Below are 115,343 nucleotides of genomic sequence, written 5' to 3' on the forward strand. Positions count from 1 at the left end.
ACGTTTTCGGGAAGTGCCTCAAATGTCTCAACGCTTGCACATGAGCTCGGACACGCGTTCCATCAGGAAGCGATGCTCAACGTCAGGCCGTTAAACCGTTCCTACGCTATGAACGTCGCGGAAACGGCCTCGACGTTTGCAGAAATGATTGTGGCGGACGCGACTGTCCAGCAGGCGCAGACGAAGGAGGAAAAGCTTGTCCTTCTTGAAGATAAAGTGCAAAGAAGCGTTGCGTTCTTCATGAATATCCATGCCAGATTCCTATTCGAAACGAGATTTTACGAAGAACGAAAGCGGGGAGCTGTCCCGGCCGACCGCTTGAATGAGCTGATGGAAGAGGCGCAAAAAGAGGCATATTGCGATGCGTTAGGAGAGTATCATCCGCTTTTTTGGGCGTCAAAGCTTCACTTTCATATCACGAGGGTGCCATTTTACAATTTCCCTTATACGTTCGGCTATCTGTTTTCTCTTGGTATTTATGCATTGGCGCTTGAAGAAAAAAATGCGTTCGAAGAGAAGTATATCGCGTTATTGCGCGATACGGCTTCTATGACCGTTGAAGATTTGGCGATGAAGCATTTGGGTGCTGACATCACGAAGCGCGATTTCTGGGAGAATGCCATTAAGCTGGCCGTGCGTGACGCGGAAGCCTTTTTGCAAATGACTGAATCTTAAAGAAAAGCCGTGGCGTAAGTTGCCTCGGCTTCTTTTTCAATTCTCCTCTGAATGAGGATTTCATTCTCTGGATATACCTAAAACAAATGGAATCCTACAGGGGGGAAACATATGCATTTGATCAGAGCAGCCGGGGCTGTTTGTCTCGCAGTGGTTCTGATTGCGGGCTGCCGTCTCAATGAAGATCAGCAGCAGGCAGAAGGAGAAAATACAGCCGTCACCCAGCAGAAGTCCGTTCCTTACAGCAATTTCTCGCTTCGTGTGAGCTATGGGGATGGTGAGCATAATCGTTATGAAAGCATATATACAAAGAACGGGACTCAGGAAACAGCGGAAATACAGGATAAGCTCTCCGGCGTCAAACAGGAGGGAGAAGAAGCATTAGATGAGATGAAAATAATCCTGAGCGAGCTTTCCGTGACAGACCAAATGGCAGAAACAGAAGTGATCCACAGTGTGCTGGCAGCATTTAATCTGGACAGCCATTATGATCATATCGACTTAAAACTGAAGCTGAAGGACGGCTCAGTCAGAGAAATTAAAAAATAATCTTGTGATAAAAAACCCATAAACGCCAATTATGTCCAAAAAACTAATTGAAAATGATTTTCAAAGTCATTGTTTTCTGCTACAATGAGGGATATATGACCATATCAAATGGCTGAATATCGAATCACTTGCATTGATGACAATTGACTTAAAACGCATGTATATAGAAAACGTGCAATACATAGTGCTGCTAAAAAGCCAGCAAAAAGGAGCGGTTATGGGTATGAGTGCAATTTCTACAGAAACGCTGAGCTTAGGATACGGGGATGCCGTTATTATCGATGAGTTGAATTTAACAATTCCAAAAGGTGAAATCACCGTATTTATTGGCAGCAATGGCTGCGGAAAATCGACACTTTTACGTTCATTAGCGCGTCTGATGAAGCCAAGAGGCGGTTCAGTGCTGCTGGAAGGAAGAGCGATTGCCAAGCTTCCGACGAAGGAAGTCGCAAAAGAGCTCGCCATCCTGCCGCAAGGTCCTTCGGCTCCAGAGGGGCTGACAGTGCATCAGCTGGTCAAGCAAGGGAGATATCCTTACCAAAACTGGCTGAAACAGTGGTCAAAAGAGGATGAGGCAGCAGTTGAGAGAGCGCTTAAAGCAACAAAGCTTGAGGACATGGCTGACCGCGCCGTCGATTCTTTGTCAGGAGGACAGCGCCAGCGGGCTTGGATCGCGATGACGCTTGCGCAGGAAACAGATATCATCCTTTTAGACGAGCCGACGACGTATTTAGACATGACGCACCAAATAGAAATTCTTGATTTGCTGTTTGAGCTGAATGAAAAGGAAGAGCGGACGATTGTTATGGTTCTCCATGACTTAAACTTGGCGTGCCGCTATGCGCATCATCTCGTGGCTATAAAAGATAAACGTATTTATGCTGAAGGCCGTCCTGAAGAGGTCATTACTTGTGATCTTGTGCAAAATGTGTTTTCTATGAATTGTCAGGTCACACAGGACCCGCTGTTCGGAACGCCTCTTTGTATCCCTCATGGCAAGGGCAGATGCATTGTCCAGGAAGCGGCTTTCACATCACATGGATAAATAACGCCAGCGGAAGGAGCTTTCACCCTGAGAAAGCTCCTTGCTGTTTTTTTCGAAAGGAAGATGGAAAATGGAACAAAAACTTCAGGAGCAGTTAGATGGATTGCTGGAGAAATATACTGAGCTTCTGCTTGGTGAATCAAACAATGAGCTAAAAGAAGAAGTGAAGCAATGGATTTTGTACACGCATATAGCCAAAAGCATGCCTCCGCTCGCTAAGCATTGGAATGCGACATATCCTGATGCAAAGCAGGGCATTAAAGATATCATTCAGCATATTAAGGAATTAAATGAAGCGCATCGAAACAAACAATAGCTAAAAAAGCAGTCTGCCAATCAGAGCAGACTGCTTTTTTGTGATGCTGCCGTTTTATCAGGCGCAAAGGAATCCATAAAGGTCCGCAACGCGCTGCTGATAAACGAATCTTTTCGAACAATAAATTCTGTTTTCATCTGCCTGAGGGCTTCAGGCAGCGGGTACAATCGAATCGACCCTTCAGCCTCGTGTTTCTGCACAACCGTTCTCGGCAGCAAAGAAATGCCAAGACCTGCTGTAACCCCGCCGATAATCGCTTCAAGCGTGCCAAATTCCATAATGACCGGCTGTGTGACGCCGACAGAGCGCAGCCATTTTTCAAGTGTCTCTCGATACGAACAGCCTGTGCTATAAACGAGAATCGGCTTTGTGATGGCTTCCTCTGCATTGGAAACAGAAGCAGCCGAAACAACCACTGGTTCTTCCTCAAATGCAGGATAGGATTTGAGCTCAGGATGATTGCATTCGCATCCGATAAACGCGCCATCCAATTCATAACGAAGAACTTTGTCAATGAGAAATTGTGTATGCCCTGTTGTTAAAGACAGCTGTACGTTTGGATGCTTTTCATAATAAGCAGCCAGAAGCTTCGGAAGCCTTACCGCGGCGGTTGTCTGAGTAGAGCCGATCATAAGCGGCCCGCTTGGTTCGACGGAGGATGAGAGCGCTTTAGACGCTTCATCCAGCAGGCCGATAATTTTATTTGCGTAGTCCAGCAGCAGTTTTCCGCTTGCAGAAAGTGTCATGCCGCGATTATGGCGCAAAAACAGAATGGTGCCAAGCTCAGCTTCCAATTGTTGAATTCTGGCTGTGACATTCGATTGCACATAGCCAAGCTGCAGGGCGGCTTTCGTAATTGTGCCTTCACGGGCTACCATTTGAAACACACGTAAATCTCCGCTTTCCATTTTGAATTCCTCCTTCATTTGCTATCAATCTGAGTGATAGCAAGTATCTTTAACGATCATTATACGTAACATCCAATCTGGATTACAATGGAAACAGCAAGATAATTTAATCAACAACAAGGAGTGGCGGCAATGAATGTAATCAACAAAATAGCTCTCGTAACAGGGGGCGGCACAGGAATCGGAAGAGCTGCCAGCATGGAATTGGCAAAACGCGGAGCGGTTGTTGCGGTGAATTATTCACGTTCGCAATCCGAAGCGGAGGAAACAGCGGAAATGATTAAAAAAGAAGGCGGGCAAGCCTTCGCCATCCAAGCGGATGTATCAAAAAACAGTGACGTGCTGGATATGGTTCAATCGATTGTGAAAACATACGGCACGATTGATGTTTTAGTCAACAACGCCAGCATTACGCGGCATATTCCAATGGATGATCTAGAAGCTGCGACAGAAGACATCTGGGATGAGCTGTATGCTGTCAATGTGAAAGGGATGTTTTTCTGCGCGCGGGCCGTTGTTCCATTCATGAAAAAAAGCAAGGCTGGAGCGATCGTAAATGTCGGCAGTATCGCAGGTTTAACCGGGGCGGGCTCATCTATGCCTTACGCAGTGTCAAAATCGGCGGTGCACGGTTTAACGAAATCATTGGCCCACGCCTTAGCGCCCGAAATCAGAGTGAGCGGTGTAGCACCGGGAGCTGTCGCAACGAGATGGTGGGCTGGCCGGGAAGAAAAAATGAAAAACATGATCGGCACTTTGCTGTTACAGCGTATTGCTGAACCGGAAGAGGTCGCCAAATTGATCTGTTCGCTTGTTGAACAGGAATCACTCACAGGCCAAATCATCACAATTGACAGCGGACAGACGCTGTAAAGAGAGGAGATGCGGGGATGCCATTTGTACAAATTCATTTGCGGGCGGGGAGAAGCGAAGCGTGGCTTAAAAAACTAAGCAGAACCATCCACCAATCGATGATCGAAGAAATCAATGTGCCGGAAGATGACTATTTTCAAGTCATCAGGCAATATGAAAAAAGCGAATTTTTTTATGATCCGTCTTATCTGCAGGTTGAGCGTACTGATGAACTGATATACATTCATTTTACGTTGAAACATTCAAGAACAACTGAACAGAAAAAAGCGCTTTACCGCTCAATCGCAAGTGGGATTCACTCCGAGCTTGGTGTAAGAAAAGAAGATGTGTTTATCATGCTGGCCGGAAACCAGGATGAGGATTGGTCTTTCGGAAACGGAAGGGCTCAGATGATACAATAAAAAAACCCCGCGGATTGGGTACCCGCGGGGTTTTCTATTAATGGGAAGGTGATTCAACGGCTTGTGCCGCTTTCTCCTTTACTTGTTCTCCCGTTTTCTTATTCGATAGCTTGATAGGTTTTAAGAACAAGGTAAATACGGCTCCGACTGCGATAAAGATCAGGCCTGTATAAAACACGCTGTGGAGCGAATCCATCAACGATGTTTTTAAAATCGGCATAATATGAGATGAGAAAGCCGCAGGGATTTGTTTGATTGCGTCCGGGCTGAACAGTGATTGCAGCAGCCCTTGCGGATTTGTATCAATCATACCCTTTAGCTGGGCGGCAAATGAGCTTGCCTGTGCCGGAAGTGAGTCTAAATATGGCACCAGTTTATCAGTTAATAAACTTCCGGATCTCGCATTCATAACGGCTCCCAGCATGGTAATACCGAATGTTCCGCCGATAGAACGGAAGAATTGGCTGGATGAGGTGACAACCCCAAGCTCTTCCTTCGAAAAGCTTTCCTGTAAAGCCAGTGTCAGAATCGGCATAACCAGACCCATTCCCAGACCAATAATCGCCATATACGATGTAGCGACAAGCTTGCTCGTATCAAGATCCAAAGTTGTTAACAGAAGGAATCCTCCGGCCATAACCAGCATGCCTGTAATGATTTGCGGTTTAATGCCGATTTTGTAAACAAGCTGGCCGCCGATAATACTTGTAATAATCATAGAGATCATCATCGGTGTCATAATCGTGCCTGATTCAGACGCGCTTACACCGACAATTCCCTGCATAAAGAAAGGAACAAACGTAATTGCACCAAACATTCCGATACTCATAAAAAAGCCGATCAGGTTTAAAAATGTAAACGTTCTGTTTTTAAATAGATACATTGGCAGGATTGGCTCTTTTGCTTTTGATTCTACGATAATAAAGCTGACAATGCCGATTAGCGCGAGTGCGAATAAACCAAGAATCTGCCATGAATCCCACGCGTAATCTTTCCCGCCAAAGCTTAGGGCGAGAAGAAGGCTGACAACTCCGACAATCATAGTGAAAATACCAGCGATGTCGAAGTTGATTGGACCAGTCTGCTGGCGGCCCTGCAATCCTCTCGCAATAAAAATAACCGCAATAATTCCGACTGGAAGGTTAATATAGAAAACCCATTTCCAGTTTAGCGAGTCTACAATCCAGCCACCGATTTGCGGCCCAATCACTGAAGCAAGCCCGTAAATTGCGCCAAAGACCCCTTGGAATTTAGCACGCTGTTTTCCTGTGAACAAGTCACCGATAACAATCATCGCCATCGGCATCATGATGCCTCCGCCGATTCCCTGCAGTCCACGGAAGATAATCAATTCTGTCATATTATTGGCCATTCCGCACAAAGCAGAAGCTGCCATAAAAATAATCAAACCTGATACATAGACAATGCGGCGTCCCAATAAATCGGCCAGTTTACCGGCAATTGGAACGATGGTTGTTGATGTTAACAAATATGCAGTTGTCAGCCAGGTCATCATGCTCAAACCGCCCAGATCACCGACAATTTTCGGCATGGCCGTTCCGACAATGGTACCGTCAAGAGCTGAAAAAAACATGGCAATAATTAAGCCTGTTATTAATAACGTCCGTTTTGATTGTTTGCCTTCATTACTCATTTCATCCGTTTCCTTCTTTCATATTTTGCATTTCATCCGTTTCCGCTGCAGCCTGTGCGAGCTTTTTTGTAATATGGGCCGCCTGAAGCATTTCCTCCTCTGTCAAGAAGGAAAGGTACCGTGCCATAATGGCCTTTCTGCCTGCCAAAACCTCCTCGAACTTTCTGTCTCCTTCATCAGTAAGACTGATATCTATCACTCGCCTGTCTTTTGTGTTGTGTGTTCTGGCGATGAGATTTTTTTGTTCAAGGCGATCTGCCATTAACGTCACCGCGCTTGGCTTGACCTCCATACGCTCGGCAATTTCAGAAATTTTGAGGCTGCCGTGTTTCTTTAAGCTGGCCAGCACAAACAGCTGCGCTGGGGTGACACCTTGTTTCTCCATGCTTTCCAGCATTTCAGGCTGTATCTTTTGAAAGAGCGCCTGAAGCGATAATTGAATATCGGACATTAACTGATCCGCACTCTTCATATTCATTTCCCCTCTGTTACATACACTGTATATATATTTTGATTACAAAATAGTTAATGCTTATTAAATATAAATAAGCGTAAATGAAAAGTCAATTGATTTTACACAAAAAAAGGATAGATGTCCGAAAGAACATCGTATCCCTTTTACTGATAGTGTTATTGCTGGTATGGAGACTGCTGCTGAATGGTCTGCTGGAACTTTTGATAGGACTGCTGCAGCTTCTGGGCATCCTCTGCTTCAACAGAATACCATCCATATTGGAACATGAGGTCATACAGTTTTCTTTGCGCTTTTTGTGACTCATCAAAAATGGATTGAATATCCTGATAAAGAGACTCGTGGCTGAATTCGTGCAAGGCTGTGCAATAAGCTGTTGTCATGTATTTTTCTGTTGTCAGCAGTTCGTTGACGAAATCTCTGTCATTCATCTCCGAAGTTGTCGGTACAGGTGTCTGCGGGTTGCTGATTTTCTGATTTTGCTGATTCATTCTGGCGCCTCCTTATTGGATGTAGCCGGACTGCTGCTGGCCTGGCTGCAGATGCTTTAATATTCTTTGATAGTGATCATGATGCATGTGTCCGACGCGGTCGAGTTCTTGTTTTAACGATTGATCCTGGCACTGCTGCGCCATGAAATGCGCTTTTTTCATCGCGAGCAAATTCCAGTTCAGCATGTCATTCAGATACAAATGATCCTTTGTCGAAATAACGGAAGGTGGCATTTGAGATTGCTGCTGATTGTCCATTGTGATCCTCCTTTGATTTCTGTTCATTTATAGTTTCCTTCAGTCTGGGAGTTATATACAGGTGTTTTGAAGATGACGGCAGGAGGGAATCGGGATGTTGAGACATATGTTTTTATTCTTATCAAAAAATAAAACACTTACCAAGTTCGCAAAAGCATACGGAACGCGGCTTGGAGCACGAAGGTTTGTCGCAGGGGATACAATTGAATCGGCGGTTCAGACCGTCAAAAGGCTAAACAGATCCGGATTGTGCGCAACAATCGATTATTTAGGCGAGTATGCAGCTTCGGAAAAAGAAGCGAATCAAGTCGCAGAGGAATGCAAAAAAGCTATTCAAGCCATTGCTGAACACCAATTGGACTCAGAACTTTCATTAAAGCTGACATCAATCGGGCTCGATCTTTCAGAAGAACTTGCCCTTTCTCATTTGCATGCTATTCTATCTGCTGCGAAGCAATATGGTATTGCTGTGACCATTGATATGGAAGACTATTCTCATTATGAACAGACACTTGCCATCTACAGGCAATGCAAACAGGAATTTGAGATGCTCGGCACGGTGATTCAGGCATATCTGTACCGGGCGGCAGAAGATATCAGACATATGCGCGATCTAAAGCCGATTCTCAGGCTCGTGAAAGGCGCTTATAAAGAATCTGCGGCTGTAGCGTTTCCTGACAAAAAAGGAACAGACCTTCATTTTCAAAGCTTAATAAAGCTGCAGCTGTTAAGTGGGAACTACACAGCTGTCGCCACACATGACGATGATATCATTACGTTTACGAAACAGCTCGTTGCTGAACATCATATCCCAGCGTCACAATTTGAGTTTCAAATGCTGTACGGCATCAGGCCGGAGCGGCAGAAGGAACTTGCCAAGGAAGGGTACAGAATGCGTGTGTATGTCCCATATGGAACGGACTGGTTCAGCTACTTTATGAGAAGAATTGCCGAACGGCCCGCCAATGCAGCGTTTGTGTTAAAAGGAATCTTGAAAAAGTGAAAGCAGCCGCGAGAAGCAGCTGCGTCATGATTGTTCCATGTTATGTTTTTTATACTGCTGATTTTGACTTGTCCGTTTTCCGCCGCCGTAATGCTGGGTCGGACCGGCGTCTCCTTTTACGCTAGCCGCGCTGACTGCCGCTGAAGACGGATTTTTTTTCTCTCGTACCATTCCCTTCACCTCCGGGCTTAAGTTGCCCGTCTTTTATACGCTTCATTCAAAAAATAACAAATTAGCTATTGAAGTCGAACCGGAAATCTTTTAAGATGAAAGAAGAAACGGGTTTCATTTTTTTTGGTCAAAAAATGAATGACTATTCATTCAATGTTCAAGGGGGATGTCTCATGCACAAACACATTCGGAAGGCAGCCGTTTTAGGATCGGGGGTAATGGGTTCCGGGATTGCAGCGCATTTGGCTAACATCGGAATTCCTGTCCTGCTGCTAGATATTGTGCCGAACGATTTGACAAAGGAAGAGGAAAAAAGGGGGCTGACGAAGGACAGTCCGGAGGTGCGCAGCAGGCTGAGCCGGCAGGCGGTGAAAAAACTGCTGAAACAAAAACCTGCTCCCCTTACATCAGCAAAAAATACCTCCTATATCACTCCAGGCAATCTGGAGGATGATGCAGCAAAGCTGAAAGAAGCAGATTGGATTATTGAGGTCGTTGTCGAAAACCTAGAGGTCAAAAAGCAAATTTTCGCTCTTGTGGATGAACATCGAAAGCCTGGAAGCATTGTTTCAAGCAACACATCCGGCATATCAGTGCAAGAAATGGCAGAAGGCAGATCGGATGATTTTAAAACCCATTTTCTCGGAACACACTTTTTTAATCCCGCCCGCTATTTAAAGCTGCTGGAGATCATTCCGATTAAGGAAACGGACCCTGATATTTTAAAGTTTATGGCATCCTTCGGTGAAAATGTCCTCGGTAAAGGCGTTGTTACAGCAAAGGACACACCGAACTTTATCGCAAACCGCATCGGAACGTACGGGCTTCTCGTTACAGTCCAAGAAATGCTGAAAGGCGGCTATCAGGTCGGGGAGGTTGATTCAATCACAGGCCCGCTGATCGGAAGACCGAAAAGCGCGACCTTCAGAACGCTTGATGTTGTCGGGCTCGATACATTCGCCCACGTCGCTCGAAATGTGTATGACAAAGCGGATGGTGACGAGAAAGAAGTGTTCCGCCTGCCAGGCTTCATGGACGATATGCTGCAGAAAGGGTGGATCGGAAGCAAGGCCGGCCAAGGCTTTTATAAAAAAGAAGGAAAAACGATTTATGAGCTTGATCCAGTGACGCTTACTTACGGCGAGCGGACAAAAATGAAAACAGCCTCACTTGAAGCAGCAAAACAGGTAAAAGGGACAAAAGCCAAAATGAAAGCGCTTATTTACTCGGATGACAGGGCAGGTAGGCTGCTGTGGAATATCACATCTCAAACCTTGCTTTACTCAGCCGAACTGCTTGGTGAGATTGCTGATGATATTCATGCGATTGACCAAGCCATGAAGTGGGGTTTTGGCTGGGAGCTGGGCCCATTTGAAATGTGGGATGCCATAGGCCTCAAGCGATCGGCGGAAAAGCTTGAGCAGCTTGGAGCAGATGTGCCTGGCTGGATCAAAGACATGCTGGACAAAGGAAATGAAACCTTCTACATCAAAGAGAACGGAACGGTATTTTATTATGACCGCGGCGAATACAGAGCCGTGAAAGAAAACAAGAAACGGATTCATTTACAAGCGCTCAAGGAAACAAACGGCGTGATTGCGAAAAACAGCGGAGCAAGCCTGATCGATCTTGGAGATGATGTGGCCCTTCTTGAATTTCATTCGAAAAGCAATGCGATCGGCCTTGATATCATACAAATGATCAACAAAGCGTTAGAGGAAACAGAGCGGAACTACAAAGGTCTTGTCATCGGGAATCAAGGAAAAAATTTCTGCGTCGGTGCGAATCTTGGCATGATCCTAATGGAAGTCCAAGATGACAACTATTTGGAAGTTGATTTCGTGATACGCCGTTTCCAGGAGACGATGATGAAGATCAAATACAGTGCGAAACCGGTTGTCGCCGCTCCATTTGGCATGACGCTCGGTGGAGGAACGGAAGTGTGCTTGCCGGCGGCGCGCATTCAAGCAGCAAGCGAAGCCTATATGGGACTTGTGGAATCCGGTGTCGGCCTCATCCCTGGCGGAGGAGGAAACAAAGAGCTGTACATCAACCATCTTCACCGCGGTCTTGATCCGATGAATGCGGCAATGAAAACATTTGAAACGATTGCGATGGCGAAAGTGTCCGCTTCCGCCCAAGAGGCTCGAGAGATGAACATCTTAAAAGAAACAGATCACATCAGTATAAATCAGGACCACCTGCTGTATGATGCAAAGCAGCTTGCCGCATCTTTATACGACACCGGCTGGCGGCCGCCAGTAAAGAAAAAGGTCAAAGTGGCGGGCGAAACCGGTTATGCGGCACTCTTGCTTGGCGCCGAGCAAATGAAACTGTCCGGCTATATATCTGAGCATGATTTCAAGATCGCGAAAAAACTCGCTTATGTCATTGCCGGCGGAAAAGTGTCGTTCGGTACTGAGGTTGATGAAGAGTATTTATTGGAGATCGAGAGAGAGGCGTTTTTGAGTTTGGCTGGAGAGGCGAAATCTCAAGCGAGAATGCAGCATATGCTTGTGAAAGGTAAACCTTTACGGAATTAGGAGGGAGCTTATGAAAGAGGCAGTCATTGTGTCAGGTGCAAGAACACCGGTTGGGAAAGCAAAAAAAGGATCGCTGGCCACCGTTCGCCCGGATGATTTGGGAGCGATTTGCGTAAAAGAAACACTGAAACGGGCAGGCGGCTACGAAGGCAATATTGACGACTTGATTATCGGCTGTGCGACACCTGAAGCAGAACAGGGGCTTAATATGGCGAGAAATATCGGCGCGCTCGCGGGCCTGCCGTACACGGTCCCGGCGATTACAGTCAATCGCTACTGCTCTTCAGGTCTTCAGTCCATCGCTTATGCGGCAGAAAAGATTATGCTCGGCGCCTACGATACAGCGATCGCGGGCGGAGCAGAATCCATGTCGCAGGTTCCGATGATGGGGCATGTGACCCGTCCGAACCTCGCATTGGCAGAAAAGGCGCCGGAATATTACATGAGCATGGGCCACACGGCCGAGCAGGTCGCGAAAAAATACGGCGTCTCCCGCGAGGATCAGGATGCGTTTGCTGTTCGCAGCCACCAGAACGCGGCCAAAGCCCTTGCAGAGGGAAAATTTAAAGACGAGATTGTACCCGTCGAAGTGACGGTGACAGAAATCGGAGACAACCATAAGCCGCAGGAAAAACAGTTTGTGTTTTCACAGGATGAAGGCGTTCGCCCGCAAACGACAGCCGACATCTTAGCGACATTGCGCCCGGCTTTTTCCGTTGACGGAACGGTTACTGCGGGCAACTCCTCGCAGACGAGTGACGGAGCGGCGGCTGTCATGCTGATGGACCGGGAAAAGGCTGATGCGCTGGGATTAGCCCCGCTTGTGAAATTCCGCTCCTTTGCCGTAGGCGGCGTACCGCCGGAAGTGATGGGCATCGGTCCGGTGGAAGCCATTCCGCGTGCCTTAAAACTTGCCGGGCTTCAACTGCAGGACATCGGCTTGTTTGAACTGAACGAAGCTTTTGCATCACAGGCCATTCAAGTCATCAGAGAGCTGGGAATTGATGAAGAAAAAGTGAATGTCAACGGGGGCGCAATCGCACTCGGACACCCGCTTGGCTGTACGGGCACAAAGCTTACACTCTCATTGATTCATGAAATGAAACGGAGAAACGAGCAATTTGGAGTCGTCACAATGTGTATCGGCGGCGGGATGGGAGCGGCCGGTGTATTTGAATTATGCTAAAGGGGGAAAAACAAATGGTAAAAAAAGCGGCTGAAGTACAAAAAGGCGGCGGTTTCTTAATCGAGGATGTCACATACGACCAAATGTATACACCGGAGGATTTCACTGACGAGCATAAAATGATTGCGAAAACAACAGAGGATTACATTGAGCAAGATGTTCTCCCTCATATAGATGATATCGAAAACCATCAGTTCGAGCATTCCGTCAGGCTGTTGAAGAAAGCGGGCGAACTGGGACTGCTTGGCGCTGATGTGCCGGAGGAATACGGAGGCCTCGGTCTTGATAAAATCAGCTCGGCACTCATCACTGAAAAATTTTCGCGTGCGGGAAGCTTTTCGCTTTCTTATGGGGCGCATGTCGGCATCGGTTCCTTGCCGATCGTCTTTTTCGGATCAGAAGAACAAAAGAAAAAATATTTGCCCGGGCTCGCTTCAGGCGAAAAGATCGCGGCTTATGCATTGACTGAGCCGGGATCTGGCTCTGATGCGCTTGGAGCAAAAACAACAGCCGTGCTGAATGAAGACGGAACCCATTACGTATTAACCGGGGAAAAACAGTGGATTACCAACTCTGCCTTTGCTGATGTATTTGTCGTTTACGCTAAGGTGGACGGCGAAAAGTTCTCGGCCTTTATTGTAGAAAAAGATTTCCCGGGAGTATCCACGGGTCCGGAAGAAAAGAAAATGGGGATCAAAGGATCATCGACAAGAACCCTCATTCTGGATCAAGCTGAAGTCCCAAAAGAAAACCTGCTTGGAGAAATCGGCAAAGGGCATATCATCGCCTTTAATATTTTAAATATCGGCCGCTACAAGCTGGCGGTTGGCACAATCGGCGCGTCTAAGCGGGTAATCGAGCTCTCTGCGGCATACGCAAATCAGCGCCGCCAATTTAAAACGCCGATTGCAGCCTTTTCGCTGACACAGGAAAAAATGGCGACAATGGCATCGAGGCTGTACGCGATGGAAAGCTCTGTGTACAGAACCGTCGGGCTGTTTGAAGACAATATGAGCCAGTTTACAGCCGAAGATCTCAAGGACGGACGGCAAATTGCCAAGTCAATTGCTGAATATGCCATCGAATGCTCTCTGAATAAGGTATTCGGCTCTGAAACGCTTGATTATATCGTTGATGAAGGTGTGCAGATTCATGGAGGCTACGGTTTTATGCAGGAGTACGAAGTAGAAAGAGCCTATAGGGATTCAAGGATCAATCGGATTTTTGAAGGCACAAACGAAATCAACCGGTTGATCGTGCCAAGCACCTTCCTGAAAAAAGCGCTCAAAGGCGAGCTCCCTCTATTTGAAAAAGCACAATCGCTGCAGGAAGAACTCATGATGCTTATGCCTGAGGAGCCTGGCAGCGGCGTTTTAGAGCAGGAGAAATATATCGTCAAGCAAGCCAAAAAAATCGCGCTATTCGCCGCCGGCCTTGCTGCGCAAAAATACGGAAAAGCCATCGATCGCGAACAAGAAATTCTCGTAAACGTCGCGGATATCGTCAGCAATGTGTACGCAATGGAATCAGCCGTGCTCAGAACGGAAAAGGCCATTGCCGCACAAGGTGCAGAAAAAGCAGCGCAAAAGGTGCTGTATACGGAAATTTTCGTTCAGGAAGCCTTTAACGAAATTGAAGCGCACGCGAAGGAGTCCCTCATCGCAATGGAAGAAGGAGATTCACTCCGCATGATGCTTTCCGCTCTGCGCAAGCTGACGCGCGTAACGCCTAAAAACGTCATTCAGAAAAAGCGCGAAGCGGCAGCGGGCATTTTTGAAGCTGAAAAATATATTGTCTGATTGCCCAAGAGCTCCGCATGTGCGGAGCTTTTTTTAAGAAGCACCGTTTTAGGTTTTTAAAACAAACTGTGTTAAAATAACCTCGATTATTTTATTGAGGGGGAAGAAGATGTCGTTAACTTTTTACTGGTACCCTAAATGCGGAACGTGCCGCAAAGCAAAGAAATGGCTTGAAGAGCATGGGAAAGAAATAAACGAAATACATATTGCAGAGCAGCCTCCAAGCAAAGAAGAACTAAAAGCGATTTATGAAAAAAGCGGGCTGGATCTCAAGAAATTTTTCAACACGAGCGGCATGAAATACCGCGAGCTGAATCTCAAGGAAAAGCTGTATCATATGTCGGAGGATGAACAGCTTGAACTGCTGGCTTCAGACGGAATGCTGATCAAACGCCCGCTTACAACAGACGGCGAAAAAGTGACAGTTGGTTTTAAAGAAGAGCAATTTGAAGAAAACTGGGCTTAATGTAAATTTTTTTCGAAAAGTGTGGTATCTTCTTATTGTAGTGCTGTAAAAAATGGAGGGATTCAATTGAGCATACCTAAAGATTTGCGTTACTCAGGAGAACACGAGTGGGTAAAAGTTGAAGGAGAAAAAGCCAGAATCGGGATTACGCATTTTGCCCAGTCCGAGCTAGGCGACATCGTGTTTGTCGAACTTCCTGAAGTTGGCGCTGAAATCAAAGCGGACGAGCCATTCGGCAGTGTTGAATCCGTTAAAACGGTATCTGAGCTTTATGCACCGATTAACGGAACTGTTGTAGAAGTAAACGAAGATCTTGATGACAGTCCGGAATTCGTTAACGAATCTCCGTACGAAAAAGCATGGATGATCGTCGTTGAGCCGTCTGACGCTTCTGAAATTGAAAAACTGATGACAGCAGAGCAATACGAAGAGATGACACAAGAAGACTAAAACAGGATAGCTGTAAAGGCAATTGGACACGCTAACGTTATGGGAGGTGTCCAATATGGCTTTCAGCAAACAAAAGCTCGATGTTACCAATGATGTGACAGGCCGCTTTCAAAATGGCCGGCTCTCGTTATATCATGATAATGAGATGATCGGCCAAATGACAAGCATGGATGAATATGAGCTAAAATCCGGTTATTCCTTTGAAAATGAGAAATTTTATAAGACAGCCGATGTGGTCTCGGGAAACGACGAAAAATATGTGGATTGTGACTACGAAAACGGCTGGTGTTAATGTGGCGGTGAATTTCACTGCCTTCTTTTACAATCTGAACGTTTCAAATTTGACGCGGCAGGTGAAGAAGATGAAGATGGAAGAGCTGGAAAAGGTTATGATTGTCGAAGGGAAATCAGATAAAGAGAAAATCGAAAGCGTCCTGAATGAACCAATGCGCATTATCTGCACAAACGGAACAATCAGCCAACTGAAGCTTGAGGAATTGGCTGACGAGCTTTACGATAAAGACGTCTACATATTAGTTGATGCTGATGAATCAGGCGAGAAATTGAGAAAACAGCTGAAAAGAGAATTTAACGAAGCCTGCCATTTGCATATCGACAGAGCCTATAAGGAAGTGGCGGCTGCGCCCAGACACCATGTCGCCGCTGTATTGCTGCGCGCGAATTTGAATGTCCATACTATTTTTCTTGAAAGAAAGTCCCGAGGTGTATAGCATGAAAGAACTCCAAGAACACGAGCTTGAGCACATTGCTGATGATGTGTATCTCCTATATTTATATACTCCGTTTTGCGGCACCTGCCAGCTTGCAAGCAAAATGCTGACAGTGGTGAAAGAAATGCTGCCCGATGTCGCCTTCTATAAAAACAATGTCAATTACTCTCCGACATTCGCAAAAGCGTATCAAATTGAAAGTGTCCCTTGTTTTCTGCTGTTTAAAGGCGGAAAAGTGGTCGAAAGGGGATATGCGTTTCATTCCGTTTCTTATTTATATGAGCTGATCAAACAAAAATCATCTTCCGCATCCCATTTATGACATATTTCTCAACACATTTCAATGAAATTGTCGTTCGTTTTATAAAGGGGTTCTTGCGCCAGAAAGAGAAATGTGTATGTATGACCAACAAATAGGAGGTTGTACATATGGAGAAAGCGGAAGTTTTAGAAGATGAGTATCAGCATCTGTTTTTAAAACCCCTTTTGAACGCTTCAACATTGCTCATTACCTTCCAAGGAGAAACAGAAGCCTTAACCGTCTCAATAAACGAACAGGGAGAAATGAAAAAAATTTCTCCGCCCCAAACGTCCAACCTGACCTTTTACGGAAACCAAGCAGAAATCATTCATTTATTGCACGGAGACATTTCCCTTCAGCACCTGATCCAGAGCGGAAGACTAAAAGTGAAGGGGTCATTCAGAGCCCTGTTAAAACTAGAAGCCATTCTCTGGCTGACAAATGGATTTTTTCAGAGGATTTTGAAAAATTAAAAAATAGGAAATTATTATAATAGTAAAAGTTGACATCATTTATTTTATTGACATTTAATCATTCGCCATGCTATTCTACATTAAGAATTTCCGGACGAAAAAGACTATATATTTCTCTTATCAAGAGAGGTGGAGGGAAGTGCCCTATGAAGCCCGGCAACCATCAACGCTGTTGAAATGGTGCCAATTCACACGAAGCGTTCAGCTTTGAAAGATGAGAGAAAGGCATTTTTATATAAGCCTTTCTGCTCAAGTGTGCAGAAAGGCTTTTCTTTTGCAGAAAAACCCGGAAGATTTCTTAGAATAGTGTTAAGGCAGGTGATTGCTTTGATCAATCTTCAAAATGTTTCAAAAGTTTATAAGTCGAAACATGGAGATGTCAATGCTGTCCAAAATGTCTCGCTTTCCATTAAAAAAGGTGAGATTTTTGGAATTATAGGATATAGCGGAGCTGGTAAAAGTTCCTTAATCCGTCTGCTGAACGGCCTTGAGAAACCAACCTCAGGAACCGTGGAAGTGGCGGGAACCAAGATTAATGAAGTAAACGGACGCGGTTTAAGAAAAGCACGCCATGAAATCAGTATGATTTTCCAGCATTTCAATTTGCTTTGGTCGCGGACCGTCAGAGATAATATCATGTTTCCTTTAGAAATTGCCGGGGTGAAAAAGAGCGAGCGGATCAAGCGCGCCAATGAACTGATTAAACTGGTAGGTTTAGAAGGAAAAGAAAAATCTTACCCGTCTCAGCTGAGCGGCGGGCAAAAGCAGCGTGTCGGGATCGCCAGAGCGCTTGCAAACAATCCGAAGGTACTCCTTTGTGATGAAGCGACATCAGCATTAGATCCGCAGACGACAGATTCAATTTTGGATTTGTTGTCCGATATTAATGAAAGACTCGGTTTGACGATTGTGCTGATCACACACGAAATGCATGTGATCCGCAAAATCTGCAACAGAGTCGCTGTCATGGAAAACGGAAAGGTTGTTGAAGAAGGCGAAGTTCTCGATGTCTTCAAAAATCCGAAGGAAGAAATGACAAAACGATTTGTTCAGCAGGTGACAGAACCGGAAGAAACGAAAGAAACGCTTCAGCACCTTCTTGATGAAACAGCATCAGGAAAAACGGTTCAGCTCACATTTGTCGGCGATTCAGCTGAACAGCCTCTGATTACAGAGATGATCAGAAACTTTAATATCAGTGTCAATATTCTGCAAGGGAAAATCTCGCAGACGAAGGATGGGGCGTACGGTTCACTTTTCATCCACATTGACGGAGACGAGGAAGAAGTACACAACGTGATCCGGTTTATTAATGACAAACAGGTGAAAGCAGAGGTGATCACGAATGTTTGAAAAATACTTCCCGAACGTTGATTTAACTGAATTGTGGAATGCGACATATGAAACACTTTATATGACGCTGATCTCTTTACTGTTTGCCTTTGTCATCGGGGTGATCCTCGGTTTGCTGCTCTTCCTGACAAGCAAAGGGAGCCTTTGGCAGAATAAAGCGGTCAACTCTGTAATTGCGGCCATTGTCAACATATTCAGATCGATTCCGTTCCTCATTTTAATTATTTTATTGCTAGGGTTTACGAAGTTTTTAGTCGGCACCATCTTAGGGCCAAATGCCGCATTGCCGGCCTTGGTTATCGGCTCTGCACCGTTTTACGCGCGTCTTGCTGAAATCGCGCTTCGCGAGGTGGATAAAGGTGTTATTGAAGCCGCTAAATCAATGGGCGCTAAAACGTCTACAATTATTTTCAAAGTGCTGCTTCCGGAGTCGATGCCGGCTCTGATTTCTGGTATTACGGTTACGGCCATCGCATTGATCGGCTCAACGGCAATTGCCGGTGCCATCGGTTCAGGAGGCCTTGGAAACCTTGCGTACGTAGAAGGCTATCAATCTAATAATACTGATGTTACCTTCGTTGCTACTGTGTTTATTTTAATCATCGTATTTATTATTCAAATCATCGGTGATGTCATAACAAATATTATAGACAAACGATAAGGGAGGATTTACATTGAAAAAGCTATTTTTGGGTGCATTATTGCTTGTATTTGCAGGAGTTATGGCTGCCTGCGGTTCGAATAACGGCGCTGAATCCGGCAAGAAAGAAATTGTCGTTGCGGCAACAAAAACACCGCATGCGGAAATTTTAAAAGAAGCTGAACCACTGCTGAAAGAAAAAGGCTACACGCTGAAAGTGAAAGTGCTTAGTGATTACAAGATGTACAACAAAGCTTTATCTGATAAAGAAGTGGATGCGAACTACTTCCAGCACATTCCTTACCTTGAGCAAGAAATGAAAGAAAACACAGATTACAAACTTGTGAATGCCGGAGCTGTTCACTTAGAGCCATTCGGTATTTACTCTAAAAAATACAAATCATTAAAAGACCTTCCAGACGGTGCGACAATTATCCTGACAAACAACGTTGCTGAACAAGGTCGTATGCTTGCAATGCTTGAAAACGCAGGATTAATCACACTTGATTCTAAAGTGGAAGCAGTTGACGCAACTTTGAAAGACATTAAGAAAAACCCGAAAAACCTTGAGTTCAAAAAAGTAGCGCCTGAATTAACGGCAAAAGCATATGATAACAAAGAAGGAGACGCGGTCTTCATCAATGTAAACTATGCGATCCAAAATAAATTAAATCCTAAAAAAGACGCGATTGAAGTAGAATCAACGAAAAACAACCCATACGCTAACATCGTCGCAGTAAGAAAAGGCGAAGAAGATTCTGCAAAAATCAAAGCGCTGATGGAAGTTCTTCACTCTAAAGAGATCAAAGACTTCATCGACAAAAAATACGACGGAGCTGTGCTTCCTGTATCTGAATAAGACTGCAACCCCGGATGAGAAATCCGGGGTTTTTTTCGGGTATTTTCCTAAAAGCTGTTCATAATAAAAAGGAATGTTAAACAGATGGAGGGATTTTCTTTGAATCAAGACAGAGGAAGCATGCAGGACGCGCTAAAACAGTATAAATTAGGTTTAGGCACATTTGAACAAAAGATGCCGCTGATGGGAAGAAAGTTTAACGAGTTTACTGAACAATGCTTTGCCGGCAATTCTCTGACTGAAAGAGAAAAACAGCTGATCGCCCTCGGAATCGCCATCAATGCCCAGGATGAATATTGCATGATCTATCACACAAAAGGCTGTCTTGATGAGGGAGCGACAGAAGAAAACATTCTCGAAGCCGTCAGTGTTGCAGCGGCATTTGGAGGCGGCGCGGCTCTAAGCCAAGGCGTGACAGTCGTCCAGCAGTGCATAGAGGAATTCGGAAACACCACGCATTAAGAGAAGGAATATTCCGAAAAACCATTCTCATTTGATCTAAAAGGATGCTTTCGTCTCATCTGCCGCTATTTCGAGCCATATCCTTTTTGCGGCATCCATCTCAGCGCTGATACAATTGAAGCAAATATATGAAGGGATTGATTCATTATTTGCAGCAGCCAGGACAGACTGGACCTCGATTATACGTCAGAAATGGAAAAAGCGATGCAGCTGTCTCACGGAATTGGATACGAGGAATACGGACGCCGGCTGGAAACAAGAATGAAAGTAGAGCGGCAGAGAGAGCTTGATTATGAAAAAAGCAAGCGAATTTCTGCGGGAGCTTATTGAGAAAATCAATCTTTAAAAAAGGGTGGGAATCCACTCTTTTTCTTTTTCAATCGCTTTAATAAAGTGCCGATCTTTGTTAAACTTGAGGAATGTGCAAGACACGATAAAAAGTTGTATTTACTTTTCATTTGTTATAAAATTAGAATGAGAATAAATTGAGAATAATGATTATATATTTTTGGAGGTATAGATATGGCTGCTTCAACATTAACGATCAAAGATCTTCACGTTGAAATCGAAGGGAAAGAGATCTTAAAGGGTGTAAACCTTGAAATAAAAGGCGGAGAGTTCCACGCAGTAATGGGACCGAACGGAACTGGTAAATCCACTCTGTCAGCTGCTATTATGGGGCATCCTAAATATGAAGTAACAAAAGGCAGCATCACGCTTGACGGCAAAGATGTACTGGAGATGGAAGTGGACGAGCGTGCGCAGGCAGGTTTATTCCTTGCGATGCAGTACCCAAGTGAAATCAGCGGTGTGACAAATGCCGACTTCCTTCGTTCAGCAATCAATGCGCGCAGAGAAGAAGGCGATGAAATTTCTCTTATGAAATTCATCCGCAAAATGGACGAAAACATGGAGTTCCTTGAAATGGACCCTGAAATGGCTCAGCGTTACCTTAACGAAGGCTTCTCAGGCGGGGAGAAAAAACGCAACGAAATCCTTCAATTAATGATGATTGAACCGAAAATCGCCATCCTTGATGAAATCGACTCAGGTCTTGATATTGATGCTCTGAAAGTTGTATCTAAAGGGATCAACAAAATGCGCAGCGAAAACTTCGGCTGCCTGATGATCACTCACTATCAGCGCCTGTTAAACTACATCACTCCGGATGTTGTTCACGTTATGATGCAAGGCCGCGTTGTAAAATCCGGCGGTGCAGAACTTGCACAGCGTCTTGAAGCAGAAGGTTATGACTGGATCAAACAAGAACTTGGCATTGAAGACGAAACTGTAGGCCAAGAAGCGTAAGCGTTAGGGGGATTAATATGACACTAGGTACAAAACTATCCGTAGATCAGGAGTATCTCAAAAGCTTTTCCGAAAAGCATCAAGAACCTGCCTGGCTGAAAAACTTGCGCTTACAGGCTCTTGAACAAGCTGAGGATCTGCCGATGCCGAAGCCTGACAAAACAAAAATCACAAACTGGAACTTCACGAACTTCGCGAAGCATACAGTTGATAACGAACCGCTTTCTTCATTAGAAGATTTGACTGATGAAGTAAAAGCGCTGATTGATGTTGAAAACGAAGATAAAACATTATACGTACAGCGTGACCAGACGCCGGCATACCTTTCTCTTTCACAAGAATTGAAAGACAAAGGCGTCATCTTCACTGATATTCTGACTGCCGCACGCGAGCACAGCGACTTGGTGGAGAAATACTTTATGAAGGACGGCGTGAAGGTTGACGAGCATAAATTAACTGCACTTCACGCAGCTCTTGTTAACGGAGGAGCATTCCTTTATGTTCCGAAAAATGTTCAAGTGGAGACGCCGGTTCAGGCTGTTTATGTCCACGAAAGCAACGATACAGCTCTATTCAACCACGTGCTGATTGTGGCTGAAGACCACAGCTCTGTAACATATGTTGAAAACTACATCAGCACTGTAAACCCTAAAGACGCTGTGTTCAATATTATCAGTGAGGTCATCACAGGTGATAATGCCAGCGTGACATACGGTGCGGTGGATACTCTGTCTAGCGGTGTGACAACATATGTTAACCGCCGAGGTGCTGCGCGCGGACGCGACAGCAAAATCGAGTGGGCTCTCGGCCTGATGAACGACGGCGACACGATTTCCGAAAACACAACAAACCTTTACGGTGACGGCACATACGGCGATACGAAAACGGTTGTTGTCGGAAGAGGAGAGCAAACAGAAAACTTTACAACACAAATCATTCATTTTGGTAAAGCTTCAGAAGGATATATCTTGAAGCACGGTGTGATGAAGGATTCCGCTTCTTCTATCTTTAACGGGATCGGCAAAATCGAACATGGCGCTTCTAAAGCGAATGCGGAGCAAGAATCACGTGTGCTGATGCTCAGCGAAAAAGCACGCGGAGACGCAAACCCTATTCTTTTAATTGACGAAGACGATGTAACTGCAGGGCATGCGGCATCTGTCGGCCGTGTGGACCCTATTCAGCTTTACTACCTGATGAGCCGCGGTATTGCGAAAGAAGAAGCAGAACGCTTAGTCATCTACGGATTCCTTGCACCGGTAGTAAATGAACTTCCGATTGAAGGCGTTAAGAAACAATTAGTTTCTGTTATCGAAAGGAAAGTGAAGTAATGAATATCACAGATATTCGTGAACAGTTCCCGATCCTTCATCAGCAAGTGAACGGACATGATCTCGTTTATCTCGACAGCGCGGCGACTTCCCAGAAGCCGCGTGCTGTCATTGAAACACTGGATAAGTATTATAACCAATACAATTCCAATGTTCACCGGGGCGTCCATACACTTGGAACCAGAGCGACAGACGGTTATGAAGGTGCGCGTGAAAAAGTCCGCAAGTTTATTAACGCGAAGTCAATGGCTGAGATTATTTTCACAAAAGGCACGACCACATCACTGAATATGGTGGCGTTAAGCTATGCGCGCGCCAACTTGAAACCGGGTGATGAAGTGGTCATCACCTATATGGAGCATCATGCGAATATCATTCCGTGGCAGCAGGCTGTAAAAGCGACTGGCGCCACATTAAAATATATTCCGCTGCAGGAAGACGGAACGATTTCTTTAGAAGACGTCAGAGAAACGGTCACAAGCAACACAAAAATTGTTGCAGTGTCTCATGTATCTAACGTCCTCGGCACGATCAACCCGATTAAAGAAATGGCGAAAATCGCTCATGACAATGGGGCTGTTATTGTGGTGGACGGTGCACAAAGCACGCCTCACATGAAAATTGACGTGCAGGATCTCGATTGCGACTTCTTTGCGCTTTCTTCCCATAAAATGTGCGGACCTACCGGTATTGGTGTGCTGTACGGAAAGAAAGCCCTGCTGGAAAACATGGAGCCTGCCGAATTCGGCGGTGAAATGATCGACTTTGTCGGGCTTTATGAATCAACTTGGAAAGAGCTTCCGTGGAAATTCGAAGCGGGTACGCCGATTATTGCAGGAGCAATCGGTCTCGGTGCCGCCATTGATTTTCTCGAAGAAATCGGTCTGGATGAGATTTCCCGCCACGAACACAAGCTTGCAGCTTATGCGCTTGAACGCTTCCGCCAGCTTGACGGCGTGACGGTTTACGGACCGGAAGAGCGTGCCGGGCTTGTTACATTTAACCTTGATGATGTTCATCCTCACGATGTGGCAACCGTGCTTGATGCGGAGGGAATCGCTGTCAGAGCCGGCCATCATTGCGCGCAGCCGCTGATGAAATGGCTGGATGTAACTGCTACTGCAAGAGCAAGCTTTTATCTGTATAATACAGAGGAAGAGATTGATAAGCTTGTGGAAGCTCTTCAAAAGACAAAGGAGTATTTTACAAATGTCTTTTAATGCAAATTTAGATACATTGTACAGACAGGTGATTATGGATCATTACAAAAACCCGCGCAACAAAGGGGTTTTGAATGACAGCATCGTCGTGGATATGAACAATCCGACATGCGGCGACCGAATCAGACTGACAATGAAGCTTGACGGAGACATCGTGGAAGATGCGAAATTTGAAGGGGAAGGCTGTTCCATTTCAATGGCATCCGCTTCGATGATGACTCAGGCGATTAAAGGGAAAGATATTGAAACAGCCCTTTCCATGTCTAAGATTTTCTCGGATATGATGCAAGGGAAAGAATATGATGATTCTATAGATCTCGGGGATATTGAAGCCCTTCAAGGCGTTTCAAAATTCCCGGCCCGTATCAAATGTGCAACCCTGTCATGGAAAGCACTTGAAAAAGGAGTCGCAAAAGAAGAAGGCGGCAATTAAAAGGATTGGAGTGAAAATGGATGGCTAAAAAAATGCCTGATATTGGTGAATACAAGTATGGTTTTCACGACAAGGACGTTTCCATTTTCCGTTCAGAGCGCGGATTGACAAAAGAAATCGTAGAAGAAATTTCTCGCATGAAAGAAGAGCCTCAATGGATGCTTGATTTCCGCTTGAAATCACTTGAGCATTTCTACAACATGCCGATGCCTCAATGGGGCGGAGATTTAAACTCACTGAACTTTGACGAAATTACGTACTACGTAAAACCGTCTGAGCGTTCAGAGCGTTCTTGGGATGAAGTTCCTGACGAAATTAAGCAAACATTCGACAAGCTCGGTATTCCAGAAGCTGAACAAAAATACCTTGCGGGTGTTTCTGCTCAGTACGAATCTGAGGTTGTATACCACAACATGAAAGAAGATCTTGAAGCGCAAGGCATCGTCTTTAAAGACACTGACAGCGCGCTGAAAGAAAATGAAGATATTTTCCGTGAGCACTGGGCAAAAGTGATCCCGCCGACTGATAACAAGTTTGCGGCGCTTAACTCAGCTGTTTGGTCCGGCGGATCTTTCATCTACGTTCCTAAAGGCGTGAAGGTTGAAACACCGCTTCAAGCTTACTTCCGTATCAACTCTGAAAACATGGGTCAGTTCGAGCGCACGCTGATCATCGTTGACGAAGAAGCAAGCGTTCATTATGTTGAAGGCTGTACTGCGCCTGTTTACACAACAAACTCACTTCACAGTGCGGTTGTTGAGATCATCGTGAAAAAAGGCGGCTACTGCCGTTATACAACGATCCAAAACTGGGCGAACAACGTTTACAACCTTGTAACGAAGCGTACGATCTGTGAAGAAAACGCAACAATGGAATGGATCGACGGCAACATCGGTTCTAAACTGACAATGAAATATCCGGCTTGTATCCTAAAAGGCGAAGGCGCGCGCGGTATGACGCTTTCTATCGCTCTTGCGGGTAAAGGCCAGCATCAGGATGCGGGTGCGAAAATGATTCACCTTGCACCAAACACATCATCCACAATCGTATCAAAGTCGATTTCAAAACAAGGCGGAAAAGTAACGTACCGCGGAATCGTCCACTTCGGACGCAAAGCCGAAGGCGCCCGTTCTAACATCGAGTGCGATACGCTCATTATGGATAACAAATCAACGTCAGACACAATTCCTTACAATGAAATCTTAAATGATAACATTTCATTGGAGCACGAAGCAAAAGTGTCTAAAGTATCTGAAGAGCAGCTCTTCTACTTGATGAGCCGCGGTATTTCCGAAGAAGAAGCAACTGAAATGATCGTAATGGGCTTCATTGAGCCATTCACAAAAGAGCTTCCAATGGAATACGCAGTTGAAATGAACCGTTTGATTAAGTTTGAAATGGAAGGTTCTATCGGTTAATGATGAAAACCCCTTTGTTTATCAAGGGTTTTAGAGATAGTTATCAATTTTAAAATGGCCGGCGTGCCGAATTTGATTGTAGAAGACGAACTTTTGAAGTTCGTCTTCTTTTATTTTTTTAGTGATATCAAAATAAGTATCCGCTGTTGTGTTGTTGTTTTTATGTCCTAGTCGATTAGATACATATTTCAGACTTGCGCCGGATTCAAGCAGAAGCACAGCATGCGTATGTCTAGAAACATGTGTACCTTTATATTCAACACCAGCTTTTTTACAGTAAACTTGGATTGTTTCACGAATAATAGAAGGTGTTAAATAATGTCCGTTATAATTTTGGAAGATAATGACATCTTCATTTTGTTTTAGACAATATCTTTTATTCGAATTATTCCCAGTCACCAGTATTTATCAATCCTTTATTTTTCTTTTTACCAAAGTCCTCCCAATACTTAAGTCTGGAAATTAGAAACTTCTTTCTTTCATCAGTTAGATCAGTATTTAAAATAGCTTCCTCTTTATTGTTAATTATATTTAGTTCCTCTGCAAATACAGGTCCTAGTCTAAAAGTTGGGGAAACATATTTTGCTGAATAATCACGATTTTTCACATGACAAGTAATTACATCCCTTCCTTTTATATTGGGAGTGAGACGATCATAAGTCATAAATATCTCATCGCTTTTATTTAATTGTGCTCTTTTTTGATTTAAGTGTGGCTTACCTTCAAATTCCTCTCTTAACCCATATATCAACACATAAAAAGGTTTAACGGATTTTCCCTCTATAATTTTCTTATCAATATCATAGTATTGAAAAAAAATAGATTGATGTATAGGATTTGAATACCATGTTTTCCAATCTTGTATTTGACTTTGAGCTTGAGTAAACTTAGCAGTTTGAGTACCATCTTGATTAAACCATTTTTTACTTGGAGCTTCGATTTCAATAAAAATTGGATAGATATTCAAACTATCAGAAGCAATCCATAAAAAATCAGGAACCTTTGTAATCAAACCCTGTAATACTGGTTGTGTGATTAAAACGTTGTTATACGGAGCGTGACCAGATTCTCCAAAAAAACCATAGGCTCCAGGTAGCATAGCAGGATTTTTTTCGAAAAAATCTTGAAAAACTTTTTCATTTTCACTTTGCTGTTGGAGTAGTATTCTATAGTCATCTAACACTTTCTTTTCATAATCTTCCCATTTGAGAGGTTCTGGTGAATCACTTACAAGATTATATGATTTTAAAAAAATACTCATTGTTCAAAACTCCAATCAATATTATTTTCGTTTAATCCACTAAAACAAGTTTAATCATATCTTTCTCTTTTTTGCACGTTTTTCTAATTCAGTAACAACAATAATTTAAATCAAGTTGCGATGCTTTTGCTCTATATTATCTTTCTGGAGTATTTTCAATTTATACTAAAGGGAGCATCCTGTAACAATTGAAAAAGTATATTCAATTATTTAAGTTTGTGGAATTATGCACTTAAGCTATTGGGTGCTTTAATTAAAGAAGAAATCTAAAGACCGCTGTAAAGTTGGTTTTTAAATTTATATACATCAAGAACGTTTGTTCTTATATAATGGTATCAAAGGAAATGATTCATTATAACAATACGTGACTGTGGAAAAATAAAATGGCAGTCGGCTTCTTTCGAACCACTAGCATTCGAAATGACCAGCGAAATGTTTAAGGATTAAGCTCGGACTGCTAAGCCAATATTAGACGAACATCAGACGGAAGAGTTTAACCTACGTATAGCTTACGCAACGGAATACAGCCAAGCCGTAAAGCTGACGATAGGGACGATGGATTTACTCATGAAATAACTGGGCATGTCCATTACGTCGATCCGATAACTTATGAGCTGCAGATTGAGGTAACGTCTGGAGAAAATGAAACAATGCGAATTAATATCAATAATAGACAGCAAATTTATATGAAGTGGCTTCATGGAACTCAAAGAACTCTTTTCACTTAGATATTCACGGTACTCTTTAAAAGTTTGTGTGGCCCCACTATTTATTTTTATTTGCTTTTGTTCAATTGCATAAATGTCTTCTAAATATCGGGTAATTGAAGATTGAACGTGATTTAAATATTCATCCATTGTTAAACTCATATATGAATAAGCCCCCTAAAATATTTGCCTTTTTTACTATATAATAATTTTTTATTTTAAAGAAAAAATTTATTCTTCCGTAAAATTTTTCTGCCTGTATCAAAGGATAGCATTTTTCAACCTTTTGTACTTCCTAATGTTCCTAGCTTAAAGACTAAGGAGTCTAAATTTCTTAAACTCCCATGAAAATAAAAACTGAAAAAAGGCATACAAAAAATATGACCAGGAAACCAGTTTTTTGGGGGTAATCCGGAAAATTTTTAAAAGCTTTCAAAGATTGTCCTAGAAATCTATTGTATAATAATGGTAAGTAAATCGAAGGGAGGAACCGGAATTGACTACAGATGGTGAAAAACAGGCAATAACAGAAGAAGTAGATCCCGCGGTAGTAAGATCACGGAAGAGGGAAGAAGGTAAAGAACGGTTGCTCAAAAACTTGTTATCCAACCGCTATGATACGATGTACACAAGAGTGGCTTCAGTTTTGAATAAACATAAAGAAGCGCGTAATAATGACCAGGAACTCCAGTTACGATATTGGGAAGCTTATGAAGGTTATCGTATGGGAAATCCTATCACTCCAGATGAATTGAAAAAATACACCCGTCTTACTTCACTTACACGCGCACGAGCCAAAATTCAAAATGAGTTTGGGTTATTTCGAGCGGAAGCAACCGTGGAGGGCTATCGTAAAGACTTGGCGGGAGAACATCGTCAGAGAGCAACTGCTGTTAAACCTCAAAGCAATCCATTGATATTTGTGTACGCGGACGAAAGTGGGAAAGCCGGCGGAGAGGCTTATTTAATCGTAGGCAGTGTTTGGTTTAATGATATGCAACGTCATGAAGAAGTACAGCATGATATGCGTGCATGGTTAGCAGAGTGCAGGGAGCGAGCACAACAAGAGCAGATTCGTTTTCCGGATGAGTTTCATTTCACAGAGATGAAGCGAAATCAACTTGAGTTATATAAACAATTTTTTGATAAAGTCATGCAATTTTCAGATATGGTTAGTTTTAAGGCAGTTGCAGTGAGAAAGAGTCAACTTCAATACAAAACGTTAGAACAATCCGTTTACTCCCTGTATTACCAGCTCGCTCATCTCGGGATTGAGCATGAAGTGCATAGTGGAAGGTTATCTCTCCCAAGAGGCATTTGCTATTATAAAGACGCAGACGACGGTTCTGACAAGCTTCACTTAGAGGAAACAAGACAATTATTGCGAGAACGATTTAAAAGCAATTACGAAGAGGAACTTCGCTTGGAAGCTCTTAATGGTATGCCATCTAAAACGTTTGTCGCAGTTCAAATTTCAGACCTGGTAACCGGCGCTGTTTCGAGAAAGCTAAACATGCCCGAAGGGAACAATCATAAAGACCAATTTGCAGAATACGTTTTAGAACGACTTAATGTGGATTATATACGGCACGAAGTCAGTGAAATTGACAATGGTCGAACCGCGGCCAATATAGAATTCAAGAAAGAACAAGATATGTTTTACGTCCATATATTTGAGTAGAGAGTGATAAACGATCAGACTTTTTATTCAAATTCAATCTATAACTTAAAGCAAAAGGGATAATATGAGCATTTTTAAGTTCTAACTAAATGGTACTTTGCAGAGAAAAGGCTAAGGAAAAGGTAGAACGTGGGGGATTTAATGAACGAATTATTTTAGAAAAGGTTATAGAAGATTGTATTGCAAATTTATTAGTAAAATGAAAAGAACCCACAGCGCAAACTGGGAGTTCTCAAGTTTTTAACCCTTCCCACAATGGTTTTTTACAGTTAATTTTTGTTCCGATTCCGTGCCGATTTTATGCCGAAATGCTTTTTTTTGCATTTTAAAAAAACGGTTAAACTTTTTTATAAAGCTATTTCTTTATAAATCATTTCAAGCTGTTTTACGCACAATTAATCAAGTGCAAATGGAAGGTTCTATCGGTTAATGATGAAAACCCCTTTGTTTATCAAGGGTTTTAGAGATAGTTATCAATTTTAAAATGGCCGGCGTGCCGAATTTGATTGTATAAGACGAACTTTTGAAGTTCGTCTTCTTTTATTTTTCAGATACATATCCACTGTTATTTTGATGGTTTTAATTCCTTATCGATTAGAATATTTCAGACCTGCGCCGGATAGGTTCAGTTCCTATATCACGCAACCATACAGTTGCTTATACTCAATATATGAATTGGAACAAAGACGCTATATTCAAAGCACTCGGCGATTCGACTCGGCGGCTTATATTAGACGAATTATCTGAACGCAACGAGCTGACGTTGTATGAACTTACGGTACGTCTCATTACGAAGCATAACCTTTCCATTACGCGACAGGCGATAGCTAAACATCTTTCTGTATTGGAAGATGCCGGGCTTGTAACATCAAAACGAAAGGGAAAATATCGAGTGCTTATATTCAACAAAGAACCGCTTAAAAATTTGCTGAAAGGATGGATAGAGTAATTTTATAAAACCAGTACTGAGTTTCTAACAAATGTTGGTTTGTTTTGCTTGAAGCCGGATTGTTTGCACAGTACCATGCACCATAAATATCAAAGGAGGCAACAACAATATGAAAATCATTGTGACTAGTATATTCGTGCAAGATCAAGACAAGGCACTGAAGTTCTATACAGAAAAACTGGGGTTTGTAAAAAAGGAGGATGTTCCCATGGGGAAATTCAGGTGGATAACGCTTGTTTCTCCAGATGATCAAGACGGAACCGAGCTTTTACTCGAACCGAATGAACATCCTGCCGCCAAGGAGTATCAAAAGAAGATATTCTCCGAAGGCTTCCCGGCCACAATGTTTGGCGTTGCAGATATTCAAAAAGAGTACAACCGATTAAAGGAAAAAGGCGTGACGTTTACGATGGAACCGACAAAAATGGGCGAAGTCACAATAGCTGTCTTCGACGATACATGCGGTAACCTTATTCAAATTGTACAGAAGTAACCGATTCAGTCGCGTCCTTTTTGTATGCAGAAGAAAAACCGCTGGCCGAGGGGCCGCGGTTTTTTACTCTTCTTCTATCTCTTGATTGTTGATTTGCTTTACAGATGTTTTGCTGTTATCCCTGTTCATCTCTTGTAATTGCGTATAGGCAGTGTCGAACTCTTCCTTTGTCATCTGCTTTGCGGCTAAAGCAGAGCATAATATAGCAAAGGCGATCGGCATTGTATCAATGTGAATGTCGATATAGACCTTTGAGTTGCCGCTGTTTTCGATCATAGATCCATTGTTAGGCATATCTTGAGTATGTCTGTTGATAGGAATGATATTCTCGTTCATTACTCTTCTCCGTCTTGAGACTGTGCCTGTGCCTGATCCTGATCTGTATTCACGTTGACTACGACTTTTGCATTGCCGCTGTTTTCAACTTTAGCAACTGATACATTGCGCTTTTGGTTTTCTTCATTTTCATGACGATTTTCGCTCATGGTATCATCCTTTCTCTATTGATAGTGACAGGATATTCGATAGGAGAGTGAAGAGATTGGACGAACTTCGCGGTTTTTCCACATTAGGGCAAAAGGTCGAAGGAAAGCACTCTATTTGGTAAAATGAATAGACATTATAATAGAAAAGGTGTTTGCATATGAAATCTTACATCATCGTCGGTGGCGGCATACTAGGTGCGTCGACGGCTTATCATCTCGCAAAATCAGGAGCTCGAGTTACTGTCATTGATCGGAACGAACCTGGACAAGCGACTGATGCGGCGGCGGGGATCGTCTGTCCTTGGCTCTCTCAGCGCCGCAATCAGGATTGGTATCAGCTTGCTAAGGGCGGGGCGCGATACTATGCGGATTTAATCAATCAGTTGGAAGAGGACGGAGAAACGGATACAGGATATAAACGTGTCGGTGCGATCAGCATTCATACTGATCTGTCAAAGCTCGATAAGATGGAGGAACGGGCGTATAAGAGACGGGAGGATGCGCCGGAGATCGGCGACATTACCCGCTTGTCTGCAAGTGAAACGAAAAAGCTGTTTCCGATTTTAGCTGATGGCTATGAATCGGTTCATATCAGCGGTGCCGCCCGAGTGAACGGAAGAGCGCTGTGCCGGTCGCTTTTAAGCGCTGCAGAGAAACGAGGCGCAAAGATCATCAAAGGAAATGCGTCCTTGCTTTTTGAAAACAGCACGGTTACCGGCGTGCAAACAGACACACAGCAGTTTGCGGCTGACGCGGTGATTGTGACGGCGGGGGCATGGGCCAATGAGGTCATGAAGCCTCTTGGCATTCATTTTCAAGTGTCCTTTCAGAAAGCGCAGATTATGCATTTTGAAATGACAGAAACGGATACAGGATCTTGGCCGGTTGTGATGCCGCCGAACGATCAGTACATTCTTTCGTTTGATAACGGCAGAATTGTAGCTGGCGCCACGCACGAAAACGATGCCGGACTTGATGATCTGCGTGTGACGGCCGGAGGCCAGCACGAAGTATTGAGCAAAGCGCTAGCAGCGGCTCCGGGACTTGCTGATGCCGCTGCCATTGAAACAAGAGTGGGATTCAGGCCGTTTACACCTGGGTTTCTCCCGGTTGTGGGCGCTGTACCGGACGTTCAAGGCCTTTTTGCCGCTAACGGTTTAGGCGCCTCGGGATTAACGATGGGGCCATTCTTGGGGTCAGAGCTCGCAAAGCTAGTTCTCGGAAAGCAGACAGAAATAGATCTTAGCCCTTATGATCCAGCGGGAGCGTTGCATAATAAGTAAAACCATAACAAACAAATATAATAAAGCTGTTCTGGCTTTTCTTTTCTGTCTGTGTTAGCATTTATCTTTAATGAAAAAGAGGACGTGAACTAATTTTGATAAAAATTGATATACCCGCACCGAATGTCACCATCACTGAACGACAGCAGTCAGCTAATGATAACGAGCCGAAAATAAAGGCGATTCACGGATTCATTGACTTTCACCAGATACCAAGGGATAAAGGCGGCATCTTCATGTTTTACAACATTCATGACGAGCTGCTGTTTGTCGGTAAAGCTAGAAAGTTAAGACAGAGAATTAAGAAGCATTTTGAAGACACTGTCTCACCGATCAAACATCACAGAGACGAAGTATATAAAATTGAAGTATGTGTAGTCGATGATCCAATGGAAAGAGACATTTACGAAACATATATCATCAATACACAGCACTCGAAGTACAATATAGACAAGGCATTTTTTAAATAAGACGTCAGTCTGCGGATTGAATAACGAAGCCAGAACTTATGTTAAGTTCTGGCTTTTGATTTGGGCACTTTCCGTATGTAGACCCTTTGTCTATCGTCTAAGTGGATTATTGAGAAATTTCAGAAAATAATATTGACAATCCTAGCTGTGGACTTTAATATAACAATATATAATGTTATATAACGTTATATAATAAAAATGAGGAGTGAAGGATTTGAGTCAAGCCACAGCAAAAGTAAATCGTGAGGTTCAAGCTTTCTTGCAGGATTTGAAAGGGAAAACCATTGACCATGTATTCTTTGTCGCATGCGGAGGCTCTTCGGCCATTATGTATCCGAGTAAGTATGTGTTTGACAGGGAGTCAAAATCAATGAACTCCGACCTTTACAGCTCTAACGAATTTATTCAGCGCAACCCTGTTCAGCTTGGTGAAAAGTCTCTTGTTATTTTGTGCTCGCATTCGGGAAATACCCCGGAAACAGTCAAAGCTGCTGCGTTTGCGAGGGGCAAAGGCGCACTTACGATTGCGATGACGTATAAACCGGAGTCTCCTTTAGCACAGGAAGCGCAATATGTTGCCCAGTACGATTGGGGTGATGAGGCGCTTGCAATGAATACGAACTATGGCGTTCTGTATCAAATCGTTTTTGGCACCCTGCAAGTATTAGAAAACAATACGAAATTTGAACAAGCAATTGAAGGTTTAGATCAATTGCAGGCTGTGTATGATGAAGCCCTTAAGCAGGAAGCTGACAATGCACAGCAATTTGCAAAAGCTCATGAAAAAGAAAGCATTATTTATACAATGGCAAGCGGTGCAAACTACGGTGTCGCTTACTCCTACAGCATCTGCATTCTCATGGAAATGCAATGGATTCATTCCCACGCCATTCATGCCGGAGAATATTTTCACGGACCGTTTGAGATTATTGATGAATCCGTGCCGTTTATCATCCTGCTTGGTTTAGATGAAACTAGACCTCTTGAAGAGCGGGCGCTTACCTTCTCGAAAAAGTATGGCAAAAAGCTCACTGTGCTTGATGCTGCATCTTACGATTTCACTGCGATTGACGATTCAGTTAAAGGCTACCTTGCTCCGCTCGTTCTCAACCGTGTGCTGAGAAGCTATGCGGACGAGCTGGCAGAGGCGAGAAATCATCCTTTATCTCATAGAAGATACATGTGGAAAGTTGAGTATTGATCTGAAAATGCGGAACCATTATGCATTAGACTATAATGTTATATAACATTATAGTCTAATGTCCAGAGGAGGCCAACCCTTTGAAGAAAATGTTGTTGTTCTTGATCATTGCAGCTGTCAGTATGCTCACCATCGCAGGCTGTTCGAGCCAAAGCAGTTCAGCGGACGGAAAGGTGACATTGAAATTTTTCCACAGATGGCCGAAGGAACCGGAAAAAAGTTATTTTGAAGAGGTTGTAAAAGAATTTGAAAAAGAGCATCCGGATATCGACATTCAAATTGAAGCCGTTTTGAATGACTCCTATAAAGACAAAATTAAGGTTATGCTGGGAACCACCAGCCCTCCTGACATTTACTTCTCTTGGAGTGACGAGTTTGCGTTTAAATTCATCAGAGGCAATAAGGCACTTGATCTCTCGTCCTACTACAAAAATGATACAGATTGGTCATCACAGATCGTTCAATCACAAATTACACCATTTACTTATGAAAGCAAGCAATATGGCGTGCCGTGGCAAATGGACGCTAAATCATTCTTCTATAATAAAGACATTTTTCAAAAGCTGAACCTTGATCCCCCGAAGACATGGGATGAATTAATCGATGTGTCAAAGAAGCTCAAAGAAAATGGCTACACACCGATCAGCTTCGGAACAAAGGCGACTTGGACAATCTCGCACTATATCGGCACGCTCAATCAGCGGATGGTCGATGAAAAAACACGACAAAAGGATTATAACGCCAAAACGGGTGAATTTACTGATGAAGGCTATGTGAAAGCACTTGAAAAGCTTCAGGAGCTGATGCCTTACTTCAATAAACATGTAAACTCCGTCGACCACGAGTATGTGAGACAGCAATTTAAGAGCGGAAAGTCGGCGATGATATATGCGGAAACAGCGGAAATCAAGCTGGTTGAACCGGTGAATCTGGGGATGTTCCCATTTCCTGAAATCAGCGGGCAAAAAGGTTCTTCAGAGGCATTAACGGGAGCGCCGGAAGGGTTCATGATCTCCTCAAAAACAAAACATCCGAAGGAAGCGATGGAATTTTTGCAGTTTCTGACGTCGAAAAAAATGGGTGAAAAGCTCGTCAAAGATGTCGGGAAATACAGTGCAGTGCAAGGAACGGCTACTGAAGAAAATTCTACAGCCATTCAGCGTGAAGCGGTTCAGCAAATTGTTGATGCCAAATCAATGGTTCCATGGTTTGATATGGATGTTGATGTTGAAATCGCAGACGCGTACCTAACGGGCGTCCAGCAAATGCTTGGCGGCGACATGACACCGGAACAGGTGATGAAAGCCGTTCAAAAAGCAGCGAAGCAAGTGAGGGCGTCAGCTGAATAAATCAAAGAAAAGGTGAGCTTTGCACCTTTTCTTTTTATAAAGGAGATGAGATATCCTTGGTCAATCAGAATAAAATAATCCCCTATTTGTTTTTGGTGCCCGCTCTCGTTTTTTTACTTTTCGTTTATATCCCGATTTTTGAGAATGTCTTCCTCAGCCTGTTTCAATGGAGCTCTTTTTCTCCGGAAAAAACGTTTATCGGCTTAAAAAACTATGTTGAATTATTTCATGATCCTGTCTTCTATCAGGCACTTACCAATAATGTGCTTTACGCAGTGATCTCTATTGTATGCCAGGTATTTGGCGGGTTGATTTTGGCGGCGGTGCTTGAGGATAAGCTGGTCAGAAAATGGTCGCCGTTTTTTCGCACCGTTTTCTTTTTACCGGTTGTCATCTCCATGACGGTAATCGCGCTTTTGTTTGATTTTATTTACAACCCTGAGACGGGGCTTTTGAATCAGCTGCTACAGGCAATCGGTCTTGATCAGCTGACGAGGGCTTGGCTCGGTGATGACAGCACGGCTATGCTATCTGTCATTTTTGTGTCTCAATGGCAATCTGTCGGTTATATTGCGATGCTGTACATTGTGTCAATTCAAAAAATACCGGATGAACTGTATGAAGCGGCCCGGCTTGACGGTGCGGGAAAAATTCAGCAGTTTTTTCATATTACCGTTCCCCAGACGAAAGAGATGTCTTTTGTTGCGGTGGTCATGACGCTGACCGGCGCCTTTACGGTATTTAATGAACCGTACATATTGACAGGCGGCGGGCCGGGAAACGCTTCAGAAGTCTTAAGCACGTTTTTATATAAAAGCGCCTTTACAAAGGATATGATGGGCTATGCGTCAGCGATTGCCACCGTTGTGTTAATCATTACGCTCGCATTGTCGCTCATGCAAATGAAGTTCTTTAAAACCGGAAAGGAGGACTAACAGATGCTGCCTCAGAAGAAGACAGATTCGTTCAGATTGGAGCCAGTGCCTGACCGGCACATTGAGATGAAAAGAAAACCGAGACGAAAATGGTACATCGGAGAAACGTCTGTGTGGGTTTTTCTGTTTCTTTATCTTATTGCGATCGCCTATCCGCTGTTATGGATGGTCATGAGCGCCTTTAAAAGCTCGGACGATATCTTTGAGCACAGCTGGTCGCTGCCGTCTTCGTGGCATCCGGAAAACTTTGTGTCCGCCTGGAATCAGGGGATTTCTTCTTATTTTATGAACAGCGTTATCGTCACGGCGCTGACGTGTGTGATCACTGTCTTTATCAGTGCATGGGCGGCGTACGGCCTTTCCCGGTTTGAGTTTAAGGGAAAAGGATTCTTTTTGGTGCTTTGTCTTGGCGGTTTGATGCTGACGCCGCAGGTCAGTCTTGTGCCGCTGTATTCTATTATTCAGTCGCTGGGCCTTTACAATACGTATTGGGCGTTAATCTTGCCGTATGCGGCTTACCGGATTCCATTCACCATCATTTTGATCCGCTCTTATTTTCTTTCTATTTCCAAAGAATTGGAGGAGGCGGCTTATTTAGATGGGTGTACGAGTTTCGGAGTATTTTTCAGAATTTTCTTACCAATGAGTGTGCCGATTTTGGTGACATCCGGCATTTTAACAGCTTACCATACGTGGAATGAGTTCATGTTTGCGATTATTTTCATAGATGATGAGAATTTGCGGACCATTCCAGCCGGGCTGATGCAGTTCAGAGACGCACTGCAGACAGATTGGGGCGTCCTGCTGGCGGGATTAACGATTTCAGCTGCGCCGATTATTATTCTATTTTTATTTATGCAGAAATATTTTGTCCGCGGGATTGCAAGCGGAAGTGTAAAAGGATAAGGGGGAAGCATAATGAAATTGATTGCGGTTGGAGATAACGTTGTTGATTACTATCAGGACCAAGAAACGTTCTACCCGGGAGGAAATGCCTTAAACGTCGCGGTGCTTGCCAAACGGCTCGGGCATGAGGCTTCCTATATCGGAATCGTCGGCAATGACGAAGCAGCGGCACATCTTTTGAACGTACTGAAATTGGAGAAGGTCAATGCGGATTATATCCGCCAGGCGCACGGAGAAAACGGGATGGCGATTGTCACCCTTGATGAGCAGGGGGACCGTATTTTTGTCAGATCAAATAAAGGCGGCATTCAGTCCCGTCTCCGTCTGGTGTTCCAGGAGAAAGATCTAGCCTTTATCAGCGGGCATGATCTGCTGCATACCAGTGTGTACAGCCGACTTGAGAACGATCTTTCGCAGCTGTGCGGACTGATCCCGGTTTCTTTTGATTTTTCAACCAATCGGGAGGATGATTATTTGAGGAAGGTCTGTCCTTATGTGACGTATGCGTTTTTTTCAGGAAGCGATTTGAGTGAGTCGGAGTGCGGTGAGCTTGCGAAAACAGCTCATGGGTATGGAGCCAAATTGGTTTGTCTGACCCGCGGGGAGCAAGGAGCAATCCTGTCTGCGGGAGGCCGAATCTATCATCAGCCGATTGTGGAAACTGATATAATAGATACACTTGGAGCCGGAGATTCATTTATAGCGGGCTTTTTGACAGCCTTTTGCGAGAAGCAGGACATAACGCGCGCTTTGCGCCAAGCGGCGGAAACGGCTGCGAAAACATGCGGCGTGTACGGAGCATTCGGCTACGGCCATCCTTTTCGTTTGGAGGACGGGGGAAGCAGTGAAAAAACGAGAATACTATAAGCAGTGTCTCGTTTTTTATGCCTGTTATGTGTAAGGGCTGTTGATCGTAAAAGTGACACGGTTTGTGTGCATCAAAAACAGTGAGCAGTAAATTGGCTGGTTGTTTGATGTAAAAGCCGTTTTATCAATTTCAAACAGTGCATCCCCGATATCGCAATCCAGGTATTTGCTTTCCTCCTGCTGGGCATATACAACATTTAATAGCTTCGTATTGTGGGTGGGAACAACTTGGTATTGCTGTTTCAAAATATCATGCATGGATACGCCGTCAGCAATAAAGGTATCAATGCCGGGAAACAAATCCAGCGGATAATGCGTCACTTCAAAGGAGAGCGGCTGATCATCGTTGTATAAAATCCGTTTTAATTCAACGACAGGGCTCTCGGGATGGATTTGAAGCTTTTCGGCGATGAGTTTTGACGCTGGAATGATGTCATGGGACAGCACCTGATGCTTCGGTTTTTTGCCGGTTGATTCCATAAATTCCGAGTAGCCGTTTACTGCGATCAGCTCTCGCTTTAATTTAGGGCTTTTAACGAACGTTCCCTTCCCCTGCTGCCTGATCAGATAGCCTTCTTCGACTAAATCAAGAATGGCTTTCCTGACAGTAATGCGGCTGACATTATACTTGCTGCAAAGCTCGTTTTCGGTAGGCAGCTTGGTGGTTGGGGAATACACGCCCTTTTTGATGTCATCAGTGATGATTTGTTTTAGCTGAATGTATAAAGGTGTAGAACTTCCGTTGTTTAACAAGGGGTAGCCTCCTTTTAACCTATTATTCATATTATAATGTATTATGACGTTATAATACAAATTTACATTTTTTATTTTAGAAATATAGCAAAAATAGGAATCGATTACTCTAAAAATAACAGAAAGACCAAGTTGTTTCCAGTGACGAAATAATGGATCAAAAGATAGGGGGACATTTCTGATGGCTTCATTAACATTTGAGCATGTCAAAAAATCATATCATTCACAATTAACGGTGAAGGACTTTGATTTAAATGTAAAGGATAAGGAGCTTTTGGTGCTGGTGGGGCCGTCAGGATGCGGAAAATCGACAACGCTGCGGATGGTGGCGGGACTGGAAAGCATCTCTGAAGGAAACCTTCTTATTGATGGGGAGCGGGTCAATGATCTTCCGCCGAAAGAACGTGATATTGCGATGGTATTCCAAAACTATGCGCTTTATCCGCATATGACGGTTTTTGATAATATGGCGTTCGGATTAAAGCTCAGAAAGATGTCGAAACAGGAAATTGCCGAGCGGGTTCATGCGGCAGCTAGAATTTTAGAGATTGAACATTTGCTGAAGAGAAAACCAAAAGCGCTCTCCGGCGGGCAGCGGCAAAGGGTGGCGCTTGGCAGATCGATTGTGAGGGAGCCGAAGGTCTTTTTAATGGACGAGCCGCTTTCCAATTTGGATGCGAAGCTGAGAGTGACGATGCGGACAGAAATCAGCAAGCTGCACCAGCGTTTGGAGGCAACCATCATTTATGTCACGCATGACCAGACCGAAGCGATGACAATGGGCGATCGGATTGTCGTGATGAATGAAGGGGAAATCCAGCAAGTGGCGAAACCTCATGACATTTATCATTACCCGGCGAATCTGTTTGTCGCAGGCTTCATCGGCTCCCCGGGAATGAACTTTCTGAAAGGCGTCATTGAAGAGCAGCATGGCGAGCTGTTTTTCACAAACCCTTCAATCCGGCTTCATATTCCTGAAGGAAAAGCGAAGAGCCTTAAGGAAAAAGGATACGCCCGAGAACAGATGATTGCCGGCGTCCGGCCGGAGCATATGACACAATTGATGGGAAATGATCAGCTGTTTGATTCAGTGTTTAAAGCGAGGGTGGAAGTGAATGAAAATCTGGGATCGGAGCTGATTGTGCATGTCACGGCTGGAGATGAGAGGCTCACGGTCCGCCTGGACGGAAACACGCGAATCGCCGCAGGCGATTCGATCCAGCTGTCAGTGAAAATGGATCACGTCGTCTTTTTCGATGCGGAGACGGAAGAGGCTGTGTATTAGGAAAGGTGCTCCTTAAAAGGAGCACCTTTTTCTTACGGCCAAATGTCGTCCGCCCATTCAGGGTGGTCGATAAATGGATTGCGGTTGTGCTGATATTTTTCATAAATGATTTCATTTCTTTTTCGCTCACGGTCATCAACTGGGTCTTGCCTATTCCATTCGAGCAGGGCAGATTGTTTTCCGTGGTAAGGGGCTGAGCCGTTGCCTGTTTTATCATTAAGCTCAAGATCAGGGTAGCCGTCATCACCTTCGTAACGGACAGCCATGTAAAACAGCATGCGGGCGACATCGCCCTTCACATCATCGCGGGGCTCCCATGAATCTCCGTCATAATAATTTCCGGGTGCTTTCGCATATTCAGTGCCGCCGTTGTCAAAATCCATATTTCCTCTGGCGCTGTTGACTTGAACATCAGCCGGGCGCAAATGGTGAATGTCGGTGCCAGGCCCCATGCTTGTACCAAAATCGCCATGGGATTTTGCCCAGACGTGCTCGCGGTTCCAATCGCCGACATTGCCGCCGTTCAGGTTTTTCGACCGCGATTCATTCGTATAGAGCAGGATGACGTTATTCGGGTTTGCCGGATCTTCATCGGTTTCTTTCAGCGCGTTCCATACTTCGCTGTAGGACAGCATCGTGTGTCCGCTGATGATGCGGTGCAGGGTGCTTTTTAGCGATTCTCCAGTTTTTCCTTCAGCCCCTTCATAATAGGTATCTGTGTCAGCGTAGGGTGCAGCGGGAGCGGTTAATGAGAGAAGGTCCCCGGTTCCTGAAGGGGAAGACGCCAATCGGTCGTTCAGGCTCAATGCGGTTTGCGCGCTTGCTGAAGCGGCGGGCGCAAACCATCCGGAAATCAGTAATACACAGACGAGCGGCAGAAACCTTGCTTTTTTTGTCATCACTTGCCCTCCTTTTATCAGATCATGTCTATTATCTAAAATTGAAATAAAGGATAGAAGTGTCATTTTGTATATTTTTCATTAAAATTGTAAATTAGTCCCTTTGGAGGAGGCGGATATCCACTGTTCCAATAACTTTAGGCCCCGTTTTTGCTCCGGCTTGTTGCATATTTCGGCGGAAGCGCGTCGCTGCTGTGAAGAAATGCCGGTATGCCGCTTTCGGCGAGTAAAAGAGACGCAGGAATGGTGGCGAGAAAAGAGCGCCTGCCCGTATACGGGCAGGCAAAATCGACGGCAGGTCCGCCGATGTGTGGCGGCAATTGAAGCACCGAGGAATACGCACGCCCGCATTGCTTCGGTGATGCCCAGCAATTCGTCCGGCGATTCTGTTTTGATCCGTTCGCGATCAGAAACGCTGCGATCTGCACATCGCTTGCCTCGCCAGAAAACATCGCTTCTCCCGCAAGTTTAGCTTGTTCCTATGAAAGGTGTTTTGACCCCTTTTTCTTTTGACTTTACATGAGAATAGCCCTGAGAGGTAGGGTGTTTTCTGGCCGCTTAATGCCGGATAGATACTGTGACTAAAAAATAAACGTTTTTTTGGTTAATCTGCCAATGAACTATCGTGTTCCTCCTTCTATAATGAAGTCACTATAACGGCCAGAGGGGGGAGTACATGGAAAAGCAGAAGCTTTCAGTAAAAAGCGGCATCGCAGATTATATCGAATGGCTCGCCCAATACGGCGCATCCGCTGACGACGGTGTGACGAGGCTTTTGTATACAAAAGAATGGATGGACGCGCAGCTTGCCGTAAAAACGGAAATGTCTTCATTCGGACTTGAAACAAGATTCGACGATGTCGGCAATGTGTTTGGAAGGCTTTCGGGCACCCAGTCTCCGGATGAAGTGATTGTAACCGGTTCACATATCGATACTGTCATCAGTGGAGGAAAGTATGACGGCGCCTATGGCGTCCTTGCGGCAATGCTCGCGCTAAAGAAGCTCAAAGAAATGTACGGAGCGCCGAAAAAAACACTCGAAGCGGTGTCCTTATGTGAGGAGGAGGGCAGCCGTTTTCCAATGACCTATTGGGGATCAGGGAATATGACGGGCGTTTTTTCATTACAGGATGGAGTAGAACCGAAAGACGAAACAGGCGTCTCTCTGCAATCAGCGATGTATGAGTGCGGTTTTGGCAAAGGTGTGTATCAGGCTCCGTACAGGACAGATATCAGCGCCTTTGTCGAGCTTCATATAGAACAGGGACAGACATTGGAAATGTCAGGTCGGGATCTTGGCATTGTGACAAGTATTGCGGGGCAGAGGCGATATCTCGTCACGCTGGAGGGGGAATGCAACCACGCGGGAACAACCTCCATGAAATGGCGCAAAGACCCGCTCGCAGCCAGCAGCCATATTATTCATGAACTGCTGCTGCGGTCGGAAGAGCAGCCGGGTGAGCTCCGTCTGACATGCGGAAAAATAACTGCAGAGCCCAATGTAGCCAATGTGATACCGGGACGCGTGCAGTTTTCAATTGATATTCGCCATCAGCATCAGCACGTGCTGGAGCAATTTCATGAAGACATGGCTGCTTTGATCAACGGCATTTGCCATCAAAAAGGGATTCGCGCTGTAATTGATGAATATATGCGGATAGAGCCTGTACCGATGGACGAAAGGCTGAAGGCTGCGGCTCTGGAAACAGCGGCAGAAAACGGCATCAGGTGTGAAGAAATGGTGAGCGGAGCAGGGCATGACGCGCAAATGATCGGAAGGCGCCATCCTGCTTGTATGCTGTTTGTGCCAAGCCGCGACGGCATCAGCCACTCACCGAAGGAATATACCTCAGCCAGACAGCTTGAGATCGGCGTCCGCGCATTGACTGATTTATTATACAAACTGGCTTACTGATAAAGGAGGAATGGCTGTGTCAGGCAGAAAAGAGTTATGTACACCGTTAAGAACGATTATGACACCGGGTCCTGTTGAGGTTGATCCGCGTGTATTAAGAGTGATGAGCACCCCGGTTGTCGGCCAATTTGATCCGGCGTTTACGGATATCATGAATGAAACGATGGAGATGCTTCGGGAGGTATTTCAAACGAAAAACCGCTGGGCATACCCGATTGATGGCACTTCACGGGCGGGTATCGAAGCGGTGCTGGCGAGTGTGATTGAGCCGGGAGATGATGTGCTCATTCCGATTTATGGGCGCTTCGGTTATTTGCTGACTGAAATTGCCGAGCGGTACGGGGCGAATGTTCATACGCTTGAGTGCGAGTGGGGAACGGTTTTTGACCCGGAAGACATCATACGGGAAATGAAAAAAGTGAAACCGAAAATCGTGGCGATGGTGCATGGGGAAACATCGACAGGTCGGATTCACCCCCTGAAAGCCATCGGCGAAGCCTGCCGCGCCCAGGAAGCATTGTTTATCGTCGATGCAGTCGCGACGATCGGCGGGTGTGAGGTAAAGGTGGATGAATGGAACATTGACGCGGCCATCGGCGGCACGCAAAAATGCTTGTCTGTTCCATCGGGAATGGCGCCGATTACATATAATGAGCGGGTGGCGGATGTAATTGCGGCCCGCAAAAAGGTGGAGCGCGGGATTGCGACACAAGCTGACAGGACAACGCTTTCAGGAAACCGGCCGATCACAAGCAATTATTTTGATTTGAGCCAGCTTGAGGATTATTGGAGCGAAAGACGGCTCAATCATCATACAGAAGCGACGACGATGCTGTACGCCTTGCGTGAGGGTGTCAGACTGGTGCTTGAAGAAGGACTTGAAGCCCGTTTTGAGCGCCATCGCTACCATGAGACCGCATTAGCAGCAGGGATTAAGGCGATGGGGCTGAAGCTGTTTGGAGATGACGGCTGCAAAATGCCTGTTGTCACCTGTGTAGAAATCCCTGATGGTATTGACGGCGAGTCTGTCCGCAACATGCTGCTGGTGCAATTCGGCATCGAAATCGCCAGTTCATTCGGCCCGCTGGCGGGGAAGATCTGGAGAATCGGCACGATGGGCTACAGCTGCAGAAAAGAAAACGTATTGTTCGTGCTTGCCGGTTTAGAGGCTGTGCTTCTCAGACATGGAGCAGGAATCGAAGCAGGAAAAGCGCTCCAGGCAGCGCTTGATGTGTATGAAAACGCCGGCCGCCAGGCTGCGGTATAAAGAAAAGCTTGCGGGAACTCCGCAAGCTTCAGCGTGTCGACAAACCCTCGCATTCGTTGTCAAGGCTGCGCTTCGGTGCTCACGAATTTCAACATTCGCTGTGCTCCGATGCTCGCCTTTTCTAGACTTCAAGGGTTTTCAATCACGCTGAAAAGATGACAAAATCCTAAAACTATAAACCGTTTTAGGATTTTGTCAACAATCTAAGCTTGCGGGAACTCCGCAAGCTTTTTTAGTTATACGATTTCGCTTTTTCTCCAATCTGTTTTTCTTCGTTTGACTCTTTTTACAAATCCTCTTTCTCTATGTTGCATTTTCTGACGAAGTATGAGTCATTTTTCCTTCCATCATCTATTCTTTATACAAGTTACCTATAAAACCACGCTGAACTAGTGGTTTCTTACAGCGATTTTTGAGAGGAGGATGCAGCATTGGGAAATTTGCACATGATATTAGATGCGCTCCTGAAAGATCAGGATGAGGCTGTGCTGGCGACAATTGTTCAAGTTGAGGGCTCCGCGTATCGAAAAGCAGGCGCCTCTATGCTCTTTAAGAAAAATGGCGAACGGGTCGGCTTGCTGAGCGGCGGATGTGTGGAAGAAGATTTATTCCAAAGAATTAGTGAGATGGCCGATCAGCTGACGTCAGCGCTGATTTCCTATGACATGCGGGCGGAGGACGATCTTTCCTGGGGCATGGGGGCCGGGTGCAACGGCATGATTCATATTCATGCGGAGCGAATCACTCAGGAAAGAAGACGGCACTATGAAATCGTGAGGGACTGCCTTCATTCAGGCAAAGCTGTAACAGCCGTTAAACAGATTAAATCCTCCCGTTATTTATTTCTGTCCGAGAAAGGGTGTTTTGGGAACTGGCCGGACGCGCCTCTGCAGGACATTCAACGTATCGCTTCTACGATTCATTTACCGCATTTTGATCCATCAACCAACATGTTTATTCAGCGAATTGAACCGAAGCCGCGTCTCATTCTGTTCGGAGCTGGACCGGATATTGTGCCGCTCGCCAATTTGGCGGCTGATACAGGGTTTTCTGTTATCGTGACAGATTGGCGTCCCGCTTATTGCACATCCTCCCTTTTTCCAAAAGCGGATCAGCTAATCACCGCTTTTCCGGAACAAATGCTCAGTGAATTTCAGTTTTTTCCGCAGGATGCAGCTGTTGTGGCAACCCATCATTTTCAGCATGATCAAGCGATCGTCGACTGCTTATTTTCTCAACATCTTCATTATATCGGATTGTTGGGTTCGGCAAACCGTACCAAACGGCTTCTGAACGGAAAACAGCCGCCGGCTCACTTTTACAGTCCGGTCGGGCTGAAAATCGGTGCGGAAGGCCCCGAGGAAATTGCCGTCAGCGTTGTCGCGGAAATCATTCAAATAAGAAAACGGCTAGCGGTTGTATGAGAAGCCCCTATATTATCGGAGTGTTTCTTGCTGCCGGCAAAAGCAAAAGAATGGGCCAAAACAAGCTGGCTTTGCCGCTAAAAGGAGAAACCATCGGATCGCTTTCTTTGAAAACAGCTCTTCTGTCCCGCCTAGATCATGTGCTGATCGTCGAGAGAACAGAACATGCTTCCCTTGAGTGGATGGGAGCGCCTTATCACGCTCCGCCTTTTCGAAAACGCTGGACCCTGCACGTTTGTCAAGACGCAGAAAAGGGTCAAGGACATTCAGTCAGCAGCGGGGTGAGAAAAGCAGAAAGCATGGGAGCTGAAGGCGTTGTCATTTTGTTAGCCGACCAGCCGCAGCTTTCCGTCAATCATCTCAATGCCCTTGTGGCAATCGCTCCTGAGTCATTTGCCGTGTCATCATTTTTAGGCGCGTTCACCCCGCCAATCTATTTCTCATCGGCTTGTTTTCCTTATGTAAAGGAGTTGAAGGGAGATGAGGGGGCTCGCAGGATCCTGAAAAGCGGACAGCTTGGAACAGGAGCGGTTTTGGAGGCGAAGGAAAGCGCGGAGTTGAAAGATATTGATACACCGGAGGAATACGACATGGTAAGGAGGGCGATGGTTTGAACGGCCAAGTGACAAAAGCAAGGATGAATATTCAATTATGGAGGCCGGCAGCGCTTGATGAGGCCTATTCGCTTTTGGAGCAGCATTCCCCGGATGTGTGTGCCGCATCGGGAAGCACACTGCTTCAGCTTCAGTGGGACAAAGGGATTCTTCCGAAACAGCATCTCATCAGTCTTGAAGGAATTGAAGAGATGAGAGGGATCAGCGCCAGTGACACCCACCTCTCGATCGGGGCACTCACAACGCTGAGTGAATGCAGAAAGAACCCTTTGATTAAGAGTGCGCTCGGTTGTTTCAGCGACGCTGCTTCCGCTGTCGCCGCACCCGGAATTCGTAGCCGGGCCACGATTGGCGGCAACATAGCGAGTAAAATCGGGGATTTGATTCCGCTCTTACTTGTGCTAGATGCTGAGCTTATCGTATATCAAAAGGAGCTGATCAGGATGCCGCTTGGCGATTGGCTCATAGATGAAGACTTTGAAACTGCCATCGTCACGCGTGTCAACATTCCGCATGCAAAGGGAGAGCGTGTGTTTTACCGCAAGCTTGGGAGGCGCCAGGCTTTTACAGGAGCTGTTGCTGTTGCAGCTGGACGTTTTTTAAAAGACGGCGGCATTCGCCTCGCCGCTGGCCATGCTGATATCACACCGGAAAGATTAGTGGAAAGCGAAGCGAAGTGGATGGTGTCAGGGTGGGATCCTCACGAGCTGTACGAAACGCTTATCAATGAGCTACCGTTTTCAGCAGATGCTTTTATGTCAGCGCCATACAGAAAAAAAGCCGTGGCCAACGTCATTATGGCAGAGCTGATGGCTGAGGGAGGAGAATAAATGATCGTCAACAAACCGTCAAGAGTGAGGCCGGATGGAAGAAGAAAGGTCACAGGGGAACTGAAATATATGACCGATCTCAGCTTTCCCGGAATGCTGTATGGCAAAGTGCTGAGAAGCGCTTATCCTCATGCGGAGATCGTGTCGATTTGCACCATGAAAGCGGAAGAAATGGAAGGTGTGCGGGCAGTCGTTACTCATAAAGACGTTCCCGGCTTAAACCGCTTTGGCATTGTCATCCCTGATCAGCCGGTTTTATGTGAGGACAGGGTGCGGTATGTCGGGGATGCGATCGCCGCAGTTGCTGCGGAAACGGAGGAAATCGCGGAAGCGGCGCTGGAGTTGATTCGCGTTGAATATAAAGAGCTGGAGGTCATTGATTCACCGGAAAAAGCGCTTCGGCCTGACGCGCATAGACAGCACGAGGACGGGAACATCCTTCACCGTGCGTTTTTTTCACACGGCGATGTGGAAGAAGGGTTTCGAGCATGTGACATAGTCCTCGAAGAAACCTACGTGCTGCCGCGTCAGATGCATACGTATATGGAAACAGAAGGAGGCGTAGCTGTTCCGGAAGACGATGGGGGCTTTACGATGTATGCAGGAACACAGCACGGCTATAAAGACCGTTTCCAGCTTTCCCGTATGTTTGACATTCCTGAAGAGAAGATCAGGGTTGTGTCGAGTCCGATGGGCGGCTCGTTCGGCGGAAAGGATGAGCTGAATATCCAGCCGTATGCTGCGCTTTTGGCCTTGAAAAGCGGACTTCCTGTCAAAATTCATCAGACCAGAAAGGAATCTGTACGCTCTGGCATTAAGCGCCACCCGATGAAGATTACGATCAAAACAGGTGCAGATCAGGCAGGGAAAATTTTGGCTCATGATGTGAAAATTGTGGCGGACACAGGCGCTTACGCTACGCTTGGACCGGCTGTTCTTGATTTTTCTGTCGAGCATGCTGCGGGTCCGTACCGTATTCCAAATATCCGGACGGAAGGGATCTCTGTGTTTACGAACAACGGGGTTGCGGGAGAATTCCGGGGCTTTGGCGGCAATCAAATCACATTTGCACTCGAAACCCATCTTGATCGTCTCAGTGATATGCTCGGCATCGATCCGTTGGAGCTGAGAAGAAAAAATATCAGAAAACCGTATGACTTGGGGCCGCTTGAGCATCGGATTGCACCGACTGACGGAGCGGCGCAGGTGTTGAATGCCATTTCTGAATCTCCCATTCTCACAAGAAAACGCCAGAACTCCGGGTATATACGGAGAGGCACGGGAGCGGCAATTACGATGCACGGCGGCGGGCTGGGTTATGGCCGAATGGATGCGGCAGGAGGCCGTTTGTCCCTTTCGAGTGATGGCAAAATCACAGCTTCGTTCGGATTTGAAGAATGCGGACAGGGGATTCTAGCGGCGATTGAACATATTGTCATGGATGAGCTGGGCTGTGCGGCAGAGGATATATCCATTGTCATTGGGGATACCGCAAAAGTGCCGAAGTCAGGCTCCTCCACAGCATCCCGCGGCACAAGCATGGTGTGGCACGCGATCCAGCGTTTGAAGAAGCCGTTTCTATCTCAACTAAAAAAACGGGCGGCAGAATGGAGCGGCTGTTCAGCGGAAAACCTTATTTTCGGTGCAGCGGGCTTGCGTGATCAAAACACAAAGGAACTCGTGGTGACGTATAGAGAGCTGGCTGAAAAAGGCCCTTTGGCAGAGGAAACAGCATTCGATTTTCCGACAACACCTGATCCTGTAGTCGGCGGCCATTTTCTCTACTCATTTGGAGCGGCTGCTGTTGAGGTGGAGGTTGATCTATTAACAGGCGATGTCAGAGTGATAGATTGTGAGCACGCCATTGCGGCAGGCCCGGTTGTCAGTCCGCAGGGCTATCGGGGGCAAATTGAAGGCGGCGCTGTCATGGCACTCGGCTATACGCTAATGGAGGAAGCTAAAATGACGGACGGCCGTTACGCGGCGGAAAATCTCGACCAGTATGTCATTCCCGGTGTGAAGGATGTTCCCGATATGAAGCTGACCGCGATAGAAGAGCTGTTGGAAGGGGATTTCTACGGCCCGCGAGGTGTTGGCGAAATCGGAACGATCGCCATCACCCCGGCGATTGTAAAGGCTGTACATGATGCGGTCGGCTGCTGGATAAATAAGCTGCCAATTTCAAGAGAAGAGCTTCTGACCGCGATAGACAGAAAGGGGCTGAAGCAATGGACGTAAAAGAAGCCGAGCCATTTCCTGTAAAAAAGGAAAAATTCCGAATGACTGTGAATGGGCAGGAGCGGGAGGTCTCAGCCGTTCCCACGGCACGTCTGATTGACCTGCTTAGAAAGGAATTTCAACTTACCGGGACAAAGGTGTCCTGCGGAATCGGCCGTTGCGGAGCATGTTCCATCTTAATTGACGGAAAGCTGGCCAATGCATGTATGACCATGGCTTATCAAGTGGACGGCCATTCCATTACAACCATCGAGGGAATTCAAAAAGAAGAACTGGATATCTGCCAAACTGCTTTCCTGGAAGAAGGCGGCTTTCAATGCGGCTACTGCACTCCAGGAATGATAATTGCGCTTAAAGCACTCTTTGAGGAAAAAACGCATCCGTCTGATGAAGACATAGAAGAAGGGCTGGCGGGGAATTTGTGCCGGTGTACCGGGTATGGAGGGATTATGCGGTCTGCATGCAGGATTAGAAAAGAGCTGAACGATGGAAAAAGGGAGTCCGGTTTTTAAAAGCGGGCTTATTAGTTTTCGAAATTGTAATATAATGAAAGAGCAGCCGGATGCGCCATCGCTGGTGCCCTTGCTGAAGCACTGTGGACGAGTAAACTATCATTAGTTAATTGCGTCAACCATTAATATGCCTTGGAGAAATGCATAAACGAGGTGTTAATTACTAAATGAATCGTATATTAGTTTCAATTGCTATAATTATATTCATAATTGAATATTTTATAGCTCCACTCACACATTTAGACACAGGAAAGTACGGTACGTTTATTGGTTTGATTTTATTAAGTATTGTGGTTCTAAGATTAGATGATGTGAAAAGGAAAAAAGGGCAGGGGTAAACCTGTTCTTTTTTTGTTTTTGAGTTAATAAAACCTAGAAGAGAATAAGAACTATTCGTATGTTGAAGACATTGCCTGTGAGACCGCAACTGCTTACGAAGCATCTTATGTTTATCATTTGTTTAGAATGTGGTTTGGGAACCAACTTAACAGAAAACCAAACACAATATACTTTTCATATTGCTTCAAATCGTCTTCAAAACCTTCTAAAGCGGAGGATCTTTTTTTATGTCTCAAAAACGATGTTTATATTTCCCTGATTCAGAAACTTTGTCAGCAAATCACATAGCAAAACGCCATAAAAATTCTTATGGCGTCTAGCCCGAACTGGGAGGTGCTTATAACATACTAAATTGGAACGCCTTCTGGATAGCCTCCAAAGAAAGATGCTCCAACAATGATTAATAGAATGAATAGCACCACGATCAAAGCGAAGGAGCTGCCATATCCATTTGAGTAACCCATATTGCCACCTCCTTTAATGAGGATAGTATAAGATATGGCAAAGGATAATTTTCGACATAGATTGAAGTCTAAATAAGAAAAAATGAATATTTTGTTTAAAGTCTTAATAGAAAATGCAAATCAAAAACTATTAAAACAAACTCAAATATGGGTGGTGACATGTAACAAGACCGGGAGATCCACGCAGAGACGAAGCCTTCAGTTTATGGGAAGAGAGCGGGAGGAACCGAGAAGTTAAAAGACATTTCCGAAGAATTAGGCGTAACAAGCAGCACTGTTCGCAAATGGAAAGCAAACAATAAATAGGAAGAAAACTTATTAATACAGGATTACACTGTGAAATAATCATGATCGATATCTTTAGTTTCCCTTTTGTGTCAAAAATATGAAATTATTACCTTGTGGAAGGGTTTGTCAATTAGGGCGAGTAACAAAGACTTTAATTTTAAGGAGGAGATTTAATATGAAAAAGTCGTTAGTATCAATGTGTTTTGTTTTGGTGTTAATCTTTACTGCTATGGGAAGTGCATCAGCCTATGAATTTAAAGGTATACTTCCTCTTAATGACAAAGTAAGTGGATCTTTTGCTGATGCCGCTGCTGCTAAAGAAGGAGATGAGTGGCAATTCCATCCGGGATCAGCTACAAAAGTAAAATTTTATTTGTCCAAAAGTAGTAACACAACCCCGTTAAAAGTTAGTATTTACAAAGAAGATATAAATACTGGAAAAGTAACTCTTGTGAATTCTTATGATTCCTCAGAATTATCGAAGCACACTATTGCAGTCAGTAAAAGCTATACTTATAGTATAAGGGTTGCTGGATATAGCACTGCAAAAACTGGTGGATCATACACATTGGAAAATTCCGTAATAGAATGAATAAAAGGGAGCATAGCTCCCTTTTATTCTAAGAATCCAAACGTATTTAGATTTTTGACAAATTCAAAGGGAAGAATGAGTGTATGACTTTTAAGAAGAAGGTATGTCTTATTCTGGGTTTGTCAGTCGTTTTAGTATGTGGTTTCGCATCCAGCTTAACAGAAAGTCAAACATATCGTATGATCCATATTGCTTCTGACCGTTTTCAAACATAAAAAAGGGGTTCCTGTATGAATTCTTAAAAAAGTGTGTCCCTAATTCTTGGGCTGTCATTGACTTTAGTATGTAGTTTCGGAACCAACTTAACAGAAAACCAAACTCAAAACGCATTTCATATTGCTTCAGATCGTCTTCAAACCTGAAGAACGATTACTCCTATAATCCCTCTATACGGAGGGTCTTTTTTTATGTCTTCAGCTCAACAGAAACGATTGAATCGAATACGATGTTTATATATCCCTGGTTCAAAAACTATGTCAAATATGATTAGTTAATCACGAGCATAACGCCATAAAAACTTCTTATGGCGTCAGCCGAACTAGGAGGTGCTACTACGGCGGAGGTTAGGCAAGAGTAAAAATTAATAACCACCAAAGAAAGAAGTACCAACAATGATTAACAAAATGAATAGCACCACGATCAAAGCGAAGGAGCTACCATAACCATTTGAATAACCCATATTGCCACCTCCTTTAGTGAGGATAGTATAGGATATGGCAAACGATAATTTTCGACATAGATTTAAGTCTAAATAAGAAAAAATGAATATTTTGTCTAAAGGCTAATAGAAATGCATAATTAAAAACTATTAAAAAACAAAATCAAGATAAATGGAACAGAATCTGAAAAGTAACGTTACTAACCCGTTGGTGCACCTAAAAAGGAATAAAACGCAAAAGGAAATAAGGGGAACAAAAGAGAGAAAGGATTCGTCGGGCAACCAAAACGCTAAATGGAAAATAGAGGCGGTGCAGCTCCAAAAGGAAATCAACAGTACGTACAGTTGATTACGAATCAATCTTATTTAATTTCATGGACGATATTTGGTCTTCGGAAGCGGCGGAAGCTGAAAGGCGGAGCGGAGTTTATCCCTGCTCTTTTGGTCATGTTCCATGAATAAGGTGTCTTGCTGCAGGATTTCGAGCCAGCGACTTTATTTCCTTCAATGTTATTACCCTAGGCTATCCCTGCCTCTACGAGTATGATTGGGAAGAAATTATGGGACGATACATGACACCTATAGGCGGAGGTTTCGGGAGAAAGTTTTTAAAAAAGTTATTTTCACACAATCGCAATAAATGGAATATAAAGTAAGCGAAAGGCGAATTCATTATAAGAAAGAGGTAATTTTTTATGTATCCAAATTATTATTACCCATATACGGGTGAAAGTCGTGCTTTTGAAGGTTTGGTCGGTACGTTTATATCGATTCCAGGTAATCTAACTTTGCCTAATGGTCAAGTGCTGGCTGCAGGCACAAGGGTGTTTATACACAGATCCAGTTTTACTCAAGCTGGCCAAGAACTTGTTACAATCGTCTTTCCTTTAGGAGTTGGCGGTAATTGTGTTGCTGGTTCCGCTCAAGTTTCGGCTTCTCAACTAGGAGCCGGCCCACAGGGAGGAGTTCAGTTTCTTAGATAAATCTATATATTAATAAAAAGTGTCATCTTTTAGGATGATGCTTTTTTGAAACTCGGAGATCATGTGAGATGAATATAAAAAGTTAACCCAGAAGTTTTTTAGGTTCCAACTTAACTCCTGAACATCATCTAAGCCCGCCTCACCGGCGGGCTTCCTCATTTTTCTTAACTCCCCCTATACACCTGATAACCAAACGGCGACAGCAAAAGCGGGATATGATAATCAGTATCTGGGTCTGCAAGCTGAAAACGGACGGTGACAATGGTTAAAAACGGCTGGCCGGCCGTACTCGCTTTTTTTCTCGCAAAATAGTCTCCTGCATGGAACTCCATCACATATTCCCCGGACACCAGCTCTTCACCAGCCAGCAGCGGAGCATCGACTCGGCCGTCATCGTTGGTGAATGCCTCTTTGACAAGGCTGCTGCTGCCTTCGCCCAGCCGCTTCAATTCAATTTTTACGTTCGCTGCGGGTTTGCCGCAGGTTAAATCCAAGATATGGGTTGTCAGCTTTCCCATTATGCCTTCAGGCTCCCTAAGGCTTCATCGGTTTTCCGTTTTTCTTTCTCGGCGTCCTCTCTTGTCACGGTAAAGCGCTGGAAACCAAATGGCGGGCGCGGTTCGGTGTAGACTTTACCTTTTGAGCCCGGGATCTCTTCGACGACCGTATCCCATGTGTGATTTTGAGATTGGAAGCTGACATCGGTGAGCTGCGGGAATCTCATTAATATTCTGCAGCCGATATGATAGATTAAGTTTTGGATTGAAGGGGTTTCGAGCTCGTGAAAAACGGTGCTCGCTAAGTCTCGGACTTGTTCAGCCGCAACATAGCGGGCGGGATCGGCAGCATATGCGTCATTTGTGTTTTCATAATGCCAGCTGATGTTTAAATGGACAAACAGCGGACGATTGCCGTCTTCCGGGAGTGTTGTATATTCGTCCCGGATAAAGCCGACGAAGGAGTTGCCGCTCACCTTGACGAGCTGAAGATCCATGATTTCGCTGTATTGCTCTGTAATCGTTATTGTATCCCCGGTTCGTTTCGCTTTCAGAACAGACCGAGCGCGTTCATTGCGCGATCTTCTGAAGACGACCTGACTTGTGCCGAGCTCTTGCTCTTCGTAAGCAGGCATCGCCTCAAATGGAATGTCTTCGCCGGTCAGAGTGATCGTGTCCATATGAGAATAGGTATCTAAAAATCGGTGAGCCACATAGTGTAAGAATCCCTCGGCTGTCGTCCCTTCATAGGAAGCGAGATGGCGCTGAATAAAGTTTTTCATTGAGTCTGTAGCTACGACGAGTGTATTATCTCCATCTGTAAATGATGGCAAGAAGGCATCTCCGCCAATTTCACATGTCACATCAACGCCGACAACGGTATTGGCTCTCCCGGTAAAAGATGACTCTGGGATTTGCTTCACTCTTGTGAGCGGCTTTAAAAACGTTCGGTATGCAAATACATTGCCTTTGCCGTAAGACATGGTTCTTTTCATCTGCGTCTCTCCTTTTTCAGTTATAATGTCCGCCAGCCGAAAGCGGGCGATTCGGTAAATTTCTTCAAGGGCCTGCTGGAACTCCGCTTCCCGTTCATTCTTCAGCCTTGCCAGCAGGGCTTGGTGAATGTCCTGTTTCGTCTTTCCCTTTACCGCTAAAATGAAAGGAAAGCCGAAGCGTTCATAATAGTGTTCATTCAGCTTGAGAAATTCTTCGTATTCCTGCTGTTCAAGCGTGCTGAGCCCCGCGTTTTGCTGCTCTCTTACCGAGGAAGCGCTCATTGTTTTCTTTGTTCCGAGACGAGGGTGCTTATTGATTAAATCAAGCTGTGTCTGGCGATCAGCGGCTTTTACAATGCCCGCCATTTTGTGGTGAAGGTCGGAAAGGGAAGAAAATGGCCGCAATGCCGCGGCTTTCTCCGCAATCCATGAAGAGTGTTCAAAAATAGATCCAAGCGTGTCTGTCAGTGTTTGTGTGTCCATTTGATTCAGGTCATCCATTGTGAACATTGGCATCTTCCTTTACGTTTTCATTTCAGCGCCATCCGGCTGTTTGGTTTGAAAAAAAGCGTGCAGTGCAATTGCCGTCAAACTGCCGATCACAATTCCGCTTCCTGCCAAGACTGAGGCGGCGCCCGGAAGAGACGAAAACAACGCGGGAACTGTTGTGGCGCCGAGCCCTAAGCTGACGGAAGAGGCAATGATCAGCAGATTGCCCTGCGAATCGAAGTCAACGCTGGAGAGCATTTTGATCCCGTAAGAAATGACCATGCCGAACATGACAATCATCGCGCCGCCGAGAACTGGGTTTGGAATCACTGTTGTCAATGCTGCGGCTTTCGGAACCAGTCCGATCGCCATCAGCATAATTCCTGTAATCGCGATGACGTTGACACTTTTCATTTTTGAAAGCTGAACGATACCGACATTTTGCGAGAAGGCGGTATAGGGAAACGCGTTAAATAAGCCGCCCAGCACAATCGCAAGGCCTTCCGCCCGGTAGCCCTTTTCCAGATCCCTCTCTGACAGCCTGCGGTTTGTGATATCAGCGAGCGCAAAGTAAACACCTGTCGATTCAACAAGGCTTACAATGGCAACGAGGAGCATCGTGACAACAGCCGGCAGCTCGAAGGTCGGCGGGCCGAAATAAAACAGAGACGGAACATGAAGCCAGGATGCCTCTATGACGTCAGAAAAATCGACTTTTCCCATGAAGAATGCGGCCGCCGTTCCGGCGACAAGGCCGAGCAAAATCGCAATGGAGCGGATAAAGCCTTTAAAGAAATAAAACATCAATAAGATAAAAGCTGTGACCCCAAACCCGAGGAGCACGTTGTCCAGTGTGCCGAAGTCTTTGCTTCCTTCACCTCCGGCCAGGTTATTCATTGCTGTTGGAATCAGGCTGATGCCGATGATCATGACGACTGAGCCGGTCACGACAGGCGGAAAAAAACGGACAAGCTTTCCGAAAAAGCCCGCAGCTAAGACGACAATCAGCCCTGCGGCGATAATGGCACCATATATCGCTGAGACACCATATGTGCTGCCAATGGAAATCATCGGGCCGACTGCGGTAAACGTACATCCGAGCACAACGGGGAGGCCGATGCCGAAGTACCGGTTTTTCCACAGCTGCAAAAGAGTCGCCGTCCCGCACATGAACAAATCGATCGCAATTAAATACGTCAGCTGCCCTGCATTCAGCCCGATCGCCGCTCCAACGATCAGCGGAACGAGAATCGCTCCCGCATACATGGCAAGCATATGCTGAAATCCGAGCATCATTAGCTGAAAGGAATTGTACTGTTCCTTCATGTCTTTTTACACCTCTTTTTCTAATGCAAGTGTATGGTCTAATACCGGAAGTTCTGGTTTCTGCGCTGTTGTTTCTTTTTTGCCGCGTAAGCTGAAAAATAGATTCAAAAAGATGGCGGTCAGGCTTCCGGTGATGGTGCCGTCACTGACCAGAATCCGGATTGGAGCGGGGAATTCAGCGAAAATCCCGGGCACCGTGCTGGCGCCGATGCCGAGTGCGATTGAGCATGCGATGGTCAGGAGGTGATATTGATTTGTGAGATCCGCTGTGCTGAGCATTTTGACGCCGGACGCTATCACCATGCCGAACATGACAACGGTCGCACCTCCAAGAACAGCTGCAGGAACAGCTGAAGCAAGGGCGGCAATCTTCGGAATCAGTCCGAGACAGACAAGGATACAGCCTGCGGTAACGACGACATTTCTCGTTTTCACTTTCGTCAGCTGCAATAAGCCGGCGTTTTGCGCAAAGGTGTTGTAGGGAAAGGCGTTGAAGAGCCCGCCGATGAGAATGGCGATTCCCTCCGCCCGATAGCCTTTGACAAGATCTTTTTCGGTTAAAGGTCTGCCGCATATCTTTCCGATCGCGTAGAAAACGCCGGTTGATTCTACAATAATGACGATTCCAACGATCAGCATCGTTAAGATCGGGCCGATTTCAAATGAAGGGGCTCCGAAGTAAAATGGCTTCGGAATTTGAAAGAACGGGGCTTCGGCGACAGCAGAAAAGCTGACTTTGCCCATGATGGCTGCTGCCGCTGTCCCGGCAGCGATTCCGATCAGAACGGACAGCGTTCGGGCAAACCCTTTGAGAAAGCGATTGAGGACTAGGATCAGCATAAGGACGCCGACAGAGAGAAGAAGGTTTTCGAGCGAACCGTATTCGGGATTGGCGCTGCCGCCAGCCATATTTTTCACACCTGTCGGAACAAGAGAAAGGCCGATCAAGGTTACAACGGTTCCTGTTACGACAGGAGGGAATAACACGGTCAGCTTGCCGAAAAAACGCGCAAACAAAAAGATAAACACACCAGCCGCGATGATTGAACCGTAAATCGCGTGAATGCCGTAATTCGCGCCAATTGCAATCATCGGGGTGACGGCTACAAATGAACTGCCAAGCATGACGGGAAGCCCGATGCCGATGTACGCTCCGCGCAAGGTTTGCAAAAGCGTCGCGACGCCGCACGTTAACAGGTCAATCGCCAATAGGTAAGACAGCTGTTCAGATGTTACATTCAGCGCCCTGCCGACAAGCAGGGGCACCAAAATCGCACCTGCATACATAGCCAGCACATGCTGAAGGCCAAGAGTAAACACCGCAAACGATCTTTGTTTCACTATAGCCCCTCCTTTTAAATGTGAACTTTAGTAACATGATAGCGTGCCGATTGTCGGGTGTCATTGGATACAGTAGCCGAAAAAGACAGGTGTTATTGCTGAAAGTGACGAAAAACGATTCGGTTTGTAAGAGAATGTGACAAACGTTAGCTGATCAGCCGCTGCATCCGTAAGGCAAGCCGTAAACGCATCGTCGTTTCAGGATCTTTTAAGCTTTTGCCCAGCAGCTCTTCGCATTTTTCAAGGCGGTAGATGACAGTATTGCGATGAACGTACAGACGCTTTGCCGTCTCGGAAATTTGGCAGTGTGTCTCTAAATAGACGGACAGTGTATGAAGGAGGCTTTGATCCTCCTGCTGTTTTTCAGCGAGGCTTTGAAGCGTGGAGTTGTAAAATTTCTTCAAATCCTCAACCGGGAGCAGGCGAAGAAGCTCAGGGACATCTTTGGCGTGATACACCTGAATAAACTCCGTGCTTCTTGACAAATGCCCCGATTGCAGAGCATCAGAAGCCTCTGTAAACGCGTCGGGAACATCAATGAGCTTTTGGCATATATTGCTGATCCCAAAGGACACGGTCCGTTTAAATTGGGCTCTCACCTGTGATTGGAACTGCTCTAAAAAGCTGATCACCGAGGCGTGCATTTCACTCCAGCTGTCTGTTGCTTCGATCAGAATAATGCCGACGTTTCCTTTAATAAAGAGGTGGGGCGGAAACGGGAAGGCTGATAATTCGCCTTCAAGAAATTCGAATACGCTGTCGGAGGCGAGCTGATTTTCTGTAAAGCTGATCGATTCGTCATTACGGTCAAGTTTTCCGGCAATGCACATGTATTTTTGATCCCAGCGCAGCTTGAATTCTTTCGCCCGGTTTTTAATTTCATCATCTGAAGAAAATGACCGCTCAATAAAATTGCTGAAAAACTCATTGCGCGCCCGCCGGCTGAATTGCTTCAGCGCATTTTCCTTCAGCAGTTCAAAGGAAATCACGTTGGCCGCTTGTTCAATCGTGAGAATCAACCCTTTGTCGCCGGCCTGCACCATGTCCGGTATCAGCAGGTAGCCGCAGTTTTTTTCGTGATTATAAATAGGAAGGACAGAATACGTTTTTTGATCCGAGATCGTAGAGAAACAAGTGAAAAACGGCCCGGATACGGTATTCAGGGTGCTTTTCAGCTTTTCGGTCTCAACTGAAATCTGATGGGACGCAGAGAGCATTTTGGCATGCTGGTCAAGAAGCAGCACGGGAAGCTGAAGGAGGTCTGACACCTTTTTGAGGAGAGATTGCAGCCCCTTGCCGCTCATAATGTGGTTTGTGAATTTTTTGTGCGCGTAAATGGCTTGCTGCAGCTCGTTAGAACGCATATCGAGAATGTGGCTGAGTGTTGCATTCACAATATCGCCGAGGCGGATGTGTTCCGGGAGCTCGATGATCGGAAACGCGTATGAATCAGCCAGTTCGATGATTTCTTTCGGGATATCCTCCAGATAACGCTTTGTTTTAATGCCGAGGCCCGCGCAGCCGCGTTTTGCCATTTGCCGAATCAGTTCAGATAACTGGTGGGGGGTATCCTTCAGGTGATACGCGGTAGTGACGAGCAATTCGTTCTTATGCAGAAAGTCTGCGATATCCGGAGCGTCCATCATATTGACATGCTGAACCTCTCTTTCTCCTCCTGCTTTTCCCGCGATTAAATTGGCGTTTTCATAAGCCGGTATTTTCATCACATCAAAAATATTCATAGAGCATTCTCCTTTTCTATAAAAAACATTGGTTAAGATGAATAATTTTCAATAGGAATTCTAGCGGTTTTGCTGATGTAATACGATCATAGTAGCAGTAAACTGTTGAAAATAGAACTGATTGTGTTACATAAACTGACATGAAAAATCGTTATCCTTACATGGAGGGATCAATATGGCTTACGATTTGTTGATAAAAGGTGCGAAGACAGTTACGCCAGATGGCATTAAAGAAGCTGATATTGCAGTTCAAAACGGTGTCATTGCCGAGATTGGTTCAGACATTGAAGCAAGCGGGGCAGCAATGATCCAGGCAGATGGAAAATACGTGTTTCCTGGTGCGATAGACTGCCATGTTCATTTCAATGAACCGGGCAGAGAGGATTGGGAGGGGATTGAAACAGGTTCGCAGATGATGGCAGCAGGCGGCTGCACCACCTATTTTGATATGCCGCTCAATTGCATTCCATCAACTGTGACGGCAGAACATCTTCTCGCAAAAGCTGAACTTGGCAGGCAAAAATCAGTCGTGGATTTTGCGCTATGGGGCGGCCTTGTGCCCGGCCATATCGAGGACATCCGCCCAATGGCTGAAGCGGGAGCGATCGGGTTTAAAGCGTTTTTATCAAAATCAGGCACAGACGAGTTCCGCTCTGTTGACGAAAGGACCTTGCTCAAAGGCATGACAGAAATCGCCGCTGCAGGAAAAATCCTCGCTCTTCACGCCGAGAGCGACGCAATCACAAGCTATTTGCAGATGGTCTTGGCCAATAAAGGAAAAGTGGATGCGGATGCGTACGCCGCCTCCCGCCCGGAGGAAGCCGAAGCTGAAGCGGTGTATCGCACGATTCAGTATGCGAAGGTGACAGGCTGTCCGGTCCATTTTGTCCATATCAGCACGGCAAAAGCGGTCCGGCTGATCAGAGAGGCGAAACAGGAAGGGCTTGATGTTTCGGTCGAAACATGCCCGCATTATGTCTTGTTCAGCCATGACGATTTACGAGAAAAGGGCTCTGTCGCAAAATGCGCGCCTCCGCTCCGGTCGCCTCGATCAAAGGAGGCGTTGATCGAGGAGCTCATTGCGGGGCACATTGACATGGTCTCCTCCGATCATTCCCCTTGCCGCCCGTCCTTGAAGCGGGAGGACAATCTGTTTTTATCATGGGGCGGAATCAGCGGCGGGCAGTTCACTTTATTAGGAATGCTGGAACTGGCGCTTGAGCATCAGATTCCGTTTGAAAACATCGCTGAATGGACAGCGGCGGCCCCTGCAAAACGATTCGGCCTTCAGCAAAAAGGACGGCTTGAAGCGGGGTGTGATGCCGATTTTGTGCTTGTCAGCATGGAGCCGTACACTGTCACAAAAGAATCGATGTTTGCAAAGCATAAGCAAAGCATTTACGAAGGGCATACATTTCCCTACCGCATTTCGGCCACTTACAGCAAAGGACTGTGCGTGTACAGTGATGGGGAAAAAGTCAGCGGAATTGACGGAACGTTGGTCGTTCCTTCGTAAACCCGGCGGTATTTACCGCCGGGTTTTTTTGATTTCCGCTGTTCTTGTTTTTAAAATTCAATCAACGTGGTATCTTTTTTAAAAGGGAGGCGGAGGCAATGGAACATGTCAAATACATACTGAAGCAATCATGGTCGCGCCATACGAGCTCTAAATGGACGGAAGAATGCCCGTCATGCGGCCAATGCGGTGTGACGGCATTGGTGATTCAGGGTTATTTCGGCGGCGCCATTTTTAAAACAAAAGTCGGTGAGAGCTGGCATTTTTATAACAGCATCAATGGCGTGATGTACGATTTTACGAGTGAACAGTTTCGGGCGCCTATTGAATATCAGCATATTCCTTCCTCAAGAGAAGAGGCGTTTTTAGATACGAATGAGGAACAATACCTGCATCTTCGTTCAGCATTTTCCCGCCATATGAACAGCATTTCCGAGGAAACCTGAAAACACGTGTGATAAACTGGGAGAGAGGTGAATGATTGTGATTTATATCGGACTGACGGGATGGGGGGATCACGACAGCATCTATCCGCCGAAAACGGCCAGCCAGAAAAAATTGCAGGCCTATTCCTCCCATTTTCCGACCGTTGAATTAGACGCGAGCTTTTACGCGATTCAGCCGGCGCGCAATAATGAAAAGTGGGTGAAGGAAACGCCGGAAACCTTCCAATTTATCGTGAAAGCGTATCAGGGCATGACGGGGCATCAGCGCGGCGAAATTCCCTTTGACTCAAAAGAGGAGATGTTTGAAGCGTTTAAGGTGTCTTTAACGCCATATTTACATAGCAATAAGCTTGCCATGGTGCTGTTTCAATTTCCGCCGTGGTTTGACTGCAAGAAGGAGAATGTCGCCTATTTGAGGTGGTGCAAGCATCAAATGGGAGATATCCCTTGTGCGCTTGAATTCAGAAACCGCTCCTGGTTCTCGCCGCCATTTTATGAGCAGACACTTTCATTTATGAAAGCGGAAGGCTGGATTCACAGTGTTTGTGATGAACCGCAAATCGGAGAAGGCAGCGTTCCGACTGTTTTGCGCGCCACCGATGAAAACAAAACGCTCGTCAGGTTTCACGGACGCAACAAGCAGGGCTGGATGAAGCCTGATGGCGGGAAAAACTGGCGGGAGGTCAGGTACTTATACCGCTACAACCAACAGGAGCTGGAGGATTGGAAAAAGCACCTGGATGAATTGCAGCAGCAATGTAAGGATGTTTTTGTCCTGTTCAATAACAATTCCGGCGGAGACGCCGCGGATAACGGCAAGCAAATGCTTGAACTGCTTGATATCGAGTACAGCGGACTTGCTCCGAGACAGCTCGATTTATTTTAGAAAAGAGGTTTTGATTGATGTCGTTTGTGATTTTGGCCGTACTGGGATTAATCGCAGGTACGGTAGGCAGTCTGATTGGGCTTGGCGGCGGAATTGTCATCGTGCCGTCTCTGATGTTTTTAAGCACAGTGACGCCGCTGTTTCAGGATGTGACGCCGCAGGTCGCGATTGGAACTTCGCTTTTGGTCATTATTTTTACGGGTCTTTCTTCAACTTTGGCTTATATTAAATATAAAACCGTTGATTATAAGAGCGGGCTCATTTTCTTTATTGGCTCAGGTCCCGGCAGCATTATCGGGGCTTACGTGTCAAAGCTGTTCAATTCAAACTCGTTTTCCGTATGGTTTGGCATTTTTATGATTCTTATTTCATTATCCTTAATGCTGAAAGCGAAAGCCCGGCCGATCAACAAAGCGCACAAAGGGATTATTCGGACATTTCAGGATGATGCCGGTGAGCCTTATACGTACTCATATCAGGCGCCTATCGGCATTGCCATTGCCTTTGTTGTCGGCTTTTTAGGCGGGCTTTTCGGAATAGGCGGCGGTTCGCTGATGGTTCCGGCGATGATGCTGTTATTCCTGTTCCCGCCAAAGGTTGCGGTGGCAACGTCCATGTTTATTATTTTCCTGTCCTCTATGACAGGATCTGTTTCACATGTTATTTCCGGGCATGTCAATTGGCTGTATGCCCTAGCGCTGGTGCCCGGCGCTTGGTTCGGCGGAAAGCTTGGCGCCGCCATCAACAGAAAAATGCAGACGAAAACGATCGTTATGATCATGCGGATCGTACTGATCTTGATCGGCTGCCAGCTCATTTATGAAGGCATTTTCAGCTGAACGATTAGGGAGAGATAATATGAAGGAGAAGCTCCGCTTATATCATACAAATGATTTGCACAGCCATTTTGAAAACTGGCCGAAAATTGTAGATTATATTGAGCAGAAAAGAAAAGAGCATCAGTCAGACAGCGAAGAGACGCTCGTTTTTGATATTGGCGATCATCTTGATCGTTTTCAATTCGTGACAGAGGCGACATTCGGAAAAGCGAATGTTGATCTTTTAAACCGTCTTCACATTGATGGAGCGGCGATCGGCAATAACGAAGGGATTACGCTTCCGCATGAAGAGCTCGCCGCACTATATGATCATGCTGAATTTCCCGTTATCGTCTCCAATCTGTATGACAAAACAGGAAACCGTCCGTCCTGGGCGGTTCCTTACCATATCAAATCATTGAAAAACGGTATGTCCATTGCTTTCTTAGGCGTAACTGTGCCTTATTATCCCGTTTATGACAAGCTGGGATGGACGGTAACCGATGCTCTTGAAAGCATAAAGGAAACCATTCAGGAAGTGAAAGGGCAGGCTGATATCATCGTTTTGCTGTCGCATTTAGGCATTCTTGATGATCAGGCAGTGGCTGAAGCGGTACCTGAGATTGATGTGATCCTCGAATCGCACACCCATCATTTGCTTGAAGATGGACAAGTAGTAAACGGTGTATTGCTTGCCAGCGCCGAGAAATACGGGCATTATGTCGGCTGTGTAGAAATCACAGTGGACAGTGTACAGCGAAGTATCATCAGCAAAACAGCGTCTGTGCAGAACATGGCGGAATGGCCAGGAGAATCCGCCGAAACTAAAGCGTTTCTTAATGAGAAAGAACGTGAAGCCAAGGAGCAACTGTCCGATGCCGTTGCGGAGCTTGCACAAGATGCTGAGGTGAAGTGGTTTGAAGAATCAGAGCTGCCTTTGCTTCTGGCGTACGCGTTAAAGGAATGGTGCGGGACGGACATCAGTATGGTGAATTCCGGTGTCATTCTCGGTCCGCTGAAAGCGGGTCCAGTGACGAAGCTGGATCTGCACCGCATCTGTCCTCACCCGATCAACCCGGTGGCTGTCCGCCTGACGGGAGAAGAACTCAAAGAGACCATTGTCCATGCCGCTTCAGAACAAATGGAGCAGCTCCGGATCAAAGGGCTCGGCTTTCGCGGAGAAGTGATGGGAAAAATGGTGTACGCTGGTGTTGATGTAGAAACGAAACGCTTGGATGACGGAATCACGCATGTCACACGGATCACGCTGAACGGGGAAGAGATTGAAAAACATAAACAATACTCCGTTGCGGTTCTCGACATGTTTACGCTCGGCAGGATGTTTCCGATCATCCGCGACGCCGCAGAAAAAGAATATTTTATGCCTGAATTTTTGCGGGATCTGCTCGCTTGGAAGCTCGCGCAATAAGGGAGTCAGCCCACAACAAGCTGTGCCCTTCATCATAAAGTGATGAATGAAGGGAGTGGTTGACGTGGTAAATCTGACACCAATCATGATAGAAGGACAGCCTTTTACAGCTGTGACAGTGAAGCTTCCAAAAACGAATTTTATGGCCGTCACCAATGATCACGGATACATTATGTGCGGCGCGCTTGATGTGGCGCTGCTGAATGAAAAATTAAAGGAGCGGGGCATTGTGGCTGGGCGTGCAGTTGGTGTACGAACAATTGACCAGCTGTTAGACGCACCTTTAGAATCCGTCACGTACGCCGCGGAAGATCTCGGCATCCATGCCGGCATGAGCGGCAGAGAAGCGCTTTTAAAAATGGTGAAATAAAAATTTGGCCCGGCTATTACTATGTCCCCTCTTACAAGCATACATTGTGATATGTAAGGGGGGATTTTCTTGCCAAGATATCGCGGCCCTTTTCGCAAGAGAGGACCTTTGCCTTTCCATTACGTGCTGCTCTTGTCAGTTGTCTTTTTTATTCTGTCAACAACAGTCAGCCTTTGGATGATCAATGGCTCGATTAAACCTGTTTTAATGAGCATCGGCGAGATGGAGACGAAGCGTGTGGCGACAGAGGTGATCCAGGATTCGATTGAGGATTATATGTCTGACAGTGAGAATATGAAAGATATGTTTCAAATGAATTCTGATGAAAACGGAAACTTAACGACAATCGATTTTAATACACAGGTTGTAAACAGTGTGAAAACAAAAGTGACAAAGCAGCTTCAGGCTCATCTGAAAGAGATGGAAACCCACACCGGACACAGCGGCGCCAGTGAAAATATTATGATCAACATTCCGCTGGGGCAGGTAACCGGCAACAGCCTCCTCGGAAACCTCGGCCCGAAAATCCCGGTCCGGTTCAATTTAATCGGTGACGCTTTTACAGATGTCAAAACCAAAATCAAGCCGTATGGCATAAATAATGCGCTTATTGATATCAGCATCTTTGTTGAAATTAAAGTGAAGGTCATTATTCCGTTCGCAAGCAAAACCGCTGTCGTCACAAATAATGTGCCTGTATCGATTAAAGCAGTGCAGGGCGAAGTGCCGCAGTTTTATAACGGAAGCGGCGCCTCGGGAGTCACGCCTTCTGTCCAGCTTCCAAGCAGCAAAGAAGAGGACAGTGCCGAATCGAAAAATGAAAAAAGCAGCAAATAGCCGCCTGTCGAAGAGGCGGCTTTTTGTTATTTCTTTTTTCTGTATTCATACCGCTCCCACGCTCTCAAATGCGGGTATGGATCAAACGACCATTCGGTTTTTCCGTTATCTTTGTACATGCCGTAGTGAAGATGCGGCGGGAATTTCCCAGCGGTTCCCGGCGGGCCGTATCCTGAGCTGCCGACTGATCCGATCACTTGCCCGGGCTCAACAATTTGTCCGGTTTTAATCCCTTTGGCAAACCCATTAAGATGGGCAAAATAATGATACGTATTGTTAATGTCTCTAATGCCGATTCTCCATCCTCCGAAGCGGTTCCAGCCCTTCATTTCAACTACCCCGTAACAGGTGGATCTGACAGGAAGGCCGTAATGGGCAAAGATATCCGTGCCTTCATGAATCCGTCTCCCCCCGAAGCCCCGGGCATCTCCCCACGTGCTGCGATAGCTGTAATCGGTTCTGATCGGAAGCGGAAACGCATGCTCGCCTAGATCAATATGGCCGTAGGCTTTAAACAGCTTCATGAATTCAGATATGATCCCCACTGTCTGATCACGCCGGTAATAATCCCAAAGCCCAATGCGGATGTTGTCCTCATCTGTGCCATACGACAGCAAGTATTGGCTGAACGTATACAAAATATCTTCATCATTGCTGACCTCGGCTTTCCCGTCTCCGTCACCATCCATTCCGATTCCGTCAAACACTTTAATGCTTAACGGCGCATCGTCTTTCGGATTCGGGTTTTCAGGCCCGCTCCAAATTTCATCCGGTATATAGATGCTGATGATTCCCGCTTTGTCAGGCAGATCTTTTCGGTTGCTCCGCACATTTTCCTCGTATTGATCTACAGCGGCGAGCGCATACCAAGGAATCTGCGTCACAGCCTCGACTTTATGATATAATTCCATCCGTTTCGACAGCACTGGATCTGAAAGCTCTTTTCCAGACGCATAAGGCTCAAGCGCAAACAAAAGGAGAAGAAGAGCGGTTAACAAAACTTTCACAAAATAATCTCCTTTCATATTGAATACACATAGTTTGCGGCAAGCCGGCTTAAAAATGTCAGTAATCATCTTCCCTTGTCGAGAAATTTTTCCTATGTTAAAGTGTCTAGAGAAAAGACTTTCTTTAGTTAGAAAAACATTATTTTTGTTGCAGAAATACCTTTCTCGTTTTCAGAATGTTTCGTGTCAGAAATTGAGTATATTGGATATTGGAGATGATGGGAATTGGCAAAGAAAGACGAACACCTCAGAAAGCCCGAATGGCTCAAAATCAAATTAAATACAAATGAAAACTATACAGGCCTCAAAAAACTCATGCGGGAAAACAACCTGCATACCGTATGCGAAGAAGCAAAATGTCCGAATATTCATGAATGCTGGGCGGTCAGACGTACAGCGACATTTATGATTTTAGGTTCTGTTTGTACAAGAGCATGCCGTTTCTGTGCTGTCAAAACGGGCCTTCCAACTGAGCTTGATCTGCAAGAGCCGGAACGCGTAGCGGATTCTGTCGCACTTATGAATCTGAAACACGCGGTCATTACGGCTGTTGCGCGTGACGACCAGAAAGACGGCGGAGCAGGCATTTTCGCGGAAACTGTCCGTGCGATCCGCAGAAAAAGCCCGTTCACAACAATTGAGGTGCTGCCGTCTGATATGGGCGGAAATTATGATAACCTGAAAACCTTAATGGATACACGTCCAGACATCCTGAATCACAATATCGAAACGGTTCGCCGCTTGACGCCAAGAGTTCGCGCGCGTGCGACGTACGACCGTTCGTTGGAATTTTTGCGCCGTGCGAAAGAAATGCAGCCTGACATTCCGACAAAATCAAGCATCATGATCGGACTTGGCGAAACGAAAGAAGAGATTATTGAAGTCATGGACGACCTCTTGGCAAACAACGTGGATATTATGGCAATCGGCCAATATTTGCAGCCGACAAAGAAACACTTAAAAGTCCAAAAATACTATCACCCTGATGAATTTGCAGAATTAAAGGAAATCGCAATGCAAAAAGGCTTCAGCCACTGCGAAGCCGGTCCGCTTGTCCGTTCATCTTACCATGCGGATGAACAGGTGAACGAAGCATCTAAAAAGCGTCAAGCACAAGCATAATGCCAAAACGCCAGATCATCTGGCGTTTTTGTCATTCCTATCGATTTTCATGTCCTGACGGGTTTCTCCGTTGGCATTTTCATTCTCTGAGACAGGGCTTCCTTGAGGGGAAGTTTTCATTTCTTGAATCGTCCCCGACATGATCTCTCTAATATCCCTTGAACCGGAACCGAGATTGCTGTAATTTTCGATGGATTGCATATGGTTTGGATTATCAGAAATATACACATGATAGTATCGCGGTATCACAGAAGCCGCCGTTTTCTTCACCTGATCGGCGGTCAGCCCGCGGTTTTTGGAATCGGTTTTGTACACGACAAGCGCTTCTCGATCGGTCACCAGTGTGGCAGCATCTTGAATATGAGGGAGCTGAACCGTTAAACTTGATATGATGTGAGCGGTTTCTTCCCGATTCATCACCGGTGCTTCCTGCTGTTCGCCGTCAAATTGTTCTTTTTGATAACGGACATAGCCAAATTGTTCGTTCTCATCATGCCGGTTAAAAGCCTCGTTGCGGTCTGACACATGAATGGGCCTGGTTTGATTCCGCGTCTGGTTTTGGACATTTTGCTCGGCATTATCTAATCCTGCGCCTCCGCATCCGGATAAAAGACCGGCCAACAGGCAGAGGCTGACAGCAGTTGGTTTCATTTATAAATCCCTCCTTATGTGTAGGGTAGCCAAATCGCATGATTTATTCTTTAGCAATTGATGGGGACGGGGCAATGAATTATGATAGGAATGAGTGAAAAAGAGGTGAGATCATGATTCTTATTCAAAATGCCGAATTTGAATTGGTGCACAATTTCAAAGACGGCTTCAACGAAGAGGCTTTTAAAGCCCGCTACTCCGATATTTTAAATAAATACGATTATATTGTGGGAGACTGGGGATACGGTCAGCTTAGGCTCAAGGGCTTCTTTGACGACCAGAATCAAAAGGCAACCTTCGAAACGAAAATCAGTACATTAGATGAATACATTTACGAATACTGCAATTTCGGCTGTGCGTATTTTGTCTTGAAACGGATCAGAAAATAAACATACACAAAGGGGATGCTGTCATGTATTTTGTTGACAGAAACAAGATCGAGCAAACACTTGGGTTCTTTGAGCACCAGCTGGCGCTTTTTAACTCACAAACAGACTGGCAGTCTGAAATCGGGGGACTGGCTCTTCAGCGTATAGGCCATTTGCTAATCGAATGCATTCTGGATACAGGCAATGACATGATTGACGGTTTTATTATGCGGGACCCGGGCAGCTATGATGACATTATGGACATACTTGTTGATGAAAAAGTTGTCACAGAACAAGAGGGAACGGAGCTCAAAAAATTGATCGCCTACCGCAAAACATTGGTTCAGCAGTACCTGCTCGCCGACAGCGCCGAGCTTTACAGGCTGATTACGGCACATCAGACAGCTCTGCAAGACTTCCCGCAACGGATCAGAAGCTACTTGGAAACAGAGCTTGGTCCTGTTTCCGCGTTTAAATAACAACTGGAGTGTTGGAAATGAAAACATATAAAGGGTATTTAATTGATTTAGACGGAACAATGTACAATGGCACGGAAAAAATCGAGGAAGCGTGTGAATTTGTCAGAACGCTGAAAGATCGCGGCGTTCCTTATCTTTTCGTGACAAACAACTCTTCGCGCACACCGAAGCAGGTGGCGGACAAGCTTATGTCTTTTGATATTCCGGCAACAGAAGAGCAGGTCTTTACGACAAGCATGGCGACTGCCCAGCATATTGCCCAGCAGAAAAAAGACGCGTCTGTGTATGTGATCGGGGAAGAAGGCATCCGCCAGGCGATTGAAGAAAACGGCCTGACGTTTGGCGAGGAAAACGCGGATTTTGTCGTTGTTGGTATTGACCGGTCCATTACATACGAAAAATTTGCTGTCGGCTGCCTTGCAATCAGAAATGGCGCCCGCTTTATTTCCACTAACGGAGATATTGCGATACCGACTGAAAGAGGCCTTCTGCCTGGAAACGGCTCACTGACATCTGTATTAACCGTATCGACAGGCGTACAGCCCGTATTTATCGGCAAGCCGGAATCAATTATTATGGAGCAGGCGATGCGCGTTCTCGGCACAGATGTGTCGGAAACACTCATGGTCGGCGACAACTACGCGACGGACATTATGGCCGGCATTAACGCCGGTATGGATACGCTGCTTGTTCACACAGGCGTAACGAAAAGAGAGCATATGACAGACGATATGGAAAAACCGACTTATGCCATTGACTCTCTGACTGAATGGATTCCATACATTTAAAAAAGGGCGCCCCAAAAGGGTGCCCTTATTCTGTGTGCCGCGCGCGGTGTGCGAGCCTGCTTGAGGCCGCGGCGGAAATCGCACCGACGATGTCATCCAGAAAGGTATGGCATTCGCCGGTTGATTTATCATTCAAATGTGTAAGGATTCCGGGTTTTTCTTTGTCGATGTAGCCGTAGTTCGTAAACCCGATCGATCCGTAAATGTTCACGATGGAAAATGCCAGAACTTCATCTACTCCATATAGGCTCTCATCTGTTTCCAGCATCGTTTGCAGCGGTTCAGACAGTTTTTTCTGCTCAGCAAGAACATCCAATTCAATGCCCGTTAAAATCGCATTTTGCACCTCGCGTTTTGCGAGAACGCGATTGACGTTCAACGTGCATTCATCAATGGTTAAATCCGGATGATATTTTTTCTGCAGAAAAAAGACAAGCTCGGCAATGTCTGACACCTCAACGCCGCGCTCCTTCATCCGTGCTCTTGCTTTTGCTTCCATCTGACTGATTTGTTCGTTTTCTGACATCAGCTTCACCCAATCTTTTTTACTAGTTTATACAAAATGTTTGAGATGTTTACGACTTTTTCTTGCACCTTCGTCGGATTAAAATATGTATTCATAATTCCGGACGTGTATGACTACGATGTGATGAGCCCTAATTCTACAGGCAGGTGATCATTGTGAAAGGTACAATAAAAGAAAAATACGGTATTCATATCAGGCAGCTTTCCATGTACCAGCACACATATCAATGCTTTCAGACGCCGAATTCATTCTTTCTGATTGTCCCCGTTTCCCAATTCTCAGATACGGAACTGGCGGAGCTTTATTACATGAGTCAGTATTTACAAGAACAAAGTGACCCATACGTTTCGGTTTTTATCTTTACAAAAGAAGGTGAGCTAACGTTTGAACATGAAGGAAAAACGTACGCTCTGCTGAAGGCGGCACCCCCTGTTTCAAACCGGGCGTTCTCCATTGGAGCGGAGCTGGCGGAATTTCACCGAAAAGGCCGAGGGTATCCGTATGAAGTGAAGGCAGCCGGAAGAATCGGCCAGTGGAAGGATCTGTGGGGAAAACGCATTGATCAGCTGGAAGCGTTTTGGCAGCGGAAGGTTCATACCCCTCCGCACGAGCCATTCGATAAAAAAATGATCGAGTCATTTCCATATTATTTAGGTCTGTCAGAAAACGCGATACAATATTTAGTGGACACTGAGCTGGATGACAAGCCCCAAGCCGCTGATTCAGGAACGATATGCCATCAGCGGATGGAAAGACATACATGGTCATCCGAATCCTTGCTTAGGATTCCGGCGGATTGGGTTTTTGACCACGCCTCACGCGATTTGGCTGAATATATGCGACATACGTTTTTGCATCACAGACAGGATTTTAATCAGCAGGGCTTTCTCTTTTTACAGGAATACGGGCAGGTCACGCCGCTGTCTTCGTTTTCGAAACGTCTTCTGTACAGCCGCCTGCTCTTCCCGCTTCATTATTTTGAAATCGTGGAGAGCTACTACATGTCGTCAGAATCAGAAAAGCATTATTATGAAGAGCAGCTTGACTTCATTCTTAGCGACTGCGGCCGCTATGAGCAATTTCTCAATACAGCGCAGGAATTCATGAATATGCGGGCGCAGAAACCATTTGTTCCCCGCGTGAGCTGGCTCGGCAAAGGCAGCCCAGGGTGAGGAGAAAATCTGACAAAAATAATTAGAAAATAAAGAATCTTGTCATATCAATGTGTTAAGCGTTTACATTCGTAAAATTCAGCCGATTGCTGTCTTGTCAAAACAGGAGAGGGCTTATATAATGTTTGTAACTTATATGTCTGTGTTGAGTTAACAATTGTCTTTTTCAAGAGGACAATCAATAGAAAGGTGGAGTTTTTTTGAAAGCGATTCGTGTAGGGCTTTTAGGTTTAGGTACCGTCGGAAGCGGTGTCGTTAAAATTATTCAAGACCATCAGGATAAGCTGATGCATCAGGTCGGCTGTCCGGTTACGATAAAAAAAGTGCTTGTAAAAGATCTAGAGAAAAAGAGAGAAGTAGATTTGCCAAAGGAAGTGCTCACGACCGAAGTGTATGATGTCATCGATGATCCAGATGTTGATGTCGTCATCGAGGTGATCGGCGGAGTTGAACAGACAAAACAATATTTGCTCGACGCGCTGAGATCGAAAAAGCATGTTGTCACAGCAAACAAGGATTTAATGGCTGTGTACGGCTCTGAGCTGCTTGCGGAAGCGAAGGAAAATGGCTGTGATATCTACTTTGAAGCCAGTGTTGCCGGCGGGATTCCGATTCTGCGTACGTTAGAGGAAGGTCTCTCATCAGACCGGATTACAAAAATGATGGGGATTGTGAACGGAACAACGAACTTTATCTTAACAAAAATGATTAAAGAAAAAAGCCCTTACGAGGAAGTGCTCAAGGAAGCGCAGGATCTCGGCTTTGCCGAAGCTGATCCGACTTCAGACGTGGAAGGGCTTGACGCCGCACGGAAAATGGCGATATTGGCGCGCCTCGGCTTCTCAATGAACGTGGATCTGGAAGACGTCAAAGTAAAGGGGATCTCCCAAATTACAGACGAGGACATCAGCTTCAGCAAACGCCTCGGCTATACGATGAAGCTGATCGGGATTGCTCAGCGTGACGGCAGCAAAATTGAAGTCAGTGTTCAGCCGACACTGCTTCCTGACCACCACCCGCTTTCTGCTGTTCATAATGAATTTAACGCCGTTTATGTATACGGCGAGGCTGTCGGTGAGACGATGTTCTACGGACCGGGAGCCGGAAGCATGCCGACTGCGACCTCTGTTGTTTCTGACCTTGTCGCTGTCATGAAAAATATGCGCCTCGGCGTAACCGGCAACAGCTTTGTTGGGCCGCAATATGAGAAAAATATGAAATCGCCGTCTGACATTTACGCACAGCAGTTTTTAAGAATTCATGTAAAAGATGAGGTCGGTTCATTCTCGAAAATTACGTCTGTGTTCTCCGAACGGGGCGTGAGCTTTGAAAAGATCCTTCAGCTGCCGATTAAAGGCCATGATGAGTTAGCCGAAATCGTGATTGTGACACACCATACATCTGAAGCTGATTTCAGTGATATCCTGCAAAACCTAAATGATTTGGAAGTCGTTCAAGAAGTCAAAAGCACATATCGTGTAGAAGGGAACGGTTGGAGCTAATGTGGAAAGGACTTATCCATCAATATAAAGATTTTTTACCTGTAACAGATCAAACACCGGCGCTTACTTTACATGAAGGAAACACACCTCTTATCCACCTGCCGAAGCTGTCTGAGCAGCTCGGAATTGAACTTCATGTCAAAACAGAAGGCGTCAATCCTACGGGATCATTTAAAGATCGCGGAATGGTCATGGCTGTGGCGAAAGCAAAAGAAGAAGGCAACGACACGATTATGTGCGCGTCAACAGGAAACACTTCCGCTGCTGCGGCGGCTTATGCAGCCCGCGCTAACATGAAATGCATCGTCATCATCCCGAACGGCAAAATCGCATTTGGTAAACTCGCTCAGGCTGTCATGTACGGAGCCGAGATTATTGCAATTGACGGAAACTTTGACGATGCGCTTAAAATTGTCCGTTCCATCTGTGAGAAATCACCGATTGCCCTTGTCAACTCAGTTAACCCTTACCGCATAGAAGGCCAAAAAACAGCTGCCTTCGAAGTGTGCGAGCAGCTGGGAGAAGCGCCGGATGTGTTAGCGATCCCGGTCGGAAACGCGGGAAACATCACTGCGTACTGGAAGGGCTTCAAGGAATATCATGAGAAAATCGGCACAGGCCTTCCGAAAATGCGCGGCTTTGAAGCGGAAGGCGCGGCGGCAATCGTGCGCAATGAAGTAATTGAAAATCCCGAAACAATAGCAACGGCCATTCGTATCGGAAACCCGGCAAGCTGGGACAAAGCTGTAAAAGCAGCTGAGGAATCCAATGGGAAAATTGACGAAGTCACTGATGATGAAATTCTTCACGCGTATCAGTTGATCGCCCGTGAAGAAGGCGTGTTTGCAGAACCGGGTTCTTGCGCGTCTATCGCAGGAGTGCTGAAACAGGTGAAATCCGGGGAAATACCGAAAGGCAGCAAGGTCGTTGCTGTGTTAACAGGAAACGGACTGAAGGATCCGAACACAGCGGTCGACATTTCGGAAATCAAGCCTGTCACATTGCCGACTGATGAAGACAGCATCCTTGAATATGTAAAAGGAGCGGCCCGTGTATGAACGAAGCCGACATGCTGTTCACTGTCACTGTTCCCGGAAGCACGGCTAACCTAGGCCCCGGCTTTGATTCAGTCGGAATGGCGCTCAGCAGATATTTGAAGCTGACCGTCTTTGAAAGCGACAAATGGTCTTTTGAAGCTGAAACAGAAACAGTCGCCGGAATTCCGGCGGGTACAGATAATATGATCTATCAAGTGGCAAAACGGACAGCAGATTTGTACGGCAAAGAAATGCCGTCTGTCCATGTGAAGATGTGGAGCGACATTCCGCTCGCACGCGGCCTTGGCAGCAGCGCCGCGGCGATTGTAGCGGCCATTGAACTGGCTGATGAATTATGCAGCTTAAAGCTGTCTGAAGCGGACAAGCTGCATTTAGCCAGTCTTGAAGAAGGACATCCGGACAATGCGGGCGCTTCCCTCGTTGGCGGACTTGTCATTGGCCTGCATGAAGAAGACGAGACACAAATGATCCGCGTCCCGGATGCTGACATTGACGTTGTCGTTGTCATTCCTTTTTACGAGGTGCTGACAAGAGACGCAAGAGACGTGCTTCCGAAAGAGTTTCCATATGCCGACGCCGTAAAAGCAAGTGCCGTCAGCAATATACTCATCGCTGCGATCATGTCCAAGGATTGGGCGCTCGTCGGGAAAATCATGAAGAAGGATATGTTTCATCAGCCGTACCGGGCGATGCTTGTCCCTGAGTTGTCCAAGGTAGAACACGTCGCCGAGATGAAGGGCGCCTATGGAACGGCTCTCAGCGGGGCAGGCCCGACGATTCTCGTCATGACGGAAAAAGGAAAGGGAGAAGAGCTGAAAGAACAGCTCGCGCTTCATTTCCCTCATTGTGAAGTTGACGCTTTGACCGTTCCGAAAGAGGGAAGTATAATAGAGCGAAATCCTTTATATCAAGTAAAAAGTGTATAGATCATGCCAAGCGTTCCTCAGCGTCAGCGGAGGGCGCTTTTTTTCTGATGGAGATAAAGGAGTTTTTATTTAGAAAAACGAAATACTTGTAAAAAGGAGGAGATGAAAATGAAAAAGCTGATAACCGCAGAAGACATCACAGCGATTGTCTCTGTGACCGATCCTCAATATGCCCCAGACGGCAGCCGTGCCGCATATGTGAAGTCACAAGTGAACCAAGAGAAAGATTCGTATACATCAAATATATGGATCTATGAAACGAAAACGGGCAGATCTGTTCCTTGGACACACGGAAAAAAGCGGAGCACTGACCCAAGATGGTCTCCGGACGGGCGCACGCTTGCCTTTATATCTGATCGTGAAGGCGATGCGGCACAGCTGTATATCATGAGCGCTGAAGGCGGAGAAGCGAGAAAACTGACTGATATCCCGTATGGCGTGTCAAAACCAATATGGTCCCCGGATGGCGAATCGGTGCTTGTCACTGTCAGTTTGGGAGAGGGGGAAAGTATTGATGACCAAGAGAAAACGGAGCCGGACAGCTTTGAACCCATTGAAGTGCAGGGTCTATCCTATAAAAGGGACGGCAAAGGGCTGACGAGAGGTGCGTATGCCCAGCTTGTGCTTGTCAGCGTGAAGTCTGGTAAGGTGAAGCAGCTGACAAATCACAAAGCCGATCATGGCGACTCTGCTTTTTCTCCTGATGGCAAATGGCTTGTTTTCTCAGCTAATTTGATTGAGACGGATGATGCCAGCAAGCCGCATGATGTTTATATCATGTCGCTGGAGTCTGGAGATCTTAAGCAGATTACACCTCATCGCGGCTCATTCGGACCAAGCTCATTTTCACCGGACGGAAGGTATCTTGCTTTGCTTGGGCATGAAAAGGAATATCATAATGCAACGCTCGAAAAGGCGTGGCTCTATGATATCGAACAAGACCGCCTCACATGTCTGACTGAGATGCTGGACGTTCATTTAGCGGATGCGCTGATTGGAGATTCATTGATCGGAGGTGCCGAACAGCACCCGGTTTGGACGAAAGACTGCCAAGGGTTTTATGTTATCGGCACAGATCAAGGCAGCACGGGAATCTATTATATTTCGATTGAAGGCCTTGTGTATCCGATTCGTCTCGAAAAAGAGTACATCAATAGCTTTTCCATTTCACCTGACGAACAACACTTTATTGCCAGTGTGACAAAGCCGGACAGACCGAGCGAGCTATACAGCATCCCGCTTGGGCAGGAAGAGAAACGGCTGACTGGCGCGAATGACAAATTTGTCGGCGAGCATGCGATTTCAATACCTGAAGATATTCAATTTGTCACAGAAGACGGCGTGACGGTGAACGGCTGGCTGATGAAGCCTGCACAGGCGGAAGATGAGACATCATACCCTCTTATTCTCAACATACACGGCGGACCGCACATGATGTACGGGAATACATATTTTCATGAATTTCAAGTGCTGGCGGCGAAAGGGTACGCGGTAGTTTATATCAATCCGAGAGGAAGCCACGGCTACGGGCAGGAATTTGTGAATGCCGTCAGAGGAGATTATGGAGGAAAGGATTATGAGGATGTGATGCAGGCTGTGGACGAGGCTATCAAACGAGATCCGCAGATTGATCCGAAGCGGCTCGGTGTCACGGGAGGAAGCTACGGAGGCTTTATGACCAACTGGATCGTCGGGCAGACGAACCGCTTTAAAGCTGCCGTCACCCAGCGCTCCATATCAAATTGGATCAGCTTTCACGGCGTCAGTGATATCGGCTACTTCTTCACAGACTGGCAGCTTGAGCATGACGTGTTTGAAGACACAGAAAAGCTCTGGGACCGTTCCCCTATAAAGTACGCAGCAAATGTCGAGACACCGCTTTTGATTCTGCATGGCGAGCAAGATGACCGATGTCCGATCGAGCAGGCTGAGCAGCTATTTATTGCCTTGAAAAAAATGGGCAAGGAAACCATGTTCGTCCGTTTTCCGAAAGCATCGCACAATTTGTCACGCAGCGGTCACCCGGGACAGCGGATCAAGCGTCTGAATTATATCAGCTCATGGTTTGATCAATATCTCTAAAAAAAGCCAGGCTGATGGAAATATCAGCCTGGCTGCTTTATTAAAAGACTTGTTCTACTTCAACGACACCCGGCACTTCTTCAAGAAGAGCGCGTTCAATTCCGGCTTTCAGCGTAATTGTTGAACTTGGGCAGCTGCCGCATGCGCCTAGAAGACGAAGCTTTACGATACCTTCATCTACGTCTACAAGCTCACAGTCACCGCCGTCACGAAGTAAAAACGGACGAAGTTTGTCCAGTACTTCCTGCACCTGTTCTTTCATTTCAACTTCAGTCATGACATTCGCTCCTTTCGTCGTCATAAAACCATTATATTCAGTGTAACAATAAAAATCTATTGTTTGGTTTGCAAAGTTGCTTTCCCTATTATAGCACATTCAGACTTGAACACAAAAACGGTTTTTTTCTATAAAAATGTCTCTTGGCTCTGTATACTGAATAGAAAGGAGAAGGAGGGTTTATCAGTGACAAAACCAGTCATGCTCAGCGTGTACGGGGCAGAAACCGTTTGTGCAAGCTGTGTCAATATGCCGACGGCCAAGGATACATACGAATGGCTTGAGGCAGCGCTGAAAAGAAAATATCCAAATCAGCCTTTTATGATGCAATACATCGATATTCATGAGCCGCCTGACAATGAACATGCGAAAGAGCTTGCGGAGAAAATCAGAAATGACGAGTATTTTTATCCGCTTGTGCTCGTAGAAGACAAAATTGTCGGTGAAGGCAATCCGAAATTAAAAGACGTTTATGAGGAAATGGAGAAGCATGGGTATGCAGAAAACCGCTGATATGATCAGCGGTTCTTCTCTATCATTAACCGTTATGGTGTTTGTACATCCACAGCAAGCCGGATTTCAGCATACGCGGAACACGGCCGATCAGCGGGCGGTCAGCAACAAGACCGAAGCCGGCTTTTTTACCGAGTGAACCGAGAACGCCTTTCAGCTTGAACTGCGGCATTGATTCTGGAAGGGCTTCTCCATTCCAACGTTTTTGCAAGATTTGGACAATCTGCTCTGCTTGAGCCTCTGCCAGCTGGGCGCTCGGTGCATGAGGAAGGCTGGCGCAATCGCCGACTACGTACAGATGTTCATCACCAGGAATATTGTGATGAGGCGTTAATACGATACGCCCTTGTGCGTCCTTCTCCACATCTAAGTCTCTGACGACTTTGTTGGGCTGGATGCCGGCTGTCCATACAATGGCATCTGCAGAAATCGGATCATCGTGGTTATACACAATGCCTTCTTCTACTTTAGTGATATTTGCCCTATTAATGATGCGGACACCGTGCTCTTCGAACCATTTTTGCACATATTTGCTCAAGCGCTCGGGAAAGCTTGATAAAATGAGATTGCCGCGGTCGAACAAAATAATGTTCAGGTCATCACGGCTTTCTCTCAATTCACTTGCAAGCTCAACGCCGCTAAGGCCCGCTCCGACAATGGCGACAGTGGCATTAGCGCTCAGGTTATTCAGCTTTTGATAGGTTTCGCGGGACTGGTCGATGGTTTGAATGCTGTAGGTGAATTCAGGCGCTCCCGGCACGTTGTGATATTTATCCTCACAGCCGAGCCCGATCACGGCGTCATCGTAAGAAATCGGTTCACGATCTTGGAACAGCACTTGTTTTTGTGCAATATCAATTGATGAGATATCACCGTATTGGACATCCAGGCGAGGGTGCTCTGGGAATGACACTCTGATATGATGGTCAGAAATTGTGCCTGCAGCAAGGGCATAATATTCTGTTTTCAAGCAGTGATAAGGATTTCTGTCAATTAACGTGATTGAAACATCATCAGGCAGCTGGTTTGGCAATAAGCGATGAAGAACACGCATGTTCCCGTAACCTCCGCCGATCAAGACCAATTTTTTCATTTGAATTCCCCTTTAATCCGAAGAGTATGATAGACACATTGAAGAAAATACGAACTATGTAAAATAACATCTAGAATTATATCGAATTTGATCTAAAATCACAATAATAGTTTCAAAATAACCTACAAATTAGCCTTTAATCACAAATTAGTAAAACGTTATTCAAGTAATGATATGTTACGATAATAAATTTTGATGAATCTGTTATCTTTGACGAATGGTAAAAAATTCGCGATAATGGACATATGTGAGGTGAAACCGCATGAATCCAATGATTGAATTTTGTGTCAGCAATCTGGCTCACGGCTCTCAGGAAGCCCGGGCGATTTTGGAGAAGGACCCAAACCTGGATGTTCTCGAATACGGCTGCTTAAGCTACTGCGGGACATGCATGGAGTCGCTTTTCGCTCTTGTAAACGGAGAAGTCGTCATGGGTGAAACGCCTGCTGAGCTTGTTGAGAATATATATACATTTATTGAAGAAAATCCAATGTTTTGAAGAAAAGGGCCTGGACAGGCCCTTTTTTATTTTGCCGTACAAAAGAACTAAAAAATGTGTAGACATCAAAAAATATTATTGTTATCGTATAAAAGATATTTTTTTAAATAAAATTTAAGAGGTGTAGGTGTATTCATGAGTGTTCTGTGGGGACTGCTCGGCGCAGTTGCGATCATTGCTATCGCGTTTTTATTTTCAGAAAAGAAAAGCAATATTAAGATAAGAACCGTCATCATTGGTTTATGCACACAGGTGGCGTTTGGATACATCGTGTTGAAATGGGAAGCGGGACGCGCTGTTTTTTTATGGTTTTCAAGCCGTGTACAGCTTCTGATTGATTACGCAAATGAAGGCATCAGTTTTATTTTTGGACCGCTTCTGAAAGTCGGTGACAGTCCGGCATTTGCATTAAGTGTACTGCCCGTTATCATTTTCTTCTCAGCACTGATCGCCGTTTTATATCATTTAAAAATCATGCAGCTCATTTTCCGTGTCATTGGCGGCGGATTGTCGAAGCTCCTTGGGACAAGCAAAACGGAATCTCTTGCAGCTGCTGCTAATATTTTTGTAGGACAATCTGAATCTCCGTTAGTGATCAGACCCCTTATTGCAGGGCTGACGCGCTCTGAATTGTTCACGATCATGACGAGCGGTCTATCGGCTGTTGCGGGTTCAACCTTGTTTGGGTACGCGCTTCTCGGTATTCCGATTGAATACTTGCTTGCGGCCAGCTTTATGGCTGCTCCCGCGGGTCTTGTCTTCGGTAAATTGATTATACCCGAAACGGAAAAGCCCCAAACCGTAAAAAGCGATTTCAAAATGGATGAAGGCGAAGGCGCAGCCAATGTCATTGACGCAGCTGCAAAGGGAGCGTCAACAGGCCTGCAAATTGCTTTAAACGTTGGAGCGATGCTGCTTGCATTCGTTGCATTAATCGCCGTGGTAAACGGTATTCTTGGCGGAGTTTTCAGCTTGTTCGGCTTAAAAGGCGTCACGTTAGAAACTATCCTCGGCTATGTGTTTTCTCCAATCGCCTTTTTGATTGGCGTGCCTTGGCATGAAGCGTTGCAGGCAGGAAGCTATATCGGCCAGAAATTGGTGCTGAATGAGTTTGTTGCTTATTCTAACTTCGGTCCGCACATCGGCGAGTTTTCTAAGAAAACCGCTACCATTATCAGTTTCGCATTATGCGGATTCGCCAATTTTTCATCAATTGCGATTATGCTCGGTACACTTGGCGGTTTAGCGCCGAGCCGCCGTTCAGATATCGCACGCCTAGGCTTGAAGGCTGTTCTAGCGGGAACATTAGCCAATCTGCTCAGCGCAGCCATTGCCGGCATGTTTATATAAACGATAAAAGCTCCTTGCGTCAGTGCAAGGAGCTTTTATGTATGAAAAACGGGGGATAATTGTATTGTGTCCGTTTATAATAGCTTTTATACTAAGTAAAAGAAAAAAGTTGGAGGCACCTATGAACTCATTTCGATTTACCAAAATGCACGGCCTGGGAAATAGCTATATCTATGTGAATCAATTTGAAGAACAGCTTCCGGAAGAAAAACTGTCTGAGATTGCCGTTCAGGTTTCTTCTGTTTATACTGGGATCGGTTCTGACGGAATGATCCTGATATGCCCTTCAGATCAAGCGCCTGTCAAAATGCGGATTTTTAATAATGATGGGTCTGAAGGGAAAAACTGCGGCAATGGCCTGCGCTGCGTCGCAAAATACGCGTATGAGCATAAGCTGGTTGAGGAAACATCTTTTCTGATTGAAACCCTCTCCGGGCTTGTGAAAGCGGAGGTTCAAGCTGAAAACGGAAAAGTGAATGTTGTCACTGTCGATATGGGCGAACCGCGCCTGACAAAAGCCGAGCTCCCAATGCTTGGCAGCGGGGAAGAGCACACGATCAATGAAACGATGACGTTTGGTGAAGCCGAACTAACAGGCACTGCTGTTTCAATGGGAAATCCGCATATCGTTTTTCCGATCGCTGACATTGAACAGGCACCCCTGACGACACTGGGACCGGTGATTGAGAAAGATCCGAGATTTCCGGAAGGCATCAATGTGGAATTCGTCGAAACCGTGAATGAACATGAACTGCATTTCCGCGTCTGGGAACGGGGATCAGGCATTACTCAGGCATGCGGGACAGGAGCGTGTGCAGCGGCGGTCGCATCAGTGTTAAACGGCGTATCAAAACGAAATCAAGACATTACGGTGCATTTAGCAGGCGGAGACTTGGTGATTAACTGGAAGGACAACGGCCATGTGATGATGACAGGGCCGGCTGAGACCGTTTGTGAAGGTGTCTATTTTTTGTAAAACACCTTGTTTGAGAATTGAACCGATCATGTTTATAATAAAAGACAGCATCCGGTTTTTAAAAGGAGGTTCACAATGATGAGCAACCCGGTAACAATTACAGAAGCAGCAGCTTTGCATATAAAAGATATGATGAAAGAGCATGAAGAAGAAAACGCGTTTCTGCGTGTCGGCGTCAAAGGCGGCGGCTGCAGCGGCCTTTCTTACGGCATGGGCTTTGAGCATGAAAAGGGCGAAAAAGACAGTATGTTTGATCAGCATGGCATCACGGTTCTTGTTGACAAAGAAAGCCTTGATATCATGAACGGCACCGTGATTGACTATAAACAATCCATGCTCGGCGGCGGCTTCACCATCGACAATCCAAACGCCATCGCCTCATGCGGTTGCGGTTCTTCTTTTAGAACAGCAACGAATGCAGGTAAGCCTGAAGAGTGCTAGGCGCTAAAACCCGATATTTCGAGATATGAATCAATCATCTCACCAGTTTCGGAGGATTGCGTGATTGCGTCCCACGAGTAACCGTTAGATTGTTCATGACGCTTTTCTTAGCGATAAACCATCGTTAAGGGAGGCGTTTTTATTATGGCTTAAATAGACAAAATTCACTTTACGCGGCCTCCTTCATCTTCATTTATATTGTAAATGCAACAAAGTTGGGTTATATTTAACGTACGGTATTTTTATTGTATTTGCAACAAAAAATGCATGTGAGGAGTTGATGATGCGGGAGATTCTTCATGAAATTGGAGTGGCAGCAAGGGCCGTATCTGTACCTTGTCCGAATATGTACAAACCCAGGAATCTTCAAGAAAAGTTAGCGAAAGGATAAAGGTGGATCGAACAAAAAACTTTTTCCAACAGAGAAAGGAAAAATGTATTTCCATTTATAAAAAGAAAAAGTATAGAAAAGGACTGGAAATTTAGGAAAAACACGAGAAATTATTGATTATATAAAGGAGCGACATATTTAAATGACCATAAATATAAAAAAGTGCAGCCAAGAAGACTTAAAAATACTTCAAGAAATTAGTATTGAAACGTTCAATGATACATTTAAAGACCAGAATTCACCTGAAAATATGAAAGCCTATTTGGAAAGTGCATTTAACGCTAAACAGTTGGAAAAGGAATTATCCAATACTTCTTCGCAGTTCTTTTTTGTTTATTTTAATCATGAAGTCGCTGGATATTTAAAGATCAACACCGATGATGCTCAGTCTGAAGAAATGGGTAAAGAATCACTTGAAATAGAGAGGATTTATATAAAGAACAAATTTCAAAAACATGGGCTTGGCAAACATCTATTAAACAAAGCTATGGAAATTGCCTTGGAACGTAATAAAAAGAAAGTCTGGCTGGGTGTATGGGAAAAAAATGAAAATGCCATTGCTTTTTATAAGAAAATGGGGTTTGTTCAAATTGGAGCCCACTCTTTTTATATGGGCGATGAAGAACAAATAGACTATATCATGGCCAAAACACTCCTATAACTTGTTGAAAAGGGGGATTAACATGTATATTCCAAAGTATTATAAGGTTACAAATGTTGATGAAATTGTTGATTTTGTTCAAAATAATTCTTTTGGCACGATTGTCACAATAAAACAAGGGAAACCAATTGCCACTCATTTGCCCTTAGGATTCAATAAAAAAGGTGATGATTGCTATATTACTGGGCATATGGCTTATGGAAATCCTCAGTGGAGAACATTTGCAGCATGTGAAGATGTGCTTGTGATGTTTCAGGGACCGCACGCTTATATTTCTTCTTCTTGGTATTCCCGCGAAAATGTTCCGACGTGGAATTATCAGGCTGTCCACATGTATGGTAAAGCAAGCATTTTAGAGAAAGATGAATTAATTGAAGAATTAACAATAATGTTGGAAAAATACGAAAAACATCGAGAAAATCCAGTTTTATGGGATAAACTTTCTCCAACTCTTTTAGAAAGTGAATTGAAAGGTATAGTTGGATTTAAGATTAAGGTAGGAGACATTCAGGCGGCATATAAATTAAGCCAGAACCGAGATGAAACGGATTATACGAACATCATTAAAGAATTACAAAATGAAGGAAATCTAAATTCAAAACAAATGGCAGAATTGATGGAAAAGAGATTCAAAAAGCAAATATAAGCCCACTTTTATGAAACCCTCCGTATGCCAGTGGGCCTGAAGGTGCTAATAACAGTAAACGCCAAGTCAAGCGGCAAACCGCTGACTTGGCGTTTTTTTATGATTAATATTTATCCCCATTAAAAATGGAATTCTTCACAATCACATAATCCACATTTCGGATCGCATCAAGCTTTGTTCCGCCTGCATAAGAAATAGAAGATTGCAGATCCTGTTCCATTTCAATTAGCGTATCCTTAATTGAGCCTTTATGCGCCACGTGCATTTTTTTGCCTTCTACATTTTTCTTTTCGCCTTTTTGGAATTCAGAGGCTGAGCCGAAGTACTCTTTGTAGAGCTTTCCGTCTTTTTCGATCGTTTGGCCTGGTGATTCTTCGTGTCCGGCGAATAGTGAACCGATCATGACCATCGTTGCGCCAAATCTGATTGATTTTGCGATGTCGCCATGTGTACGGATGCCGCCATCCGCGATAATCGGTTTGCTGGCTGCTTTGGCACACCAGCGTAGCGCCGCTAATTGCCAGCCGCCAGTGCCGAAGCCGGTTTTGATTTTCGTAATACATACTTTTCCCGGTCCGATGCCGACTTTAGTGGCATCCGCTCCCGCATTTTCAAGTTCTCTGACCGCTTCCGGCGTTCCGACATTGCCAGCAATAACAAAGCTGTCCGGCAAATGTTTTTTTAGGTGCTGGATCATTTCAATGACAGCATTTGAGTGCCCGTGAGCAATGTCAATAGTCACGTATTCAGGAGCCAGATTTTCTTTTGCCAGCTGGAGGACAAATTCATACTCCTCATCTTTGACGCCCACGCTGATAGAAGAGAATAATCCGCGTGCGTTCATATCTTTAATAAAATCAATCCGTTTTTCAGGTTCAAATCGGTGCATCACATAAAAGTAGCCATTTTCGGCTAATGAAATCGCTAGTTTTTCATCTATAATCGTCTGCATATTGGCAGGGACGACGGGTAATTTAAATGTACGTCCGCCTAAACGTACGGATGTATCACATTCTGAACGACTATTTACAATGCATTTTGCAGGAATTAGCTGAATATCTTCGTAATCAAATACGTTTTCCATGGTTTTCACTCCTAAAAACGAATATTTAAAATGATATTATATGAAATGTTCGCCTTCTATAATGTACTCTGTTTTATTTAGGATGTCAAACGTTTTTATTTGCTGGCACGTATGTACAAGTGCCGAAGCTTGTCATGCTCAGTGAGTTTGGGTATCATAGTCTTAACGAAAAGTCTTAGAGAGCGGATCAAAACGCGAATGATATACGTTCAGCAAAGCTTGGTCGTTCAGCACCAGGCTTTCTTTATGACATGGACATGTGAAAGGAGCGAATGAGATGACGCAAAACGAAGAAAAAACACCGAAATCCCAAAAGATCCAAGACCGCATTATTATGGCAATGATCTGGATCGTCGCAGCCCTTGTGATTGCGCTGGTTCTTGGAACTGCGATGAATTATATAAATATCTTCAAATAAAAAAAGGAGCTGTGTCGCTGACACAAACTCCTTTTTTTATTATTTATTTTCAAAAAGACTTGTTGAGTGAAGAGGCTGTACGCGGGCTTTCGGATCCATGTAAGCTTTGGCGTTGTTCACTGCTGTCGGCGCCTCGCCGAAGCCGCTTGCGATCAGGTTGACTTTTCCTTCGTATGTGCAAATGTCACCTGCTGCAAAGAAGCCTTCGATGTTTGTTTCCATTGTTGATTTCACGACAATGGAATTTTTCTCGATGTCCAGACCCCAGTTTTTGATCGGTCCAAGAGATGAAACGAAACCGTAGTTGACGATTAAGTCATCGATTTCTAAAATCTCTTTTCGATCGCCTTTCACTTCTTCAAGCACAAGCTGTTCAATTTTGTCTTCCCCGATCAGCTCCGCAGGGACGAATGGTGTCAGGACATTAACCTTCGACGCATGAAGGTTTTCCACACTGTGCTCGTGCGCGCGGAATTTATCGCGGCGGTGAATGATGGATACTTCTTTTGCGATTGGTTCAAGCATAAGCGCCCAGTCAACTGCTGAATCTCCACCGCCAAGGATCGCAACGCGTCTGCCGGCGAATTTTTGCAAATCGTCAACGAAGTAGTGAAGGTTTTTGCCTTCATACTGCTCGGCATTTTCAAGTTCCAGCTTTCTCGGTTTGAATGCGCCGTTTCCTGCAGTAATGATGACTGTTTTAGAGTAGTGGGTTTCTTCATTTGTCACGAGCTTAAACACGCCGTCCGCTTGTTTCTCAACAGATTCAACCGCTTGCTCCAGACAAATGGTTTGGTCGAATTTCGCCATTTGCTCTTTTAGGTTATTGATAAGTTCTTGTGCGCGGATTTTCGGGAAGCCCGCTACATCGTATATATATTTCTCAGGGTAAAGGGCGCTAAGCTGTCCGCCGAGCTGAGGCAGGCTTTCGATAATTTTGACGCTTGCCTGTCTCATGCCCCCGTAAAAAGCGGTGAATAAGCCGACCGGTCCCCCGCCTATAATTGTAATATCATAAACCTTTGTATCCTCTCGCATACGAAAATTGCCTCCTAAATGAAAATTGTTATTAATTATACCATATTGCCGTTTAAATTGACGAGTCAGCAGAAAAAATCCTAAGTGTGTGGCGTGCGCATCCGTTCTTGAAAATATTTCCGCCGACCGATACGATGATAACCAAATGAATTGATCTTTTTCTGAATGTTTCTTGGGCCAGCCGGATAAATATGATAGTAGTGCTATGCGTGAAGACTTTACAAAAAACTTTTCAATATATTTCATAAAATCCCGCCAATAAGCTGAAGCTAACACAAATGATGATTTTATTATGCGTCTAACAAAAGCAAAAAAAGAGAAGGTGGATGTGATGGCATTGAATAAGCCCAAAATCGTGATTTTAGGTGCAGGATATGGCGGATTGATGACGGTAACTAGGCTGACAAAGTTTGTCGGGCCGAATGATGCTGATATTACGCTTGTGAATAAACACAATTATCATTATGAAACGACATGGATGCATGAAGCGAGCGCGGGTACGCTCCATCATGACCGCTGCCGTTATCAGATAAAAGATGTAATCAACCAGTCGCGGGTCAATTTTGTACAGGATACCGTAAAGGCAATCAAAATAGATGAGAAAAAAGTTGTGCTTGCGAATGGAGAGCTGCAGTACGATTATTTAGTCATCGGACTCGGCGCGGTGCCCGAAACGTTCGGCATTAAAGGTTTGAAAGAATATGCGTTTCCGATTGCCAACATCAACACGTCGCGCCTGCTGAGGGAACATATTGAGCTGCAGTTTGCGACTTACAATACGGAAGCGGAAAAACGGCCGGACAGGTTAACCATTGTTGTAGGCGGAGCCGGATTTACGGGGATTGAATTTCTTGGCGAGCTGGCAGCCCGCGTGCCTGAGCTCTGCAAGGAGTATGACGTTGACAGAAGCCTCGTGCGCATTATCTGTGTGGAAGCGGCGCCGACCGTTTTGCCTGGATTTGATCCTGAGCTTGTCGATTATGCGGTTCATTATCTTGAGGAAAACGGAATTGAGTTTAAGATCGGAACGGCTGTGCAAGAATGTACACCGGAAGGAGTCAGAGTCGGCAAAAAAGATGAAGAACCAGAGCAGATCAAATCGCAAACCGTTGTATGGGCGGCAGGTGTCCGCGGCCATCCGATTGTGGAGGAAGCCGGTTTTGAAAATATGCGCGGACGGGTCAAAGTGAATCCGGATCTTCGTGCACCCGGACATGACAACGTCTTTATTCTCGGTGACAGCTCGCTGTTTATGAATGAAGATACAGAGCGCCCGTATCCGCCGACTGCGCAAATTGCGATGCAGCAGGGGATAACAGTTGCTAAAAACCTTGGCAGGCTCATTAAAGGCGGAGAGCTTGAGGAATTCAAGCCCGACATTAAAGGAACGGTGGCTTCTCTTGGCGAGCATAACGCGGTTGGGGTCGTTTATGGCAGAAAGCTGAAAGGCACACCGGCTTCGTTTATGAAAAAAGTCATCGATAACCGCTCGCTGTTTTTGATCGGCGGACTCGGACTAACGCTGAAAAAGGGCAAGTTCAAGTTTTTCTAAAAACCCGCGGAAGCGGGTTTTCTTTATTAAAAAACGCCAAAATAAAAAGAGAACGAGAGGAAAACAAGTATGTTTCCGCTTACATCAAAAGATTTGTCACATGATCTGACTTTATTGTTGACAGCTCGATATGTTATATTATCAGAAAATTAAGAAAAAGGGTGATGATCAGATGAAAACTGCATCGACAACCGCTTCGCATACATGCCCATTTTGCTCAGGGAAAGGGTATTTTCAATTGATCCTCGGCGGTTCAGAGACTTGTCCGTCTTGCCAGGGGACAGGAAAAGACAGTCATTCTTTTTCCAGCCGTTGACTTTATTTCAGCCCCCGCGTTACACTAAAAATAACGCAGGGGGTGGGATAGGTTGATTAGTCTGCCAGTCGTAATCATCTCAATTGTTTTGTTTTTTGTCTTGTTTTTTGGAATCGGTTTCTTATTAAACATGCTGCTGAGAATGTCTTGGATTATGGCTGTGATTTATCCGATTGTATGCCTTTTCATTATCAGCAAGGAAAAGCTGATCAGCTATGTCCAGTCGCCGGGAGAATCCTTTGCCGGCCTGTTTCATCGTGTCGTATCATTAGCGGCTGCCGATGTGCTGATTTTGGCCAGCGGTTTGGCTGGCGCCATCGTGTCCGGTATAGCAATCAACATGCTCAGAAAAAGAGGATATCAAATGTTTTAAATGCCGCTTTCTTCTAAAGAAAGCTTTTTTTGTGCTTTCAGCTCATTCACCATTTTGAATATTGCTCTCTCCAATTGGGAACAATGATCCGGAGAGAGGTGAATATGTTGAATATGATCAGACGTTTGCTGATGACCTGTTTATTTCTGCTTGCATTTGGCACGACATTTTTATCAGTGTCAGGAATCGAAGCGAAGGACTTGTCAAAATGGGTGCAGGAACATCAAGAAAAGCACTTGAAGCATGCAGGACTGACATTAAAAGCATTGCAGCAGAAAAAAACACAAACCATGTCAGCGGCCAAGGATAAAACAAAACCGTTAGAAGAAGCATTTGACTGGGACGAGTATCCGGTCCAAAGAGTAACCGCAACAGGCTACACAGCAGGAGCTGAATCGACGGGAAAGAAGCCCGGCGATCCATTATACGGGCTTACATATTCAGGTGTGAAAGTGAAACGGGATTTATACTCCACGGTTGCCGCTGATCCGTCCGTTTTCCCGATCGGCACGATTTTATTCATCCCGAATTACGGTCTCGGAGTTGTGGCCGACACGGGATCAGCGATTAAGGGAAACCGCCTTGATCTGTACTTTGAAACCGTCAAAGATGTGTACAATGAATGGGGCAAAAAAAGCCTTGATGTATATGTGATTAAAAAAGGGACGGGAAAGATCACCGAGGATGAGCTTGAGAAGCTCAATGAAACAAAATCTTTGCAGGTGTTCAGAAATCAATATAAAACTGTGAAAGAATAAAACGCTCCAGCAACTGCTGGAGCGTTTTTTACATGAAAAAGTAAGCGAGTATCAATGTCAGTAAAATACCTGTTAAGCCTCCGAAAAAGACCTCGATCGGCTGATGTCCGAGAAGCTCCTTCAGCTTTTTTTGCTTTTCTTTATCTTTGGCCTTCGGGAAGTCCTTTGCTTCATGTACGAAGCGGTTAAAATCAACGACAAGCTTATTGATGACGGTTGCCTGCTCACCGGCATGACGTCTGACGCCAGTTGCGTCAAACATGGTAATGACGGCAAAAATGGCAGAAACCGCAAAGAGAGAGGAGCCTAATCCATGCTCCAAGGCTACGCCTGTAGAAAGCGCAGTGACCGCTGCGGAGTGAGAGCTCGGCATGCCGCCTGTGCTTGTGACCAGCGACCAGTCCAGTTTTCTGGACACGATAAACTGTATGGGCACTTTGATAACCTGAGCAAAAATAATCGCGGCCAGGCTTGATAATAAAGGAAAATTTGTTAAAAGTTCCATCGGCGACATCCTTTCTATTTAAAAAATCCTTCGTGTTTCAAAAGAAAAAAGCAAGTCTTAGACTGTTGTTTGATAAAATAAGTGTAATGGAAAGAATGTTTTTCCTATTATACCATTGTTCATTACAAATACCCATTACGTTAGGAGTGTAAGCTTATGTTTTATGCGGTTCAGCAATTAGAGCATACAGAAACCCTTGTGGTCGGACTTTTTCAAAAAAGCCAGCTGACAGGCAAAGCATTGGAAATTGATGAAATGCTGGAAGGCCATCTGACACAGCTTTTGAAAGATGGTGATGTCTCCTCGAAACCGAATCAAGTATCAAAAGTATTCCCTCCATCTTCTGCGGGTATGAAACGGATTTATTTCGTCGGTTTGGGAAGAGAAGCAAATTATTCGTTTGAACAGGCGAAGGAACGGTTTGCCCATGTTTTTCAAGCCATTCATAAAGACCGAAAACAAGAAGCAGCTGTCCTGCTTGACACATTTATTTCGGAAGACGTGCCTCCAGCCGATGCCGCTCATGCTTTAGCTGAGAGCTGCCTGCTTGCTTCCTATGAGGTGCAGGATTATAAGCACAAATCAAATGAGCCGGACAAACAAATTGAAACCGTGTACGCCGTCACAGATGAAGATACACAGGAAGTGCAGGCGGGACTTCGCGTCGGCCAGGCATACGGGCAAGGGACAAACTCGGCAAGAACGCTTGTGAATATGCCCGGAAATATGCTGACAGCGACTGACCTCGCTTCTTATGCAGAGGAGCTTGCGGCGAAATATGATTTTGAGTATGAGATATTGGAGAAGTCAGAGATGGAAGAGCTCGGCATGGGCGGAATACTTGCGGTAAACCAAGGCTCTTCCGAACCGCCGAAAATGATTGTTTTGAAGTATCAGGGCAAAAAGGATTGGGAAGACGTCGTCGGACTTGTCGGAAAAGGAATTACCTTTGACACAGGCGGCTACTCCATTAAAACGAAATCTGGAATTGTCGGCATGAAATCTGATATGGGAGGAGCAGCTGCGGTTCTCGGTGCTATGGAAACGATCGGAGAGCTTCGTCCCGAGCAAAACGTGCTGGCTGTCATTCCGTCAACCGACAACATGATCTCCGGAGGGGCGATGAAGCCTGATGATGTGATCGTATCATTAAGCGGAAAAACAATTGAAATTCTCAATACGGATGCTGAAGGAAGGCTTGTGCTTGCTGATGGCATTACATACGCGAAACAGCATGGCGCCTCAGTTCTTGTTGATGTGGCTACGCTTACCGGCGGTGTCGTTGTGGCATTAGGAACAGAAACAACAGGAGCTATGACAAATGATCAAGGCTTTTATCAGCAGGTAGCTGATGCTGCGGAAGAGTGCGGCGAGGCGATCTGGCAGCTGCCGATAACAGAGAAGGATAAAAAACGCGTGAAAAGCAGCCAAATGGCGGATCTCAGCAATTCGCCGGGGCGCGAAGGACATGCGATTATGGCAGGAACGTTTCTTGGTGAATTTGCTGAAGCAACACCTTGGGTGCATCTTGATATTGCGGGCACTGCGACTTCCAATAAAGCAACCTGCTTCGGGCCGTCCGGGGCCACCGGTGTTATGGCCAGAACACTGGCCACACTTGCGGAACGATTTACATTGGAAGAAGATAAAAGCGAATAATGATAAATCCCTGCTGTAGTATGCGGCGGGGATTTTTTCTTCCAAAATCTTTAGTTGACTAAAGTGTATCAATTATGATACGATACGTTCGTACTTTATTTATCTACTACATTAGCAAACTAAAGGATTTTTTTGGAGGGGTATCATGAATGCAGTCGTCATCGCGGTGCTGCTTATGCTTGTCTTAAGCCTGCTGCGTGTCAATATTGTTATCGCATTAATTATAGGCGCTCTGGCCGGCGGGTTAACAGGCGGGCTCGGTCTTGGCGAAACAGTTAAAGCTTTTACGGACGGACTCGGCGGAAATGCCACTGTTGCAGTCAGCTATGCCATGCTTGGCGCGTTTGCTGCGGCTTTAACGAAAACGGGTCTACCGGACGCAATGGTGGAAGCCTCTGTTAAATTAATCGGAAATAAAGAAGATTCTCGCAAAAAAGCACTATCTAAAGTTCTGATTGTGCTGATTATTTTAATTGTATCTTGTTTTTCGCAAAACGTGGTTCCGGTTCACATCGCATTTATTCCGGTGCTGATTCCGCCGCTTTTGAAAATCTTTAATGAACTTGAAATGGACCGCCGTCTGATTGCGTGTGTGATTACATTCGGTTTAACGGCGCCTTATATTTTACTGCCGGTCGGTTTCGGCCAAATCTTCCAGGGGATGCTCAAGGACAATATGGCGGATGCCGGGTTAAACGTTCCGCTTGCTGACATACCATATGCAATGATCATCCCTGTTGCAGGTATGGTTGTCGGCCTTATTTTATCAGTGATCGTATTCCGTAAACCTAAACAATACGAAACAAAAGACATTTCAGGTGCAGAAGCATCGCCTTATACGAAAAAAAGCCTGGCTATCGCGGTGCTTGCCATCGTCGTGTCACTCGGCGTCCAGCTCTACTTATCTCAGACTTTGGGAGTAGAAGGGATGATTATGGGGGCGCTGGCAGGTCTGATTATTCTGTTTGTCAGCGGTGTGATGAAGCGTGATGAAGCGGACTCACTAATTACTGATGGAATGGTCCTAATGGCCTTTATCGGTTTCGTTATGCTCGTTGCAGCCGGATTTTCAAATGTATTGACGAAAACCGGAGATGTCGAGTCACTGGTCAAAACGTCAGCTGGTTTTATCGGACACAGTCAGTCATTGGGCGCATTGCTGATGCTCATTGTCGGCTTGTTAATTACAATGGGAATCGGCTCTTCTTTTGCGACGATTCCTGTTATCACAACCATCTTTGTGCCTCTATGTATGCAGCTCGGTTTCAGCCCGATGGCAACGATTGCGATTATCGGAGCGGCTGCTGCGCTTGGCGATGCAGGTTCACCTGCAAGCGATAGTACACTTGGACCGACTTCAGGTTTGAGTGCGGACGGCCAGCATCACCACATTTGGGATACTTGTGTGCCGACATTTATATTTTATAATATTCCGCTTGTTATCTTTGGCTGGATTGCAGCGCTTGTTTTATAGGAAAAAGGCTCCCCTTTACTGGGGAGCCTTTTCTCATTATGATAAAAAAACCGTCCAATAGAACGGTTTTTACGTGGACGATATGTGATTTCGGTTAAAGCCGGTTGCTTTATGAATAGAGCGGTAGATCGCAGGGGCGATAAACGCCAGAATCACAGCCAGCGCCGTGTCTTTTACCATAAACCAAGTCATAAATCCCCAAGCTGTACCATAGCTCACCGGCGTATGAATCCAGAGATTCAGTGCAAGATACATATAAGTAGTCCCGATGATATACATGATGGCCGTTCCGATAAGAGAAGCAATCAGAAACCGGATTTTGCTTGGCTTAATTTTGCGTTCTAAGAACCATCCAGCTGCAAATGCTGCCGGGATGTATGAGATAATAAACCCGCCGCTTTTTCCCGCAAACGGTGCGAAGCCTGCTGAAAATTGAGCAAAAACAGGCGCTCCGGCCAATCCGACAAGTGCATATACAATCATGGCAATACCTGCTCGTTTGCTGCCGAGAAGCAAGGCTGCCAAGAGACAGAAAAACGGCTGCATCGACAGCGGAATGCCGGCTACTTGTAAAAAGGGTGCTACTGATGTAATGTTGGCGCCGACAGCCATAAGTGCGGCGAACATGCCGATCAGCGCCATATCTGCCGCACGAAGTTTACGTTGTTTCATAGTTGTTCCCCCTTAGGTTTACATACACAATCATAGAGTAATAAAGTACAAATGGATTGTCAACATAAATTAGAATGAGGTTAACAAAAAGGAGGGTTCTATATGTATTTCGGAAAAACAAAACAATCTGACCAATCTGGGAGAGTGCCGCCAAATCAAAACGTCACAACCTCATTTCCTGTGCTTCATACGGGAAATGTCCCGTATTACAAAGATATGGCCAAATGGAATCTGCAAGTATACGGATTGGTTGACCATCCGATGCTGCTAAGCTTTGAAGATGTTAAAGCCTTTCCTCAGTACGAATCGAAAAATGACATCCATTGCGTCACTGGCTGGTCAAGGCTTGATAATGTGTGGCAAGGTGTGCGGGCACGTGATATAGCGGAAAAAGCGGGTGTAAAAGAAGAAGCGGGCTACGTCATTTTACATGCGGAAGAGGGCTGGACGACCAATCTGCCGCTTGATGATTTTTTGGCAGAAACCTCACTTCTTGCTTATGCGCATAATGGCGAGCCTTTAACGCCTGAACACGGCTTCCCGCTGCGGGGCGTGTTTCCGCATCTGTATTTTTGGAAAAGTGCTAAGTGGCTGCGCGGCATCCAATTTACGAAAGAAAATCACCCCGGCTTTTGGGAGCAGAACGGCTATCACATGAGAGGCGATCCTTGGCAAAATCAAAGATTTACATGGGATTAAGGTTCTATTTTAAGCAGGACCATCTGCATCTTTTGTAGGTTTTTATTTCCATATCGATAGTCTTCAGGTACCTTATTTGATGAAGGTGCCTTTTTTATTCGGGAAAAAGTTGACTTTCTCTGGAAGAAAACCTATTATTTGAGTTGTCTAGTTGATAGTGAAAATCATTATCATACATTGCGGTTTAGTTTAAGGAGAGGAATGTCGTACTGCATGAATGAGAATACAACAGACCGGGCGAAAGGCGGGACACAAAACGCATTTACCATTCCTGGTACAGAAGTGCGTATGTTGTCTTCACGGAATGAAAACCGTGCCTATCAAATTTTTATCTCGAAGCCGAGTACGCCTCCGCCGCCCGCTGGTTATCCGGTTATTTATCTGCTGGATGCCAATTCTGTCTTCGGAACGATGGCGGAAGCCGTTCGAATACAGGGGCGCCGTCCTGAAAAAACCGGGGTGATCCCTGCTGTGATCGTGGGCATTGGCTATGCGACGGCAGAGCCGTTCTCCTCAGCGCGCCACCGGGATTTTACTATGCCGACAGCTCAATCGAATCTTCCTGTAAGGCCCGACGGCAAAGAATGGCCGGAGCATGGCGGAGCAGAGAGCTTTTTCAGATTTATTGAGGAGGATCTAAAACCGGAGATAGAACGAGATTACCAGATTGACAGAAACAGACAAACGATCTTTGGGCACTCGCTTGGCGGGCTGTTCGTGCTGCAGGTGCTGTTAACGAAGCCGGATGCGTTTCAAACGTATGTCGCGGGAAGTCCGTCGATTCATTGGAATAAACCATTTATTCTCGAGAAAGCGGACCATTTCGCCTCCTGCTTCAAGAAAAACAATCAGTCTATCAATATCCTGCTTGCAGCAGGAGAATTGGAGCAGCATCATAAAAGCCGGATGAACGATAATGCGAGGGAGCTTTACGAGAGGCTGGCCGTTTTATCTGAACAAGGCATACGGGCAGAATTTTGTGAGTTTTCAGGAGAAGGACATATTTCGGTTCTTCCTGTTTTGGTCAGCCGGGCGCTGCGTTTTGCGCTTCACCCTGACGGACCGCATATTTCAATGGGCTGAGACATTCTCAGCCTTGGTTCTAAAAACGTCACTGAAATTATATTTGACTGTCACATGACATTTGGATATGATTATTTTTATAATTGATAATGATAATCATTATCAATTGATTGCGCTTTTTCTTTTCGAGGCGCAGCAGTCTTTTTCGCTGGATGTCCGTTCGGCATCTGAGTGAAGAAAGGAATTGATGATATGAATGCAATGGGTATAAAGGGCAAAATTGCTTTTATAACAGGAGCTGCCCAAGGAATAGGTGAAGCTGTTGCGCGGACGCTTGCCAGTCAAGGCGCACACATTGCGGCAGTTGATTATAATCCTGAAAAGCTGGAAAAGGTTGTGAGCAGCCTCAAAGCGGAAGGCTGCTATGCGGAAGCCTTTCCCGCGGATGTAAGAGACAGCGCAGCGATTGACGAGATCACGGCGCGCATCGAACGTGAAATGGGGCCGATCGATATTTTGGTGAATGTAGCGGGTGTCCTTCGCCCGGGACTGATCCATTCACTCAGCGATGAGGAATGGGAAGCCACGTTCTCAGTGAATTCGACCGGCGTTTTTAACGCCTCGCGTTCAGTCAGCAAATATATGATGGACCGAAGATCGGGTTCGATTGTAACGATCGGATCGAATGCTGCGGGGGTGCCAAGGACATCTATGGCGGCATATGCCTCTTCAAAGGCAGCGGCAGTGATGTTTACGAAATGCCTTGGCCTTGAGCTTGCAGAATATAATATCCGCTGCAATATTGTATCTCCCGGATCAACGGAAACAGACATGCAGTGGTCATTATGGGCCGATGAAAATGGAGCGGAGCAAGTCATAAAAGGATCACTTGAGACATTTAAAACAGGGATCCCGCTCAAAAAACTGGCTCAGCCTTCAGATATTGCAAATGCCGTGCTCTTTTTGGTTTCTGGCCAGGCAGGGCATATTACGATGCATAATTTATGCGTAGATGGCGGCGCGACCTTAGGCGTGTAACTCAATTTAAAGGAGGTTCATGAGAATGTCGGAACAAAACGTTATATCACAAACAAAGGCGGAGCAATTGCTTCATGAGTATGAGCCGGGTGCTTTTTTCTTAGCTTCTCCTCATCGTGTACTGTTAGCGAAAGGAATTAGTGAAATCGTACCGGAGGCAGACGGGCAAAACCAAATAGAAACCCTTTCCGGCCGTATTGCAGAGACGCTGAAGCAAGCAAAGCAATCGGGGCAAAGCCGTCCGCTTGTTGTTGGTGCCGTTCCTTTTGATCATGTAAAAGCAGCTCGGCTCGTTGTTCCTGAAGAAGTGCGCTGGTCAGGACCGCTTCAGTTTGATCATGCGGAGAAGGAACAGCAGTCTGAGCATACATACCACATAGAGCCTGTTCCTGCACCAGAGGATTATAAAAATGGTGTGGAACAAGGACTGGCACGTATTGCCGATGGGACACTCAGCAAGATCGTCCTGTCCAGATCGCTGCATTTGACATCGTCTGAACCGATTCAGACGGATGAACTGCTTCGTCATCTGGCGCAGCATAACACGCACGGCTACACGTTTGCCGCGGACGTGTCCCGCGAAGCCGAAACGTCTTCCCGCCGAACATTGCTCGGTGCAAGTCCGGAGCTTCTCGTTTCAAGAATGGGAACTCAGGTCGTTTCCAATCCATTAGCCGGCTCAAGGCCTCGCAGTGATGATCCTGCTGAAGACCAGCGCCGGGCAAATGAATTGCTTTCTTCCGCAAAGGATCTCCATGAGCATGCGGTTGTGGCTGACGCGGTTGCCGCAGCGCTGCGGCCTTTCTGCCGGACGCTGGATGTCCCGGAAAAGCCTTCACTGATCAAAACGGAGACGATGTGGCATCTGTCCAGCGTGATTAAGGGAGAGCTTTCCGATCCGTCCGTGACCGCACTGGAATTGGCGGCGGCGCTCCACCCGACGCCGGCCGTCTGCGGAACACCGACTGATCTTGCAAGAGAAGCGATTCTCAGCATTGAACCGTTTGACCGCGGTTTCTTTACCGGCATGGTCGGCTGGTGTGACGATGCGGGTGACGGAGAATGGGTCGTGACGATTCGTTGCGCAGAGGCAGAAGAACGCTTACTCCGCCTGTATGCCGGAGCCGGTGTTGTTGCTGGATCAAAAGCTGAGGACGAGCTTCAGGAGACATCCGCGAAGTTTCGGACAATGCTGCGGGCAATGGGCGTGAATCACATATGATCAGAATGAATTGCTGGAGGGATACAACATGCTGAATGGATTTACTCCTTGGCCTGATGAGTTAGCTGAGACATATCGAAAGAACGGCTGCTGGGCCGGCGAGACGTTTGGAGATTTGTTAAGGGACCGGGCAGCCAAACATGGCGACGGCATCGCAATTACTTGCGGAAACACCCATTGGAGCTATCAAGAGCTTGATACGAGGGTTGATCGTCTGGCTGCCGGATTTCAGAAGCTCGGCATTAAACAGATGGATCGTGTCGTGGTGCAGCTGCCGAATATCGCAGAGTTTTTTGAAGTCATTTTCGCGCTCTTCCGTCTGGGGGCGCTCCCGGTCTTTGCACTGCCTTCTCATCGAAGCAGTGAAATTACATATTTTTGCGAATTTGCTGAAGCGGCTGCTTATATCATTCCCGACTCCTATTCCGGTTTTGACTACCGTTCACTCGCCAGACAGGTACAAAGCAAGCTACCGTCTTTGAAACACGTCATTGTCGCAGGTGAGGCAGAGGAATTTCTGCCCCTGGAGGATTTGCATACAGAACCTGTAAAACTGCCTGAAGTCAAATCTTCAGATGTGGCGTTCCTTCAGCTTTCTGGAGGAAGCACCGGCTTATCAAAACTGATTCCGCGGACGCACGATGACTACATTTACAGCCTGAAGCTGAGTGCGGAGGTTTGCTGGCTCGACCACAGTACGGTGTACTTGGCAGCATTGCCGATGGCGCACAATTATCCGCTGAGCTCGCCTGGGGTTCTCGGCGTATTATACGCCGGAGGAAGAGTGGTGTTATCTCCTTCTCCAAGTCCTGATGACGCATTTCCTTTGATTGAACGGGAACAAGTCACGATTACCGCTCTTGTTCCGCCCCTTGCGATGGTATGGATGGACGCGGCATCCTCACGCCAAGACGATCTATCCAGTCTTCAAGTGCTGCAGGTTGGCGGCGCCAAGTTCAGTGCTGAAGCTGCGCGCAGGGTAAACGCTGTTTTCGGCTGCACGCTGCAGCAGGTGTTCGGAATGGCAGAGGGGCTCGTCAATTATACGAGATTGGATGACCCTGAAGAGGTCATTGTCAACACCCAAGGAAAACCGATGTCCCCATATGATGAGGTACGTGTTTGGGATGATCAGGATCGTGACGTAAAACCTGGTGAAACAGGACATCTGCTGACACGGGGACCGTATACGATTCGGGGTTACTATAAGGCAGAAGAGCATAACGCTGCTTCATTTACTGAGGATGGTTTTTACCGCACGGGTGATATCGTCAGACTGACATCAGACGGCTATATCGTCGTTGAAGGCCGGGCGAAGGATCAAATTAACCGCGGAGGAGAAAAAGTGGCGGCTGAAGAGGTGGAAAATCATCTGCTGGCGCATCCGGCTGTCCATGATGCCGCAATGGTCTCTATGCCTGACCAATTTCTTGGCGAAAGATCTTGTGTGTTCATTATTCCCCGGGATGAAGCCCCGAAAGCCGCAGAGCTCAAAGCGTTTTTGAGAGAGCGCGGACTGGCGGCATATAAAATCCCTGACCGGATTGAATTTGTCGAGTCATTCCCGCAGACAGGGGTAGGAAAAGTCAGCAAAAAAGCGCTCCGTGAAGCCATTTCCGAGAAGCTTCTTGCAGGATCAAAAAAATAAAACAACAATTTGAGAGGAAGTGTTCAAATGGCTATACCTGCCATTCAGCCGTATCAAATGCCGACAGCGTCTGATATGCCGCAAAACAAAGTCTCATGGGTGCCTGATCCAAATCGGGCGGTCCTATTAATACACGATATGCAAAACTATTTTGTCGATGCTTTCACAGCTGGAGCTTCTCCGGTAACAGAGCTTTCGGCGAATATACGCAAGCTGAAGGATCGATGTGCCCAGCTTGGAATACCTGTCGTCTATACTGCACAGCCTGGAAGTCAAAATCCGGCAGACCGGGCGCTGCTGACAGACTTTTGGGGTCCGGGATTAAACAGCGGCCCTTATGAGGAGAAAATTGTAACTGAGCTGGCACCGGAAGATGATGATCTCGTGCTGACAAAATGGAGATACAGCGCGTTTAAGAGAACGAATCTGCTTGAGATTATGCGCAAAGAGGGACGTGATCAGCTGATCATTTCCGGAATTTACGCCCATATCGGCTGTCTCGTTACAGCATGTGAAGCATTTATGGAGGATATCGAAGCATTTTTTGTGGGAGATGCAGTTGCTGATTTTTCATTAGAAAAACATCAAATGGCGCTGGATTATGCAGCTGGGCGCTGTGCGTTTACCATAATGACTGACAGTCTTCTCGACCAGCTGAAGCAGGTGCCTGCTGCTGCTCAGAAAACGTCAATGACTACTGGCAGAGAAGTGTTTACATGTGAGAGTATCCGTAAACAAATTGCTGAGCTTCTTCAAGAAACGCCTGAAGACATTACAGATCAAGAGGATTTGCTCGACCGGGGGCTTGATTCGGTAAGGATCATGACATTAGTAGAACAATGGCGCCGTGAAGGAGCCGAGGTAACATTCGTGGAACTGGCTGAACGCCCGACGATCGAAGAATGGCAGAAATTGCTTACAACCCGCAGCCAGCAAGTGCTGCCAAACGCGGATTATCTATAAAAGGAGGGTAAACAAACGGATGCCTGATACAAAAGACCTTCAATATTCTTTGACCGGAGCGCAAACCGGCATATGGTTTGCTCAGCAGCTTGATCCGGACAATCCAATCTACAATACAGCGGAATATATAGAAATCAATGGACCAATCAATATTGCTTTATTTGAAGAAGCTTTGCGGCATGTGATAAAGGAAGCGGAATCGCTGCATGTCCGCTTCGGTGAAAATATGGACGGGCCTTGGCAGATGATAAACCCGTCTCCGGATGTACAGCTGCACGTCATTGACGTCAGCTCTAAGCCTGATCCGGAAAAAACAGCATTAGACTGGATGAAAGCAGATTTGGCAAAGCCCGTCGATTTAGGATATGACCCTTTGTTCAATGAAGCTTTGTTTATAGCCGGGCCTGATCGTTTCTTTTGGTATCAGCGCATTCACCATATTGCGATCGACGGCTTCGGTTTTTCCCTGATTGCTCAGCGTGTGGCAAGTACGTATGCCGCGCTTGTGAAAGGACAATCAGCTAAAGATCGTTCCTTTGGGTCTCTTCAGGCCATTTTGGAAGAGGATACAGATTATCGCGCATCAGAGCAGTATGAGAAGGATCGTCAATTCTGGCTGGACCGTTTTGCTGATGGACCTGAGGTTGTAAGTTTGGCAGACCGGGCGCCAAGAACATCTAACAGTTTTCTTCGTCATACGGCGTATCTGCCTCTATCTGATGTAAACGCGTTAAAAGAAGCGGCGCGCTATTTCTCAGGAAGCTGGCATGAAGTCGTGATTGCGGTGTCAGCTGTTTATGTGCACCGAATGACCGGCTCTGAGGATGTTGTGCTCGGTCTGCCCATGATGGGACGGATAGGGTCCGCATCACTGAATGTACCGGCTATGGTGATGAACCTTCTCCCGCTTCGGCTGTCTGTAAGCTCTTCGATGAGCTTTTCAGAACTTATTCAGCAAATTTCCCGGGAAATCCGCAGTATTCGGCGACATCATAAGTATCGCCATGAAGAGCTTCGGCGCGATCTGAAATTGATAGGAGAAAACCATAGATTATTTGGCCCTCAAATCAATCTCATGCCGTTTGATTACGGTCTCGACTTTGCCGGAGCCCGGGGCACGACGCATAATCTTTCAGCCGGTCCTGTTGATGATCTATCAATCAATGTATATGACAGAACGGACGGCAGCGGACTGCGAATTGATGTAGACGCGAATCCTGAGGTATACAGCGAGTCTGATATTAAGCTTCATCAGCAGCGTATTTTGCAGCTGCTGCAAATGGCTTCAGCAGGGGAGGACATGCTGATTGGGCAAATGGAGCTCCTATTGCCAGAGGAGAAAAAACAAGTCATTAGTGAATGGAATGAGACGGCAAAACCTGAGAACCTGCTCAGCCTTCAGGACATGTTCGAGAAGCAGGCAGTTCTTACGCCAGAACGTATCGCTCTCATATGTGATGATGTTCAAGTAAACTATCAAGAGCTGAATGAAGAGGCAAACCGCCTCGCGCATCTGTTGATCGAAAAAGGCCTTGGTCCGGAGCAGTTTGTCGCTTTGGCGCTGCCGCGTTCTCCAGAGATGGTAGCTTCGATGCTTGCTGTACTGAAGACTGGTGCGGCGTATCTTCCGTTAGATTCGGAGTTTCCGGCCGACCGAATTTCCTACATGCTGGAGGATGCAAACCCATCATGCATCATAACGACTGAGGAAATAGCAGCCCGTCTGCCTGATGACCTGTCTGTTCCGCAGCTTGTGCTTGACCAGGCTGTTACACAGGAGGTTGTAAAACGCTATTCGCCTGACAATCCGAATGTATCGGTTTCTCTTGCCCATCCTGCGTACATCATCTATACCTCAGGATCAACAGGAAGACCGAAGGGTGTCGTTGTTACACTTAAAAGCTTAAGCAATTTCCTGCTGTCCATGCAGGAGGCATTTTCTCTAGGAGAAGAAGACAGGCTGTTGGCTGTGACGACTGTCGCTTTTGATATTTCAGCATTGGAGTTATATCTTCCGCTTATCAGCGGGGCGCAAATCGTGATCGCACAGAAAGAAACGATCCGTGAGCCACAGGCATTAGCTCAAATGATTGAATATTTCGATATCAATATCATGCAGGCGACACCGACACTGTGGCATGCCTTGGTGACGAATGAACCTGAGAAACTTCGGGGGCTTAGAGTGCTTGTCGGAGGCGAGGCGCTGCCAAGCGGACTTTTACAGGCGCTTCATGAGCTTCATTGTCCAGTCACGAATTTATACGGTCCGACTGAAACAACGATTTGGTCTGCAGCAGCTTTTCTTGAAGAAGGACTGAAGGGCGTTCCGCCAATTGGCAAACCGATTTGGAATACGCAGGTGTATGTGCTTGATAACGGTTTGCAGCCGGTGCCGCCGGGAGTTGTCGGAGAGCTTTATATTGCAGGAACCGGCTTGGCTAGAGGTTATTTCCGCCGCCCTGATTTAACGGCTGAGCGTTTTGTTGCAGATCCATACGGACCGCCGGGGGCTCGGATGTATCGGACCGGAGATCAGGCCCGCTGGCGCGCTGATGGGTCTTTGGATTATATCGGACGGGCGGATCATCAAATCAAAATTCGCGGATTCCGAATTGAACTTGGAGAAATTGATGCCGTGCTTGCTAAGCATCCGGACATCGAACAGGCCGCGGTTGTCGTTCGGGAAGATCAGCCGGGAGATAAAAGATTGGTGGCATATGTAGTCGCTGCTTCAGCTATTGATACTGCCGAGCTTCGCCGTTATGTGGGTGCCAGTCTTCCTGATTATATGGTGCCGGCGGCATTTGTAGAGATGGACGAACTGCCATTGACACCTAATGGCAAGCTCGATCGGAAAGCATTGCCGGCGCCTGATTTAAGCACATCTGTCAGCGATAGGGGACCGCGAACTCCTCAGGAAGAGATATTGTGTGACTTGTTTGCCGAGGTTCTCGGTTTGGCACGGGTCGGCATCGATGACAGTTTCTTCGAGCTGGGCGGTCACTCTCTTCTTGCAGCCCGTCTGATGAGCCGCATTCGCGAGGTAATGGGAGCCGAACTTGGTATTGCCAAGCTCTTTGACGAACCGACAGTAGCCGGACTCGCTGCCCATCTTGATCAGGCGCAGAGTGCACGTCCCGCATTGCAGAGAGCTGAGCGGCCTGAAAGAATTCCGCTTTCTTTTGCTCAGCGCCGGCTATGGTTCCTCCATTGTCTTGAAGGGCCGAGCCCTACTTATAATATACCGGTTGCTGTCCGTCTGTCGGGTGAACTGGACCAAGGAGTGCTGCAAGCTGCACTATATGATCTCGTCTGCCGCCATGAAAGCCTTCGGACGATCTTCCCTGAATCACAGGGGACATCCTATCAGCATATTTTAGACGCTGATCAAGCAAGGCCTGATTTACATGTTACTGAGATTACTGAGAAGGAGCTTTCTGAGCGGTTTGCTGAAGCCGTGCGTTACAGCTTTGATCTTGCAGCTGAACCTGCTTTTCGTGCAGAGCTATTTGTCATCGGGCCTGACGAGTACGTGCTTCTTCTCCTCGTGCATCATATTGTCGGGGACGGCTGGTCCTTAACGCCGCTGACCCGTGACCTTGGGGCGGCTTATGAGGCTCGCTGTCACGGAAAAGCTCCCGAATGGGCGCCCCTTGCTGTGCAGTATGCAGACTATGCGCTTTGGCAGCAAGAACTGCTTGGGAGCGGGGATGATCCAAATAGTTTGATTGCCGGACAGCTTGCTTTCTGGAAAGAAACCTTGAAGAATCTTCCTGATCAGCTTGAACTGCCAACCGATTATTCACGTCCGGCTGAGCCGAGTCATGATGGGGATACGATACATTTCCGTATTGAGCCTGAGCTTCACAAGCGATTGCAGGAGCTGGCTCGCGCAAATAGGGTGAGCCTGTTTATGGTGCTTCAATCCGGTCTCGCCGCTTTATTGACAAGACTGGGAGCGGGCACTGACATTCCGATCGGCAGTCCGATCGCGGGTCGGAATGATGATGCGCTAGGCGATCTTGTGGGACTGTTTATCAATACATTGGTGCTCAGAACCGATACGTCCGGTGACCCAAGCTTCCGTGAGCTTCTTGACAGAGTGCGGGAAGTGAATCTGGCAGCCTATGAAAATCAAGATCTGCCGTTTGAGAGACTTGTAGAGGTGCTCAATCCGGCTCGCTCACGGGCGACGCATCCTTTATTCCAAATCATGCTTGCGTTCCAAAACACACCAGACGCTGAACTGCATCTTCCCGACATGGAAAGCAGCCTGCGGATCCACAGTGTCGGTTCTGCCAAGTTTGATTTGACGCTGGAAGTCAGTGAAAACCGTCTTGCTGACGGGACACCAAACGGATTGGAAGGCCTGCTAGAATACAGCACTGATCTTTTCAAGCGGGAAACTGCTCAGGCTCTTGCTGACCGTCTGATGCGCCTGCTGGAGGCTGCTGAGTCTGATCCTGACCAGCAAATCGGAAATCTGGACATCCTTGCACCGGAGGAGCGCAGCAACATGGCGACAGATTGGCAAAATGTTTCTGAAAAGATTCCGCACGCAAGTTTGCCGGAGCAGTTTGAGAAGCAGGCTGCTTTAAGCCCTGATGCCATTGCCGTTGTTTACGAAGATCAGTCACTGAGCTATGCAGAGCTGAATGAAAGAGCAAATCGGCTTGCCCGAATGCTGATCAGCGAAGGCGTCGGTCCAGAGCAATTTGTGGCCTTGGCACTGCCTCGGTCATTGGAAATGGCTGTCGGGCTATTAGCGGTGCTGAAAGCCGGCGCGGCTTATCTGCCACTCGATCCGGACTATCCGGCTGACCGAATCGCTTTTATGCTGGAAGATGCGCAGCCTGCGTTTATCATGACGAACACAAAAGCTGCAGAACACATTCCGCCAGCGGAAAACGTGCCGAAAATCGTGCTGGATGATCCCGAACTGTCAGAGAAACTAAACACATACCCTGCTGAGAATCCGAATAATGCGGATAGAATTCAGCCGCTTTCTCCTTTGAATACGGCGTATGTCATTTATACATCCGGTTCAACGGGTGTTCCAAAAGGTGTGATGATTCCTCATCAAAACGTAACACGTTTATTTGCAGCAACTGATCACTGGTTCCATTTCAGCTCAGACGATATTTGGACCATGTTCCATTCCTATGCGTTTGACTTTTCTGTGTGGGAGATTTGGGGTCCTCTGCTGCATGGCGGACGTCTTGTCATCGTGCCTCATCACGTCAGCAGATCGCCAGAAGCGTTTCTGCGCCTGCTGGTAAAAGAGGGTGTAACCGTTCTGAATCAGACACCGTCCGCTTTCTATCAGTTTATGCAGGCGGAACGGGAGCAGCCGGATCTCGGACAGGCGCTCAGCCTTCGCTGTGTCATTTTTGGCGGAGAAGCGCTTGAACTCAGCCGTCTAGAGGATTGGTATAACCGCCATCCTGAAAATAGACCGCAGCTGATCAATATGTATGGTATTACAGAAACGACGGTTCATGTGAGTTATATCGAATTAGACCGAAGCGTTGCAGCTTTACGGGCAAACAGCTTGATCGGCTGCGGCATTCCGGATCTTGGCGTATATGTGCTGGATGAGCGCTTGCAGCCGGTCCCGCCGGGTGTTGCCGGAGAGCTGTATGTATCAGGAGCTGGGTTGGCACGAGGTTATTTAGGCCGGGCTGGATTAACAGCAGAACGCTTCATAGCTGATCCGTTCGGTCCTCCGGGCACTCGGATGTATCGCACTGGGGATGTGGCCCGCCTCCGCGCTGACGGCTCTCTCGACTATGTCGGCCGTGCCGATCACCAAGTGAAAATTCGGGGCTTCCGGATTGAACTGGGAGAAATTGAAGCCGCGCTCGTTCAGCATTCGCAGCTTGAAGATGCGGCAGTAATCGTGCGTGAGGACCAGCCGGGAGATAAACGTTTGGCAGCTTATGTCATACCTTCTTCAGAAGAAACGTTTGATACGGCGGAACTGCGCAAATATGCTGCTGAGAGACTGCCGGATTACATGGTGCCTTCTGCCTTTGTGATGATGAAAGAATTGCCGCTGACACCGAACGGAAAGCTTGACCGTAAAGCGCTGCCTGCTCCGGATTTCGCAGCGGCAGTAACAGGACGCGGACCGAGAACGCCGCAGGAAGAAATCCTCTGTGACCTGTTTATGGAGGTGCTTCACTTGCCGCGTGTCGGCATTGATGACCGTTTCTTTGATTTAGGCGGACATTCCTTGCTTGCTGTTCAGCTGATGAGCCGTATTCGTGAAGCGCTCGGCGTTGAACTCAGCATCGGCAACCTATTCGAAGCGCCGACTGTGGCCGGGCTTGCTGAAAGACTTGAGATGGGTTCAAGCCAAAGCGCACTCGACGTTCTGCTGCCGCTCCGAACAAGTGGAGACAAGCTTCCTTTATTCTGTGTACATCCGGCAGGCGGACTCAGCTGGTGCTATGCTGGTTTGATGACCAATTTAGGAACAGATTATCCGATCTACGGCTTGCAAGCACGCGGAATCGGACAGCGGGATGAGCTTCCAAAAACACTTGACGACATGGCTGCCGATTACATTGAACAAATCAGAACAATCCAGCCGAAAGGCCCGTATCATTTGCTAGGCTGGTCCCTAGGTGGGAATGTCGTTCAAGCGATGGCCACCCAGCTGCAACATCAAGGAGAAGAAGTATCCCTATTGGTGATGCTGGACGCCTATCCGAACCACTTCCTTCCTATAAAAGAGGCGCCGGACGATGAGGAAGCGCTTATTGCCCTTCTGGCGTTAGGTGGGTACGACCCGGACAGCTTAGGGGACAAACCGCTTGATTTTGAAACAGCGATCGAGATTCTTCGCCGTGACGGCAGCGCGCTAGCGAGCCTGGATGAATCGGTCATTTTAAATCTGAAGAATACGTATGTCAATTCTGTCGGTATTTTAGGCTCATATAAGCCGAAACCCTTCCGTGGAAATGTCTTGTTTTTCAGATCAACAATCATTCCTGATTGGTTTGATCCGATTGAACCTGATTCGTGGAAGCCTTATATTCACGGACAAATTGAACAAATCGACATCGACTGCCGTCATAAAGATCTTTGTCAGCCGGAACCGCTTGCTCAAATCGGCAAGGTTCTCGCTGTCAAACTGGAAGAGATGAATAAATAAGGGGGAAGCAATAGATGGCAAATCCTTTTGAAAATGCGGATGGCACATATTTGGTGCTGATCAATAAAGAGGGCCAGTATTCCCTATGGCCCGGTTTTATAGATGTGCCGAGCGGCTGGACAGTCGTTCATGAGCAAAAAGGGCGTGAAGCTTGTCTGGACTATATCCAATCGCATTGGAGCGATATGAGGCCAAACAGCTTAAAGCCTGTTGAAAATGTGTAATCGCATAAAAAAGAGACTGCAGCCGCAGTCTCTTTTTCTATCTTACGCAGACGTTTGGGTATGATCACAGTCTCTGACCGGGTTCCCGTTTTCATCTGTACACCACGATTGGGATAAAAACGCTAAAAACACAGCGGCCCACTGATCGGCAAATTGAATCAGAATGCCTCCGTCATGCCAAGAGCCGTTGTCTTTTTTCCAGCGGGTATCCATTGCATTCCCTTGATTCATATGGATATTGTGCATGCCGTTGGTCGGAGTAAAACCGAATATTTTATCCGGAGCCTGTTCCGGCCCAAATTTTGAACCGAATATATAAACCGGTGCTTTCTCGTCTTTCGCTTTCTTCATATACGTTTCAATAAAATCATTTAAATCATTATCTGGTCCCGTGATTTCATGCGGCAAAGGCTTCATTTTCCGCGGGTCAAACAAATTGCCCCGCACATAATCCAGCGCCACTTCACGGTTTGCCTCATTGATCCTTGTATATCCATACGGCATGTTCGGAAGGATGGTAATCGAGCTTGAATCAAACTGATCGTCAGCCAAATACAATACTTCAGATTCCTCAGAACTGGACATCACATTGATGGCGCACCTGTAATACGTATTCTCTTCACCGAGCACTTTGACTTGGAAATGAGGACTGTCATCATCGGTTTCACGCTTCATGTCTAAGACAATGCCTTTTAACACGCCATATTGCTGAACAGCCATATGAATCCTCCTTTATGATCAACTTCATAGTTTTAGTTCGTGAAATGGTCTCTTTTTTCCTTTTAAAAGATAAAAAAAGCCTGCAGAAATCTTTCTGCAAGCTCAATGTGAATTAAGCACCCGCCACAGATGACTCATCCTGTAAAGCTTTCTCGGCAGGCACATACTCATATCCTAAATCTTTTGCCACAGCCTCATAGGTCACGTGTCCGTTTGCTGTGTTTAAACCAGCTCTCAGTGCCGCATTGTCTGTTAGCGCTTTTGCTGCCCCTTTGTTAGCAATTTGCAGCGCGTATGGAACAGTAACGTTAGTCAGGGCGATTGTTGATGTACGAGGGACAGCACCCGGCATGTTTGCTACAGCGTAGTGGAGAACACCGTGTTTTTCATATGTCGGCTGATCATGGGTAGTAATATGGTCGACAGTTTCGACAATGCCGCCTTGATCGATCGCAACATCGACAATCACTGAACCTGGTTTCATTTGTTTTACCATTTCCTCAGTGACAAGAGTCGGAGCTTTAGCACCCGGAATTAATACCGCGCAAATGAGAAGATCCGCTTCTGCCACAGCATCTGCGATATTGACCGGATTAGAAATTAGCGTTTTAATCTGATGGCCGAAGATGTCATCAAGCTGGCGCAGGCGGTCTGCGTTTAAGTCGATGATGGTCACATCTGCACCGAGGCCGACAGCCATTTTGGCCGCGTTTGTGCCGACAACGCCTCCTCCGATAATCGTTACTTTTCCGCGGGAAACGCCAGGCACTCCGGCAAGCAGAATGCCTTTTCCGCCTTTAGGTTTCTCTAAGAATTGAGCTCCGGTTTGCGCTGCCATTCTGCCTGCAACCTCGGACATTGGCGTCAGAAGCGGCAATGTCCGGCCGTCACTAACCGTTTCATAGGCGATGGCCGTAACCCCTTTATCCTTCAAGGCCTGTGCAAGCTCAGGCTCAGCTGCTAAATGAAGGTACGTAAACAGCACAAGTCCTTCGCGGAAGTAGACATATTCTTCCGGCAGCGGTTCTTTGACCTTCATGACCATTTCGGCGTCCCAGACCTGTTTTGGATCAGCAATGATTTCCGCTCCTGCTGATTCATAGGCTTCATTTTCAAATCCGCTTCCAAGGCCCGCGCCTGTTTCAACCAGTACCCGGTGGCCGTTTGAAACGAGCTGAGAAACGCCCCCAGGTGTTAGTGCGACGCGGTTTTCATTGTTTTTTATCTCTTTAGGAACCCCTATGATCATATCTGTCTCCTCCTGTATCTGTGATGTTTTTAGTGTAGCTTGATTTTTTGGAAAATTCTTTGTTTGAATAAGAAAATAAAAAAACATGGATTTGTGAAATTTCACAAATCCATGTGCCGAAGCTTGATATCTAAATAGATGGTGAATTTTTGATTCACATTTTTTAAATCGATTTCAGCGATCTGGCTGATGCGCTTGAGACGGTAATTCAACGTATTAACGTGTATATTCAAAACCTTGGAAGCGGTATTCACGTTGCTGTCTGCTTCAATAAAACGCTCTAGCGTTTCTACCATATTAGACTGGTGATCGCGGTCATACTGTTCCAGTTTGGAAAGCGAATAATTAAAATATCCCGTCTGTTTCCGTTTTTCATCTAGGACATCCAAGTATTGATAAATGCCTAGCTCAGAAAAACTGAAAAGATGTTTTGTCTCTTCTGCGAACCGTTCCTTGGCTTTTAAGACGGATAATGCTTCCTGATAGGAGCGGGAGACAAAAGAAATAGTATTGTATATTCCGCCAAAAGCGATCGAAACGTCTTCTATTTTATAACGTTCCTTCAGCTGTTTTTGCGTACTGAAAGCAAACTGCTTTAAATCTTGAAAAGGGTGATCTGTTTTAGGAGCGGTTAAAATAATGAGTTCATTGGAATCTACTGTTGTCAGCAGAACGTGAACCTGCTGGGTTGTTTCCTGCAAATATTGCAGCTGCTGTTCGATTTTTTCTGTCAGCTCGCCGTTTATCCGGATGATCATAACGGAAAACTCAGAAGGGGCGACCATTCCAAGCTTGTGGAACCCATCCGCCATGTCTTGCTCCTGATAAATATGTCCAGTCAGCATTTTCCAGAAAAACTCTTGGCTGCGTTCTTCATTTTTCGTTTTTCTGATTTGGAGTTTGAGAAGCTTGTTTCTCACTGCTTTAGCCGCCATTTGCAGTGTCATCAGATCATCGTCAGACAATGTTTTTTGGATCTCAAGCGCCCATATGAAGCCCAGCACTTGGTTGTTTTTCCAAATGGAAATTGCAACGCGATTGCTCAGTCCGACTTCATCTATTTGCTTTACTCTGATCGGCTGGTCTGTTTTTAAAAGAGCTGGAATCGTCCCGTCTTTCCACAACTTGTTAATGACCTTCTCCGGTACTCTTCTGCCAATGATTGTAGACGTTCGGGCAGGATCTGTGCAGTCGCTGTGTGTGCTGTAGGCAAGCAGCTTGTGGTTGAAATCTTCTATAGTAATCGGGCAACGCAGAACGTCGCTGATATGATCAGCCACATCTTCAAGTCTGTCAAAACTGTATTTAAACGGATCATTCGGCATGGTCATAAATCTCCCTACTTTTCATGCTTGATTTCTCTTTGACATCTCATCCCCTTCCTTTTATTATGATTGTTGTTGTTTGTGAAAATCAACAACAAAGAGCGGAAGCCAAAAAAACAATTACATGGCATACTGAGAGAAACGTCTTATATATGATTGGCGGTGCATCGGCCTCTTTGCAGTACAGTTGTATGCCTTATATGATACGAAAGCTTATCCTATTATTCTTCTAAGAAAGTCATCGGGGGCGAGACTGATTAAGGAAAGAAAAAACTGAACCTTTCAGAAATGGTGCTCTAGCATCAAATTTTCTGAAAGGTTTTTTTTGGGAGTTGGAGAATCATTTGGGTCTTTTGGATTATTCGGAGGATGAAGAGAAGATTGAGAAAATGAACCTACCTATTTAACAATTTATGTCATTTTTAAGCGATTTGGGGTAAACCATTGGACTCATTTTGTAAAATTAAAACATATTTGTTTGACTGTACCGAAAAACTGTTTTTATAATAATGACGTTCTAAAAATAAGTGAATTAGCCCATATTTAGGCTGATGGCACAGGAGGTAATGAGGAATATGGCAGGATTAATTCGTGTCACACCCGAAGAGCTAAGAGCGATGGCGAAGCAATACGGCGTTGAAAGCCAAGAAGTATTGAATCAGGTTGATCGTTTAAACCGAATGATTTCTGATTTGAAAAGCATGTGGGAAGGTGCTTCAAGCGAAGCGTTCGCAGATCAATACGAGCAGCTCAAACCTTCATTTATCAAAATGTCAGATTTGCTTCAAGATGTGAATCAGCAGCTTGATCAAACAGCAAATACACTTGAGTCTACTGACCAAGACATCGCAAATCAAATCCGCGGATAACAGTATGAAAGGGAAGGAGCGCCTGATTCACGAGAAGACGGCGCTCTTTCTATGTAAGGGTGATCCTAAAATGTATATTGATATTACAATAGATTTGAAACATTATAACGGCAGTGTCTTTGATCTCAGATTGTCAGATTACCACCCGGTGAAAAAAGTAATTGATATTGCTTGGCAGGCTCAAAGCGTAGCTATACCTCCGCGCGAAGGGCACTGGATCAGAGTGGTTAATAAGGATACGGTGTTTTCCGGAGAATGCAAGCTGTCTGATTGCGGCATTACAAACGGAGACCGGCTTGAAATATTATGAAAGGATCTGGTTGAATGTCGGATAAACAAAAATCATATTTAGAAAACCAATTAGAAGCCGTTGCCGAGAAAACAGATGCCGGCTATACATTTACCTTTCAGCGGGAAAAAATAAAGCTTCTGGACGGTCTCGAAGCCAACGTGATCAAAGATGTAAATCCATTTTTTCATAAAGAGATCGATGTGACGGATGATGAAGTAATCATCACAATCCAACCTCCTCCCTCCTATAAAGCATTCCGCTTAATGAAAGCTAAAGATAAAAAAAGCAAATGGCAGTTCGCCTATCAGCTTGTTCAAGCTGTACAGCAGCACAATCTGTCGAGGCTGAATTTGATTGTCGCTCCTGAAAACATTGTATTCGATAAAGGCCTAACGCCTTATTTTCTCCATTATGGAGTAAAAGAAAGCATTCCTCCTTACGAGCGTGATGAGGAAAGAGTGTGGCGGGAGCTGAAAGCGGCAGCGGCTTTGGCAGTTGACGGCGCGTTTGCATTTGAAGACTACCTGAAATTCAATGATACGCTGACGTTCTCCGCAGAGGCTAAAGCGATATTGGATGCGGCGACCTATGATGACCTGCTCGAGCAGATTCAAACTCATATCGATGAGCTCGAAGCCAAAGCGAAAACATACATACATATCCCGAGAAAAAAGTGGAACATCCAGCGATATATCGGCCTGGGGCTCATTGTTTTGCTGGTGCCGGCCCTTATTTATTCGATGTACGCTTTATTTTTCGCACAGCCAAAGCACCAGGCGATAGTGGACAGCAACCGCGCTTTCCTAAACAAGCAGTACAGTGAGGTTATCAGCACACTGTCTAAATACGATGCGGAAAGCCTGCCTGAATCGGTGCAGTATCAGCTGGCGACGTCTTATGTTGAGGTTGAAAATCTAGGGAGTGCAAAAACGAAAAATATTGAAAATAATTTAGTCACTCTGCAATCAGATCCTCAGCATTTCTTGTATTGGATTGATTATGGCCGAGGGAATTACAAAGAAGCTATCAGTATTGGCCGTAAACTTGAGTACAATGATTATATTTATTTTGGCCTTGCTAAATATAAACAGCAGCTTTTATCTGAAGACACAAATGATGAAGAAATACAAAAAGAACTTGATTCAGTAAATAGTGAGCTTGAAAAAGCAAAAAAGGAACATGAAGACAATCAAGGACAGTCTAATACTGACACGTCTTTAGTCGATACAGCCAAAGAACAAACAGACGAAGAAAAACAAGCTGAAGAGAAAGCGGCAGAAGAAAAAGCCGCAGCCGAGGAAAAAGCGAAAAAAGAAGAACAAGCGAAGAAAGAAAAAGAAACAGAAAAGAAAGATGAGAAAAAAGATGATAAATAACGTGATACATGAAGCGCAGGTCATCGCATGCTGCTATTCGGCCGTAAGGAGGTTCGCCATTTGAGTCTATTATGGGTTTTTTACCAAAATAACGTTCAAAAACTGAAACTGACTGACCTCCCGTCGTCCCATCCGGTGACCATAGGGCCTGATGTGAAGGATTCCGTTACGATCGGCACCATTCCGTTTGAAAGCGGAGTGATTTCCCTTCAAAGAAAGGAATCCGGCGGCCAATACGAAGTTTTCCTGGGAAATGATTGTCTCGGCACGATTGAGCCGGATACATCATTTTCTCTCCAAACGGATCAGCAGGATATACGCTTGATATTGACGGGCAGTGAGCCTCATAAATCCGTTTATTTTACGGGGAATCGGGATGAAATCATATGCTCTTCAGAAAAGACAAATGCAGATATGTATCTGAATCCGCAAGATTTTGCTTTTGCAGAACAAAGCACGTTCTCTTTGCTTCGTGTCGGCGGAAGCTGGTCGGTTCGTCCTGAAAGCGGGACGATCTTCTTGAACGGAGAGAAGATCATCGACAATACACCGCTCCAGCCGGGGGATGAAATTTTCTGGAACTTTACGCAAATGAGAGTGACGGAACAAGACCTTTTAGAAATTGTTCATTTTGCCCCTTTTGAAACGGCATTAACAGAAACGGTCAAACCGAGCACAGAGATGCAGAAAAAATATCCGCAGTACAGAAGAACGCCGCGAATGGTGTACGACCTGCCGGATGACCGCGTTTCCTTCAGTTTTCCCTCTCAGGAGAGCGATCAAACCAATAGAGGGCTATGGCTCGTCATTCTGCCTCCGCTTGTGATGCTGATCGTGATGGGCGTTGTCGCCATCATTCAGCCGCGCGGCATATTCATACTCGTTTCTCTGGCGATGTTTATGATGACCCTCATTACCTCGACAGTGCAATATTTCCGGGATAAAAACCAGCGGAAAAAACGTGAGGAAAAGCGGGAGCGCGTGTATAAGCTTTACCTAGACAATAAGCGGAAAGAACTTCAGGCGCTTG

120 protein-coding genes, 4 pseudogenes and 1 riboswitch (2 of these 125 cut by a window edge) are annotated in these 115,343 nt (G+C 45.8%); of the genes and pseudogenes, 90 read left to right on the forward strand and 34 right to left on the reverse strand.

From position 1 onward, the window contains the following. The 4 genes and pseudogenes from BSI_RS04645 to BSI_RS04630 form a co-directional block, all read left to right on the forward strand. A protein-coding gene (locus BSI_RS04645) for a M3 family oligoendopeptidase (protein ID WP_003240788.1) crosses the window boundary here: on the forward strand, window positions 1–675 show its 3' portion. 1,122 nt of this gene lie to the left of the window's left edge; only the last 675 of its 1,797 coding nucleotides appear in the window; the start codon falls outside the window, past its left edge; it ends in the stop codon at window positions 673–675. A 111-nt stretch (window positions 676–786) separates the two neighbouring features. Further along, the gene (locus tag BSI_RS04640) at window positions 787–1,224 is read left to right on the forward strand and encodes a YusW family protein (protein ID WP_003240790.1); all 438 of its coding nucleotides are present in this window, start codon (window positions 787–789) and stop codon (window positions 1,222–1,224) included. Between the two features lie 217 nt (window positions 1,225–1,441). Next, complete coding sequence (locus BSI_RS04635; RefSeq protein ID WP_075749192.1) at window positions 1,442–2,269, forward strand: ABC transporter ATP-binding protein; 828 nt, start codon at window positions 1,442–1,444, stop codon at window positions 2,267–2,269. Window positions 2,270–2,296: 27 nt separating this feature from the next. Then, window positions 2,297–2,585 (forward strand): annotated as a pseudogene (locus BSI_RS04630) (YusU family protein). Between the two features lie 20 nt (window positions 2,586–2,605). On the opposite strand, the gene BSI_RS04625 reads toward BSI_RS04630, so the two are convergent. Further along, the gene (locus BSI_RS04625) at window positions 2,606–3,493 is read right to left on the reverse strand and encodes a LysR family transcriptional regulator (RefSeq protein ID WP_003240796.1); all 888 of its coding nucleotides are present in this window, start codon (window positions 3,491–3,493) and stop codon (window positions 2,606–2,608) included. A 132-nt stretch (window positions 3,494–3,625) separates the two neighbouring features. On the opposite strand from BSI_RS04625, the gene BSI_RS04620 reads away from it, so the two are divergent. Both BSI_RS04620 and BSI_RS04615 read left to right on the forward strand, forming a co-directional pair. Continuing rightward, entirely contained in the window at window positions 3,626–4,366 is a 741-nt protein-coding gene (locus tag BSI_RS04620; protein WP_003240798.1) for an SDR family NAD(P)-dependent oxidoreductase, read from the forward strand. A 17-nt stretch (window positions 4,367–4,383) separates the two neighbouring features. Further along, complete coding sequence (locus tag BSI_RS04615; protein WP_003240800.1) at window positions 4,384–4,767, forward strand: tautomerase family protein; 384 nt, start codon at window positions 4,384–4,386, stop codon at window positions 4,765–4,767. A gap of 37 nt (window positions 4,768–4,804) precedes the next feature. Here BSI_RS04615 and mdtP read toward each other — a convergent pair whose 3' ends face one another. From mdtP to BSI_RS04595, 4 genes are all read right to left on the reverse strand, one after another. Then, window positions 4,805–6,421: a multidrug efflux MFS transporter MdtP gene (gene mdtP / locus BSI_RS04610; RefSeq protein WP_003240811.1), complete on the reverse strand. Its 1,617-nt coding sequence runs from the start codon at window positions 6,419–6,421 to the stop codon at window positions 4,805–4,807. Between the two features lies 1 nt (window position 6,422). Then, window positions 6,423–6,893, reverse strand: coding sequence for a MarR family transcriptional regulator MdtR (gene mdtR, locus BSI_RS04605; protein ID WP_003240813.1), 471 nt, complete (start codon window positions 6,891–6,893; stop codon window positions 6,423–6,425). Between the two features lie 158 nt (window positions 6,894–7,051). Beyond that, entirely contained in the window at window positions 7,052–7,384 is a 333-nt protein-coding gene (locus BSI_RS04600; RefSeq protein ID WP_003222766.1) for a spore coat protein, read from the reverse strand. A gap of 12 nt (window positions 7,385–7,396) precedes the next feature. Then, window positions 7,397–7,642 carry a hypothetical protein gene (locus tag BSI_RS04595; protein ID WP_003222768.1) on the reverse strand — a complete coding sequence of 82 codons (246 nt, stop codon included), beginning with the start codon at window positions 7,640–7,642 and terminating at the stop codon, window positions 7,397–7,399. Between the two features lie 94 nt (window positions 7,643–7,736). Between BSI_RS04595 and BSI_RS04590 the strand changes: the two genes are divergently transcribed. Beyond that, entirely contained in the window at window positions 7,737–8,645 is a 909-nt protein-coding gene (locus BSI_RS04590; RefSeq protein ID WP_003240815.1) for a proline dehydrogenase family protein, read from the forward strand. Between the two features lie 24 nt (window positions 8,646–8,669). Here BSI_RS04590 and BSI_RS04585 read toward each other — a convergent pair whose 3' ends face one another. Beyond that, window positions 8,670–8,816: a YuzL family protein gene (locus BSI_RS04585; RefSeq protein ID WP_003240817.1), complete on the reverse strand. Its 147-nt coding sequence runs from the start codon at window positions 8,814–8,816 to the stop codon at window positions 8,670–8,672. Between the two features lie 173 nt (window positions 8,817–8,989). On the opposite strand from BSI_RS04585, the gene BSI_RS04580 reads away from it, so the two are divergent. From BSI_RS04580 to sufB, 19 genes are all read left to right on the forward strand, one after another. Further along, complete coding sequence (locus BSI_RS04580; RefSeq protein ID WP_032732274.1) at window positions 8,990–11,359, forward strand: 3-hydroxyacyl-CoA dehydrogenase/enoyl-CoA hydratase family protein; 2,370 nt, start codon at window positions 8,990–8,992, stop codon at window positions 11,357–11,359. Window positions 11,360–11,369: 10 nt separating this feature from the next. Then, window positions 11,370–12,545, forward strand: coding sequence for an acetyl-CoA C-acetyltransferase (locus tag BSI_RS04575; RefSeq protein ID WP_003240821.1), 1,176 nt, complete (start codon window positions 11,370–11,372; stop codon window positions 12,543–12,545). Between the two features lie 14 nt (window positions 12,546–12,559). Then, window positions 12,560–14,344, forward strand: a complete 1,785-nt coding sequence (gene fadE / locus BSI_RS04570; RefSeq protein WP_003240823.1) for an acyl-CoA dehydrogenase FadE — start codon at window positions 12,560–12,562, stop codon at window positions 14,342–14,344. A gap of 109 nt (window positions 14,345–14,453) precedes the next feature. Then, window positions 14,454–14,810: an arsenate reductase family protein gene (locus BSI_RS04565; RefSeq protein WP_003240824.1), complete on the forward strand. Its 357-nt coding sequence runs from the start codon at window positions 14,454–14,456 to the stop codon at window positions 14,808–14,810. Between the two features lie 66 nt (window positions 14,811–14,876). Next, the gene (gene gcvH / locus BSI_RS04560) at window positions 14,877–15,260 is read left to right on the forward strand and encodes a glycine cleavage system protein GcvH (RefSeq protein ID WP_003222781.1); all 384 of its coding nucleotides are present in this window, start codon (window positions 14,877–14,879) and stop codon (window positions 15,258–15,260) included. Between the two features lie 55 nt (window positions 15,261–15,315). Then, window positions 15,316–15,552 (forward strand): YusG family protein, encoded by a 237-nt coding sequence (locus tag BSI_RS04555; protein ID WP_003240826.1) that lies wholly within the window; start codon window positions 15,316–15,318, stop codon window positions 15,550–15,552. Window positions 15,553–15,628: 76 nt separating this feature from the next. Continuing rightward, window positions 15,629–15,991, forward strand: a complete 363-nt coding sequence (locus BSI_RS0121500; RefSeq protein WP_032732275.1) for a toprim domain-containing protein — start codon at window positions 15,629–15,631, stop codon at window positions 15,989–15,991. 1 nt (window position 15,992) lies between these two features. Further along, on the forward strand, window positions 15,993–16,313 hold the full coding sequence (locus BSI_RS04550; RefSeq protein ID WP_003222787.1) for a thioredoxin family protein: 321 nt from the start codon (window positions 15,993–15,995) through the stop codon (window positions 16,311–16,313). A 107-nt stretch (window positions 16,314–16,420) separates the two neighbouring features. Next, complete coding sequence (locus BSI_RS04545; protein ID WP_003240831.1) at window positions 16,421–16,765, forward strand: SCP2 sterol-binding domain-containing protein; 345 nt, start codon at window positions 16,421–16,423, stop codon at window positions 16,763–16,765. Window positions 16,766–16,879: 114 nt separating this feature from the next. Further along, window positions 16,880–16,986, forward strand: a riboswitch (SAM riboswitch). Window positions 16,987–17,092: 106 nt separating this feature from the next. Continuing rightward, entirely contained in the window at window positions 17,093–18,118 is a 1,026-nt protein-coding gene (metN, locus tag BSI_RS04540) for a methionine ABC transporter ATP-binding protein MetN (RefSeq protein WP_003240833.1), read from the forward strand. Then, entirely contained in the window at window positions 18,111–18,779 is a 669-nt protein-coding gene (gene metP, locus BSI_RS04535) for a methionine ABC transporter permease MetP (protein ID WP_003240837.1), read from the forward strand. Before metN ends, metP begins: the two co-directional genes overlap by 8 nt. 13 nt (window positions 18,780–18,792) lie before the next feature. Continuing rightward, on the forward strand, window positions 18,793–19,617 hold the full coding sequence (metQ, locus tag BSI_RS04530) for a methionine ABC transporter substrate-binding lipoprotein MetQ (protein WP_003240839.1): 825 nt from the start codon (window positions 18,793–18,795) through the stop codon (window positions 19,615–19,617). Between the two features lie 84 nt (window positions 19,618–19,701). Then, window positions 19,702–20,079 (forward strand): carboxymuconolactone decarboxylase family protein, encoded by a 378-nt coding sequence (locus BSI_RS04525; RefSeq protein ID WP_003222796.1) that lies wholly within the window; start codon window positions 19,702–19,704, stop codon window positions 20,077–20,079. 192 nt (window positions 20,080–20,271) lie between these two features. Then, window positions 20,272–20,409 (forward strand): YuzK family famiily protein, encoded by a 138-nt coding sequence (locus tag BSI_RS04520; protein WP_003228600.1) that lies wholly within the window; start codon window positions 20,272–20,274, stop codon window positions 20,407–20,409. A 192-nt stretch (window positions 20,410–20,601) separates the two neighbouring features. Next, window positions 20,602–21,387: a Fe-S cluster assembly ATPase SufC gene (gene sufC, locus BSI_RS04515; protein WP_003151872.1), complete on the forward strand. Its 786-nt coding sequence runs from the start codon at window positions 20,602–20,604 to the stop codon at window positions 21,385–21,387. 17 nt (window positions 21,388–21,404) lie between these two features. Continuing rightward, window positions 21,405–22,718, forward strand: coding sequence for a Fe-S cluster assembly protein SufD (gene sufD / locus BSI_RS04510; RefSeq protein ID WP_003240850.1), 1,314 nt, complete (start codon window positions 21,405–21,407; stop codon window positions 22,716–22,718). Beyond that, a complete protein-coding gene (sufS, locus tag BSI_RS04505; RefSeq protein ID WP_003240852.1) occupies window positions 22,718–23,938 on the forward strand; it encodes a cysteine desulfurase SufS in 1,221 nt (406 codons plus the stop codon). Before sufD ends, sufS begins: the two co-directional genes overlap by 1 nt. Continuing rightward, window positions 23,928–24,371 carry a Fe-S cluster assembly sulfur transfer protein SufU gene (sufU, locus tag BSI_RS04500; protein ID WP_003222809.1) on the forward strand — a complete coding sequence of 148 codons (444 nt, stop codon included), beginning with the start codon at window positions 23,928–23,930 and terminating at the stop codon, window positions 24,369–24,371. The genes sufS and sufU overlap by 11 nt, the downstream gene beginning before the upstream one ends. A 20-nt stretch (window positions 24,372–24,391) precedes the next feature. Then, entirely contained in the window at window positions 24,392–25,789 is a 1,398-nt protein-coding gene (sufB, locus tag BSI_RS04495) for a Fe-S cluster assembly protein SufB (protein ID WP_003240854.1), read from the forward strand. A 30-nt stretch (window positions 25,790–25,819) separates the two neighbouring features. Here the strand turns inward: sufB and BSI_RS0121505 are convergent, their stop codons facing one another. From BSI_RS0121505 to BSI_RS22805, 3 genes are all read right to left on the reverse strand, one after another. Continuing rightward, the gene (locus BSI_RS0121505; RefSeq protein ID WP_080030887.1) at window positions 25,820–26,188 is read right to left on the reverse strand and encodes a tyrosine-type recombinase/integrase; all 369 of its coding nucleotides are present in this window, start codon (window positions 26,186–26,188) and stop codon (window positions 25,820–25,822) included. Continuing rightward, complete coding sequence (locus BSI_RS04490; protein WP_003240857.1) at window positions 26,175–27,050, reverse strand: Shedu immune nuclease family protein; 876 nt, start codon at window positions 27,048–27,050, stop codon at window positions 26,175–26,177. The genes BSI_RS0121505 and BSI_RS04490 overlap by 14 nt, the downstream gene beginning before the upstream one ends. 509 nt (window positions 27,051–27,559) lie before the next feature. Next, complete coding sequence (locus BSI_RS22805; protein WP_032732260.1) at window positions 27,560–27,919, reverse strand: hypothetical protein; 360 nt, start codon at window positions 27,917–27,919, stop codon at window positions 27,560–27,562. A gap of 334 nt (window positions 27,920–28,253) precedes the next feature. Here BSI_RS22805 and BSI_RS04485 point away from each other — a divergent pair, with 334 nt between their 5' ends. The 3 genes from BSI_RS04485 to glxB all read left to right on the forward strand — a co-directional run bounded on the left by BSI_RS04485 (window position 28,254) and on the right by glxB (window position 30,880). Next, window positions 28,254–29,438 (forward strand): DUF3800 domain-containing protein, encoded by a 1,185-nt coding sequence (locus tag BSI_RS04485; protein WP_003240858.1) that lies wholly within the window; start codon window positions 28,254–28,256, stop codon window positions 29,436–29,438. A gap of 670 nt (window positions 29,439–30,108) precedes the next feature. Continuing rightward, complete coding sequence (locus BSI_RS04480) at window positions 30,109–30,387, forward strand: ArsR/SmtB family transcription factor (protein WP_003240867.1); 279 nt, start codon at window positions 30,109–30,111, stop codon at window positions 30,385–30,387. Window positions 30,388–30,496: 109 nt separating this feature from the next. Next, entirely contained in the window at window positions 30,497–30,880 is a 384-nt protein-coding gene (gene glxB, locus BSI_RS04475) for a methylglyoxalase (RefSeq protein ID WP_003240869.1), read from the forward strand. 63 nt (window positions 30,881–30,943) lie between these two features. Here glxB and BSI_RS04470 read toward each other — a convergent pair whose 3' ends face one another. Next, window positions 30,944–31,216 (reverse strand): hypothetical protein, encoded by a 273-nt coding sequence (locus BSI_RS04470; protein WP_003240871.1) that lies wholly within the window; start codon window positions 31,214–31,216, stop codon window positions 30,944–30,946. Next, window positions 31,216–31,365: a hypothetical protein gene (locus BSI_RS04465; RefSeq protein WP_003240873.1), complete on the reverse strand. Its 150-nt coding sequence runs from the start codon at window positions 31,363–31,365 to the stop codon at window positions 31,216–31,218. The genes BSI_RS04470 and BSI_RS04465 overlap by 1 nt, the downstream gene beginning before the upstream one ends. A 158-nt stretch (window positions 31,366–31,523) precedes the next feature. Here BSI_RS04465 and BSI_RS04460 point away from each other — a divergent pair, with 158 nt between their 5' ends. From BSI_RS04460 to BSI_RS04435, 7 genes are all read left to right on the forward strand, one after another. Then, a complete protein-coding gene (locus BSI_RS04460) occupies window positions 31,524–32,648 on the forward strand; it encodes an NAD(P)/FAD-dependent oxidoreductase (RefSeq protein WP_003240875.1) in 1,125 nt (374 codons plus the stop codon). A gap of 95 nt (window positions 32,649–32,743) precedes the next feature. Further along, the gene (locus BSI_RS0121515) at window positions 32,744–33,118 is read left to right on the forward strand and encodes a nucleotide excision repair endonuclease (RefSeq protein WP_019259408.1); all 375 of its coding nucleotides are present in this window, start codon (window positions 32,744–32,746) and stop codon (window positions 33,116–33,118) included. 214 nt (window positions 33,119–33,332) lie between these two features. After that, complete coding sequence (frlB, locus tag BSI_RS04455; protein ID WP_003240878.1) at window positions 33,333–34,319, forward strand: fructosamine deglycase FrlB; 987 nt, start codon at window positions 33,333–33,335, stop codon at window positions 34,317–34,319. An 80-nt stretch (window positions 34,320–34,399) separates the two neighbouring features. Continuing rightward, window positions 34,400–35,668, forward strand: a complete 1,269-nt coding sequence (locus tag BSI_RS04450; RefSeq protein WP_003240880.1) for an ABC transporter substrate-binding protein — start codon at window positions 34,400–34,402, stop codon at window positions 35,666–35,668. 56 nt (window positions 35,669–35,724) lie between these two features. Next, the gene (locus BSI_RS04445; RefSeq protein WP_003240882.1) at window positions 35,725–36,603 is read left to right on the forward strand and encodes a carbohydrate ABC transporter permease; all 879 of its coding nucleotides are present in this window, start codon (window positions 35,725–35,727) and stop codon (window positions 36,601–36,603) included. 3 nt (window positions 36,604–36,606) lie between these two features. Further along, window positions 36,607–37,509, forward strand: a complete 903-nt coding sequence (locus BSI_RS04440; RefSeq protein ID WP_003240884.1) for a carbohydrate ABC transporter permease — start codon at window positions 36,607–36,609, stop codon at window positions 37,507–37,509. A 12-nt stretch (window positions 37,510–37,521) separates the two neighbouring features. Then, the gene (locus BSI_RS04435) at window positions 37,522–38,376 is read left to right on the forward strand and encodes a fructoselysine 6-kinase (protein ID WP_003240886.1); all 855 of its coding nucleotides are present in this window, start codon (window positions 37,522–37,524) and stop codon (window positions 38,374–38,376) included. Window positions 38,377–38,400: 24 nt separating this feature from the next. Here BSI_RS04435 and frlR read toward each other — a convergent pair whose 3' ends face one another. Then, window positions 38,401–39,129: a transcriptional regulator FrlR gene (gene frlR, locus BSI_RS04430; RefSeq protein WP_003240888.1), complete on the reverse strand. Its 729-nt coding sequence runs from the start codon at window positions 39,127–39,129 to the stop codon at window positions 38,401–38,403. A gap of 181 nt (window positions 39,130–39,310) precedes the next feature. Between frlR and BSI_RS04425 the strand changes: the two genes are divergently transcribed. Continuing rightward, entirely contained in the window at window positions 39,311–40,414 is a 1,104-nt protein-coding gene (locus tag BSI_RS04425) for an ABC transporter ATP-binding protein (RefSeq protein ID WP_003240890.1), read from the forward strand. Between the two features lie 32 nt (window positions 40,415–40,446). On the opposite strand, the gene BSI_RS04420 is transcribed toward BSI_RS04425, so the two are convergent. Next, window positions 40,447–41,313, reverse strand: coding sequence for an endonuclease I family protein (locus tag BSI_RS04420; protein ID WP_003240892.1), 867 nt, complete (start codon window positions 41,311–41,313; stop codon window positions 40,447–40,449). Between the two features lie 137 nt (window positions 41,314–41,450). Then, window positions 41,451–41,765 (reverse strand): hypothetical protein, encoded by a 315-nt coding sequence (locus BSI_RS21875; RefSeq protein WP_003240893.1) that lies wholly within the window; start codon window positions 41,763–41,765, stop codon window positions 41,451–41,453. Between the two features lie 224 nt (window positions 41,766–41,989). Between BSI_RS21875 and allC the strand changes: the two genes are divergently transcribed. From allC to pucE, 7 genes are all read left to right on the forward strand, one after another. Further along, a complete protein-coding gene (gene allC / locus BSI_RS04415) occupies window positions 41,990–43,228 on the forward strand; it encodes an allantoate deiminase (protein ID WP_003240894.1) in 1,239 nt (412 codons plus the stop codon). A 16-nt stretch (window positions 43,229–43,244) separates the two neighbouring features. Further along, window positions 43,245–44,495 carry a (S)-ureidoglycine--glyoxylate transaminase gene (pucG, locus tag BSI_RS04410; RefSeq protein WP_003240895.1) on the forward strand — a complete coding sequence of 417 codons (1,251 nt, stop codon included), beginning with the start codon at window positions 43,245–43,247 and terminating at the stop codon, window positions 44,493–44,495. A 431-nt stretch (window positions 44,496–44,926) separates the two neighbouring features. Continuing rightward, window positions 44,927–45,919, forward strand: coding sequence for an XdhC family protein (locus tag BSI_RS04405; RefSeq protein WP_003240896.1), 993 nt, complete (start codon window positions 44,927–44,929; stop codon window positions 45,917–45,919). Then, window positions 45,916–46,533 (forward strand): xanthine dehydrogenase accessory protein PucB, encoded by a 618-nt coding sequence (gene pucB / locus BSI_RS04400; protein WP_003240898.1) that lies wholly within the window; start codon window positions 45,916–45,918, stop codon window positions 46,531–46,533. The genes BSI_RS04405 and pucB overlap by 4 nt, the downstream gene beginning before the upstream one ends. After that, entirely contained in the window at window positions 46,530–47,363 is an 834-nt protein-coding gene (pucC, locus tag BSI_RS04395; protein WP_003240900.1) for a xanthine dehydrogenase subunit C, read from the forward strand. The genes pucB and pucC overlap by 4 nt, the downstream gene beginning before the upstream one ends. After that, the gene (pucD, locus tag BSI_RS04390; RefSeq protein ID WP_003240902.1) at window positions 47,364–49,601 is read left to right on the forward strand and encodes a xanthine dehydrogenase subunit D; all 2,238 of its coding nucleotides are present in this window, start codon (window positions 47,364–47,366) and stop codon (window positions 49,599–49,601) included. After that, window positions 49,592–50,113, forward strand: coding sequence for a xanthine dehydrogenase subunit E (gene pucE / locus BSI_RS04385; protein WP_003240904.1), 522 nt, complete (start codon window positions 49,592–49,594; stop codon window positions 50,111–50,113). Before pucD ends, pucE begins: the two co-directional genes overlap by 10 nt. A 686-nt stretch (window positions 50,114–50,799) precedes the next feature. Here pucE and BSI_RS22275 read toward each other — a convergent pair. Beyond that, a complete protein-coding gene (locus BSI_RS22275; protein WP_003240909.1) occupies window positions 50,800–50,916 on the reverse strand; it encodes a YjcZ family sporulation protein in 117 nt (38 codons plus the stop codon). A gap of 167 nt (window positions 50,917–51,083) precedes the next feature. On the opposite strand from BSI_RS22275, the pseudogene BSI_RS23320 reads away from it, so the two are divergent. Together BSI_RS23320 and BSI_RS0121525 are read left to right on the forward strand one after the other, a co-directional pair. Then, window positions 51,084–51,219, forward strand: a pseudogene (locus BSI_RS23320) (phage terminase small subunit-related protein); the annotation flags it as partial. Between the two features lie 160 nt (window positions 51,220–51,379). Then, complete coding sequence (locus BSI_RS0121525; protein WP_032732262.1) at window positions 51,380–51,796, forward strand: hypothetical protein; 417 nt, start codon at window positions 51,380–51,382, stop codon at window positions 51,794–51,796. Window positions 51,797–52,376: 580 nt separating this feature from the next. Here BSI_RS0121525 and BSI_RS22285 read toward each other — a convergent pair. Both BSI_RS22285 and BSI_RS23325 read right to left on the reverse strand, forming a co-directional pair. Then, entirely contained in the window at window positions 52,377–52,475 is a 99-nt protein-coding gene (locus BSI_RS22285; RefSeq protein WP_032732263.1) for a YjcZ family sporulation protein, read from the reverse strand. Window positions 52,476–52,850: 375 nt separating this feature from the next. After that, window positions 52,851–52,956: pseudogene (locus tag BSI_RS23325) on the reverse strand (hypothetical protein); the annotation flags it as partial. A gap of 193 nt (window positions 52,957–53,149) precedes the next feature. Between BSI_RS23325 and BSI_RS0121535 the strand changes: the two are divergent. After that, the gene (locus BSI_RS0121535; protein ID WP_032732264.1) at window positions 53,150–53,437 is read left to right on the forward strand and encodes a hypothetical protein; all 288 of its coding nucleotides are present in this window, start codon (window positions 53,150–53,152) and stop codon (window positions 53,435–53,437) included. Window positions 53,438–53,601: 164 nt separating this feature from the next. On the opposite strand, the gene uraH is transcribed toward BSI_RS0121535, so the two are convergent. From uraH to pucR, 5 genes are all read right to left on the reverse strand, one after another. Continuing rightward, the gene (gene uraH, locus BSI_RS04375) at window positions 53,602–53,955 is read right to left on the reverse strand and encodes a hydroxyisourate hydrolase (RefSeq protein WP_003240915.1); all 354 of its coding nucleotides are present in this window, start codon (window positions 53,953–53,955) and stop codon (window positions 53,602–53,604) included. Further along, window positions 53,955–55,439, reverse strand: a complete 1,485-nt coding sequence (pucL, locus tag BSI_RS04370; protein ID WP_003240917.1) for a factor-independent urate hydroxylase — start codon at window positions 55,437–55,439, stop codon at window positions 53,955–53,957. The genes uraH and pucL overlap by 1 nt, the downstream gene beginning before the upstream one ends. A gap of 12 nt (window positions 55,440–55,451) precedes the next feature. Further along, a complete protein-coding gene (gene pucK / locus BSI_RS04365; protein WP_003240919.1) occupies window positions 55,452–56,744 on the reverse strand; it encodes a uric acid permease PucK in 1,293 nt (430 codons plus the stop codon). 6 nt (window positions 56,745–56,750) lie between these two features. Next, window positions 56,751–58,085, reverse strand: a complete 1,335-nt coding sequence (gene pucJ, locus BSI_RS04360; RefSeq protein WP_003240922.1) for a uric acid permease PucJ — start codon at window positions 58,083–58,085, stop codon at window positions 56,751–56,753. Between the two features lie 146 nt (window positions 58,086–58,231). Further along, window positions 58,232–59,827: a purine catabolism transcriptional regulator PucR gene (gene pucR / locus BSI_RS04355; protein WP_003240924.1), complete on the reverse strand. Its 1,596-nt coding sequence runs from the start codon at window positions 59,825–59,827 to the stop codon at window positions 58,232–58,234. Between the two features lie 175 nt (window positions 59,828–60,002). Here pucR and BSI_RS04350 point away from each other — a divergent pair, with 175 nt between their 5' ends. From BSI_RS04350 to yunB, 7 genes are all read left to right on the forward strand, one after another. After that, window positions 60,003–61,343: an allantoinase gene (locus BSI_RS04350; protein ID WP_003240926.1), complete on the forward strand. Its 1,341-nt coding sequence runs from the start codon at window positions 60,003–60,005 to the stop codon at window positions 61,341–61,343. A gap of 98 nt (window positions 61,344–61,441) precedes the next feature. After that, window positions 61,442–61,789 (forward strand): YunG family protein, encoded by a 348-nt coding sequence (locus BSI_RS04345; RefSeq protein ID WP_003240927.1) that lies wholly within the window; start codon window positions 61,442–61,444, stop codon window positions 61,787–61,789. 37 nt (window positions 61,790–61,826) lie between these two features. Continuing rightward, a complete protein-coding gene (locus BSI_RS04340) occupies window positions 61,827–62,675 on the forward strand; it encodes a DUF72 domain-containing protein (protein ID WP_032732277.1) in 849 nt (282 codons plus the stop codon). Between the two features lie 17 nt (window positions 62,676–62,692). Beyond that, a complete protein-coding gene (locus tag BSI_RS04335) occupies window positions 62,693–63,514 on the forward strand; it encodes a sulfite exporter TauE/SafE family protein (protein WP_003240931.1) in 822 nt (273 codons plus the stop codon). A gap of 19 nt (window positions 63,515–63,533) precedes the next feature. Beyond that, the gene (locus BSI_RS04330) at window positions 63,534–64,922 is read left to right on the forward strand and encodes a bifunctional metallophosphatase/5'-nucleotidase (RefSeq protein ID WP_003240933.1); all 1,389 of its coding nucleotides are present in this window, start codon (window positions 63,534–63,536) and stop codon (window positions 64,920–64,922) included. Window positions 64,923–64,986: 64 nt separating this feature from the next. Further along, window positions 64,987–65,292 (forward strand): YunC family protein, encoded by a 306-nt coding sequence (locus tag BSI_RS04325; RefSeq protein WP_003240935.1) that lies wholly within the window; start codon window positions 64,987–64,989, stop codon window positions 65,290–65,292. Window positions 65,293–65,361: 69 nt separating this feature from the next. Then, entirely contained in the window at window positions 65,362–66,129 is a 768-nt protein-coding gene (yunB, locus tag BSI_RS04320) for a sporulation protein YunB (RefSeq protein ID WP_032732265.1), read from the forward strand. Window positions 66,130–66,155: 26 nt separating this feature from the next. Here yunB and lytH read toward each other — a convergent pair whose 3' ends face one another. Then, the gene (gene lytH, locus BSI_RS04315; protein ID WP_019259376.1) at window positions 66,156–67,136 is read right to left on the reverse strand and encodes an L-Ala--D-Glu endopeptidase; all 981 of its coding nucleotides are present in this window, start codon (window positions 67,134–67,136) and stop codon (window positions 66,156–66,158) included. Between the two features lie 225 nt (window positions 67,137–67,361). On the opposite strand from lytH, the gene lipA reads away from it, so the two are divergent. Next, window positions 67,362–68,258, forward strand: a complete 897-nt coding sequence (gene lipA, locus BSI_RS04310; protein ID WP_003222888.1) for a lipoyl synthase — start codon at window positions 67,362–67,364, stop codon at window positions 68,256–68,258. Between the two features lie 15 nt (window positions 68,259–68,273). Here lipA and BSI_RS04305 read toward each other — a convergent pair whose 3' ends face one another. Next, window positions 68,274–68,909, reverse strand: a complete 636-nt coding sequence (locus BSI_RS04305; RefSeq protein WP_003240941.1) for a YhcN/YlaJ family sporulation lipoprotein — start codon at window positions 68,907–68,909, stop codon at window positions 68,274–68,276. A gap of 113 nt (window positions 68,910–69,022) precedes the next feature. Between BSI_RS04305 and BSI_RS04300 the strand changes: the two genes are divergently transcribed. Genes BSI_RS04300 through BSI_RS04290 form a run of 3 tightly spaced genes read left to right on the forward strand, consistent with a single transcriptional unit; the run spans window position 69,023 to window position 70,544 of the window. After that, window positions 69,023–69,298 (forward strand): YutD family protein, encoded by a 276-nt coding sequence (locus BSI_RS04300; protein ID WP_003228682.1) that lies wholly within the window; start codon window positions 69,023–69,025, stop codon window positions 69,296–69,298. A gap of 23 nt (window positions 69,299–69,321) precedes the next feature. Next, on the forward strand, window positions 69,322–69,756 hold the full coding sequence (locus tag BSI_RS04295) for a DUF86 domain-containing protein (protein WP_003240943.1): 435 nt from the start codon (window positions 69,322–69,324) through the stop codon (window positions 69,754–69,756). A gap of 17 nt (window positions 69,757–69,773) precedes the next feature. After that, a complete protein-coding gene (locus tag BSI_RS04290; protein ID WP_003240945.1) occupies window positions 69,774–70,544 on the forward strand; it encodes a TIGR01457 family HAD-type hydrolase in 771 nt (256 codons plus the stop codon). Window positions 70,545–70,569: 25 nt separating this feature from the next. On the opposite strand, the gene BSI_RS04285 is transcribed toward BSI_RS04290, so the two are convergent. After that, window positions 70,570–71,070, reverse strand: coding sequence for a phosphatidylglycerophosphatase A family protein (locus BSI_RS04285; RefSeq protein WP_003240947.1), 501 nt, complete (start codon window positions 71,068–71,070; stop codon window positions 70,570–70,572). Window positions 71,071–71,222: 152 nt separating this feature from the next. Between BSI_RS04285 and cotNH the strand changes: the two genes are divergently transcribed. The 5 genes from cotNH to BSI_RS04260 all read left to right on the forward strand — a co-directional run bounded on the left by cotNH (window position 71,223) and on the right by BSI_RS04260 (window position 77,810). Further along, the gene (gene cotNH, locus BSI_RS04280; protein ID WP_032732278.1) at window positions 71,223–72,242 is read left to right on the forward strand and encodes a spore coat-associated protein CotNH; all 1,020 of its coding nucleotides are present in this window, start codon (window positions 71,223–71,225) and stop codon (window positions 72,240–72,242) included. Between the two features lie 200 nt (window positions 72,243–72,442). Further along, window positions 72,443–73,744, forward strand: coding sequence for a homoserine dehydrogenase (locus BSI_RS04275; RefSeq protein WP_003240951.1), 1,302 nt, complete (start codon window positions 72,443–72,445; stop codon window positions 73,742–73,744). Continuing rightward, window positions 73,744–74,802, forward strand: a complete 1,059-nt coding sequence (gene thrC, locus BSI_RS04270; RefSeq protein ID WP_003240953.1) for a threonine synthase — start codon at window positions 73,744–73,746, stop codon at window positions 74,800–74,802. Before BSI_RS04275 ends, thrC begins: the two co-directional genes overlap by 1 nt. Next, on the forward strand, window positions 74,799–75,728 hold the full coding sequence (gene thrB / locus BSI_RS04265; protein WP_003240955.1) for a homoserine kinase: 930 nt from the start codon (window positions 74,799–74,801) through the stop codon (window positions 75,726–75,728). Before thrC ends, thrB begins: the two co-directional genes overlap by 4 nt. 108 nt (window positions 75,729–75,836) lie before the next feature. Next, entirely contained in the window at window positions 75,837–77,810 is a 1,974-nt protein-coding gene (locus BSI_RS04260) for a S9 family peptidase (RefSeq protein ID WP_003240956.1), read from the forward strand. Between the two features lie 40 nt (window positions 77,811–77,850). On the opposite strand, the gene BSI_RS04255 is transcribed toward BSI_RS04260, so the two are convergent. After that, window positions 77,851–78,186 carry a NifU family protein gene (locus BSI_RS04255; protein ID WP_010886606.1) on the reverse strand — a complete coding sequence of 112 codons (336 nt, stop codon included), beginning with the start codon at window positions 78,184–78,186 and terminating at the stop codon, window positions 77,851–77,853. A gap of 87 nt (window positions 78,187–78,273) precedes the next feature. On the opposite strand from BSI_RS04255, the gene BSI_RS04250 reads away from it, so the two are divergent. Beyond that, a complete protein-coding gene (locus BSI_RS04250) occupies window positions 78,274–78,600 on the forward strand; it encodes a YuzD family protein (protein ID WP_003240959.1) in 327 nt (108 codons plus the stop codon). A 25-nt stretch (window positions 78,601–78,625) separates the two neighbouring features. Here the strand turns inward: BSI_RS04250 and BSI_RS04245 are convergent, their stop codons facing one another. Beyond that, the gene (locus BSI_RS04245; protein ID WP_003240960.1) at window positions 78,626–79,693 is read right to left on the reverse strand and encodes an NAD(P)/FAD-dependent oxidoreductase; all 1,068 of its coding nucleotides are present in this window, start codon (window positions 79,691–79,693) and stop codon (window positions 78,626–78,628) included. Window positions 79,694–79,955: 262 nt separating this feature from the next. Between BSI_RS04245 and BSI_RS04240 the strand changes: the two genes are divergently transcribed. The 7 genes and pseudogenes from BSI_RS04240 to BSI_RS04215 all read left to right on the forward strand — a co-directional run bounded on the left by BSI_RS04240 (window position 79,956) and on the right by BSI_RS04215 (window position 84,657). Further along, on the forward strand, window positions 79,956–80,192 hold the full coding sequence (locus BSI_RS04240; RefSeq protein WP_003222913.1) for a YuzB family protein: 237 nt from the start codon (window positions 79,956–79,958) through the stop codon (window positions 80,190–80,192). A 135-nt stretch (window positions 80,193–80,327) separates the two neighbouring features. After that, entirely contained in the window at window positions 80,328–81,542 is a 1,215-nt protein-coding gene (locus BSI_RS04235; RefSeq protein WP_003240962.1) for a NupC/NupG family nucleoside CNT transporter, read from the forward strand. Between the two features lie 121 nt (window positions 81,543–81,663). Next, window positions 81,664–82,518 (forward strand): diaminopimelate epimerase, encoded by an 855-nt coding sequence (gene dapF / locus BSI_RS04230; protein WP_003240964.1) that lies wholly within the window; start codon window positions 81,664–81,666, stop codon window positions 82,516–82,518. Between the two features lie 78 nt (window positions 82,519–82,596). Further along, a complete protein-coding gene (locus BSI_RS04225) occupies window positions 82,597–82,959 on the forward strand; it encodes a HesB/IscA family protein (protein ID WP_019259365.1) in 363 nt (120 codons plus the stop codon). Between the two features lie 299 nt (window positions 82,960–83,258). Next, a pseudogene (locus tag BSI_RS23330) lies at window positions 83,259–83,467 on the forward strand (hypothetical protein). A gap of 25 nt (window positions 83,468–83,492) precedes the next feature. Then, on the forward strand, window positions 83,493–84,011 hold the full coding sequence (gene paiA / locus BSI_RS04220) for a spermidine/spermine N(1)-acetyltransferase (RefSeq protein WP_003240967.1): 519 nt from the start codon (window positions 83,493–83,495) through the stop codon (window positions 84,009–84,011). 22 nt (window positions 84,012–84,033) lie between these two features. Then, window positions 84,034–84,657, forward strand: a complete 624-nt coding sequence (locus BSI_RS04215) for an FMN-binding negative transcriptional regulator (RefSeq protein WP_003240968.1) — start codon at window positions 84,034–84,036, stop codon at window positions 84,655–84,657. A 103-nt stretch (window positions 84,658–84,760) separates the two neighbouring features. Here the strand turns inward: BSI_RS04215 and guaC are convergent, their stop codons facing one another. Beyond that, on the reverse strand, window positions 84,761–85,741 hold the full coding sequence (guaC, locus tag BSI_RS04210) for a GMP reductase (RefSeq protein WP_003240970.1): 981 nt from the start codon (window positions 85,739–85,741) through the stop codon (window positions 84,761–84,763). Between the two features lie 277 nt (window positions 85,742–86,018). Here guaC and BSI_RS04205 point away from each other — a divergent pair, with 277 nt between their 5' ends. Further along, window positions 86,019–86,159: a hypothetical protein gene (locus BSI_RS04205; RefSeq protein ID WP_003240972.1), complete on the forward strand. Its 141-nt coding sequence runs from the start codon at window positions 86,019–86,021 to the stop codon at window positions 86,157–86,159. A 39-nt stretch (window positions 86,160–86,198) separates the two neighbouring features. On the opposite strand, the gene yumC is transcribed toward BSI_RS04205, so the two are convergent. After that, window positions 86,199–87,197 (reverse strand): ferredoxin--NADP reductase 2, encoded by a 999-nt coding sequence (yumC, locus tag BSI_RS04200; protein WP_003220618.1) that lies wholly within the window; start codon window positions 87,195–87,197, stop codon window positions 86,199–86,201. Window positions 87,198–87,528: 331 nt separating this feature from the next. On the opposite strand from yumC, the gene BSI_RS04195 reads away from it, so the two are divergent. The 4 genes from BSI_RS04195 (at window position 87,529) to spsC (ending at window position 90,196) form a co-directional block, all read left to right on the forward strand. Next, on the forward strand, window positions 87,529–88,749 hold the full coding sequence (locus BSI_RS04195) for an NAD(P)/FAD-dependent oxidoreductase (protein WP_032732266.1): 1,221 nt from the start codon (window positions 87,529–87,531) through the stop codon (window positions 88,747–88,749). A gap of 172 nt (window positions 88,750–88,921) precedes the next feature. Beyond that, a complete protein-coding gene (locus BSI_RS0121545; protein ID WP_032732267.1) occupies window positions 88,922–89,065 on the forward strand; it encodes a YuiA family protein in 144 nt (47 codons plus the stop codon). 52 nt (window positions 89,066–89,117) lie between these two features. Further along, window positions 89,118–89,438: a YuiB family protein gene (locus tag BSI_RS04190; protein ID WP_003240977.1), complete on the forward strand. Its 321-nt coding sequence runs from the start codon at window positions 89,118–89,120 to the stop codon at window positions 89,436–89,438. Between the two features lie 104 nt (window positions 89,439–89,542). Next, window positions 89,543–90,196: a stationary phase survival protein SpsC gene (spsC, locus tag BSI_RS04185; protein ID WP_032732268.1), complete on the forward strand. Its 654-nt coding sequence runs from the start codon at window positions 89,543–89,545 to the stop codon at window positions 90,194–90,196. 28 nt (window positions 90,197–90,224) lie between these two features. Here the strand turns inward: spsC and BSI_RS04180 are convergent, their stop codons facing one another. Then, window positions 90,225–90,701: a divergent PAP2 family protein gene (locus BSI_RS04180; protein WP_003240980.1), complete on the reverse strand. Its 477-nt coding sequence runs from the start codon at window positions 90,699–90,701 to the stop codon at window positions 90,225–90,227. Between the two features lie 156 nt (window positions 90,702–90,857). Between BSI_RS04180 and BSI_RS04175 the strand changes: the two genes are divergently transcribed. Together BSI_RS04175 and BSI_RS04170 are read left to right on the forward strand one after the other, a co-directional pair. Next, complete coding sequence (locus BSI_RS04175; RefSeq protein WP_003240982.1) at window positions 90,858–92,360, forward strand: leucyl aminopeptidase; 1,503 nt, start codon at window positions 90,858–90,860, stop codon at window positions 92,358–92,360. 145 nt (window positions 92,361–92,505) lie between these two features. Further along, a complete protein-coding gene (locus tag BSI_RS04170) occupies window positions 92,506–93,834 on the forward strand; it encodes a Na+/H+ antiporter family protein (protein ID WP_003240984.1) in 1,329 nt (442 codons plus the stop codon). Window positions 93,835–93,903: 69 nt separating this feature from the next. On the opposite strand, the gene BSI_RS04165 is transcribed toward BSI_RS04170, so the two are convergent. Beyond that, entirely contained in the window at window positions 93,904–94,506 is a 603-nt protein-coding gene (locus BSI_RS04165) for a biotin transporter BioY (RefSeq protein ID WP_003240986.1), read from the reverse strand. A 102-nt stretch (window positions 94,507–94,608) separates the two neighbouring features. On the opposite strand from BSI_RS04165, the gene BSI_RS04160 reads away from it, so the two are divergent. The 8 genes from BSI_RS04160 (at window position 94,609) to BSI_RS04125 (ending at window position 108,482) form a co-directional block, all read left to right on the forward strand. After that, on the forward strand, window positions 94,609–95,205 hold the full coding sequence (locus BSI_RS04160) for a sulfite oxidase-like oxidoreductase (RefSeq protein ID WP_003240988.1): 597 nt from the start codon (window positions 94,609–94,611) through the stop codon (window positions 95,203–95,205). A gap of 213 nt (window positions 95,206–95,418) precedes the next feature. Beyond that, a complete protein-coding gene (gene besA, locus BSI_RS04155) occupies window positions 95,419–96,288 on the forward strand; it encodes a ferri-bacillibactin esterase BesA (protein ID WP_032732269.1) in 870 nt (289 codons plus the stop codon). A gap of 192 nt (window positions 96,289–96,480) precedes the next feature. Next, entirely contained in the window at window positions 96,481–97,266 is a 786-nt protein-coding gene (locus BSI_RS04150) for a 2,3-dihydro-2,3-dihydroxybenzoate dehydrogenase (RefSeq protein ID WP_003240993.1), read from the forward strand. Between the two features lie 25 nt (window positions 97,267–97,291). Then, entirely contained in the window at window positions 97,292–98,488 is a 1,197-nt protein-coding gene (gene dhbC / locus BSI_RS04145; RefSeq protein ID WP_003240995.1) for an isochorismate synthase DhbC, read from the forward strand. Between the two features lie 28 nt (window positions 98,489–98,516). After that, complete coding sequence (locus BSI_RS04140; protein WP_003240997.1) at window positions 98,517–100,136, forward strand: (2,3-dihydroxybenzoyl)adenylate synthase; 1,620 nt, start codon at window positions 98,517–98,519, stop codon at window positions 100,134–100,136. Between the two features lie 27 nt (window positions 100,137–100,163). Further along, the gene (locus BSI_RS04135) at window positions 100,164–101,099 is read left to right on the forward strand and encodes an isochorismatase (protein WP_003240998.1); all 936 of its coding nucleotides are present in this window, start codon (window positions 100,164–100,166) and stop codon (window positions 101,097–101,099) included. Between the two features lie 19 nt (window positions 101,100–101,118). Then, window positions 101,119–108,258, forward strand: coding sequence for a non-ribosomal peptide synthetase DhbF (gene dhbF / locus BSI_RS04130; RefSeq protein WP_003241000.1), 7,140 nt, complete (start codon window positions 101,119–101,121; stop codon window positions 108,256–108,258). A 14-nt stretch (window positions 108,259–108,272) separates the two neighbouring features. Next, window positions 108,273–108,482, forward strand: a complete 210-nt coding sequence (locus tag BSI_RS04125; protein ID WP_003241002.1) for an MbtH family protein — start codon at window positions 108,273–108,275, stop codon at window positions 108,480–108,482. 42 nt (window positions 108,483–108,524) lie between these two features. Here BSI_RS04125 and BSI_RS04120 read toward each other — a convergent pair whose 3' ends face one another. The 3 genes from BSI_RS04120 to adeR form a co-directional block, all read right to left on the reverse strand. Then, window positions 108,525–109,202, reverse strand: coding sequence for a YukJ family protein (locus tag BSI_RS04120; RefSeq protein WP_003241004.1), 678 nt, complete (start codon window positions 109,200–109,202; stop codon window positions 108,525–108,527). Window positions 109,203–109,314: 112 nt separating this feature from the next. Continuing rightward, window positions 109,315–110,451 carry an alanine dehydrogenase gene (ald, locus tag BSI_RS04115; RefSeq protein ID WP_003241006.1) on the reverse strand — a complete coding sequence of 379 codons (1,137 nt, stop codon included), beginning with the start codon at window positions 110,449–110,451 and terminating at the stop codon, window positions 109,315–109,317. A 101-nt stretch (window positions 110,452–110,552) separates the two neighbouring features. Then, the gene (gene adeR / locus BSI_RS04110) at window positions 110,553–111,782 is read right to left on the reverse strand and encodes a sporulation transcriptional activator AdeR (protein ID WP_232918846.1); all 1,230 of its coding nucleotides are present in this window, start codon (window positions 111,780–111,782) and stop codon (window positions 110,553–110,555) included. A gap of 569 nt (window positions 111,783–112,351) precedes the next feature. Here adeR and BSI_RS04105 point away from each other — a divergent pair. The 4 genes from BSI_RS04105 to essC all read left to right on the forward strand — a co-directional run. Further along, window positions 112,352–112,645 carry a WXG100 family type VII secretion target gene (locus BSI_RS04105; protein ID WP_003220661.1) on the forward strand — a complete coding sequence of 98 codons (294 nt, stop codon included), beginning with the start codon at window positions 112,352–112,354 and terminating at the stop codon, window positions 112,643–112,645. A gap of 70 nt (window positions 112,646–112,715) precedes the next feature. Then, complete coding sequence (gene yukD / locus BSI_RS0121550; RefSeq protein ID WP_010329928.1) at window positions 112,716–112,955, forward strand: ESX secretion system protein YukD; 240 nt, start codon at window positions 112,716–112,718, stop codon at window positions 112,953–112,955. Between the two features lie 14 nt (window positions 112,956–112,969). Further along, complete coding sequence (gene essB, locus BSI_RS04100; protein WP_003241012.1) at window positions 112,970–114,313, forward strand: type VII secretion protein EssB; 1,344 nt, start codon at window positions 112,970–112,972, stop codon at window positions 114,311–114,313. A 60-nt stretch (window positions 114,314–114,373) separates the two neighbouring features. Next, on the forward strand, window positions 114,374–115,343 hold the start of the coding sequence (essC, locus tag BSI_RS04095; RefSeq protein WP_003241014.1) for a type VII secretion protein EssC. The gene runs 3,518 nt beyond the window's last position; only the first 970 of its 4,488 coding nucleotides appear in the window; the start codon lies at window positions 114,374–114,376; the stop codon falls past the right edge of the window.

Source organism: Bacillus inaquosorum KCTC 13429 (genome assembly GCF_000332645.1).
Taxonomy (GTDB): domain Bacteria; phylum Bacillota; class Bacilli; order Bacillales; family Bacillaceae; genus Bacillus; species Bacillus inaquosorum.

Excerpts from the sequence above, each read along its gene's own strand:
- BSI_RS04640 (WP_003240790.1), top strand. The coding sequence starts at position 787 with ATGCATTTGATCAGAGCAGCCGGGGCTGTTTGTCTCGCAGTGGTTCTG.
- BSI_RS04635 (WP_075749192.1), top strand. The coding sequence starts at position 1,442 with ATGGGTATGAGTGCAATTTCTACAGAAACGCTGAGCTTAGGATACGGG.
- BSI_RS04625 (WP_003240796.1), bottom strand. The coding sequence starts at position 3,493 with ATGGAAAGCGGAGATTTACGTGTGTTTCAAATGGTAGCCCGTGAAGGC.
- BSI_RS04620 (WP_003240798.1), top strand. The coding sequence starts at position 3,626 with ATGAATGTAATCAACAAAATAGCTCTCGTAACAGGGGGCGGCACAGGA.
- BSI_RS04615 (WP_003240800.1), top strand. The coding sequence starts at position 4,384 with ATGCCATTTGTACAAATTCATTTGCGGGCGGGGAGAAGCGAAGCGTGG.
- mdtP (WP_003240811.1), bottom strand. The coding sequence starts at position 6,421 with ATGAGTAATGAAGGCAAACAATCAAAACGGACGTTATTAATAACAGGC.
- mdtR (WP_003240813.1), bottom strand. The coding sequence starts at position 6,893 with ATGAAGAGTGCGGATCAGTTAATGTCCGATATTCAATTATCGCTTCAG.
- BSI_RS04600 (WP_003222766.1), bottom strand. The coding sequence starts at position 7,384 with ATGAATCAGCAAAATCAGAAAATCAGCAACCCGCAGACACCTGTACCG.
- BSI_RS04595 (WP_003222768.1), bottom strand. The coding sequence starts at position 7,642 with ATGGACAATCAGCAGCAATCTCAAATGCCACCTTCCGTTATTTCGACA.
- BSI_RS04590 (WP_003240815.1), top strand. The coding sequence starts at position 7,737 with ATGTTGAGACATATGTTTTTATTCTTATCAAAAAATAAAACACTTACC.
- BSI_RS04585 (WP_003240817.1), bottom strand. The coding sequence starts at position 8,816 with ATGGTACGAGAGAAAAAAAATCCGTCTTCAGCGGCAGTCAGCGCGGCT.
- BSI_RS04580 (WP_032732274.1), top strand. The coding sequence starts at position 8,990 with ATGCACAAACACATTCGGAAGGCAGCCGTTTTAGGATCGGGGGTAATG.
- BSI_RS04575 (WP_003240821.1), top strand. The coding sequence starts at position 11,370 with ATGAAAGAGGCAGTCATTGTGTCAGGTGCAAGAACACCGGTTGGGAAA.
- fadE (WP_003240823.1), top strand. The coding sequence starts at position 12,560 with ATGGTAAAAAAAGCGGCTGAAGTACAAAAAGGCGGCGGTTTCTTAATC.
- BSI_RS04565 (WP_003240824.1), top strand. The coding sequence starts at position 14,454 with ATGTCGTTAACTTTTTACTGGTACCCTAAATGCGGAACGTGCCGCAAA.
- BSI_RS04555 (WP_003240826.1), top strand. The coding sequence starts at position 15,316 with ATGGCTTTCAGCAAACAAAAGCTCGATGTTACCAATGATGTGACAGGC.
- BSI_RS0121500 (WP_032732275.1), top strand. The coding sequence starts at position 15,629 with ATGGAAGAGCTGGAAAAGGTTATGATTGTCGAAGGGAAATCAGATAAA.
- BSI_RS04550 (WP_003222787.1), top strand. The coding sequence starts at position 15,993 with ATGAAAGAACTCCAAGAACACGAGCTTGAGCACATTGCTGATGATGTG.
- BSI_RS04545 (WP_003240831.1), top strand. The coding sequence starts at position 16,421 with ATGGAGAAAGCGGAAGTTTTAGAAGATGAGTATCAGCATCTGTTTTTA.
- metP (WP_003240837.1), top strand. The coding sequence starts at position 18,111 with ATGTTTGAAAAATACTTCCCGAACGTTGATTTAACTGAATTGTGGAAT.
- BSI_RS04525 (WP_003222796.1), top strand. The coding sequence starts at position 19,702 with ATGGAGGGATTTTCTTTGAATCAAGACAGAGGAAGCATGCAGGACGCG.
- BSI_RS04520 (WP_003228600.1), top strand. The coding sequence starts at position 20,272 with ATGGAAAAAGCGATGCAGCTGTCTCACGGAATTGGATACGAGGAATAC.
- sufC (WP_003151872.1), top strand. The coding sequence starts at position 20,602 with ATGGCTGCTTCAACATTAACGATCAAAGATCTTCACGTTGAAATCGAA.
- sufD (WP_003240850.1), top strand. The coding sequence starts at position 21,405 with ATGACACTAGGTACAAAACTATCCGTAGATCAGGAGTATCTCAAAAGC.
- sufS (WP_003240852.1), top strand. The coding sequence starts at position 22,718 with ATGAATATCACAGATATTCGTGAACAGTTCCCGATCCTTCATCAGCAA.
- sufU (WP_003222809.1), top strand. The coding sequence starts at position 23,928 with ATGTCTTTTAATGCAAATTTAGATACATTGTACAGACAGGTGATTATG.
- sufB (WP_003240854.1), top strand. The coding sequence starts at position 24,392 with ATGGCTAAAAAAATGCCTGATATTGGTGAATACAAGTATGGTTTTCAC.
- BSI_RS04490 (WP_003240857.1), bottom strand. The coding sequence starts at position 27,050 with ATGAGTATTTTTTTAAAATCATATAATCTTGTAAGTGATTCACCAGAA.
- BSI_RS22805 (WP_032732260.1), bottom strand. The coding sequence starts at position 27,919 with ATGAGTTTAACAATGGATGAATATTTAAATCACGTTCAATCTTCAATT.
- BSI_RS04480 (WP_003240867.1), top strand. The coding sequence starts at position 30,109 with ATGAATTGGAACAAAGACGCTATATTCAAAGCACTCGGCGATTCGACT.
- glxB (WP_003240869.1), top strand. The coding sequence starts at position 30,497 with ATGAAAATCATTGTGACTAGTATATTCGTGCAAGATCAAGACAAGGCA.
- BSI_RS04470 (WP_003240871.1), bottom strand. The coding sequence starts at position 31,216 with ATGAACGAGAATATCATTCCTATCAACAGACATACTCAAGATATGCCT.
- BSI_RS04465 (WP_003240873.1), bottom strand. The coding sequence starts at position 31,365 with ATGAGCGAAAATCGTCATGAAAATGAAGAAAACCAAAAGCGCAATGTA.
- BSI_RS04460 (WP_003240875.1), top strand. The coding sequence starts at position 31,524 with ATGAAATCTTACATCATCGTCGGTGGCGGCATACTAGGTGCGTCGACG.
- BSI_RS04440 (WP_003240884.1), top strand. The coding sequence starts at position 36,607 with ATGCTGCCTCAGAAGAAGACAGATTCGTTCAGATTGGAGCCAGTGCCT.
- BSI_RS04435 (WP_003240886.1), top strand. The coding sequence starts at position 37,522 with ATGAAATTGATTGCGGTTGGAGATAACGTTGTTGATTACTATCAGGAC.
- BSI_RS04425 (WP_003240890.1), top strand. The coding sequence starts at position 39,311 with ATGGCTTCATTAACATTTGAGCATGTCAAAAAATCATATCATTCACAA.
- BSI_RS04420 (WP_003240892.1), bottom strand. The coding sequence starts at position 41,313 with ATGACAAAAAAAGCAAGGTTTCTGCCGCTCGTCTGTGTATTACTGATT.
- BSI_RS21875 (WP_003240893.1), bottom strand. The coding sequence starts at position 41,765 with ATGTTTTCTGGCGAGGCAAGCGATGTGCAGATCGCAGCGTTTCTGATC.
- allC (WP_003240894.1), top strand. The coding sequence starts at position 41,990 with ATGGAAAAGCAGAAGCTTTCAGTAAAAAGCGGCATCGCAGATTATATC.
- pucB (WP_003240898.1), top strand. The coding sequence starts at position 45,916 with ATGAGAAGCCCCTATATTATCGGAGTGTTTCTTGCTGCCGGCAAAAGC.
- pucD (WP_003240902.1), top strand. The coding sequence starts at position 47,364 with ATGATCGTCAACAAACCGTCAAGAGTGAGGCCGGATGGAAGAAGAAAG.
- pucE (WP_003240904.1), top strand. The coding sequence starts at position 49,592 with ATGGACGTAAAAGAAGCCGAGCCATTTCCTGTAAAAAAGGAAAAATTC.
- BSI_RS22275 (WP_003240909.1), bottom strand. The coding sequence starts at position 50,916 with ATGGGTTACTCAAATGGATATGGCAGCTCCTTCGCTTTGATCGTGGTG.
- BSI_RS0121525 (WP_032732262.1), top strand. The coding sequence starts at position 51,380 with ATGAAAAAGTCGTTAGTATCAATGTGTTTTGTTTTGGTGTTAATCTTT.
- BSI_RS22285 (WP_032732263.1), bottom strand. The coding sequence starts at position 52,475 with ATGGGTTATTCAAATGGTTATGGTAGCTCCTTCGCTTTGATCGTGGTG.
- BSI_RS0121535 (WP_032732264.1), top strand. The coding sequence starts at position 53,150 with ATGTATCCAAATTATTATTACCCATATACGGGTGAAAGTCGTGCTTTT.
- uraH (WP_003240915.1), bottom strand. The coding sequence starts at position 53,955 with ATGGGAAAGCTGACAACCCATATCTTGGATTTAACCTGCGGCAAACCC.
- pucL (WP_003240917.1), bottom strand. The coding sequence starts at position 55,439 with ATGTTCACAATGGATGACCTGAATCAAATGGACACACAAACACTGACA.
- pucK (WP_003240919.1), bottom strand. The coding sequence starts at position 56,744 with ATGAAGGAACAGTACAATTCCTTTCAGCTAATGATGCTCGGATTTCAG.
- pucR (WP_003240924.1), bottom strand. The coding sequence starts at position 59,827 with ATGAATATTTTTGATGTGATGAAAATACCGGCTTATGAAAACGCCAAT.
- BSI_RS04350 (WP_003240926.1), top strand. The coding sequence starts at position 60,003 with ATGGCTTACGATTTGTTGATAAAAGGTGCGAAGACAGTTACGCCAGAT.
- BSI_RS04345 (WP_003240927.1), top strand. The coding sequence starts at position 61,442 with ATGGAACATGTCAAATACATACTGAAGCAATCATGGTCGCGCCATACG.
- BSI_RS04335 (WP_003240931.1), top strand. The coding sequence starts at position 62,693 with ATGTCGTTTGTGATTTTGGCCGTACTGGGATTAATCGCAGGTACGGTA.
- BSI_RS04330 (WP_003240933.1), top strand. The coding sequence starts at position 63,534 with ATGAAGGAGAAGCTCCGCTTATATCATACAAATGATTTGCACAGCCAT.
- BSI_RS04305 (WP_003240941.1), bottom strand. The coding sequence starts at position 68,909 with ATGAAACCAACTGCTGTCAGCCTCTGCCTGTTGGCCGGTCTTTTATCC.
- BSI_RS04300 (WP_003228682.1), top strand. The coding sequence starts at position 69,023 with ATGATTCTTATTCAAAATGCCGAATTTGAATTGGTGCACAATTTCAAA.
- BSI_RS04295 (WP_003240943.1), top strand. The coding sequence starts at position 69,322 with ATGTATTTTGTTGACAGAAACAAGATCGAGCAAACACTTGGGTTCTTT.
- BSI_RS04290 (WP_003240945.1), top strand. The coding sequence starts at position 69,774 with ATGAAAACATATAAAGGGTATTTAATTGATTTAGACGGAACAATGTAC.
- BSI_RS04285 (WP_003240947.1), bottom strand. The coding sequence starts at position 71,070 with ATGTCAGAAAACGAACAAATCAGTCAGATGGAAGCAAAAGCAAGAGCA.
- thrC (WP_003240953.1), top strand. The coding sequence starts at position 73,744 with ATGTGGAAAGGACTTATCCATCAATATAAAGATTTTTTACCTGTAACA.
- thrB (WP_003240955.1), top strand. The coding sequence starts at position 74,799 with ATGAACGAAGCCGACATGCTGTTCACTGTCACTGTTCCCGGAAGCACG.
- BSI_RS04260 (WP_003240956.1), top strand. The coding sequence starts at position 75,837 with ATGAAAAAGCTGATAACCGCAGAAGACATCACAGCGATTGTCTCTGTG.
- BSI_RS04255 (WP_010886606.1), bottom strand. The coding sequence starts at position 78,186 with ATGTGCTATAATAGGGAAAGCAACTTTGCAAACCAAACAATAGATTTT.
- BSI_RS04245 (WP_003240960.1), bottom strand. The coding sequence starts at position 79,693 with ATGAAAAAATTGGTCTTGATCGGCGGAGGTTACGGGAACATGCGTGTT.
- BSI_RS04240 (WP_003222913.1), top strand. The coding sequence starts at position 79,956 with ATGAATCCAATGATTGAATTTTGTGTCAGCAATCTGGCTCACGGCTCT.
- BSI_RS04235 (WP_003240962.1), top strand. The coding sequence starts at position 80,328 with ATGAGTGTTCTGTGGGGACTGCTCGGCGCAGTTGCGATCATTGCTATC.
- dapF (WP_003240964.1), top strand. The coding sequence starts at position 81,664 with ATGAACTCATTTCGATTTACCAAAATGCACGGCCTGGGAAATAGCTAT.
- BSI_RS04225 (WP_019259365.1), top strand. The coding sequence starts at position 82,597 with ATGAGCAACCCGGTAACAATTACAGAAGCAGCAGCTTTGCATATAAAA.
- paiA (WP_003240967.1), top strand. The coding sequence starts at position 83,493 with ATGACCATAAATATAAAAAAGTGCAGCCAAGAAGACTTAAAAATACTT.
- BSI_RS04215 (WP_003240968.1), top strand. The coding sequence starts at position 84,034 with ATGTATATTCCAAAGTATTATAAGGTTACAAATGTTGATGAAATTGTT.
- guaC (WP_003240970.1), bottom strand. The coding sequence starts at position 85,741 with ATGGAAAACGTATTTGATTACGAAGATATTCAGCTAATTCCTGCAAAA.
- BSI_RS04205 (WP_003240972.1), top strand. The coding sequence starts at position 86,019 with ATGACGCAAAACGAAGAAAAAACACCGAAATCCCAAAAGATCCAAGAC.
- yumC (WP_003220618.1), bottom strand. The coding sequence starts at position 87,197 with ATGCGAGAGGATACAAAGGTTTATGATATTACAATTATAGGCGGGGGA.
- BSI_RS04195 (WP_032732266.1), top strand. The coding sequence starts at position 87,529 with ATGGCATTGAATAAGCCCAAAATCGTGATTTTAGGTGCAGGATATGGC.
- BSI_RS0121545 (WP_032732267.1), top strand. The coding sequence starts at position 88,922 with ATGAAAACTGCATCGACAACCGCTTCGCATACATGCCCATTTTGCTCA.
- spsC (WP_032732268.1), top strand. The coding sequence starts at position 89,543 with ATGTTGAATATGATCAGACGTTTGCTGATGACCTGTTTATTTCTGCTT.
- BSI_RS04180 (WP_003240980.1), bottom strand. The coding sequence starts at position 90,701 with ATGGAACTTTTAACAAATTTTCCTTTATTATCAAGCCTGGCCGCGATT.
- BSI_RS04175 (WP_003240982.1), top strand. The coding sequence starts at position 90,858 with ATGTTTTATGCGGTTCAGCAATTAGAGCATACAGAAACCCTTGTGGTC.
- BSI_RS04170 (WP_003240984.1), top strand. The coding sequence starts at position 92,506 with ATGAATGCAGTCGTCATCGCGGTGCTGCTTATGCTTGTCTTAAGCCTG.
- BSI_RS04165 (WP_003240986.1), bottom strand. The coding sequence starts at position 94,506 with ATGAAACAACGTAAACTTCGTGCGGCAGATATGGCGCTGATCGGCATG.
- BSI_RS04160 (WP_003240988.1), top strand. The coding sequence starts at position 94,609 with ATGTATTTCGGAAAAACAAAACAATCTGACCAATCTGGGAGAGTGCCG.
- besA (WP_032732269.1), top strand. The coding sequence starts at position 95,419 with ATGAATGAGAATACAACAGACCGGGCGAAAGGCGGGACACAAAACGCA.
- BSI_RS04150 (WP_003240993.1), top strand. The coding sequence starts at position 96,481 with ATGAATGCAATGGGTATAAAGGGCAAAATTGCTTTTATAACAGGAGCT.
- dhbC (WP_003240995.1), top strand. The coding sequence starts at position 97,292 with ATGTCGGAACAAAACGTTATATCACAAACAAAGGCGGAGCAATTGCTT.
- BSI_RS04140 (WP_003240997.1), top strand. The coding sequence starts at position 98,517 with ATGCTGAATGGATTTACTCCTTGGCCTGATGAGTTAGCTGAGACATAT.
- BSI_RS04135 (WP_003240998.1), top strand. The coding sequence starts at position 100,164 with ATGGCTATACCTGCCATTCAGCCGTATCAAATGCCGACAGCGTCTGAT.
- dhbF (WP_003241000.1), top strand. The coding sequence starts at position 101,119 with ATGCCTGATACAAAAGACCTTCAATATTCTTTGACCGGAGCGCAAACC.
- BSI_RS04125 (WP_003241002.1), top strand. The coding sequence starts at position 108,273 with ATGGCAAATCCTTTTGAAAATGCGGATGGCACATATTTGGTGCTGATC.
- BSI_RS04120 (WP_003241004.1), bottom strand. The coding sequence starts at position 109,202 with ATGGCTGTTCAGCAATATGGCGTGTTAAAAGGCATTGTCTTAGACATG.
- ald (WP_003241006.1), bottom strand. The coding sequence starts at position 110,451 with ATGATCATAGGGGTTCCTAAAGAGATAAAAAACAATGAAAACCGCGTC.
- adeR (WP_232918846.1), bottom strand. The coding sequence starts at position 111,782 with ATGACCATGCCGAATGATCCGTTTAAATACAGTTTTGACAGACTTGAA.
- BSI_RS04105 (WP_003220661.1), top strand. The coding sequence starts at position 112,352 with ATGGCAGGATTAATTCGTGTCACACCCGAAGAGCTAAGAGCGATGGCG.
- yukD (WP_010329928.1), top strand. The coding sequence starts at position 112,716 with ATGTATATTGATATTACAATAGATTTGAAACATTATAACGGCAGTGTC.
- essB (WP_003241012.1), top strand. The coding sequence starts at position 112,970 with ATGTCGGATAAACAAAAATCATATTTAGAAAACCAATTAGAAGCCGTT.